Origin of the sequence: Streptomyces sp. bgisy159, from assembly GCF_965341775.1 — a bacterium.
GTDB lineage: Bacteria > Actinomycetota > Actinomycetes > Streptomycetales > Streptomycetaceae > Streptomyces.
Genome location: NZ_CBDQZH010000005.1, coordinates 54851 through 170193 on the forward strand (window position 1 = coordinate 54851; position 115343 = coordinate 170193).

The 115343-nt window shown below is 72.5% G+C and carries 91 protein-coding genes, 2 tRNA genes and 2 pseudogenes (2 of these 95 running past the window's edge); 37 read left to right on the forward strand and 58 right to left on the reverse strand.

Annotated features, from left to right (window positions below; all coding sequences use genetic code 11):
• Positions 1 to 166: the 3' portion of a hypothetical protein gene (locus tag ACSLTV_RS07270; protein ID WP_432133195.1), read on the forward strand. Its footprint begins 26 nt before the window's first position; the window shows 166 of its 192 coding nt (coding positions 27-192); the start codon falls outside the window, past its left edge; its stop codon occupies positions 164 to 166.
• Here ACSLTV_RS07270 and ACSLTV_RS07275 read toward each other — a convergent pair.
• Complete coding sequence (locus ACSLTV_RS07275; protein WP_435611841.1) at positions 145 to 2037, reverse strand: putative bifunctional diguanylate cyclase/phosphodiesterase; 1893 nt, start codon at positions 2035 to 2037, stop codon at positions 145 to 147. The genes ACSLTV_RS07270 and ACSLTV_RS07275 overlap by 22 nt on opposite strands.
• Positions 2038 to 2350: 313 nt before the next feature.
• Here ACSLTV_RS07275 and ACSLTV_RS07280 point away from each other — a divergent pair, with 313 nt between their 5' ends.
• Positions 2351 to 3628, forward strand: coding sequence for a M6 family metalloprotease domain-containing protein (locus ACSLTV_RS07280; RefSeq protein WP_432133193.1), 1278 nt, complete (start codon positions 2351 to 2353; stop codon positions 3626 to 3628).
• 61 nt (positions 3629 to 3689) lie between these two features.
• Here ACSLTV_RS07280 and ACSLTV_RS07285 read toward each other — a convergent pair.
• The 7 genes from ACSLTV_RS07285 to ACSLTV_RS07315 all read right to left on the reverse strand — a co-directional run bounded on the left by ACSLTV_RS07285 (position 3690) and on the right by ACSLTV_RS07315 (position 10126).
• Positions 3690 to 3763: transfer RNA gene (locus ACSLTV_RS07285), tRNA-Lys, on the reverse strand.
• Entirely contained in the window at positions 3754 to 4365 is a 612-nt protein-coding gene (locus ACSLTV_RS07290; protein WP_432133192.1) for a bifunctional DNA primase/polymerase, read from the reverse strand. The genes ACSLTV_RS07285 and ACSLTV_RS07290 overlap by 10 nt, the downstream gene beginning before the upstream one ends.
• 120 nt (positions 4366 to 4485) lie before the next feature.
• The gene (locus tag ACSLTV_RS07295) at positions 4486 to 4851 is read right to left on the reverse strand and encodes a hypothetical protein (RefSeq protein WP_432133191.1); all 366 of its coding nucleotides are present in this window, start codon (positions 4849 to 4851) and stop codon (positions 4486 to 4488) included.
• A gap of 266 nt (positions 4852 to 5117) precedes the next feature.
• Positions 5118 to 6458, reverse strand: coding sequence for an AAA domain-containing protein (locus ACSLTV_RS07300; protein WP_432156676.1), 1341 nt, complete (start codon positions 6456 to 6458; stop codon positions 5118 to 5120).
• The gene (locus ACSLTV_RS07305) at positions 6455 to 8047 is read right to left on the reverse strand and encodes a hypothetical protein (RefSeq protein WP_435611842.1); all 1593 of its coding nucleotides are present in this window, start codon (positions 8045 to 8047) and stop codon (positions 6455 to 6457) included. Before ACSLTV_RS07305 ends, ACSLTV_RS07300 begins: the two co-directional genes overlap by 4 nt.
• Positions 8038 to 9228 (reverse strand): hypothetical protein, encoded by a 1191-nt coding sequence (locus ACSLTV_RS07310; protein WP_432133188.1) that lies wholly within the window; start codon positions 9226 to 9228, stop codon positions 8038 to 8040. The genes ACSLTV_RS07305 and ACSLTV_RS07310 overlap by 10 nt, the downstream gene beginning before the upstream one ends.
• Positions 9125 to 10126, reverse strand: coding sequence for a phosphatase PAP2 family protein (locus ACSLTV_RS07315; RefSeq protein WP_435611843.1), 1002 nt, complete (start codon positions 10124 to 10126; stop codon positions 9125 to 9127). Before ACSLTV_RS07315 ends, ACSLTV_RS07310 begins: the two co-directional genes overlap by 104 nt.
• A gap of 207 nt (positions 10127 to 10333) precedes the next feature.
• Between ACSLTV_RS07315 and ACSLTV_RS07320 the strand changes: the two genes are divergently transcribed.
• Positions 10334 to 10930, forward strand: a complete 597-nt coding sequence (locus ACSLTV_RS07320) for a histidine phosphatase family protein (RefSeq protein ID WP_435611844.1) — start codon at positions 10334 to 10336, stop codon at positions 10928 to 10930.
• 28 nt (positions 10931 to 10958) lie between these two features.
• Here the strand turns inward: ACSLTV_RS07320 and ACSLTV_RS07325 are convergent, their stop codons facing one another.
• Positions 10959 to 12464, reverse strand: a complete 1506-nt coding sequence (locus ACSLTV_RS07325) for a hypothetical protein (RefSeq protein WP_435611845.1) — start codon at positions 12462 to 12464, stop codon at positions 10959 to 10961.
• Positions 12465 to 12740: 276 nt separating this feature from the next.
• On the opposite strand from ACSLTV_RS07325, the gene ACSLTV_RS07330 reads away from it, so the two are divergent.
• Positions 12741 to 13115: a hypothetical protein gene (locus tag ACSLTV_RS07330; RefSeq protein ID WP_432133184.1), complete on the forward strand. Its 375-nt coding sequence runs from the start codon at positions 12741 to 12743 to the stop codon at positions 13113 to 13115.
• 60 nt (positions 13116 to 13175) lie between these two features.
• Positions 13176 to 14045 (forward strand): spermidine synthase, encoded by an 870-nt coding sequence (locus tag ACSLTV_RS07335; protein WP_432133183.1) that lies wholly within the window; start codon positions 13176 to 13178, stop codon positions 14043 to 14045.
• A gap of 55 nt (positions 14046 to 14100) precedes the next feature.
• On the opposite strand, the gene ACSLTV_RS07340 is transcribed toward ACSLTV_RS07335, so the two are convergent.
• Positions 14101 to 14637, reverse strand: coding sequence for a hypothetical protein (locus tag ACSLTV_RS07340; protein ID WP_432133182.1), 537 nt, complete (start codon positions 14635 to 14637; stop codon positions 14101 to 14103).
• Positions 14638 to 14747: 110 nt separating this feature from the next.
• On the opposite strand from ACSLTV_RS07340, the gene ACSLTV_RS07345 reads away from it, so the two are divergent.
• The 3 genes from ACSLTV_RS07345 (at position 14748) to ACSLTV_RS07355 (ending at position 18553) form a co-directional block, all read left to right on the forward strand.
• The gene (locus ACSLTV_RS07345) at positions 14748 to 15467 is read left to right on the forward strand and encodes a response regulator transcription factor (protein ID WP_435611846.1); all 720 of its coding nucleotides are present in this window, start codon (positions 14748 to 14750) and stop codon (positions 15465 to 15467) included.
• Entirely contained in the window at positions 15464 to 16963 is a 1500-nt protein-coding gene (locus ACSLTV_RS07350) for an ATP-binding protein (protein ID WP_435611847.1), read from the forward strand. Before ACSLTV_RS07345 ends, ACSLTV_RS07350 begins: the two co-directional genes overlap by 4 nt.
• 108 nt (positions 16964 to 17071) lie before the next feature.
• A complete protein-coding gene (locus ACSLTV_RS07355) occupies positions 17072 to 18553 on the forward strand; it encodes a glycoside hydrolase family 18 protein (RefSeq protein WP_432133179.1) in 1482 nt (493 codons plus the stop codon).
• A gap of 202 nt (positions 18554 to 18755) precedes the next feature.
• Here ACSLTV_RS07355 and ACSLTV_RS07360 read toward each other — a convergent pair whose 3' ends face one another.
• From ACSLTV_RS07360 to ACSLTV_RS07375, 4 genes are all read right to left on the reverse strand, one after another.
• Positions 18756 to 20282 carry a GH1 family beta-glucosidase gene (locus tag ACSLTV_RS07360; RefSeq protein ID WP_432133178.1) on the reverse strand — a complete coding sequence of 509 codons (1527 nt, stop codon included), beginning with the start codon at positions 20280 to 20282 and terminating at the stop codon, positions 18756 to 18758.
• A gap of 142 nt (positions 20283 to 20424) precedes the next feature.
• Complete coding sequence (locus ACSLTV_RS07365; RefSeq protein WP_432133177.1) at positions 20425 to 21327, reverse strand: carbohydrate ABC transporter permease; 903 nt, start codon at positions 21325 to 21327, stop codon at positions 20425 to 20427.
• 11 nt (positions 21328 to 21338) lie between these two features.
• Positions 21339 to 22352 carry a carbohydrate ABC transporter permease gene (locus tag ACSLTV_RS07370; RefSeq protein ID WP_432133368.1) on the reverse strand — a complete coding sequence of 338 codons (1014 nt, stop codon included), beginning with the start codon at positions 22350 to 22352 and terminating at the stop codon, positions 21339 to 21341.
• A 5-nt stretch (positions 22353 to 22357) separates the two neighbouring features.
• The gene (locus ACSLTV_RS07375; RefSeq protein WP_432133176.1) at positions 22358 to 23716 is read right to left on the reverse strand and encodes an ABC transporter substrate-binding protein; all 1359 of its coding nucleotides are present in this window, start codon (positions 23714 to 23716) and stop codon (positions 22358 to 22360) included.
• A 403-nt stretch (positions 23717 to 24119) separates the two neighbouring features.
• Here ACSLTV_RS07375 and ACSLTV_RS07380 point away from each other — a divergent pair, with 403 nt between their 5' ends.
• Positions 24120 to 25175 carry a LacI family DNA-binding transcriptional regulator gene (locus tag ACSLTV_RS07380; protein ID WP_432133175.1) on the forward strand — a complete coding sequence of 352 codons (1056 nt, stop codon included), beginning with the start codon at positions 24120 to 24122 and terminating at the stop codon, positions 25173 to 25175.
• Positions 25176 to 25514: 339 nt separating this feature from the next.
• Here ACSLTV_RS07380 and ACSLTV_RS07385 read toward each other — a convergent pair whose 3' ends face one another.
• Together ACSLTV_RS07385 and ACSLTV_RS07390 are read right to left on the reverse strand one after the other, a co-directional pair.
• Positions 25515 to 26069, reverse strand: coding sequence for a GNAT family N-acetyltransferase (locus tag ACSLTV_RS07385; RefSeq protein WP_435611848.1), 555 nt, complete (start codon positions 26067 to 26069; stop codon positions 25515 to 25517).
• Positions 26070 to 26381: 312 nt separating this feature from the next.
• Positions 26382 to 27080: a hypothetical protein gene (locus ACSLTV_RS07390; protein WP_435611849.1), complete on the reverse strand. Its 699-nt coding sequence runs from the start codon at positions 27078 to 27080 to the stop codon at positions 26382 to 26384.
• 218 nt (positions 27081 to 27298) lie between these two features.
• Here ACSLTV_RS07390 and ACSLTV_RS07395 point away from each other — a divergent pair, with 218 nt between their 5' ends.
• The 3 genes from ACSLTV_RS07395 to ACSLTV_RS07405 all read left to right on the forward strand — a co-directional run bounded on the left by ACSLTV_RS07395 (position 27299) and on the right by ACSLTV_RS07405 (position 29618).
• Positions 27299 to 28414 carry a helix-turn-helix domain-containing protein gene (locus ACSLTV_RS07395; protein WP_435611850.1) on the forward strand — a complete coding sequence of 372 codons (1116 nt, stop codon included), beginning with the start codon at positions 27299 to 27301 and terminating at the stop codon, positions 28412 to 28414.
• A gap of 12 nt (positions 28415 to 28426) precedes the next feature.
• On the forward strand, positions 28427 to 29011 hold the full coding sequence (locus tag ACSLTV_RS07400) for an HD domain-containing protein (protein WP_435611851.1): 585 nt from the start codon (positions 28427 to 28429) through the stop codon (positions 29009 to 29011).
• A gap of 352 nt (positions 29012 to 29363) precedes the next feature.
• Positions 29364 to 29618 carry a hypothetical protein gene (locus ACSLTV_RS07405; RefSeq protein ID WP_435611852.1) on the forward strand — a complete coding sequence of 85 codons (255 nt, stop codon included), beginning with the start codon at positions 29364 to 29366 and terminating at the stop codon, positions 29616 to 29618.
• 60 nt (positions 29619 to 29678) lie between these two features.
• Here ACSLTV_RS07405 and ACSLTV_RS07410 read toward each other — a convergent pair.
• The 4 genes from ACSLTV_RS07410 to ACSLTV_RS07425 all read right to left on the reverse strand — a co-directional run bounded on the left by ACSLTV_RS07410 (position 29679) and on the right by ACSLTV_RS07425 (position 32563).
• Positions 29679 to 29751, reverse strand: a tRNA-His gene (locus ACSLTV_RS07410).
• A gap of 110 nt (positions 29752 to 29861) precedes the next feature.
• On the reverse strand, positions 29862 to 30470 hold the full coding sequence (gene orn, locus ACSLTV_RS07415) for an oligoribonuclease (RefSeq protein WP_432133170.1): 609 nt from the start codon (positions 30468 to 30470) through the stop codon (positions 29862 to 29864).
• Positions 30471 to 30583: 113 nt separating this feature from the next.
• Positions 30584 to 31849: a helix-turn-helix domain-containing protein gene (locus ACSLTV_RS07420; RefSeq protein WP_432133169.1), complete on the reverse strand. Its 1266-nt coding sequence runs from the start codon at positions 31847 to 31849 to the stop codon at positions 30584 to 30586.
• A gap of 378 nt (positions 31850 to 32227) precedes the next feature.
• The gene (locus ACSLTV_RS07425; protein WP_432133168.1) at positions 32228 to 32563 is read right to left on the reverse strand and encodes a hypothetical protein; all 336 of its coding nucleotides are present in this window, start codon (positions 32561 to 32563) and stop codon (positions 32228 to 32230) included.
• A 322-nt stretch (positions 32564 to 32885) separates the two neighbouring features.
• On the opposite strand from ACSLTV_RS07425, the gene ACSLTV_RS07430 reads away from it, so the two are divergent.
• Positions 32886 to 33413, forward strand: a complete 528-nt coding sequence (locus ACSLTV_RS07430) for a universal stress protein (protein ID WP_432133167.1) — start codon at positions 32886 to 32888, stop codon at positions 33411 to 33413.
• A 161-nt stretch (positions 33414 to 33574) separates the two neighbouring features.
• Entirely contained in the window at positions 33575 to 34138 is a 564-nt protein-coding gene (locus ACSLTV_RS07435; RefSeq protein WP_432156665.1) for a GPR1/FUN34/YaaH family transporter, read from the forward strand.
• Positions 34139 to 34292: 154 nt separating this feature from the next.
• On the opposite strand, the gene glmS is transcribed toward ACSLTV_RS07435, so the two are convergent.
• The 9 genes from glmS to ACSLTV_RS07480 all read right to left on the reverse strand — a co-directional run bounded on the left by glmS (position 34293) and on the right by ACSLTV_RS07480 (position 44528).
• Positions 34293 to 36110, reverse strand: a complete 1818-nt coding sequence (gene glmS, locus ACSLTV_RS07440; RefSeq protein WP_432133165.1) for a glutamine--fructose-6-phosphate transaminase (isomerizing) — start codon at positions 36108 to 36110, stop codon at positions 34293 to 34295.
• 11 nt (positions 36111 to 36121) lie between these two features.
• Positions 36122 to 36379 (reverse strand): hypothetical protein, encoded by a 258-nt coding sequence (locus ACSLTV_RS07445; RefSeq protein WP_432133164.1) that lies wholly within the window; start codon positions 36377 to 36379, stop codon positions 36122 to 36124.
• 75 nt (positions 36380 to 36454) lie between these two features.
• Complete coding sequence (locus tag ACSLTV_RS07450; RefSeq protein WP_432133163.1) at positions 36455 to 37333, reverse strand: DUF4429 domain-containing protein; 879 nt, start codon at positions 37331 to 37333, stop codon at positions 36455 to 36457.
• Between the two features lie 41 nt (positions 37334 to 37374).
• Positions 37375 to 39153, reverse strand: coding sequence for an IucA/IucC family protein (locus ACSLTV_RS07455; protein ID WP_435611853.1), 1779 nt, complete (start codon positions 39151 to 39153; stop codon positions 37375 to 37377).
• Positions 39150 to 39683 (reverse strand): GNAT family N-acetyltransferase, encoded by a 534-nt coding sequence (locus ACSLTV_RS07460; protein ID WP_432133161.1) that lies wholly within the window; start codon positions 39681 to 39683, stop codon positions 39150 to 39152. Before ACSLTV_RS07460 ends, ACSLTV_RS07455 begins: the two co-directional genes overlap by 4 nt.
• Positions 39680 to 40966: a lysine N(6)-hydroxylase/L-ornithine N(5)-oxygenase family protein gene (locus ACSLTV_RS07465; RefSeq protein ID WP_432133160.1), complete on the reverse strand. Its 1287-nt coding sequence runs from the start codon at positions 40964 to 40966 to the stop codon at positions 39680 to 39682. Before ACSLTV_RS07465 ends, ACSLTV_RS07460 begins: the two co-directional genes overlap by 4 nt.
• Positions 40950 to 42392, reverse strand: coding sequence for a lysine decarboxylase DesA (gene desA, locus ACSLTV_RS07470; RefSeq protein ID WP_435611854.1), 1443 nt, complete (start codon positions 42390 to 42392; stop codon positions 40950 to 40952). The genes ACSLTV_RS07465 and desA overlap by 17 nt, the downstream gene beginning before the upstream one ends.
• Before the next feature lie 213 nt (positions 42393 to 42605).
• Positions 42606 to 43436, reverse strand: coding sequence for a siderophore-interacting protein (locus ACSLTV_RS07475; RefSeq protein ID WP_432133158.1), 831 nt, complete (start codon positions 43434 to 43436; stop codon positions 42606 to 42608).
• A gap of 45 nt (positions 43437 to 43481) precedes the next feature.
• Positions 43482 to 44528, reverse strand: a complete 1047-nt coding sequence (locus ACSLTV_RS07480) for an ABC transporter substrate-binding protein (RefSeq protein WP_432156663.1) — start codon at positions 44526 to 44528, stop codon at positions 43482 to 43484.
• Between the two features lie 70 nt (positions 44529 to 44598).
• On the opposite strand from ACSLTV_RS07480, the gene ACSLTV_RS07485 reads away from it, so the two are divergent.
• The gene (locus ACSLTV_RS07485; RefSeq protein ID WP_435611855.1) at positions 44599 to 44766 is read left to right on the forward strand and encodes a hypothetical protein; all 168 of its coding nucleotides are present in this window, start codon (positions 44599 to 44601) and stop codon (positions 44764 to 44766) included.
• Between the two features lie 67 nt (positions 44767 to 44833).
• On the opposite strand, the gene ACSLTV_RS07490 is transcribed toward ACSLTV_RS07485, so the two are convergent.
• The 4 genes from ACSLTV_RS07490 to ACSLTV_RS07505 are packed head-to-tail and all read right to left on the reverse strand — an operon-like array spanning position 44834 to position 50497.
• Positions 44834 to 45994 carry an acyl-CoA dehydrogenase family protein gene (locus tag ACSLTV_RS07490; RefSeq protein ID WP_432156662.1) on the reverse strand — a complete coding sequence of 387 codons (1161 nt, stop codon included), beginning with the start codon at positions 45992 to 45994 and terminating at the stop codon, positions 44834 to 44836.
• 5 nt (positions 45995 to 45999) lie between these two features.
• Positions 46000 to 46947 (reverse strand): hydroxymethylglutaryl-CoA lyase, encoded by a 948-nt coding sequence (locus tag ACSLTV_RS07495; RefSeq protein ID WP_432133154.1) that lies wholly within the window; start codon positions 46945 to 46947, stop codon positions 46000 to 46002.
• Complete coding sequence (locus ACSLTV_RS07500) at positions 46944 to 48869, reverse strand: acetyl/propionyl/methylcrotonyl-CoA carboxylase subunit alpha (RefSeq protein ID WP_432133153.1); 1926 nt, start codon at positions 48867 to 48869, stop codon at positions 46944 to 46946. Before ACSLTV_RS07500 ends, ACSLTV_RS07495 begins: the two co-directional genes overlap by 4 nt.
• 11 nt (positions 48870 to 48880) lie before the next feature.
• Complete coding sequence (locus ACSLTV_RS07505; protein WP_435611856.1) at positions 48881 to 50497, reverse strand: carboxyl transferase domain-containing protein; 1617 nt, start codon at positions 50495 to 50497, stop codon at positions 48881 to 48883.
• 97 nt (positions 50498 to 50594) lie between these two features.
• Here ACSLTV_RS07505 and ACSLTV_RS07510 point away from each other — a divergent pair, with 97 nt between their 5' ends.
• From ACSLTV_RS07510 to ACSLTV_RS07520, 3 genes are all read left to right on the forward strand, one after another.
• The gene (locus ACSLTV_RS07510) at positions 50595 to 51191 is read left to right on the forward strand and encodes an SACE_7040 family transcriptional regulator (protein ID WP_435611857.1); all 597 of its coding nucleotides are present in this window, start codon (positions 50595 to 50597) and stop codon (positions 51189 to 51191) included.
• A 119-nt stretch (positions 51192 to 51310) separates the two neighbouring features.
• Complete coding sequence (locus tag ACSLTV_RS07515) at positions 51311 to 52468, forward strand: acyl-CoA dehydrogenase family protein (protein ID WP_432133150.1); 1158 nt, start codon at positions 51311 to 51313, stop codon at positions 52466 to 52468.
• A gap of 9 nt (positions 52469 to 52477) precedes the next feature.
• Positions 52478 to 53347 (forward strand): acyl-CoA thioesterase, encoded by an 870-nt coding sequence (locus ACSLTV_RS07520; protein WP_432133149.1) that lies wholly within the window; start codon positions 52478 to 52480, stop codon positions 53345 to 53347.
• A 4-nt stretch (positions 53348 to 53351) separates the two neighbouring features.
• On the opposite strand, the gene ACSLTV_RS07525 is transcribed toward ACSLTV_RS07520, so the two are convergent.
• Entirely contained in the window at positions 53352 to 54140 is a 789-nt protein-coding gene (locus ACSLTV_RS07525; protein ID WP_432156660.1) for a phosphatase, read from the reverse strand.
• A 62-nt stretch (positions 54141 to 54202) separates the two neighbouring features.
• Complete coding sequence (locus ACSLTV_RS07530) at positions 54203 to 55819, reverse strand: helix-turn-helix domain-containing protein (RefSeq protein WP_435611858.1); 1617 nt, start codon at positions 55817 to 55819, stop codon at positions 54203 to 54205.
• A 142-nt stretch (positions 55820 to 55961) separates the two neighbouring features.
• Here ACSLTV_RS07530 and speB point away from each other — a divergent pair, with 142 nt between their 5' ends.
• Together speB and ACSLTV_RS07540 are read left to right on the forward strand one after the other, a co-directional pair.
• Positions 55962 to 56954, forward strand: coding sequence for an agmatinase (gene speB / locus ACSLTV_RS07535; RefSeq protein WP_432133146.1), 993 nt, complete (start codon positions 55962 to 55964; stop codon positions 56952 to 56954).
• Positions 56951 to 58636, forward strand: a complete 1686-nt coding sequence (locus ACSLTV_RS07540) for a thiamine pyrophosphate-binding protein (RefSeq protein WP_432156658.1) — start codon at positions 56951 to 56953, stop codon at positions 58634 to 58636. Before speB ends, ACSLTV_RS07540 begins: the two co-directional genes overlap by 4 nt.
• Positions 58637 to 58679: 43 nt before the next feature.
• Here ACSLTV_RS07540 and ACSLTV_RS07545 read toward each other — a convergent pair whose 3' ends face one another.
• Together ACSLTV_RS07545 and ACSLTV_RS07550 are read right to left on the reverse strand one after the other, a co-directional pair.
• Positions 58680 to 59120: a VOC family protein gene (locus ACSLTV_RS07545; protein WP_432133144.1), complete on the reverse strand. Its 441-nt coding sequence runs from the start codon at positions 59118 to 59120 to the stop codon at positions 58680 to 58682.
• Between the two features lie 262 nt (positions 59121 to 59382).
• Positions 59383 to 60171 (reverse strand): endonuclease I family protein, encoded by a 789-nt coding sequence (locus tag ACSLTV_RS07550; RefSeq protein WP_432156657.1) that lies wholly within the window; start codon positions 60169 to 60171, stop codon positions 59383 to 59385.
• Positions 60172 to 60422: 251 nt separating this feature from the next.
• Here ACSLTV_RS07550 and ACSLTV_RS07555 point away from each other — a divergent pair, with 251 nt between their 5' ends.
• A complete protein-coding gene (locus ACSLTV_RS07555) occupies positions 60423 to 64151 on the forward strand; it encodes an ABC transporter ATP-binding protein (RefSeq protein ID WP_435611859.1) in 3729 nt (1242 codons plus the stop codon).
• Here ACSLTV_RS07555 and ACSLTV_RS07560 read toward each other — a convergent pair.
• The 3 genes and pseudogenes from ACSLTV_RS07560 to ACSLTV_RS07570 form a co-directional block, all read right to left on the reverse strand.
• A pseudogene (locus ACSLTV_RS07560) lies at positions 64094 to 65437 on the reverse strand (putative bifunctional diguanylate cyclase/phosphodiesterase); the annotation flags it as partial. The gene ACSLTV_RS07555 and the pseudogene ACSLTV_RS07560 sit on opposite strands and share 58 nt — an antisense overlap.
• A 251-nt stretch (positions 65438 to 65688) precedes the next feature.
• Complete coding sequence (locus ACSLTV_RS07565; protein WP_435611860.1) at positions 65689 to 66234, reverse strand: RNA polymerase sigma factor; 546 nt, start codon at positions 66232 to 66234, stop codon at positions 65689 to 65691.
• Entirely contained in the window at positions 66231 to 66455 is a 225-nt protein-coding gene (locus ACSLTV_RS07570; RefSeq protein WP_435611861.1) for a hypothetical protein, read from the reverse strand. Before ACSLTV_RS07570 ends, ACSLTV_RS07565 begins: the two co-directional genes overlap by 4 nt.
• 190 nt (positions 66456 to 66645) lie before the next feature.
• On the opposite strand from ACSLTV_RS07570, the gene ACSLTV_RS07575 reads away from it, so the two are divergent.
• Positions 66646 to 67053, forward strand: a complete 408-nt coding sequence (locus tag ACSLTV_RS07575) for a hypothetical protein (protein WP_432133139.1) — start codon at positions 66646 to 66648, stop codon at positions 67051 to 67053.
• A 578-nt stretch (positions 67054 to 67631) separates the two neighbouring features.
• Here the strand turns inward: ACSLTV_RS07575 and ACSLTV_RS07580 are convergent.
• A complete protein-coding gene (locus ACSLTV_RS07580; protein WP_435611862.1) occupies positions 67632 to 68276 on the reverse strand; it encodes a hypothetical protein in 645 nt (214 codons plus the stop codon).
• A gap of 243 nt (positions 68277 to 68519) precedes the next feature.
• Positions 68520 to 70316, reverse strand: a complete 1797-nt coding sequence (locus tag ACSLTV_RS07585; RefSeq protein WP_435611863.1) for a glycoside hydrolase family 3 protein — start codon at positions 70314 to 70316, stop codon at positions 68520 to 68522.
• A 608-nt stretch (positions 70317 to 70924) separates the two neighbouring features.
• Between ACSLTV_RS07585 and aroA the strand changes: the two genes are divergently transcribed.
• Both aroA and ACSLTV_RS07595 read left to right on the forward strand, forming a co-directional pair.
• Positions 70925 to 72166, forward strand: coding sequence for a 3-phosphoshikimate 1-carboxyvinyltransferase (aroA, locus tag ACSLTV_RS07590; protein WP_432133136.1), 1242 nt, complete (start codon positions 70925 to 70927; stop codon positions 72164 to 72166).
• Complete coding sequence (locus ACSLTV_RS07595) at positions 72163 to 72801, forward strand: GNAT family N-acetyltransferase (RefSeq protein ID WP_432156654.1); 639 nt, start codon at positions 72163 to 72165, stop codon at positions 72799 to 72801. Before aroA ends, ACSLTV_RS07595 begins: the two co-directional genes overlap by 4 nt.
• 27 nt (positions 72802 to 72828) lie before the next feature.
• Here ACSLTV_RS07595 and ACSLTV_RS07600 read toward each other — a convergent pair whose 3' ends face one another.
• Together ACSLTV_RS07600 and ACSLTV_RS07605 are read right to left on the reverse strand one after the other, a co-directional pair.
• Positions 72829 to 73629, reverse strand: a complete 801-nt coding sequence (locus ACSLTV_RS07600) for a sugar phosphate isomerase/epimerase family protein (RefSeq protein WP_432156653.1) — start codon at positions 73627 to 73629, stop codon at positions 72829 to 72831.
• A gap of 301 nt (positions 73630 to 73930) precedes the next feature.
• The gene (locus ACSLTV_RS07605; protein ID WP_432133133.1) at positions 73931 to 74977 is read right to left on the reverse strand and encodes a LacI family DNA-binding transcriptional regulator; all 1047 of its coding nucleotides are present in this window, start codon (positions 74975 to 74977) and stop codon (positions 73931 to 73933) included.
• 342 nt (positions 74978 to 75319) lie between these two features.
• On the opposite strand from ACSLTV_RS07605, the gene ACSLTV_RS07610 reads away from it, so the two are divergent.
• From ACSLTV_RS07610 to ACSLTV_RS07620, 3 genes are read left to right on the forward strand one after another with little or no spacing between them, the layout of a single operon-like run.
• Positions 75320 to 76477, forward strand: a complete 1158-nt coding sequence (locus ACSLTV_RS07610) for a Gfo/Idh/MocA family protein (protein ID WP_432133132.1) — start codon at positions 75320 to 75322, stop codon at positions 76475 to 76477.
• Positions 76474 to 77625, forward strand: a complete 1152-nt coding sequence (locus ACSLTV_RS07615; RefSeq protein ID WP_435611864.1) for a dihydrodipicolinate synthase family protein — start codon at positions 76474 to 76476, stop codon at positions 77623 to 77625. The genes ACSLTV_RS07610 and ACSLTV_RS07615 overlap by 4 nt, the downstream gene beginning before the upstream one ends.
• Complete coding sequence (locus ACSLTV_RS07620; protein WP_432133130.1) at positions 77622 to 78452, forward strand: sugar phosphate isomerase/epimerase family protein; 831 nt, start codon at positions 77622 to 77624, stop codon at positions 78450 to 78452. The genes ACSLTV_RS07615 and ACSLTV_RS07620 overlap by 4 nt, the downstream gene beginning before the upstream one ends.
• 63 nt (positions 78453 to 78515) lie before the next feature.
• On the opposite strand, the gene ACSLTV_RS07625 is transcribed toward ACSLTV_RS07620, so the two are convergent.
• Both ACSLTV_RS07625 and ACSLTV_RS07630 read right to left on the reverse strand, forming a co-directional pair.
• Positions 78516 to 85190, reverse strand: coding sequence for an SDR family NAD(P)-dependent oxidoreductase (locus tag ACSLTV_RS07625; protein WP_435611865.1), 6675 nt, complete (start codon positions 85188 to 85190; stop codon positions 78516 to 78518).
• Positions 85191 to 85234: 44 nt separating this feature from the next.
• A complete protein-coding gene (locus ACSLTV_RS07630; RefSeq protein WP_432133128.1) occupies positions 85235 to 86974 on the reverse strand; it encodes a fatty acyl-AMP ligase in 1740 nt (579 codons plus the stop codon).
• A 198-nt stretch (positions 86975 to 87172) separates the two neighbouring features.
• On the opposite strand from ACSLTV_RS07630, the gene ACSLTV_RS07635 reads away from it, so the two are divergent.
• On the forward strand, positions 87173 to 88612 hold the full coding sequence (locus tag ACSLTV_RS07635) for an MFS transporter (protein WP_432156650.1): 1440 nt from the start codon (positions 87173 to 87175) through the stop codon (positions 88610 to 88612).
• A gap of 36 nt (positions 88613 to 88648) precedes the next feature.
• Here ACSLTV_RS07635 and ACSLTV_RS07640 read toward each other — a convergent pair whose 3' ends face one another.
• The 6 genes and pseudogenes from ACSLTV_RS07640 to ACSLTV_RS07665 form a co-directional block, all read right to left on the reverse strand.
• Positions 88649 to 89896: a glycosyltransferase gene (locus ACSLTV_RS07640; RefSeq protein ID WP_432133126.1), complete on the reverse strand. Its 1248-nt coding sequence runs from the start codon at positions 89894 to 89896 to the stop codon at positions 88649 to 88651.
• A 44-nt stretch (positions 89897 to 89940) separates the two neighbouring features.
• Positions 89941 to 90903 (reverse strand): alpha/beta hydrolase, encoded by a 963-nt coding sequence (locus ACSLTV_RS07645; protein ID WP_432156649.1) that lies wholly within the window; start codon positions 90901 to 90903, stop codon positions 89941 to 89943.
• A gap of 288 nt (positions 90904 to 91191) precedes the next feature.
• The gene (ccrA, locus tag ACSLTV_RS07650; RefSeq protein ID WP_432156648.1) at positions 91192 to 92514 is read right to left on the reverse strand and encodes a crotonyl-CoA carboxylase/reductase; all 1323 of its coding nucleotides are present in this window, start codon (positions 92512 to 92514) and stop codon (positions 91192 to 91194) included.
• 192 nt (positions 92515 to 92706) lie between these two features.
• Positions 92707 to 93058: pseudogene (locus ACSLTV_RS07655) on the reverse strand (RbsD/FucU domain-containing protein); the annotation flags it as partial.
• A complete protein-coding gene (locus ACSLTV_RS07660) occupies positions 93055 to 93960 on the reverse strand; it encodes a ribokinase (RefSeq protein WP_432156690.1) in 906 nt (301 codons plus the stop codon). The pseudogene ACSLTV_RS07655 and the gene ACSLTV_RS07660, both read right to left, overlap by 4 nt.
• A gap of 391 nt (positions 93961 to 94351) precedes the next feature.
• The gene (locus tag ACSLTV_RS07665) at positions 94352 to 95089 is read right to left on the reverse strand and encodes a dienelactone hydrolase family protein (RefSeq protein WP_432156647.1); all 738 of its coding nucleotides are present in this window, start codon (positions 95087 to 95089) and stop codon (positions 94352 to 94354) included.
• A gap of 163 nt (positions 95090 to 95252) precedes the next feature.
• Here ACSLTV_RS07665 and recD2 point away from each other — a divergent pair, with 163 nt between their 5' ends.
• Together recD2 and ACSLTV_RS07675 are read left to right on the forward strand one after the other, a co-directional pair.
• Complete coding sequence (gene recD2 / locus ACSLTV_RS07670) at positions 95253 to 97508, forward strand: SF1B family DNA helicase RecD2 (RefSeq protein ID WP_432133121.1); 2256 nt, start codon at positions 95253 to 95255, stop codon at positions 97506 to 97508.
• Between the two features lie 233 nt (positions 97509 to 97741).
• Positions 97742 to 99031, forward strand: a complete 1290-nt coding sequence (locus ACSLTV_RS07675) for a citrate synthase (protein ID WP_432133120.1) — start codon at positions 97742 to 97744, stop codon at positions 99029 to 99031.
• 482 nt (positions 99032 to 99513) lie between these two features.
• Here ACSLTV_RS07675 and ACSLTV_RS07680 read toward each other — a convergent pair whose 3' ends face one another.
• On the reverse strand, positions 99514 to 101778 hold the full coding sequence (locus ACSLTV_RS07680) for a heavy metal translocating P-type ATPase (RefSeq protein WP_435611866.1): 2265 nt from the start codon (positions 101776 to 101778) through the stop codon (positions 99514 to 99516).
• Between the two features lie 80 nt (positions 101779 to 101858).
• Positions 101859 to 102098, reverse strand: a complete 240-nt coding sequence (locus ACSLTV_RS07685; RefSeq protein WP_435611867.1) for a heavy-metal-associated domain-containing protein — start codon at positions 102096 to 102098, stop codon at positions 101859 to 101861.
• Between the two features lie 169 nt (positions 102099 to 102267).
• Between ACSLTV_RS07685 and ACSLTV_RS07690 the strand changes: the two genes are divergently transcribed.
• On the forward strand, positions 102268 to 103311 hold the full coding sequence (locus ACSLTV_RS07690) for a zinc-dependent alcohol dehydrogenase family protein (RefSeq protein ID WP_435611868.1): 1044 nt from the start codon (positions 102268 to 102270) through the stop codon (positions 103309 to 103311).
• Here ACSLTV_RS07690 and ACSLTV_RS07695 read toward each other — a convergent pair.
• The 3 genes from ACSLTV_RS07695 to ACSLTV_RS07705 all read right to left on the reverse strand — a co-directional run bounded on the left by ACSLTV_RS07695 (position 103292) and on the right by ACSLTV_RS07705 (position 105267).
• Entirely contained in the window at positions 103292 to 103855 is a 564-nt protein-coding gene (locus ACSLTV_RS07695; protein WP_435611869.1) for a GNAT family N-acetyltransferase, read from the reverse strand. The genes ACSLTV_RS07690 and ACSLTV_RS07695 overlap by 20 nt on opposite strands.
• A gap of 67 nt (positions 103856 to 103922) precedes the next feature.
• Entirely contained in the window at positions 103923 to 104123 is a 201-nt protein-coding gene (locus ACSLTV_RS07700; protein WP_432133115.1) for a helix-turn-helix transcriptional regulator, read from the reverse strand.
• A gap of 226 nt (positions 104124 to 104349) precedes the next feature.
• Complete coding sequence (locus ACSLTV_RS07705; RefSeq protein ID WP_435611870.1) at positions 104350 to 105267, reverse strand: sugar phosphate isomerase/epimerase family protein; 918 nt, start codon at positions 105265 to 105267, stop codon at positions 104350 to 104352.
• Between the two features lie 122 nt (positions 105268 to 105389).
• Between ACSLTV_RS07705 and iolC the strand changes: the two genes are divergently transcribed.
• The 5 genes from iolC to mmsA are packed head-to-tail and all read left to right on the forward strand — an operon-like array spanning position 105390 to position 111492.
• On the forward strand, positions 105390 to 106340 hold the full coding sequence (iolC, locus tag ACSLTV_RS07710; protein WP_432133113.1) for a 5-dehydro-2-deoxygluconokinase: 951 nt from the start codon (positions 105390 to 105392) through the stop codon (positions 106338 to 106340).
• Positions 106340 to 107257: a Cgl0159 family (beta/alpha)8-fold protein gene (locus ACSLTV_RS07715; RefSeq protein ID WP_432133366.1), complete on the forward strand. Its 918-nt coding sequence runs from the start codon at positions 106340 to 106342 to the stop codon at positions 107255 to 107257. The genes iolC and ACSLTV_RS07715 overlap by 1 nt, the downstream gene beginning before the upstream one ends.
• A gap of 7 nt (positions 107258 to 107264) precedes the next feature.
• The gene (gene iolB / locus ACSLTV_RS07720) at positions 107265 to 108086 is read left to right on the forward strand and encodes a 5-deoxy-glucuronate isomerase (protein WP_432133112.1); all 822 of its coding nucleotides are present in this window, start codon (positions 107265 to 107267) and stop codon (positions 108084 to 108086) included.
• Complete coding sequence (gene iolD / locus ACSLTV_RS07725) at positions 108083 to 109975, forward strand: 3D-(3,5/4)-trihydroxycyclohexane-1,2-dione acylhydrolase (decyclizing) (protein ID WP_432133111.1); 1893 nt, start codon at positions 108083 to 108085, stop codon at positions 109973 to 109975. Before iolB ends, iolD begins: the two co-directional genes overlap by 4 nt.
• Positions 109976 to 109989: 14 nt before the next feature.
• Positions 109990 to 111492: a CoA-acylating methylmalonate-semialdehyde dehydrogenase gene (gene mmsA / locus ACSLTV_RS07730; protein ID WP_432133110.1), complete on the forward strand. Its 1503-nt coding sequence runs from the start codon at positions 109990 to 109992 to the stop codon at positions 111490 to 111492.
• A 64-nt stretch (positions 111493 to 111556) separates the two neighbouring features.
• On the opposite strand, the gene ACSLTV_RS07735 is transcribed toward mmsA, so the two are convergent.
• A complete protein-coding gene (locus tag ACSLTV_RS07735) occupies positions 111557 to 112423 on the reverse strand; it encodes a hypothetical protein (protein WP_432133109.1) in 867 nt (288 codons plus the stop codon).
• 289 nt (positions 112424 to 112712) lie between these two features.
• Between ACSLTV_RS07735 and ACSLTV_RS07740 the strand changes: the two genes are divergently transcribed.
• A protein-coding gene (locus ACSLTV_RS07740; protein ID WP_435611871.1) for an alpha/beta fold hydrolase crosses the window boundary here: on the forward strand, positions 112713 to 115343 show its 5' portion. 9 nt of this gene lie beyond the right edge of the window; only the first 2631 of its 2640 coding nucleotides appear in the window; it begins with the start codon at positions 112713 to 112715; its stop codon lies beyond the right edge, outside the window.

Below are 115343 nucleotides of genomic sequence, written 5' to 3' on the forward strand. Positions count from 1 at the left end.
CCGGGCGCACGCCGCCACCAAGACGAACATCGTGCCCCGGGTGCTCGCCGCCTCCAAGACGAACATCGTGCCCCGGGTGCTCGCCGCGTCCAAGACGAACCCCGTGCCCCGGGCGCACGCCTCGCCCAAGACGCACCCCGGGGCTTACGTGCACGCCTCGCTGTAGCGCAGCTCGGAGATGCGGTCCGGCGGCACCGGCCGGGAGTACAGCCACCCCTGGCCGGTGTCGCAGCCGATGCGCCGCAGCCGGTCGGCCTGGGCCGCCGTCTCCACGCACTCGGCGGTGACCGTCAGCCCCAGCCGGTGCGCGAGGTCGATCATCGCCTCGACGATCACCTCGTCCGCCGGGTTCGGCGGCCCCGCCCCGTCGCCGCGCCCCTCGTACTGGAAGCCCCGCACGAACGATCCGTCCAGCTTCAGCACCGACACCGGCAGCCGGGACAGATAGGCCAGGTTGGAGTACCCGGTGCCGAAGTCGTCGATGGCGATGCGCACGCCCATGTCGCTCAGCGCCTGCAACGCCTGCAGCGGCCGGCCGGCCGAGCCCATCACCGCGGACTCGGTCAGTTCCAGTTGCAGCAGGTGCGGGGGGAGCCCGGTCTCGGCGAGGATCGCCGCCACGTCCGCCACCAGGTCGGAGTCCCACACCTGACGCACCGCCACGTTCACGCTCACGAACAGCGGCGGCTCCTGCGGGTGGTCCAGCTGCCAGCGGCGGGCCTGCCGGCAGGCGGTGTTCAGCACCCAACGGCCCAGCGGCACGATCGAGCCGTCCTCCTCGGCCAGCGCGACGAACCGATTCGGCGGCAGCAGCCCGAACCGCGGGTGGTCCCAGCGCACCAGCGCCTCCACCCCGTGCAGCCGCCCGTCCGCCATGCCGACCAGCGGCTGGTACTCCAGCACGAACTCGCCGCGCTCGATGGCCGGCCGCAGCGTGGAGGCCAGCGCCTGCCGGGTCATCAGGTGCGCGTTGCGCTCCGGGTCGAACAGCGTCCAGCGGGACTTGCCGTCCACCTTCGCCCAGTACAGCGTGGTGTCCGCGGCCTGCATCAGCCCCGTCGCCGTCGTCCCGGCGGCGTGCCGCTCCACCACGCCGATCGACGCGGACAGCCCCAGGCGCTGCCCCGCCAGGTCGAACGGCGCCTGCAGCGCGCGCAGGACCGCCTCGGCCAGCTCGGAGAGCTGGTCGGTGCCCGTGGAGTCCTCCACCAGCAGGGCGAACTCGTCGCCGCCGAGCCGCGCCACCAGCGGCATGCTCGTCCGGCCCGCCCCGGCCTCCTCCGCGCAGGCCGTCAGCCGCTCGGCCACGGCGGCCAGCAGCCGGTCGCCGACGCGGTGGCCGAGGGTGTCGTTGACCACCTTGAAGCCGTCGAGGTCCAGGTAGCACAGCCCGATCCGGCCACTGCCGCCGCGCTCGTAGGCGTAGGAGTCCGCCTCCAGGGCGGCCGTCAGCCGCTCGAAGAACAGGGTGCGGTTGGGCAGCCGGGTCACCGGGTCGTGCATCTCCAGGTGGCGCAGTCTGGCCTGCAGATCGCGCCGGGCGCTGATGTCGGTGACCGACAGCAGGACCCCCGGCCGGTCCGCGTCGCCCAGCGCGGAGACGGTGACCTGCACCCACAGCGAGTGGCCGGTGCGCTGCTTCAGCCGCCGGGTGCAGCGCACCCGGGCCTGCCGGCCGCGCAGCAGCTCGCGGTAGGCGTGCCAGGTGCGTGGGTCGGAGGACAGGTCCATCAGGTCGGCGGCCACCTCTCCGGCCAGGGAACCGGGTTCCCGGCCGAGCAGGGTGCCCAGCGACTCGTTGGCGCTGACCACCAGGCCGCCGCGGTCGACGACGGCCATCCCGAGGGGAGCGGCGGCGAAGACGGAGCGGTAGGTCAGCGGGTCGTCGAAGGCGGTCATGGCGAGCGCACCGGCTCCGGTGCCGGTGCGCGGATCGATGGCCCCCTCGGTACCGGACGGGGCTGTGCTGTCACGCTCCGTGACGGCTGACCCGTCGAGGTCTGCCGCGGGCGTCGGCCCTTCGGACGTTCCGCTCACCGCTCGCTCCCGCAGTGCACTTGATCTCTGTCCGCGCAGCAAAGTGTGCCGATCATAGAGGCTGGCCCCGGAGTTGCGCAGCCACTGCTTAGTGTCCCCGACCGGACCGCACTTCTGACAGATCGTTTCTGCCCGCACCTGGACGGGTTCTGGGGGTGCCCGACCGCTTGTGACGTTCCGTGAGTGGTCCGGGGGTGTCGACCGGTCCGCATCCCCCCGGTCCCTCACTCATCCGGTGCAGATAAACAGGGCGTAGTACGACAAATCCACACAGGCTGGATGGCGGTGTCCCCTGAACCGCCCGGAGGTCCCTGTGCCGCGTCCGCTCTCGCGCCCCCGACTGCGCAGTACCGCGGCCGTGTTCACCACCCTCTCCGCCCTCGCCGCCACCTCCCTGTTCTCCGCTCCCTCGGTGGCCGAACCCTTCTCCACCACCCCCTGCGCCCTGCGGCGCACCGCCGCCCACCACTCCGAGGGGCTCGACACCTGGAACCCCGCCTATCCCCGGCCCACCCGAGCCCTGGACGCGGTGATGGTGTTCCTGTCCTTCCCGGACTGGCGGCCCCTGTCCAGCCCCGCCGCGCTGACCGCCGACCACTTCCCGGCCACCAGCCGATTCTTCCGCCAGGCCTCCTACGGCCGGTTCACCTTGCGCGCGCACCCGCTGCGGCACTGGATCCGCATGCCCAAGCCGTCCACCGCGTACGCCATACGGCGCGACTGGCGCCCCGAGCACCGTGCCGCCTACCTGCGCGACGCCCTCGCCGCCGCCGACGGGCTGGTCGACTTCTCCCGCTACGACATCGTCTACCTCGTCGCCGACCCGGACGCGCCGGGCGTGGACTCCGACGCCACCAAGGTGGTCAATCTGCGGGCCCCGCTGCGGGTCGACGGCACCGACATCCGCCGGGTGGTGACGGTGTTCGAACGGCATCCGCCGGACCGGCTGGTTCTCGCCCATGAGACCGGCCATGTCCTCGACCTTCCCGACCTCTACCGGCGGCCCGCCGACGGCAAGGGCGACTGGGACACCCACGTCGGCGACTGGGACCTGATGGGCAGCCAGTTCGGGCTCGCCCCGGACCTCCTCGGCTGGCACAAGTGGAAGCTCGGGTGGCTGCGACCGCGCCAGGTGGCGTGCGTGCAGGGCACGGAACCGGCGCGCCTCACCCTGGAGCCGCTGGGTGCCGGTCCGGGGGTGCCCGTGCTCCGCGCGTCCGGCATGCCCTTCTTCGGGCTCGGCCGCGGCACCAAGCTGGCGGTGGTGCGCACCGGCGTCGACACCGCGCTCGCCTTCGAGGCGCGCGAGCAGGTGGGCAACGACCGGAACGCCTGCCGCTCCGGGATCCTCGTCTACCGGGTCCGCGGCGGCACCGAGTCCGGCCGGGGGCCGGTCGAGGTGATCGACGCCCACCCGGACACGGACGCCTGCTGGGAGCGCTCGGTCTATCCGCCGCTCGCGGACGCGCCGGTCGGGGTGGGCGAGAGCTTCACCGTGCCGGGGCGGGAGGGGACCCTGGGCGTCCGGGTGATGGTCGAGGGCCGGACGGCGTCCGGGGGGTGGACGGTGCGGATCACGCCTGGGGTGTGACCCGGGTGTGAGGGGCGTATGCGAAAAGCCCCCCGCTTGTGCGAGGGGCCTTCCCGTCGAGTGCGCCGCCAGGGACTCGAACCCCGGACCCGCTGATTAAGAGTCAGCTGCTCTAACCAACTGAGCTAGCGGCGCCTGCTGACGTCGTAGACCTTAGCATCCTGCTCCGGGGAGAACGAAATCGAAATCCGGGTCCCCGTCCGGGCCGCCCGCACGGCCGCCCACAGCAGTATCTCGGGGCCCGGCAGCCACGGGCGGCGGGTGTCCGGGGCCACCAGCCAGCGGGAACCGGAGGCGCCGGGGCCGGCCAGGGACGGCACGGTGACGGCGTCGCCGGTGCCGTGGCAGAGCAGGGGCGGGACGGCGGCCGTACGACCGGCGGGGTGCCCGGCGCCGGTGTCCGACGGGCCGCTGCCCCACTCCTCCCAGGCCAGCAGGGACGGCAGCCGCCGGGCCGTCCCGGGGGCGGCGAACAGCAGCACCCGCCCGCGGTGCACGGCCACCGGGCCGGAGCCCGCGCCCTCGTCCCACAACCGGTCGAGCATGCGGCGGCCGAACAGCGCCGGCACGCTCACGACGTCGAAGACGGAGCCGCACGGCAGGACGACGGGCGCGTCGGGACGCTCCCGCCAGTGGGCGAGCGCGCTGCGCGGATACGTTCCGGCGGAGGCCAGCCAGGCGGCACCGTCCGCGGTGGCGCCGACGGCGTCGAGGGTCTCGTCCCATACGCTGCTCATACCTGACAGGTGTACCTGTGGTGAGCGTGCGGTTCCGGTGAGTTGCCGAAACCCGGGACAGCGGAGCGCGGAACGGCTATCCTGCCCGCCTGGCATATGCCGGACGTCGGTGCGCGCGCCTCAGACCGGGTCGACGGGGCTGACTCCCTCGCCGTCTCGCAGCAGGTCCCGCCCGAATTCGACCATCTTCTTGGCGTAGTCCTCGGTCCACTCCGCCCGCTCGGCGATGTCCGCCGCGGTCAGCCGGTCGAACCGCCGGGGGTCGGCCAGCTGGGCCGCCGCCATGGCCTGGAACTCCACCGCCCGGTCGGCAGCGGCGCGGAACGCCAGCGTCAGCTCCGTGGCGCGTGTCAGCAGGGCCCGGGGGTCGTCGATCGACTCCAGGTCGAAGAAGTGCTCCGGGTCGCCGGCGGCCTCCGCCGGCTCGAACAGCAGGGGCGCGGGGCGTAGCCGCGGCTCAGGGTGACGCGGCGTGGGCTCCGCCATGTCGTGACCTCCTCCTCGGGTCGCTACCGGCCCGCCCGGATCACCCGCACGGACCACCCTCCATTCTCCCCCGCCCCCGCCGTGCGGACTCCCCCCACTTCGGCAGAGCCCCCGGGGCTCGCAGAGCCCACCGGTCAAGAGCCCCTCCGGTCCCGCAGAGCCCCCGGTCCCGCAGAGCCCCCGGTCCCGCAGAGCCCCCGGTCCCGCAGAGCCCCCCGGCCCCGAAGAGCCACCACCCCCGCACGTCCCGGCGCGGCCCGGTTCCGTCACGGCCGCCAGGCCACCCGGTGTTCCGCGAGGTGGGCCAGGACCGCGTGGTTGGCCTCCCAACCGTCCGGAAACTTCACCAGAGTGCCGAGCTGGACCGGCTCCGTGGACGGGTAGTCGTCGAGGAGGTCGGTGACCCCGGCGCGGCACACGACGATGCAGGCGTGGCGGTGGCGGGAGGCCAGGACGCACAGGCGGCCGGTCTCCAGGTGGAAGGCGGTGGCGTCGGGGCGGCCGGACAGCGGATGCAGGACGACCGTGACGTCGAACTCCATGCCCTGCAGCCGGTTGGCCGTGTCCACCGTGACGTCCGGCACCGCGAGGTCCGCGAGAGCCGCCCGGACCGCCGCGGCCTGGTCCCGGTGCGCCGTACCGACGGCGATGCGGTCGGCGGTCAGCGGAGCCGGCACCGGGGAGCGCTCCGAGGTCGCCGCCCCGCCCCGGTCCAGCAGCCGTCGTACCACTGCGGCGACCGCGCGGACCGCCTCCGGGTCCGTGCGCGGCGTGTGCCGGGCCGGCAGCTCCAGCAGCCCCCAGCCGGTCTCCGCCGCCTCGTCGATCACCCGGTCCGGGCCGGACCCGTCCGACGGCACCGCGAACGCCAGGCTCCGGTCCCCGTGGCCGGTGCCGCTGCGGAACCGCGTGTACGGGTAGAACGCGTCCGAGACCAGCGCAGCGGCCGACGCCGGCAGCCGCCACGACACCGGCAGCCGGTGCTGGGGCAGCTCCGGGTTGTGCGCCAGCAGCGTGGTCACCGCCGACGCCGACGGGTCGTACGACAACCCCGCCCACTGCTCGCTGCCCACGATCGCGAACGGGTCCAGCTGCCCCGGATCGCCCACGAACAGCGCCCGCTCGAACAGGCCGGCCACGGCCAGCAGCCCGTCCGAGCGCATCTGGTACGCCTCGTCGACGATCGCGTGCCGCCACGGCTCGTCGGCCTTCACGTGCGCCCACTTCGCCGCCGTGGAGATCACCACCGGCAGCCCGCCGAGGTCCCCGGCCTTCGCCGACTTCCGTACGTTCGCCAGGTCGTCCAGCGCCTTGTCGTAGGGGTCGGCGTCGCTGCTGTGCAGTCGGCCCACCGGCAGGTCGGGGGACTTGTCGGCGAGGCGCAGCACCAGGTCGTCGACCTGCGCGTTGGTCTGCGCCACCACCATCAGCGGCCGCCCGGCCTCGGCGAGCTCCAGCGCGGCCCGCACCACCAGCGTGGACTTGCCGGCGCCGGGCGGGGAGTCGACGACGACACCGCGCGCGGTGCCGTGCAGGGTGTCGCGCAGGATGGCGTCGGTGGCGCGGGTCGCGGCCGTACCGGGGTCGAAGCCGGCCTCGGTGGTCACAGGACGTCCTCCTCGGTGACGGGGTCTGCGGCCTCGGGTGCCTGCTCGCCGGGCGGCCCGCCGTGGGTCCACGGGGTATCCTCCGGGTCGGGCAGCCTCGCGCCGCCGCGCTGCTCGTGCTCGAACAGCGTGAAGCACACCCGGTCGCCCTTCTCGGGCACCGACCCCTCCTCGGGCTCCTTGCCACGGCCCATCTTGTCGACGATCCGCAGGACCAGCAGCGACCCGTCGTCCTCCAGGCGCACGAACTCCGCCGCCTGGGGCCTGCCGCCCAGCGACCGGTAGACCTTGGCCCGCTCGGCGAGGTGCGGCCGGTCCTCGGTGCGGACCGTGACCAGCGGGCGCGGGCTGGGCCGCCGGCTCTCGGAGTGGGCCATCACGACGTCGGTGACCTCGCCGGCGAACGCCTCCCCGGCCAGCCGCCGCCCGGCCATCACCAGCGGGTCGTCCAGCGCCTCCTGCGCCTCCAGCCGGGCCTGCTCCCGCTCGCGCGTGGCGAGCTTGTTGGCCGCCGTGACCGCGTCGTCGCGGCGCGGCTGCGGGGGCTCTCCGGCCAGGACGCGGTCGCGGTGCCCGGTGAAGGACCAGCGGTCGCGGGTCCAGCGCTCCTCGACGTGCGCCCCCTCGGGCAGCGCCCGCAGCAGGTCCAGGCCCCGCCAGACCCGCTCCCAGGTGGGCAGGGTGCGGCTCAGCACCAGCTCGCGGATCTCGCGCTCGGCCGCGGTGAGGACACCGAGCCGGTCGTCGGCCTGCAGGCCGTCCTCGGCGGCGGCCAGGGCGGTGCGCGCCCGGTCGTAGCGTTCGATGGCCGGTGCGAGCAGCCGGTTGTCGAACGCCGGATCGGTGGCCGGGCCGGCCGGCGGGCACAGCAACTGGCCGTCCGCGTCCCGCCCCGACTCGGCGAGCCGCGCGGCCTCGGCGCCCGATCCGTCCTCCGGGGGGTCGATCCACGCGAGCAGGGCACCCAGGTGCTGGTCCTCCACGCCGGACTGCCCGGTCGCCCAGTGCCGGGCGAGCACGTCGGTGAGCGCGAGCAGCAGGGTGGAGCCGGGCACCCGGGCCCGCTCCCCGAAGTGCGTCAGCCACCGTCCCAGCAACGGCACGCGCGGCGGCGCGGGATGCGGGGCCTCCGGCTCCTGTTCCGCGGTGCGCCGGAACCGCATGGAGCGGCCCAGCAGGCGGACGAAGTCGATGCCCGCGCGGCTCGGCACGATCAGCTGCGGGGCGTCCGCGCACAGCTCGACCTCCACCTTGACGCGCTTGCCGGTCTCCGGGTCGGTCTCGGTGCGCTCGGCGGCCTCGACCACCCCGGTGTAGGAGTCGACGTACGGCAGGACGACGTCGGCGAGGTCGGCGAGGAAGGCGAACCGCAGGTCGCGGTCGCGCGGCTGCGGCACCACCAGCAGCCGGGGCGCGTCCCGGTCGGTCCCGACGAGCGCCCCGAGCGGCGCGCCCGCCTCACCGGCGGTGGTGAGCGGCACGAGGACCAGGGGCCGCCGCGACACGTGCCGGTGGCGGACGGTCGCCGTCGGCTGCGCGCGACCGGTGGCGACGGCCTCCAGCCGGGCGAGGGTGGCCATCAGCGACATGCCGCCTCCCCGCGGGCCTCACCGAGCGCCTCCGCGCGCAGCGCCGCCGCTCTGCGCAGCGCCGCCACCGCCGGGTCCGCGGGATCCCCGTCCTCGCCGCGGGCGGCGGCGAGGACGTCCTCGACGGTGCTCAGGCCGCCGAGCTCGGCGCGCACGGAGCGGCCCAGGGGGGTCACCGCGCCGGCCGCGCGGGACCGTTCGCGGCAGTGGAAGGCCAGCTCGCAGGCGGACAGGCACTCGGGCGCGTAGGACGCCGGCAGCGCCTCCACGGCGGCGGTGAGCCGCTCGGCGGGCAGGTCGGGCGCGAAGCAGGTGCCCTCCGGGAGGGTGTCGGCGATGTCCTGCACGCGGGTGAGGCGGGCCAGTTGCCGGGCGGTGACGGCGCGCTGCTTGCGGATGTCCACGGCGGAGCCGGTGGGCTGGTTGGAGAAGTCCTTAGGGCAGACCAGCAGGACCCGCTCACGCACCCGTGGCGCCGGGTCCAGCCGGGCGGCGACCCGCTCCAGCGCCAGTACGTAGACCGCGGCCTGGCGGGCGGCGGCCCCGACCTTCGCCGGGTCGGCCGCGCCGTCCAGCATCGGGAACGACTTGATCTCCACGACGCTCCAGCTGCCGTCGGGGTGCACGACCACCGCGTCCGGCTCCAGGAAGGCGGGGGAGCCCGCCACCTCGAGGGCGAGCATGGGATGGTCGAGCAGCGTCCACGCGCCGGTCGCCTCGGAGGCCTCCCGCAGCGCCAGGGCCGTACGGGCCGTGCGCCCCTCGGGGCCGATCGCGCTCAGGTCGGGGACCGCGGCGCAGGCCGGGGGCTCGGCCGCGGGGTCCAGCCGGTCGTGCACCAGCCGCAGCAGCTCCGCGCCGCCGTCCGCCTTGACCCGCGCCTCGAAGGCGTTGCCGCGGATCAGGGCGAACTGGGACTGGCCGAAGGCCGAGGGCGAGCCCAGCGCGCTCGCCAGGGCGGTCTTGTCCACCCCGGCGCCGTCGAGGAGCGCGCGCCGCCGGCACCCGGGGTTCGCCGCGAGCGCGGCGAGGGCCCGCGCGTCCAGCGCCTTGGCCGGTACGTCGGGCCCGCGCAGCTCAGCGAGCCGCCGCCGGAGCGCCGTCCCCCGCGTCGGTGGGGGCGGCGTCCGGTTCGGCTCCGGATGCGAACCCTGTTTCGCGCTGCCGTGGAAGTCGCTCACCCGGGGAAGTCTTGCATTCGCCACTGACAATCGAGGCCGGAGCGTCGGAAGTCGCGCCGGGAGAGGCGGCGGAAGCCCGCGTGGGTGACGCGCCCGGGGCGCTCTTCGCGAGCGCCGGGAAGCGGACGGCGAGCCGGGCCTGCACCCGGTCCGTCGCGCGCAGCACCAGCGGCGTCAGCAGCAGCCCGACCCCCATCACGGCCACGCCCGCGACCGCGTCGAGGAAGTAGTGGTTGGCGGTGCCCATCACCACGATCGTCGTCACCAGCGGGTAGACGACCCCGGCCACCTTGGCGGAGCGCGTGCCGCCGTGCCGCCACAGCATGACACCGCACCACAGGGCCCAGCCCACGTGCAGACTCGGCATCGCCGCGTACTGGTTGGTCATGCCGCCCATCCCGCGCGGGGCGCTCGCCTCGCCGCCCCACCAGCCGTACGAGCTGTACTGGGCCATCGTGTCCACGAAGCCGTGGCTCGCCGACAGCAGTCGCGGCGGGCAGGTGGGCAGCAGGGTGAAGCCGATCAGGCCGATGAACGTCGACGTCATCAGCCAGGTGCGGGCCGCCCGGTAGTGCCCGACCCGCGACCGGAACAGCCAGACCAGCAGCACCGGGGTGACCACGTAGTGCAGCGACGCGTACCAGAAGTCCGCCGGCACGCCCAGCCACGCCTGGTGGGTGAACAGCCGGTTGAGCGGGTGCTCGGCGTTGATGTACAGGAACTTCTCGATGCGCAGGATCGCCAGACCGTGGTCGACGGCCGAGGAGACGTCGCCCCGCGCGAGCAGTCTGCCCGCGGAGTAGCAGCCGTAGACCAGCAGGATCAGCGGCAGCTCCGTCCACCAGCGCAGCCGTGTCAGCGAGGCCGCCACGGTGCCCGGTGACTCGGTGTGGGGCATCCGATCGCCTCTCCTTCGTGTCGCTTCCGCGGTCGCCGTCCCATGTCGCCGCGTGCCGCGGCATCGGGCGTGTCACTTTACGGCGTATGTGCGCGCCGGTGCCCGGCACCCCGGCCCTCAAGACGCCGAGACCGCCCCCTGGGTTGCCCCTCTCAGGTGTGAGCGATGATGGAGGGGTTCGTCCCCTGATCCACCCGGAAGGTCCCCATGGCACCGCGCATCCTGCTGGCCCGGCACGGGCAGACCGAGTGGTCGCTGGCCGGCAAGCACACCGGCAGGACGGACGTCCCGCTGCTGGAGGAGGGCCGGCGCGGCGCCAAGCTGCTCGGCGAGCGGCTGCGGCGCGCGCCCCTCGGCGGTCTTCCCGGCACCGAGGTGCGCACCAGCCCGCTGGTACGCGCGCGTGAGACTTGCGAACTGGCCGGCTTCGGCGAGCGCGCGACCGTGTGGGACACGCTGATGGAGTGGGACTACGGGGCGTACGAGGGGATGACCCCCGCCGAGATCCTGGACACCCGCCCCGGCTGGCTCATCTGGCGCGACGGTGTGCCGGACGGGGAGACACTGGCCGAGGTCACCGCCCGCGCCGACGAGGTGGTCGCCTGGGCCCGGTCCGCCGACCGGGACGTCCTGGTCTTCGCCCACGGGCACATCCTGCGCTCCATAGGCGCCCGCTGGCTCGGCCTGCCCCTCGACTTCGGCGCGCGGATCCGGCTGAACCCGACGTCCCTGTCCGTGCTCGGCTGGGCCTACGGCGAGCCGGCCGTCGAGAGCTGGAACGACCTGGGGCACCTGGCCGCGTGACGCGCCCGGCGCCCGGTCCCGTACCGGGTCAGACCGTCCGGGGCAGCGAGGCGTGCCGCTCCAGGAACGCGGCCACCCCCGTCGCCCGCCGGTGCGGCAGGAGTACCCGCGCGGTGCCCGCCAGCATGGTCTGGACGCGGGACGACTGGACCTGCTCCAGCAGATCCAGGACGCGCATGCCGGCCGCCGCTGCCTCGTCGGGGCGGCCCCCGCGCGCGAGGTCGTCGGCCAGCTCCGCGGTGTAGAGGGCGATGTTCCGGGTGAAATGCGGATCCTGCAGCCGGGTCGCGCGGGACGCGTGACGGGCGGCGCGGGGCCAGTCGCCGAGCGTGGACCAGCACTGCGCCTCCAGCACCTCCAGTTCGGCCTCCCCGTAGAAGCTCATCCACTCCGGGTCGGCGTCCGAGGGCCCGCGGCCGAACAGCGCCTGTGCCCGCACCAGGGCCTGCTCGCAGGCCGACCGGTCGGCGAGCCCCGCCCAGCCGCCCGCCTCGCGCAGCGAGAGCAGCGACATCAGCCGGGCCGAGCCCAGGGGCCGGGCGGCGCGCTGGGCCGCCTGCGCGGCCCGGACCGCCTCGCGGGGCCGGCCCGCGTCGCGGGCGAGGAAGGCGGTGTTGCAGAAGGCGTGTGCCTCCAGCGCCTGGTCGCCGGTCACGCGCGCGGTGGCGAGCGCTTCGGCGTAGTGCGAGCGGGCGTCCTCGAACCGGCCCGAGTCGTGCGCCAGCCAGCCCACGGAGATGGCGAGTTCACCGGCGCCCGAGTGCAGCCGGTCGGCGGTCGCCTGCCGGGTCGCGCCGGCGTCCAGCAGCGCGTAGGCGGCGCGCAGCGGGGCGGCCGCGCGCCGGTAGAGACCGTCGGCGCCGTGCCGGTCGTCCAGCAGCCGGATCCTGCGGACGGCTTCTTCCAGGACGCCCGCCTCGCCCGCCCCGGCGCGGCGCACCGGTCGCCGGGCGGCCGAAGCGTCCGGGGCGAGCCCGAGCGGGCCCAGGGAGGCGGCGGCCAGGGTGGCGCCTCCGCCGGTCATGAATGCGCGACGCAGCACGTCGCTCTCCTCGTGGTTGTGGTGCGGGTCGTACGGATGGTGCATGTCGGGCCGGTCGTGCGGGGCGTGGACGGCGTGTGCTTCCTGCGGGTCCTGCGTGTCGATCAGGTGGTGCGGTTCTGGGGCGTTCTCCGGGGCATACGGCTCACGCGCCCCGCGCGTCTCACCGGCGCCGGGCGCGTCGTCCGCTGTACGCGCCCCGCGCCCGCGCACCGAGGAGCGGGGCGCGAAGCCCAGGTCGGTGAGCGTGCGGCCGGGAAACATGTGCAGGAACACCCGCTCGTAGGCGTAGTTGGGACAGCGGATCTCACCGGCCTCGACCCGCCCGATGTAGCGAGCGTCACAGCTCACCCGCTCGCCGATCTCCCGGGCGGCCCGCCGCACCAGCGCGGCGAACTCCGCGGGTGAACGCCGGCCGCGCAGGCGCCGGAAGACGAGGTTGGGCCGCGGTGGCCGGCTGGGCCGGGGCGTGGGCACCGTTGACGACGCCATGGCCGGGTCCTCTCGTGCGAACCGTCGAACCATGCCGGATCCAGGGGCGGTCCGACCGCGAAGACGATCAGCCGACCGTCCTGTCTCCGGCGGGCAAGAACGTACCTGCTGCACCAGGGCCGCCACGCGATGTTTGACTACAAACCGGATATGTCACCCGTGATCTGCCATGAACTGCCATCCTTTGCGGCGGACTTCGGCCGTAGCCCTTGACGCGCTCCCGCGTTGAACCCGTCAGACCGCCGTCAGGGGTTCCGTTCCGTCGTGGAGGCCGGCATGGAGACCAGTCAGGGAAACGTTCCTTGTACGCCGTGCGATCTGGTGACCGTGCCGGCGCGGCAGGGCCTGGAAGCGGTGGACATCCTGCGGCGGGGCGCGGGTGACAGCGTCGGTCCCGTGCTGCACGACGACGGGGGCGGCACGCTGGGCTTCGTGGTGCCGGCGGGGACGGCGGCCGCCTGGGACGTGCCGGGCAGCACCTGTACGGGGACCGACGGACGAGGCCTGCGGCTGGACCCGGAGCCGCCGGTGGCCGGCTCGGACTGGCTGCTGCCGCCCGGCGAGGCCGACCTCGCGACCGACCCGGCGGTGCTGCGCAGAGCGCTGGGCGAGGCGGCACGGCTGATCGAGGCGGCGGACAGCTGCGAGTGATCGCACGCGCTTCGCGTCCCCGGCGCCACGCCGCACCCCCGCCCCTGCGAAAATGGCCCGATGGGAAGGTCCAGGAACGCCCGGCGCGGGCGGGGAGCCGCCGAACCCGTCGTCGAGAGCGTGGACGGCGGGGTCGCCCAGCTGATCCCCGACCGGGAGCGGCCCCGGGCCTGGACGCTGCTCATCGACGGCGCACCCCAGTCGCACGTCGACCTCGACGACCCGGCTCGTCTGGAGTTCGAGTACCAGCGGCGGCTGGGCCACGTCATCGACCTCGTCGCACCGCCCGGCCGGCCGGTCCACGCCGTGCACCTCGGCGGCGGCGCGTTCACCCTCGCCCGGTACGTCGCCGCCACCCGGCCCCGCTCCACCCAGCAGGTGGTCGAGCGGGACGGGAGCCTCGTCCGGCTGGTGCGGCGCGAACTGCCGCTGGACCCGGCGGCCCGGATACGGGTGCGGTCCGTGGACGCCCGCGAGGGGCTGGCCAAGGTGCCCGACGGCTGGGCCGACCTGATCATCGCCGATGTCTTCGGCGGGGCCCGGACGCCGGCCCATCTGACCTCCACCGAGTTCCTCGACGCGGTCCGCAGGGCGCTGCGCCCGGACGGTGTCTACGCCGCGAACATCGCCGACGGCCCGCCCCTGGCCCATCTGCGCGGCCAGATCGCCACCGCCGCCGCGCGGTTCGCCGAACTGGCCCTGGTCGCCGACCCGACGGTGCTGCGCGGCAAGCGGTTCGGCAACGCGGTGCTGGTGGCCGCGGACGGTGCGCTGCCGGTCGCCGAACTGACCCGCCGGGCCGCCTCCGACCCGCACCCCGGCCGGGTCGAACACGGGCGCGCCCTCACCGACTTCGCCGGCGGCGCCGCACCGGTCGCGGACGCGTCGGCCGTCGCGTCGCCGGCCCCGCCGCCGTCCGTGTTCCAGTAGCCGCTCGCGTGACGGTGGCCGCGGCGGAGGCGGGGACGGTGGCCGTGACGGCGCGTCAGTACGTCCCGATCTCCACCCGTGGCGGCCCGTCGTGCCAGGTGCAGAACACCGACACCCGGTCGGTGCCCGAGCTGAACTCCACGCGGATCCATGAGGCGGTGGTCCAGGTCTGCATCGACCAGCCGGGGCCCGGTGTGGCCGAGACGAGACCCGCTGACGTCGCGCCGAGGTCGAAGACGACCCGGCCGCCGTCGGTGTCGTAGCTCCTGACCCGGCCGGACGGGCCGGAGGGGGTGGCCGTGGCGCGCGGCTTCGCCGAAGGGGCGGCGGAGGACGGTGCCGGGCTCGTGGAAGGGGCGCGGGAGGCGTCGGCCGACGGTGTCCCGGAGGACGGTGCGGGCCGGCTGGTCGCCGGGGGCAGCGGCCCGGGCTCCCGCGCGGGCTTGTCGTCGCCGGCCGCCGCGAGGGGCAGGGCGTACGGCCGCTCGTAGGCCGTGCCCGCCATCACCGTGTGCACACCCCACCACGACAGCGTGACCGCCGCGCCGGTGGCGAGCGACCAGGCCAGTACGTGTACGAGTCCTCTGCGCATCGCGGGCCATACTGCCCCACGTCCCCCGTGGGTGTCGCCCCGTCGTCCATAAAGGGGGAGTTGTCCACAGGCTCCCGACCGGCTCGCCCGCATGGCGTACGGTGCGGCGCATGGCAAGTGTGCTCGTGGTCGAGGACGACCAGTTCGTACGCTCGGCGCTGATCCGGCACCTGACCGACGCCGCCCACACGGTGCGCAGTGTCGGCACGGCGCTGGAGGCGCTGCGCGAGGTCGCCCATTTCCGTTTCGACCTGGTCATCCTGGACCTGGGACTCCCGGACCTGGACGGTTCCGAGGCGCTGAAGATGCTGCGCGGCATCACGGACGTGCCCGTCATCATCGCCACCGCACGCGACGACGAGGCGGAGATCGTCCGGCTGCTGAACGCGGGCGCGGACGACTATCTGACCAAGCCGTTCTCCGTGGAGCACCTGGCGGCGCGGATGGCCGCCGTGCTGCGCCGCTCGCGCGCCGGCACCGGCGAGGCGCCGGCGGACGGAGTGCTGCGCGTCGGCGGCCTGACCGTCGACCCGATGCGCCGCCAGGCCGAACTCGACGGCCTGCGGCTGGACCTGACCCGCCGTGAGTTCGACCTGCTGGCGTTCCTGGCCGGCCGGCCGGGCGTCGTCGTACCGCGCCGGGAACTCCTCGCCGAGGTGTGGCAGCAGTCGTACGGGGACGACCAGACCATCGACGTCCATCTGTCCTGGCTGCGCAGGAAACTGGGCGAGACCGCCGCCGACCCGAGGTACCTGCACACCCTGCGGGGCGTCGGGGTGAAACTGGAGCCGCCCGCCGAGGGCGTCTCGGGCGGGGGGCCGGTGCGATGAGGTGGGCGCTGGTCAAGGTCTGTCTGGCCGTCACCACCATGGTCGTGGTGGCGTTCGCCGTGCCGCTCGGACTGGTCGTCAAGGAGATGGCCCGGGACCGCGCCTTCTCCAACGCGGAGCGGGAGGCGGCCGTCGTCGTGCCCGCGCTGTCCATCACCACCGACCGCGACCAGCTGGAGCGGGTCCTCGCCTCGGGCGGCGGTGACGACGGCATGGCCGTGCACCTGCCGGCCGGGCCGGGCCGCGCCGCCGTCGACCTCGGCCGGCAGCGGGCCGGCAACGAGGACATCGCGACCGTACGGCGGATGGGCCGGGCCTCCACCGCCGAGGTGCCGGGCGGGTTCGTGCTGCTGCAGCCGGTCGCGGTGAGCGTCGGCACGGCGGTGATCGAGGTGTTCGTGCCCGAGGCGGAGGTGACCAACGGCGTGGGCACGGCCTGGGCGGTGCTCGCCGCCGTGGGCGCCGCGCTGGTCGTCGGCTCGGTCGCGGTCGCCGACCGGCTCGGGGTGCGGATGGTGCGGCCGGCCCAGCGGCTCGCCGTGGGGGCGCACGAGCTGGGCGAGGGGCGGCTGGGCGCCCGGGTGCCGGAGGACGGGCCGACCGAACTGCGGCGCGCGGCGGTCGCGTTCAACTCGATGGCGGACCAGGTCGTCCAGCTCCTCGCGAACGAACGGGAACTGGCGGCGGACCTGTCGCACCGGCTGCGCACCCCGCTGACCGTGCTGCGGCTCAACACGGCCTCGCTCGGCGACTCACCGGCCGCCGACCAGACCCGGTCGGCGGTCGCCCAGCTGGAGCGCGAGGTCGACACCATCATCCGGACCGCCCGCGAGGCCAAGCCGCAGACGGCGGCCGCCGGCCCGGGAGCCGGGTGCGACGCGGCGGAGGTGGTGCGCGAACGGATGGCGTTCTGGTCGGCGCTCGCCGAGGACGAGGGCCGCAAGGTGCGGCTGGCCGGGGTGGAGCGCCCGGTGCGCATACCCGTGGCCCGCGCCGACCTCGCCGCCGCCCTGGACGCGCTGCTCGGCAACGTCTTCCGCCACACCCCCGAGGGCACCGCCTTCGCGGTCGACGTGCACAACGCCGAGGACGCGGTGATCGTGCTGGTGTCGGACGCGGGTCCGGGCATAGCCGACCCGGAGGCGGCGATGGCGCGCGGCCGGGGATCGGGCAGCGACGGCTCGACCGGGCTGGGGCTGGACATCGTACGGCGGCTCGCGGAGTCGACCGGCGGGGATGTGCGGATCGGGTCGTCGGTGCTGGGCGGCACCGAGGTGCGGATCTGGCTCCAGCTGGACGGGCACGGGCCGACGCCCGCGCGCCGGGGACACCGGGGTGCGGTGCGGCGGCGGGGGCGGGGGCGCACCGCGGGCGGGACGGGCGGAGCCTTCGAGGGCGCCGGGAGGCCCGGGGCGGGGGAGCCCCGGCAGGCCGCCGGAGGGAGCCGGGTGGCCCGAATGGTCTCTACCTTTAACCGATCCCGATCCCTTCCTTAAGCGCGCCCTAAGATCCCCGACGCCCGTCCGGGACAGGCGGTTTGCCCGGTTCCGGATCGCTAGCGTGCCTTCGCGATCCCACCCGAGAGCAGCGAAGGCAGGCACGTGATGAGTTCCCATCGGCGCAAGGTCAGCGGCAGGAACAAGGCGATCGGCGGTGTCGTCGCGGCGGCCGTCGTGGGCGGTGGTGTCTTCGTGTTCACCAGCACCGCCCAGGCCGCCGGGATCGGCGCCGCGTACACCAAGACCAGCGAGTGGTCGACGGGCTACACCGCGCAGTACGTCGTCACCAACAACACCGGTCGGGCGAAGGCCGACTGGACGCTGGAGTTCGAGCTGCCGTCCGGAGCGACGCTGGGCTCGCTGTGGAACGGCGAGTCGAGCGTGAGCGGCCGGCAGGTCACCGTGAAGCCGCCGAAGTGGGACACCGACGGGCTCGCGGTCGGCGAGTCGGTGACCGTCGGCTTCGTCGTCAACGGCACCGCCGACCCGACCGGTTGCCGTATCGACGGCGTCACCTGCTCCACCGACGGCGGTGCCACGCCCGAGCCCAGCGGCCGCCCCACCCAGTCCCCGACGACGGCCCCGACGACACCCCCGACGACGGCCCCCACGCCCACCACCCCCACCGCCGAACCCTCGCAGCCCAGCGGCACGGGCACCCCCGGCACCGGCACCCCCGGTACGGGCACGTCCGGCACCGCCCGCTTCGCCCCGTACGTCGACACCTCGCTCTACCCGGCCTTCGACCTGCTGGCGACCGCCCGGGCGACCGGGGTGAAGGACTACAACCTCGCCTTCGTCACCGACGGTGGCGGCTGCACCCCGAAGTGGGGCGGTGTGACGGACCTGGCCGACGACGCGGTGGCCGCCCAGATCGGCGCCCTGCGCGACCAGGGCGGGGACGTCCGCGTGTCCTTCGGCGGCGCGGCCGGCTCCGAACTCGGCACCACCTGCGCCTCGGCGGACAAGCTGGCGACGGCGTACGGCAAGGTCGTGGACGCCTACGGGCTGACCAAGGTGGACTTCGACGTCGAGGGCGGCGCGCTGCCCAACACGGCCGCCAACTCCCGCCGCGCCCAGGCGATAGCCGAGCTCCAGCGGCGCCACCCCGCCCTGGACGTCTCCTTCACCCTCCCGGTGATGCCCGAGGGCCTCACCCAGGACGGCGTGAACCTGCTCGCGGACGCCAAGTCCCACGGGGTGCGGATCAGCGCGGTCAACATCATGGCGATGGACTACGGCCCGGCGTACAGCGGCGACATGGGCGGCTACGCCGAACAGGCCGCCACCGCCACCCAGGCCCAGATCAAGAGCGTGCTGGGGCTGAGCGACAGCGCGGCCTGGAAGACGGTCGCCGTCACCCCGATGATCGGCGTCAACGACGTCGCCTCCGAGGTCTTCAAGGTGGACGACGCCGCCCAGCTGGTCGCCTTCGCCAAGGCCAAGGGGCTGGGCTGGCTGTCGATGTGGTCCGCGACCCGCGACAAGCAGTGCGCGGGCGGCACCAAGAACACCGCGGACGCCACGTGCAGCTCGATCCTGCAGGACCCGTTCGCCTTCTCCAAGGAGTTCGCGGCGTACCGGTGACCTACGACCGGCGGCGATCGGCGGCCTACCGGAGACCGGCGCTGATCGGCGACCGGCACCGGCGACCGGCACCGGCGGCAGACCGCGGCCGGAGAGAGCGGCGGGGCCCGGGAGCGCCCCCACAACGTCCCGGGTCCCGCCTGTCCGGTGGTCCCGCCTCTTCGGCGGGTACGCCTCCCCGGCCGTTACGCCCTTCCCGTGGTCACGGCTGGACGGGTTCGGCCGGCGGCGTCACGGACTCGGCCGGCGGCGCCACGGGCTGGGCGGGCGGCAGGACGGCCTCGGACTCCGGCACCCCGGTCTCGGCCGGCGGCAGGACGCCGGACTTGGCGGCCCGGCTGTACCAACGGGCGCTGGACTTCGGGGTGCGCTCAAGGGTCTCGTAGTCCACGTAGACCGCCCCGAAGCGCTTCTCGTAGCCGTACGCCCACTCGAAGTTGTCCATGAGGGACCACAGGAAGTAGCCACGCACGTCGGCGCCGTCGGAGATGGCCCGGCGGACCGCCCCCAGGTGGCCGTGCAGGTACGCGATGCGCTCCGGGTCGTGCACGGCGCCGTCGGGCCCGGGCTTGTCGTCGTAGGCCGCGCCGTTCTCGGTGATGTACAGCGGCAGACCCGGCGCCTCCCGGGTGTAGCGCATGATCAGGTCGTGCAGGCCCGACGGGTCGACGGTCCAGCCCATCGCCGTGCGCTCGCCCGGCGTCTGGTGGAAGGCGACGTCGTCCGCGCCCGGCCAGGGGGAGTGGTCGCTGGCGCCGTGGCCGTCCGCGCGCGGCCCCTCGGGCGCGTTCCGCGCCGCCGAGACCAGCGCCGGCGTGTAGTAGTTGAGGCCGAGCGCGTCCAGCGGCTGGTGGATGGTCTGCACGTCGCCGTCCTGGACGAAGGACCAGTCGGTGACCGACCGCGTCGCCTCCAGCAGGGAAGCCGGGTAGGCGCCGTGCAGGATCGGCCCGTGGAAGACGCCGTTGGCGAGGTCGTCGATGCGGCGGGCGGCGTCGAGGTCGGCCGGGTCCTCGGTGAGCGGCCGTACCACCGAGGAGTTGAGGCTGATGGCCACCTGGTTGCGGGTCGGCATCACCGAGCGCAGCGCCGAGGTGCCCAGCCCGTGGGCGAGGTTGAGGTGGTGCGCGGCGCGCAGCGAGGCGGCCGGCTCGGTGCGGCCGGGCGCGTGCACCCCGGAGCCGTAGCCCAGGAAGGCGCTGCACCACGGCTCGTTGAGGGTGATCCACTGCTCCACCCGGTCGCCGAGCGCCTCGCCGACGATCTGCGCGTACTCGGCGAACCGGTACGCGGTGTCCCGCTCCGGCCAGCCGCCCGCGTCCTCCAGCTCCTGGGGCAGGTCCCAGTGGTAGAGGGTGACGGCCGGCTTGATGCCGTGCGCGAGCAGCTCGTCCACCAGGCGGCGGTAGAAGTCCAGGCCGACCTGGACGGCGGGGCCCCGGCCGGTCGGCTGCACCCGGGACCAGGAGATCGAGAAGCGGTACGCGGACAGGCCCAGGTCCGCCATCAGGGCCACGTCGTCGCGGTAGCGGTGGTAGTGGTCGACAGCGATGTCACCGGTCTCGCCACCGGCCGTCCTGCCCGGGGTGTGGCTGAAGGTGTCCCAGATGGACGGGGTGCGGCCGTCCTCCCGTACCGCCCCCTCGATCTGGTACGCCGATGTCGCGGCGCCCCAGAGGAAGGCGGGAGGAAAGGTCGCCGGGGTCTCCGGCTGTGCGGACTCAGGCATGGAAGCGCTCCCATAGATGGTCGTCGAGACCGACGAAGGAATGAGGGGGGACAGGGGAGTGGCGAAGTGCGAGGAGAAGGCGGTGGGGGTAGGAAGCGGGGCCGAGGCGGCGGTGACCCGGCCCCCGCAAGTGCGGCGCGCGTCAGCCCTTGACCGCGCCCTGCATGATCCCGCCCACGATCTGCTTGCCGAAGATCGCGAAGACCAGCAGCAGCGGAAGCGTGCCGAGCAGCGCGCCCGCCATGATCAGTGACTGGTCGGGCGTGTACCCGCGGCCGAGGCCCGCCACCGCGACCTGCACGGTCGGGTTGCCGGTCTGGGTCAGGACCAGGAACGGCCACAGGAAGTCGTTCCACGTCTGGACGAACATCAGCATGCCCAGCACGGCCATCGCCGGCCGCGCGGCCGGGAACACCACGTGCCACACCACCCGCCAGCTGCTGGCCCCGTCGACCCGGGCCGCCTCGATGATCTCGTCCGGCAGCGCCTGGATCAGGTACTGCCGCATGAAGAACACGCCGAACGCGCTCACCAGCGACGGGAAGATCACCGCCTGCAACTGGTCGGTCCAGTCCAGCTTGGCGACCATCATGTACAGCGGGATCACGCTGAGCTGCGGCGGCACCATCATCGTGCCGATCACCAGCAGCATCAGCGCGTTGCGGCCCTTGAAGCGCAGCTTGGCGAAGGCGAACCCGGCGATGGTCGACAGGAAGACGACGGTCAGCGCGGACACGCCCGCCACGAAGGTGGTGTTGACGAACGCCTCGCCGAGGTTCGCGTCGTTCCACGCCACGTCCAGGTTGTGGAAGAGGTTCGAGCCGAACCACAGCGGCGGCGGGGTCTGGGCCAGCCGGTTGTTGTCGCGCGAGGCGGCGATCGCCGTCCACACCAGCGGGAACAGCGAGACGATCGTGAAGATGATCAGGATGAGGTAGGCGATCGGCCCGGCGTGCATCTGCCCGCCGGCCCGGGCCGACCGGGGCCCGTGCTTCTTGCGCCCGGCGGGGGCGGTCGTGTCGGGTTTCGTCAGGGTCGTCGTCACGGCCGTACTCCTTAACTACTGGCGCGCAGCCGGCGCGAGATGACGTAGTTGACGATCCCGATCACGATGAGGATCAGGAACATCGTCCAGGCGATGGCGGAGGCCCGGCCGAGGTGCTGGTTCACCCAGCCCTGCTCGTACAGGTACAGGCCCAGCGTCTGGAACTGGTGCTCACCGCCGCCGGACGCCCCCTTGTTGGCGTCGAACAGCAGCGGCTCGCCGAAGACCTGGCTCGCGCCGATCGTGGAGACGACCGCGGTGAACAGGATGGTGGGCCGCAGCGAGGGCAGTGTCACGTGCAGGAACTGCTGCCAGCGGCTGGCGCCGTCCAGCGCCGCCGACTCGTACAGGTCCTGCGGGATGGCCTGCATCGCCGCCAGGTAGATCAGCGCGTTGTAGCCGGTCCAGCGCCAGATGATGATCGACGAGACCGCGATCTGCGAGGGCCACTTGTCGCCCTGCCAGTCCACCGGGTCGATCCCGACGGAGTCCAGCACCCAGTTGATCATGCCGTAGTCGCGCCCGAACAGCAGCACGAACACCAGCGAGGCGGCCGCGATGGACGTGGCGTACGGCGCCAGCATCATGACCCGGTAGAACGTCGAGGCGCGCAGCTTGTAGTTGAGGATGTGCGCGATGCCCATCGCCATCAGCAGCTGCGGCACCGTCGAGATGATGCCGATGGTCAGGGTGTTCTTCGCCGCGTTCCAGAAGAAGTCGTCGTCGAAGATGCGCGTGTAGTTGCGCAGCCCCACCCACGACATGTCGGTCGGCGCGGTCAGCTCCACCTGGTGCAGCGACGCCCATCCCGTGTAGATCAGCGGGAACAGGCCGAAGGCGAGGAAGAGCAGGAAGAACGGGGAGACGAAGGCGTACGGGCTCCAGCGCATGTCCCGCTGCCAGCGGCGGGAGAGCCGGGCCCGCCGGCGCGTGTCCGCCTCCGTGGGCGGTGCCCCCGGCCCCGGGCGGGCCGGGGCCGCGCCCCCCTCCACGGGGGGCGCGGCAGTGTGGTGGCGGGTGGCCATACGGGTCACTTGTCCAGGTTGTTGTCGATGGTCTTCGTGGCCGTCTCCCAGGCGTCCGCGGGCGACTTGCCCTTCGTGACCAGGATGACGCCGTTGTCGGTCAGACCCTGCTGGATGATCTGGTCCTTCGGGCCGATCACCTGGACCGGGGCGTCCTTGGCGGCCGCGGCGAAGACGTCACCGATCTGGGCGTCACCGGTCATCTCGTTCTTCGCGCCGGTCACGTCGGGGTTGGTGTACGTGGACGGGGCGCTCGGGAAGCTGCCCTGCACCTTGAACAGCTTGATCTGCTGCTCCGGCGCGGTCAGCCAGGTGATGAACTCCTGGGCTTCCTTCACGTGCTTGCCGCTCTCGGGGACGGTGAGGAAGGAACCGCCCCAGTTGCCGCCCTTGGGCGCGGTGGCCACCTCCCACTTGCCGGCCGCGTCGGGCTGCGACTTGCCCTTGATGGTGCCGAGCATCCACGGCGGGCAGGCGATCGTGGCGAACTTGTTGTTCGCGATCGTCTGGTCCCAGGCCGGCTGGAACTGGGTCTGCGACTGGACCAGCCCCTCCTGGGCTGCCTTCGCGGTCAGGTCGAAGGCGGCCTTCACGGCCGGGTTCGTCTTGTAGATGATGTTGCCGGAGGCGTCGTAGAACTTCTCCTTCTCACTGCTGAGGATCGCGTTCAGCAGACCGCCGGGGGAGTCCATGAAGTAGGTGCCCGCGGGGGCCTTCTTCTTGTACTGCTCGCCGACGCTGACGAACTTGTTCCAGTCGCCCGCCCAGAGCTTGGACACCTCCTCGCGGGAGGTCGGCAGGCCGGCCTTCTCGAAGAGGTCCTTGCGGTAGCACAGGGCCATCGGGCCGATGTCGGTGCCCAAGCCGATGGTCTTGCCGTCCTTGGTCGTGGCCTGCGACCACTTCCAGTCCAGCCAGTTGCTCTTGTTCACGCCCGAAACCTTGGACATGTCGGTGAGCTTGTCCGCCTGGGTGGCGACCACCTCGGCGATGTTGCCGACCTCGACGGCCTGGACGTCCATCAGGCCGCTGTTGGTGGTGAGGTGGTTGAGCAGCGCGGGGTAGTAGTTCTCGTTCCGCTCGATGACGTTCTCGGCGATCTTGATGTCCGGGTGGAGCTTCTCGTACTCGGTGTAGAGTCCGGCCTCCTTGAAGCCCATCGTGCCGAAAAGGCCCAGCGTGATCGTGGTCTTGCCCTTGCCGCCGGACGACGACGAACCGTCGGAGTCGCCGCCGTCGTCGGCACAGCCGGCCAGCAACCCGGCGCCGAGCGACGCGACGGCCGCCAGGACGACCACCCTGCGGGTGATGGGGGTCCCCCCGCTCGAGGGCGTTCGAGAGTGGGGGAGGGTACGTGCTCGCATTGGATCCTCCTGTTGCCCTGACGTGCCGACCCCCCGGCCAACTGCATGGTTGGGCCCGTTAGTTCTCGCTGCGGCTCGGGCGGGGAACGTGCGGGATGTGTATGTGTCAGGTACCGTGGGAGCGCTCCCACAAGTGATGTGTTGAAGAGTCGTCGGTTCGGGCGAGGGTGTCAAGGGTGGAGGCATGGCGAGATGCGTTCAGTTATCGGGCTGTTAACTAACTCCGAGGGAGGTCCGCATTTCGCCCAGTTCACCACAGACTTCCTGGAGGTGTCCCCAGGCGTACCTCCTCGGGGGTGCGGGGATGCGCCACCGCACGGCAGCGGGCGGGGCCGGTCACCTCGACGGCCAGGACTGTTAGATTCCAGGCCAGAGGCAGGACGACGGCGGGAAGGCGGAGCCCATGGCAACCCACGGAGCGCGGGGCCGGAGCGGCGGCCGCCCGACCCTGGAGGAGGTCGCCGCACGCGCCGGCGTCGGCCGGGGCACGGTCTCCCGGGTGATCAACGGTTCGCCGAGGGTCAGTGACGCGACCCGCGCGGCCGTGGAGGCGGCGGTGGCGGAGCTCGGCTACGTCCCGAACACGGCCGCCCGCGCGCTCGCGGCGAACCGCACGGACGCCATCGCGCTGGTGGTGCCGGAGCCGGAGACCCGCTTCTTCGCCGAGCCCTACTTCTCCGACATCCTGCGCGGCGTGGGTGCCGAACTCCAGGACACCGAGATGCAGTTGCTGTTGATCTTCGCCGGCAGCGACCGCGAGCGCCGCCGCCTCGCCCAGTACCTGGCCGCCCACCGGGTGGACGGCGTCCTGCTCGTCTCGGTCCACGCGGACGATCCGCTGCCCGATCTGCTGTCCCAGCTGGAGATCCCGGCGGTGATCAGCGGCCCCCGCTCCGCCGCGGAGACCCTGCCCTCGGTCGACTCGGACAACTACGGCGGCGGCCGTGCGGCGGTGGAGCACCTGCTCGCCCGGGGCCGCACCCGCATCGCCCACATCACCGGCCGCCTCGACGTCTACGGCGCCCAGCGCCGCGTCGAGGGCTACCGCGACGCGCTCTTCGACGCCGGCCGGCCGGTCGACGACACCCTGATCGAGCAGGGTGACTTCTCCGAGGAGGGCGGGCGCCGGGCGATGGCCGCCCTGCTGGACCGCCACCCCGACCTCGACGCGGTCTTCGCCGGCTCCGACGTCACGGCGGCCGGCGCCCGCCAGGCGCTGCGCGAGGCCGGCCGGGTCATCCCCGACGACGTCGCCCTCGTCGGCTACGACGACTCCGCCATCGCCCGCCACATGGAACCGCCCCTGACCAGCGTCCGCCAGCCCATCGAGGACATGGGGCGCCGCATGCTCGACCTCCTCCTCACCGAGATCGCCGACCGCCGCCCGGCGGTGTCGAAGGAGCTGGAGCGGCGCAAGGTGGTGCTGCCGGCGGAGCTGGTGGCGCGGGCGTCTTCGTAGGGCGATCGGCGCGTGGATTCCACGAGCGAGGAGGAAGCCCGCCGTCGACGCGGCGCTGCACGACCACGCCGCACGCTTCGAGCGTCTGGAGGCGTCCGAGAAGTGGGCGGCGCGGGGTGAGCCTGGGTGAGTGCGGCAGCGGCGCACGAGAACCCGAAACGCGCCAGCCGCGCGGCTCGAGTGATCACGTGCCTCCTGGACACCCTGACCTCCACGCTCCGAGGACACTTCCGCCTCCACGACTCACGCCCACCGTCACGAACGGTCGGTACTGCATGACATCTCAGGGGGCTAAGAAGCCAAGCTGACCAGGGCAGACCGTAGGGCAGCTCCACTGGATCAAGATGGTCCGGTGTCGTCTTGGATGCGCGCGTGGAGGTGTTCGTCGTGCCAGCCGTCGGCGTGGAGGAGCGCGCTGCGCATCGTCCCTTCCAAGGGGAACCCGGCTTGGGTGGCAACCTTGCAGGAGGCCGTGTTGGCCACGGAGTGTGTAATGCGCAGGCGATGCAGTCCGAGAGTGTCGAAGGCCCATCGACTGACGGCGAGAGTGGAGTTGACCATGGCTCCGCGTCCACGGCCAGCAGGCAACAGCCAGTAGACGAACTCGCCGCTGCCGTCTCGCAGGTCCAGGTCGGCGAGGCCGATCAATCCGACAGGGATGTCCTCGTTCACGGGAGCGATGGCCCAGAGGGCAGCCTCCTCGTTCTGCCACCGCAGCTTCCAGCGCGCAATCTTCTCCCGGGCTGTCTCGGCGGTCAGCAGACCTGGGCGGTTCCAGTGCTGGATGTCCGGGTCGAGGCACGACTGCACCAGGACCTGTGCGTCGCTCTCCCGCCAGGGGCGCAGATGCATGCCCCCGGAGAGTGCAAGGTCGGGCTGCCGTGTCTGCTTCATTCGGCCAGGCGACACCACAGGGCCTATCGGATTGATCATCAATCCAGCATGCCAAGGGGCGCCGCCCGTTGTCGCGCGCATTGTGACAACGGCTCGAAGCGGGCATCTTCGCCAGCGGTGGCAGACTCCCGGGGCCAGGCAGGTGCCCGAAGCAGTGGTGCAAAGGCGCGCTCTTCGTCGAAATGCTGTCGCGTTCGAAAGCCGTGGTGGAGCTGTCCGAGGAAGCGGTTCAGCTGCCACGCAGCGCAGCCCGGCACCGGCCGCGGTGGGGCTTCAGACAGCGTGAGCGACAGGCACCCGTCTTGTCGCAGATCACCGCGCCTCCCTCCATGCCTGCCGCCACGTCTCGTGCAGCTCCTGCCCAGTGGGGCACGTGTGTCCGGCCCGGCACGTTGCGCATCCGGCGGCGTGCTCCAGGTAGCGGTTGTAAGCGCGGCGGGCGTGCTCGGCGCGCGACTCGGCGGTGCGCTGCGCGGGGTGGCCCGTCACATCCGCAGCCCGCTGGGCCAGCGCATGCTGCCCAGCGGCGACCAGCCGGGCCACGGAGGGCGGTCCACACAGCACACCGGCCGACTCGATCGGGACGGACCAGTACGAGGCACAGGCGGCCAGGTCCGGATCCGTGCGGTCCACCGCGGGAACGCCGAGGTAGCAGTCGTGGCCCAGGACCGCGACCCCCAGCTTCCGCCACCTCGCCGCCGCGTCCGGGTGCGTGCGGGACATGCTGTCGGCGACGAGCGCGTAGTAGACACGGCTGCGCGGGTCACAGACAACGGGACCGCCGTCGAGGGCGTCGGCGAGGAACGCGTCCAGTGCCCGGGACGGCATCTCCGCCTCGCCGGCGGCGGCGATCACAAGGTTCCCGGGCACTCGTACGGCGGACATGATGCCGCCGAGCGCCAGCAGCGCCATTCCCTGCTCGGTCCACTCCTGGCGCGCTCGCTGCCGGCTCCTGGCGGCCGACAACAGCCAGTGCTCTACTGACGGGCGGCGCTCGGCTGCCGTGGGCACGAGTGCCTCGGGTCCCGGTTTCGCGGGCGGCGCAGCCTTGGCCGTCGGCCGGTGTCCGTCATCCGAGCGAGCGTTCTTCACATGGGCGTCCACGCTCGCACCTCCCCTATACGCTCAGTTTCCAAGTGGCTACTTGGACGGTAGAGAGCTGCCCTCGGCGCTTGAACTGACCGCCGGTACAGGTAGATCGACGACCAGCACAGGGGAGTGGTGGTGGCATGCCGTCGAGCACGGGGCCGACCTTGACCGACGCGCAGGGTTTGGCGTCGAAACCGTGCGCCGGAGTCATTTCCGGCTACGTCTTCCGCACCATCCGCGAGCAGCTCGGCCACACACAGGAGACCATCGCCGAACAGCTGAGCGTCTCGCCCGACACGGTCGCGGGGTGGGAGTCGGGCCGCCGTCCGATGACCGCCTTGCCGGTTGGCCGAACGCTGGTGCAGCGACACCGTCTCCTGCGGATCGGCGCCCCACCCGCGCTCTTGCAGATCCTCGACAGGGCAGCGGAGGCGGACGTCCTCATGTCCAGCGCGCTCGACGATCAGATCGACGCCGAGGACAGCCCCCTCGGCGCCTGGGTGATGCAGCGTGACCTCGTAGAAGTCCTCGTCTGGCCGCTCAGCGGCGTCGCCCCGAGGTCCGTACGGAGCCTGCCCGCACCGCCGAGACCGCGCCGGGGTCCGGTGCCGTCCGGGCCGGAGCTTGCCGCGGTTGACCGTCGGCAGTTCTTCACCCACATGCGGACCACCGCGGAGCGGGCCCGCGGCGAGAACCAGTTCCTGCTCCGCCGACAGGCTCTGTACCTGGCGGGCTACGACGACCAAGGGGACACCGGGCAGTGGCTCGCTCACCAGCAGTCCACTGAGCGCCCGGGTGACTGGCTCACGGACTGGCTCAACGCCCGCTCCGTAGCCGCTGTCGCCGCCCGGCAGGGCGACCTCGACCGCATGAACCACTTCATCGACACCACCCTCGTCGACGACGAGCCCGGCGAGGCGGCGAACCTCAACTACTGGGCCTACTGGATCGGCGAGAGTGACCACCTCGAACCGTCCGACGACTTCATCGCTTCCCGCACTCCCGGTCCCTGGCCCGGCACCAGGCTGCTCACCCACCTCACCCGGGGCCTGCTCCCGCAGCACGGGTATCTCGAACTCAACATCCACTCGCTGTGGGCCCTGCTCACCGTCCGGCCGGACCTGCTGCGATCCGGGGCTGCCCACGCCGCTCTCCACGGCCGGCTCCCTTTGCTGTTGGATAGCCGGGAGCTGTCCGCCCGCGCACGCCGCGAGCTGGAGGGCATCAGATACGCGATGCGCCTGGCAGGGGCGTGAGGGGAGAACCAGGTGACGGACGAGCTGGCCGGGGTGGCGCACTTCCTCTACGAGGCAGGCACGCTCAAGCAGTCCCGGCGCACCGGCTGGTGGATGGCCGGCGTGCGGGACCCCGAGAGCGTGGCCGAGCACTCCTGGCGCACCTCACTCATCGCTTCAGTGATCGCCGCGATGGAAGGGGCCGACCCCGCCCGGGCCGCGCTTCTCGCCGTGTGGCACGACTCTCAGGAGTCCCGGACCGGGGACGTGAACCACCTGGGGAAGAGGTATGCCGGTGAGACCGACCCCGAAGCGGTCACTGCCGACCAGGTGGCGGCGATGCCTCCGGTGCTCGCGGCCGCCATCCGGGAGGCGGTGGCAGAGTACGAGGGCCGCCAGTCGCCCGAGGCGATCGCGGCACGGGACGCGGACAAACTGGAATGCATGTTGCAGGGCATCGAGTACAAGGCCCAGGGCTACGAACTCGCGCAGCGGTGGATCGACAACAGTCGCGGCCGGCTGGTCACCAGGAGTGCTCAAGCGCTGGCCGACCAGTTGCTCGGTATGGACCCTCTCGACTGGCTCCGGGCCGTACTCGGTGAGAAGCAGAAGGGCTGACGCCCAAGTGCTGCCCCTTGCGTTGACGCGTACTGCCACGCTCACGGTATGTCACAGATTCGTCACTCGGTGATGGCTCCCCGTCGGGAGCTGACAGATTGACGGAATGCGACTTCTCAGGACTTTCCTGCTGGCAGTGACCCTTGGGCTCGGTGGTGCGGCGTGTGGCGGTTCCGGAGGCGAGGGGGCCGATGATGCCGGCAGCAGCCCGTTGTCCGGCGCGTCGGTGAGCCGGACACCGGGGGCGGCGGCCACGGCGTCGGCTCCCGTGGCGGCGGAACCGTCCGCGGCGAAGTCGAGCGCTCGGGTGTCTCTCTTCCCGGGGCGTCCGGTGAGCCGGACGGACCGCGGTGTGATCGCCACGCGGGAGACCTGGGGCGACGGCTGGCCGTGGAAGACGTCCGACGTGGTGATGGCGTGCAGCGACGCGGTCAACGGTGGCGCCTACCTGAGTGCTGCGGACGGCAGGAACTATCTGCTGACCGGGACCATCGCCCGGCCGGGCTTCATCGTGGGCAATGCGGGCGTCATGCTGTGGGACCTCAAGGACGCGGACGCGTACGGGCGGTGGGTGGAAGCGGGCGAGAAGCTGTGCCCGTTGGCGTGAAAGAGGATGAAATAGTTCGGCCCGCTGACCTGGTCCCAGGTCAGCGGGCCGAACAGTAAGGGTGAGTGACGGGACTCGAACCCGCGGCATCCTGGACCACAACCAGGTGCTCTACCAGCTGAGCTACACCCACCATGACCGGCGGTTGACGTTGTCGTTTCCCCGACCGGCCGAGAAAAAGTGTACAGGGTCCGAAGGGGTGCTCGCGCACGGCTTTTCCTGGGGGCCGTACGCGAGCCCGGCTCATCCGTGCTGAGCAGGCAGGACGTGCTTGGCGGCGATCGCCTTCGCGGTGTCGGAGTCCGGGCCGGGCTGCGGGACGAAGACGGCCTCGCGGTAGTAGCGCAGCTCCGCGATGGACTCGCGGATGTCGGCGAGGGCGCGGTGGTTGCCGTTCTTCTCCGGGCTGTTGAAGTAGGCCCGCGGGTACCAGCGGCGGGCCAGCTCCTTGATGGAGGAGACGTCGACGATCCGGTAGTGCAGGTACTCCTCCACCTTCGGCATGTCCCGGAGCAGGAAGCCGCGGTCGGTGCCGACCGAGTTCCCGCACAGCGGGGCCTTGCCGGGCTCCTTCACGTGCTCCCGTACGTACGCCAGGACCTGCTCCTCGGCGTCCTCCAGGGTGGTGCCGCGGGGCAGCTCGGCGAGCAGGCCGGAGGCGGTGTGCATCTGCCGGACCACCTCCGGCATGGTCTCCAGGGCGGTGTCCGGCGGGCGGATGACGATGTCCACACCGTCACCGAGGATGTTCAGCTCGGAGTCGGTGACAAGGGCGGCCACCTCGATGAGCGCGTCGTCGGACAGCGAGAGGCCGGTCATCTCGCAGTCGATCCACACCATGCGATCGTTCATGCGACCACCCTAAAGCTGAGGTCCGCTTCCCGGGGCCCCGCGGTGCCCCCGGCTTGCCGGGCGGGGACGGGCGGGGCCGGGGGCGACGTCCGCCCCGGCCCCGCCTCACCGTCCTACGCCCCGCTGCGCTGCCCCGGCAGCCCCACTCGGGCGGCGTACGCCTCCCGGGCGTGGTCCGGGGACAGGCCCGCGGCCGAGCCCACGGCGCCCGCGGTGGCGGGGGTGCGCCGGGACTGCAGGGGGAGCGGGCTCTCCGGGTGCAGGGTGGGCGGCCCGCCCATCGCCGACGCCGGTGACCGGTCGGCGGCCGGGGGCGCGGACAGCGGCGGGGGCGACTGGTCGCCCTCGATCCGCTCGCCCTGCGGCCGGCGTGCCCGGTACGCGGCCCGGTAGGCGGCAGGCGACGAGCCGAGCTGCCGGCGGAAGTGGCCGCGCAGGGCCACCGGTGAGCGGAAGCCGCAGCGGCCCGCCACCTCGTCCACCGAGTAGTCGGACGTCTCCAGCAGCCGCTGGGCCTGCAGCACCCGCTGGGTGATCAGCCACTGCAACGGGGCGGACCCCGTCAGCGAGCGGAACCGGCGGTCGAAGGTGCGGCGGCTCATGTAGGCGCGTGCCGCCAGGGTCTCCACGTCGAACTGCTCGTGGAGGTGTTCCAGCGCCCAGGCGACGACCTCGGCCAGCGGGTCGGCGCCGATCTCCTCGGGTAAAGACCTGTCGAGGTAGCGCTCCTGGCCGCCCGACCGGCGCGGCGGGACCACCAGACGCCGGGCCAGCGCGCCCGCCGCCTCGTTGCCGTGATCCGTTCGCACAATATGAAGACAGAGATCGATTCCGGCCGCGGTGCCCGCTGAGGTCAGCACGTCCCCGTCGTCGACGAAGAGCTCCCTCGGATCCACGTGGACCGACGGGTAGCGCTTGGCCAGCGTCGGCGCGTACATCCAGTGGGTGGTCGCGGGCCGGCCGTCCAGCAGGCCCGCCGCCGCGAGGACGAAGGCGCCGGTGCACAGGCCGACGATGCGGGCGCCCTCCTCGTGGGCACGGCGCAGCGCGTCGAGCGCCTCCTCCGGTGGCGGGGAGGTTATCGACCGCCAGGCGGGCACGACGACCGTGCCCGCCCGGGATATCGCCTCCAGGCCGTGTGGTGCGGTCAGTTCCAGGCCCCCTGTGGTCCGCAGCGGGCCGTCCTCACCTCCGCACACCAGCAGTCGGTAGCGCGGCACGCCGGCGTCCTGGCGGTCTATTCCGAACACCGACAGCGGAATGGAACTCTCGAAGATGGGACCGCCGCTGAACAGCAGCACCGCGACGATCTCCTTGCGGCGGCGCCCGGAAAGCTTCCGGGTCGCGGCTTCCGGCGCGGCAGTGGAGTCGTGGCTCATCCTGCTAAGCCCCCCTCGGTGGTCGCGGCTCCTCGGTTGTGTCGCTCCTGCACGTTTCCCCTCGGTCCTGCACGAGTCCCCCGCCGTAGACAGTCAAGATCGAATCTACTGTGTCGCGCCCGTGCCGGGGCGACCGGTTCGCCACCCGGCACATTGTCGACATGGCAACTTGGCGTGAAGCATTCGATCACGAAGCGTTGCACTCGTGGGTCGTGCAGGGAAGTGCGCCTTGTGGGTGTGGCCAATCTGCGTAGGGTGCGCAAGGGTCCCGTGACCCTTTCCATGCAGGTCAGGCCGGGTGAGGGGGGTGGTGTGCAGCCGTGATGCACGGGTGCGGGAAGTTGGCTGAAAAGATACGGGCGTGTGCGCGGAAACCGGTCAGCCGACCGGTGTGTTTCCCCCGCCGCGGCGTCCGCCTCGGTGAGCGCCCGTACCCGTGCGGTGACGGCCGCCCCGGTGGTGCGCGCGGGACGGTTGCCGCTCGCCGTGCGGCCGGGCCGCACCCCGTTCCGACTGCCGCAGCAGCCACCGGCACACGGCCGTGACCGCCGCGAGGCCCAGCGCCGTGCCGGCCGTGCCGGCCAGTGAACTGCCGTACCAGAGCAGCACCACCGGGACCAGGACGCAGCTGAAGGCCGCCCAGCGGACGAGGTCGGTCGCCTTCTCGCCGCCGGGGTCTGCCGGGTCGGTCTCGGTGCGGGGCGCTGCGGACATGCGGACTCCTGGGGCGTGCGATCACCCGGTTCAACGCGAGTTCGATCACTCGGTCACTGTGTGGACCGGCCACGGTGGGTGAACGTCGGGCAAACCGCCTGTACGGGGCAGCAACCATTGCGTTACCCGCGCACCCTCGTGCATGCTCCCTGGAACCCCGGGCACGGTGTGCGGGGGCGCCCCCCACCCTGCGTCGCGGGATCTGGGCGAAGGAGGAGTGCCGCCGTACCCTTGGGGGTATGGGGTTGGGAAGATGATTCCCGGACACGGCTCCGCCGCTCACTGTCGTCCCACCCACGAGGATCTGAACGCCGAGACAATCATGGCCGGTCACGAATTCTTCGAACCCGCGGACCGCAAGCGGCCCGTCGCCGACCCGACGGCGGCCGATCCCCTGGCGGCACAAGAGGCGCGCCCCGCCTGCGATCCCGCTTTCAAGCACGGTGTCGTCGTCGGCTTCGACGGCTCCACCTCCAGTGAGCGCGCCCTCGCGTACGCCGTCGGCATGGCCAACCGGTCCCGGTCGGGCCTGATCATCGTGCACGTGGCCAACCGGCTGCCCACCACGGTGTGGGCCGGTTGCGAGCCGCCCGTCTTCGTGGACGTGCCGGACCACCGCACCGAGGTGCTGGGGCTGGAACTGGCCTGCGCCGACTACCTCGCCGAGGTGCCCTGGATCCTCGTCGAGCGCGGCGGCGACATCTGCCACGAGCTGGAGGAGGTCGGCCGCGAGTACGAGGCCGACGCGATCGTCGTCGGCTCCACGCACGGCCTCGCGGGGCGCATTTTCGGCTCCGTCGCCGGCCGGCTCGCCAAGCGCGCCAAGCGGCCGGTCGTTGTCATTCCGTAACTCACCGTTCTCCCAGGTGAGATGCGCCGTGGGAAGCGGCAACCCCCTTTTGTGACCGGGCACATGACCGGATGAACCTACTCGCCCGTAGAGGTGTTTGTGCCTTTGTGAAGGGCATATATCGGTCACCGCGCAACCCCATTGCATGAAGGGAGCCCGCCGTGGACAACGACGTCTCTGCGGGAAGCACCACCACGATCGCCGGCCGACTCGCGCTCGGCGTCACCCTGTTGGCCTTCGGCATCGGCACCGCCGATGTCATCGACGGCGTGACGGCGGCCGACGCCGTGTCCGTCGCCCACTACGTCGGCGGCGTCGCCCTGTTCGTCGCCGGCCTGTTCGCCTTCCGGGACCGTGACACGGCCACCGGCACGGCCTACTCGGTGCTCGGCGCCTTCTGGTTCACCTGGGCGCTGTCCGCGGGCACCCAGGTCTCCGACAACGCGGCCGGGCTCTTCCTGGTCCTGTTCGCCCTGGTGGCGCTCTCCCTGACCGCCGCGGGCGGCGACCAACTGACGCAGGCCACCTACGGGTTGTTCCTCGTCGCGCTGGTGCTCATGGCCATCGCGCGCTTCGGCGACCTGAACGGGCTCGCCAAGGTGGGCGGTTGGTTCGCGGTCGCCTCCGGGGCGCTCGCCTGGTACGCGGCGACGGCGGCGCTGGCGCACTGGCCGACCGCGCTCCCGCGGCGGGCTGCCGGCCGGGGTGTGACGGCCGCCGGCTGAACGGCAGCCGTCCGCCGGGGACTCGGGCGGCCCCGGCGGACATGAACGGACCCCCACGTGCGGGTGGCGCACGTGGGGGTCCGTCACGTCGTACTGCACCTGCGGGCGGGCGGAGGCGTTCGCGCCGTTCCCCGCGCCCCGGTGCGAGGGCCGCCTACTCGACCGTCACCGACTTGGCGAGGTTGCGGGGCTTGTCGATGTCCCGGCCCAGGGCCTTCGCCGTGTAGTAGGCGAGCAGTTGCAGCGGGATGCCCATGAGGATCGGGTCGAGCTCGTCCTCGTTCTTCGGGACGACGATCGTGCGGTCGGCCTTCTCCTGCGCCTGGTGGGCGACGGCGAGGATCTGGCCCTGGCGGGCCTTGATCTCCTCCAGCGCGGCGCGGTTCTTCTCCAGCAGGTCGTCGTCGGGGACGATGGCGACCGTCGGCAGGGCCGGCTCGATGAGGGCCAGCGGGCCGTGCTTGAGCTCGGAGGCGGGGTAGGCCTCGGCGTGGATGTAGGAGACCTCCTTGAGCTTCAGGGAGGCCTCGCGGGCCACCGGGTAGCCCCGGACGCGGCCGATGAAGAGCATCGAGCGGGCCTCGGCGAACTCCTCGGCGAGCTTCTCCACCTCCGCCTCCTGCGCCATGATCTCGGCGATCTGGCCGGGCAGCTTGCGCAGGCCCTCGATGATCCGCTTGCCGTCGCGGACCGACAGGTCGCGGGTGCGGCCCAGGTGCAGGGCGAGCAGCGCGAAGGCGACGCAGGTGTTGGTGAAGCACTTGGTGGACACCACGCAGACCTCGGGGCCGGCGTGCACGTAGATGCCGCCGTCCGCCTCGCGGGCGATCGCCGAGCCGACGACGTTGACCACGCCGAGCACCCGGGCGCCCTTGCGCTTCAGCTCCTGGACGGCCGCCAGCACGTCGTACGTCTCACCGGACTGGGAGACGGCGATGTACAGGGTGTCGGGGTCGACGACCGCGTTGCGGTAGCGGAACTCGGAGGCCGGCTCGGCGTCGGCGGGGATGCGGGCCAGCTCCTCGATCATCTGGGCGCCGATCATGCCCGCGTGGTACGAGGTGCCGCAGCCCAGGATCTTCACGCGGCGGATCTGGCGCGCCTCGCGGGCGTCCAGGTTGAGGCCGCCCAGGTGCACGGTGGAGAACCGGTCGTCGATGCGGCCGCGCAGCACGCGGTCCACGGCGTCGGCCTGCTCGTGGATCTCCTTGTGCATGTAGGTGTCGTGGCCGCCCATGTCGTAGGAGGCGGCCTCCCACTCGACGGTGGTCGGCTCGGACGTGGTCCGGGTGCCCTCGGTGGTGTACGTGCGGAAGTCGTCGGCCTTGAGGGTGGCCATCTCGCCGTCGTCGAGGGTGACTATCTGGCGGGTGTGGGCGACCAGCGCGGCGATGTCCGAGGCGACGAACATCTCCTTCTCGCCGACGCCGAGGACGACCGGGGAGCCGTTGCGGGCGACGACGATGCGGTCCGGGAAGTCGGCGTGCATCACGGCGATGCCGTAGGTGCCCTCGACCACGTGCAGCGCCTGGCGGACCTTGTCCTCCAGCTTCTCGGCCTGGGACCGGGCGACCAGGTGGGTGAGGACCTCGGTGTCGGTCTCGGAGAGGAACTCGACGCCGTCCGCCTCCAGCTTGCGGCGCAGGTCGGCGGCGTTGTCGATGATGCCGTTGTGGACGACCGCGACCTTGCTGTCGGCCGACATGTGCGGGTGGGCGTTCACGTCGGAGGGGGCGCCGTGGGTGGCCCAGCGGGTGTGGGCGATGCCGGTGGTGCCCTTGAAGCGGGCCGGGACCTTGGCCTCCAGGTCGCGCACGCGGCCCTTGGCCTTCACCATCTTCAGGCCCGCCGACTTCGGGGAGCTGACGACGATGCCGGCCGAGTCGTAGCCGCGGTACTCCAGGCGCTGCAGGCCCTCCAGCAGCAGCGGGGCGACGTCACGCTTCCCGATGTAACCGACGATTCCGCACATATAGGGACTTCCTAGCCGTAGACGATGCGGCGCAGCTGCCTGAGCGAGAGCTCGGGGGGTGCCACCGCCCGGTATCTGAGGTCCGCCTCGATCCGTTCGAAGATCTCCGCGTTCACCAGGCCCTGGGCCTGGAGCTCGCGGTGGCGGCGACGGACGTATTCCTCGGTCGTCTCGTCGAAGTACGCGAGCACGTCCTGGATCACCCGCAGCGCCTCGCCCCTGTTCAGGGGCGTGGTCCGCGTGAGGTGATCAACAAGTTCGTCGTGCACCCGGTAGATCCTGGGGTAAGCGGACGGCTTTCGCAAGAATCTTGCCCGATTTCGGGCAGAGTGGGTCCGGTGGTGCTACATCCGCTTGAGGACCGCCTGTTTGGCCAGCGTGAACTCCTCCTCCGTCAGCACGCCGGAGCGGTGCAGCTCACCCAGCTCGCGCAGGCGGCGCAGCAGGGCGTCGTGGTCGTCGCCGGAAGGGGCGGCGGCCCGCGGCCCGGGAGCGGCGATCGCCGCCGGCGGCGCGGGCGCCGCGCAGGGGTGGGGCAACCGCGCCTGGACCGCCGCCGCGACCAGGGCCATCAGCGGGTCCTTCTTGAAGCCCCACAGCTCGACGGCGTTCGGGTCGTACTTCGGCGGGGCCTTCGTCGCCGAGCCCCGCACGGTGAAGCGGAGCCAGCCGTTCTCCAGGCCGGCCGACGGATGCCACTCCACGCCCGTGATGTCGGCGAGGGGGATCTCGCGGGCGCCGGCGGACGCCTTGGAGTCCTCCGTCTTCCAGTTCCACTCCAGGCGCACGCGGTCGCCGTCGAAGCTCGCGGTGCCGTCCCCGGCGGAGACGGTCAGCGGCACCGACGGTCCGGGCACCAGGTACCGGCCGACCGGGCCGGATCCCACCTGCTCCAGCAGCAGCGCGTTGCGCACCTCGTCCGCGAAGTACTCGGCGACGCCGTACCACTGCGAGCCCACGGCCAGCTGGTAGGGGTCGTGCGGCTCGGTCAGCCGGCCGCCGGTGGCCGACAGCAGGGGGTCCGCGCCGTCCCGCAGGCGCAGCCTGAGCCGCCCGCCGCGCCGGCCCTGTTCGAACGAGACCGCCGTCAACGCCTCCAGCGGGACGGTCACTTCACCCAGTTCCCGGCGCAGCAGCCCGACGCTCTTGTCGCGTCCCGGCGTCAGCCGCAGCGCGTCACCTTCGAAGACCCAGGTGCCGTCCTTCTGGATGATTTCCGCCATGGAGGGATTGTGGCAAAGGAGCCGCCGCTCCCGCCGACGGGTCAGAGACCGGCGAGGGGATTTGGCAGGGTGCCGATCAGCTGCAGCGCCCCCGACGGGTCCGCCAGGTCCACCATCTGCCGGTTGTCGCGCAGTTGGAGCCGGTTGAGGCAGGACAGCGCGAACTCGGGCGCGAAGATGTCGTACTGGCGGAACTTCTCCGCCAGCTCGGGCGTCGCCTCCTGGTAGGCGCGGGTGACCTCGGCGACCGTGCGCCAGAAGTCGTCCTCGGGCAGGATCTCCTCGGCGGCGAGCTGTGCGGCCAGGAAGCGGAAGAAGCAGTCGAAGACGTCCGTGAAGATCGACAGCAGCTTCTTGTCCTCGGGCACCTCGACGCGGATGCGCGCGACCTCGGGCGGCAGCACCGCGTCCGGGTCCATCACCGCGATCTCCTCGGCGATGTCCTTGTAGACGGCCCGCCGCACGACCCCGTCCTCCAGCACCAGGATCGTGTTCTCGCCGTGCGGCATGAAGACCAGGTCGTAGGCGTAGAACGAGTGCAGCAGCGGGACGTAGTAGGCCCGCAGGTAGGCGCGCAGCCACTCCTGCGGGGCCAGGCCCGAGCGTTCGACCAGGGCGCCCGCAACCGACCGGCCCGCGTGGTCGACGTGGATCAGCGAGGCCATCGTCGCGAGCGACTCGCCGTCCGCCAGGGAGGGCACCGGGCTCTCCCGCCACAGCGCCGCGAGCATCTTGCGGTAGGGCGAGTAGCGGTCCGTGGCCGCCTCGTACTCCAGGTGCCGGTACCCGACGGCGGCCCGCTCCCGGATGACCGACAGGCCGGTGGACCTGAGCACCGGGTCGCCCTCGATCAGGGCGGCCAGCCAGTCGTTGATCGCCGGGGTGGCCTCCATGTAGGCGGCGGACAGGCCGCGCATGAAGCCCATGTTGAGGACGGACAGGGCCGTCTTCACGTAGTGCTTCTCGGGGTGGGAGGTGTTGAAGAAGGTGCGGATGGACTGCTGGGCCAGGTACTCGTCGTCGCCCTCGCCGAGGCAGACCAGGTGCTGCCGGGCGACCTCGGCGGCGAAGGTGACGGTCAGCTTGTTCCACCACTGCCAGGGGTGGACGGGGATGAGGAGGTAGTCGGCCGGGTCGAGACCCCGCTCGCGCAGCCGCCCCGCGAACCGTTCGACGGTGGCCTCGCCCAGCTCCTGCCGGACGAAGGACTCGTACTCGATGCCGGCGCCCGCCGTGAACGCGGCACGCGAGCGGTGCGCGGCCAGCCAGACCAGGCGGACGGGGCTCGCCGTCTCCGGGGCGTACGCCAGGTACTCGTGGACGCCGAAGCCCAGCCGGCCGTTGTTGGCGACGAAACAGGGGTGGCCCTCGGTCATGCCGGTCTCGACGGCCTGGAACCCGGCGTCGATCAGCTCGGCCGAGGTGATCTGCGGCTTGGTGAGCTTGTAGCAGGTGCCGGAGAGGGTGGAGGAGATCTCCTCCAGGTAGACGGGCAGGATCTCGTCGCTCAGGCCGAGTGACTTCCTCAGCTCGATGAAGAAGTCCAGCGCGGCGAGCGGCAGTTCGGTGCCGTCGCGGTGGCGGGTGAGGGAGTCCGCGTCGACCTGCCAGTGGTCCAGGGCGCGGCGTACGGCCGTGAAGCGGTACGCGGTCCGCCCGTCGTCGGTGTGGACGACGTACCCGCCGTCCCCGTCGGCCTCGGGGGTGATCAGCCGCTCGTGGGCGAACTCGGCGAGCGCCTTGCGGATCAGCAGCCGGTTGGCCTTCGCCCAGTGCTCCGGGGTGAGGTGGGCGACGGCGCCGGTCGGGGTGGGGTTCACGCGGACACCGCCTCCTCGAACCGCTCACGGGTGCAGAAACTCAGCAGCGCCTTCTTCTCCGGCTTCCGGATCTCCCGCTCGGGCACGAAGCCGACGGCCTCGTTGAGGGCGTGCACGGCCGTGTTGGTGACGTCCGGCTCGACGACGACGCGGCGGACCGCCGGGTCGTCGAAGAGGTGGGTCATCACGGTGGTGATGACGGCCCGGGTGAAGCCGTGCACCGGGGCTTCTGTGGGCGCCACCAGGAAGTGCATGCCGATGTCGCCGGGCTGCGGCTCGTACAGGCCGACCAGCTCCCGGTGGGCGGGGTCGTAGTACTCCATGAGGAAGGCGGGCTCCCCGTCGTGCAGGCCGAGGAGGGCGTGGTGGTGTTCGTCGGCCGCGATCTCCATGTAGGCGCGTTCGACGTCCTCCAGCCGGGCGTCCTGCATCATCCAGAAGGCGGCCTTGGGGTGGGTGACCCAGGAGTGCAGCAGCTCGGCGTCCTTGAGGGGGTCCAGCGGTCGGGTGCTCAGCGTGCCGATGCTCATACGGCGAACTCCTGGAAGGCGATGGTCTTCTCGACCGGGTAGTACTCGCTGCCGAGCAGCTCGCGGATGATGCAGCTGTTGCGGTAGGGGCCCATGCCCAGGTCGGGTGAGGTGACGCTGTGGGTGTGGACGCCGCCGTTCTGCAGGAAGACACCGCGTCCGGTGACGTCGACGGCGTAGTTGCGGGCGATGTCGAAGCGGCCGTGGCCGTCGAAGCGGAGGCGGTCGCGGACCGGGTCGAGGAAGGCCGGCGGGGTGTAGTGGTATCCGGTGGCCATCACCAGGCCCTCGGTGGTGATCTCGAAGTCCTTGCCCTGCTCCTCCTGGCGGAAGCCGAGGGTGTACGTCCCGTCCTCGTGACGGGCGCGGTGCAGGCGGGAGTTGGTGAGCAGGCGGGTGGGCAGCGGGCGGCCGCCGCTCTCGACGTTCTTCTGGTAGAGCAGATCGAAGATCGCGTCGACGAGGTCGGAGTTGATGCCCTTGAACAGGCCCTTCTGCTGCTTCTCCAGCCGGTAGCGGGTCTCCTCGGGCAGCGCGCGGAAGTAGTCGATGTAGTCCGGGGAGGTCATCTCCAGCGTCAGCTTGGTGTATTCGAGCGGGAAGAACCGCGGGGAGCGGGTGACCCAGTTGAGCTGGTAGCCGTGGACGTCGATCTCCGAGAGCAGCTCGTGGTAGATCTCGGCGGCGCTCTGGCCGCTGCCGACGACGGTGATGGACTTCTTGCGCTGGAGCTCGGCCTTGCGGTGCATGTACTCGGCGGTGTGCAGCAGGTCCCCGCCGACGCCGCGGCAGGGCTCGGGGAGGTAGGGCACGGTGCCGGTGCCGAGGACCAGGTGACGGGCGCGGAACTCCTCGCCGGCCGCGCTGCGCACGACGTACAGCTCGGCCCCTTCGTCGTAGCTCACCTCGGTGACCGTCGTGCCGAAGCGGATGCTGGTGAGTTTGGCCGCGGCCCAGCGGCAGTAGTCGTCGTACTCGACGCGCAGCGGGTAGAAGTTCTCGCGGATGTAGAACGAGTACAGCCGGCCCTTCTCCTTCAGGTAGTTGAGGAAGGAGTACGGCGAGGTGGGGTCGGCGAGGGTGACCAGGTCCGACATGAACGGCGTCTGGAGGTGGGCGCCGTCGAGGAACATGCCGGCGTGCCACTCGAAGTCGGGCTTGGACTCCAGGAAGACGCCGTCGAGTCCGGCGACGGGCTCGGTCAGGCAGGCCAGGCCGAGGTTGAAGGGGCCGAGCCCGATGCCCACGAAGTCGTAGGTCTTGGATTCAGCAAGCGCGGTCAAGGGACTCTCCCAGGTACTGCTCGGCGTGGCCGGCGATCAGGTCGAGGACGGCGGTGATGTCGGACAGCGTCGTCTCGGGGTTGAGCAGGGTGAACTTCAGGTAGTGACGGCCGCCGACCTTGGTCCCGGCGACGATCGCGTCCCCGGAGGCGAACAGGGCTTTGCGGGCGTACAGGTTGGCGCGGTCGGTCTCGGCCGGATCGGTGACGGCGGCCGGGACGTACCGGAAGACCAGGGTGGACAGGGAGGGCTCGACCACGACGTCGAAGCGCGGGTCGCGGGCGAGCAGTCGCCACGCCTCGGCGGCCAGGTCGCAGACCTCGTCGAAGAGCCGCCCGACGCCGTCGGCGCCCATCACACGCAGGGTCATCCACAGTTTCAGCGCGTCGAAACGGCGGGTGGTCTGCAGGGACTTGTCGACCTGGTTGGGGATGCGCTCCTGCACCGTGCGGCGCGGGTTCAGGTACTCGGCGTGGTAGGTGGCGTGCCGCAGGGTGGCCGTGTCCCGGACCAGGACGGCGGACGAACTCACCGGCTGGAAGAAGGACTTGTGGTAGTCGACGGTGACGGAGTCGGCGCGCTCGATGCCGTCGGCGCGGTCGCGGTACTTCAGGCTGGCGAGCAGCCCGCAGCCGTAGGCCGCGTCCACGTGCAGCCAGGCGCCGTACTGGGCGCACAGTTCGGCGATCTCGGGCAGCGGGTCGATGGAGCCGAAGTCGGTGGTGCCGGCGGTGGCGACGACGGCCATGGGGACCAGGGCGTCGCGCGCGCAGCGCTCCAGCTCCCGGGCGAGGGCGACGGTCTGCATCCGCTTGTCGTGGTCCACGGGGAGGGTGACCACGGCGTCGGCGCTCAGGCCGAGGAGTTTCGCCGACTTCCTGACGCTGAAGTGGCTCGCCTCGGAGGCGAAGACGCGCAGTCTGGCGAGGTCGCGGGTCTTGGCCTCCTCGCGGGCCAGCAGCAGCGCCTGCAGGTTGGACTGGCTGCCGCCCGAGGTGAACACGCCGTCGGCGGCCGGGCCGAGGCCGATCCGCGCGGCCGTCCAGTCGATGAGCTTGCGCTCGATGAGGGTGCCGCCGGCCGACTGGTCCCAGGTGTCCAGCGAGGAGTTGACGGCGGACAGGACGGCCTCGCCGAGCACGGCCGGGATGACGACCGGGCAGTTGAGGTGGGCGAGGTAGCGCGGGTGGTGGAAGTAGATCGCGTCCCGGAGGTAGACCTCCTCCAGTTCGTCGAGGGCGGCGGCGGTGTCGCGCAGCGGCCGGTCGAGATCGATCGCGTCGATGACCGGGGCGAGGGCGTCGACCGTGACGCCGGTGAACGGACGGTCGGTGGCGGCGAGTTGGGCGGCCACCCGCTCGACGCCTTCGGTCACGGTGCGGCGGTACCGCTCCGCGGTCGTGTCATTGAGCAGGTGCGAGCGCATGGTGGGGGTCCTCCGGGGGTGGGGACGGTCCGCTGCGGACGGACTCGGATGGCGGAGCCTCGGCATCAACTTAGGTTAGCCTAACCTAAGTTGGGTTGGGTCAGGCTGGACCTCGCCGTGGCGGTGATCACGTTCGCGCCGTACTTCCGGGGGGAGCGCTTCCTGGGGACGGGGCAGGGGGTGCGGGGTGGGGAGGGCGGCGGCCTCCGGGGCCTACTCGCCCTGCTCGCGCAGCTGTTCCTCGGTCAGGCCCTGACGCCAGTAGCCGACGAAGGTGACCCGGCGCCGGTCGATCCCGCGCTCCCGCACGAAGTGCCGGCGCAGCGCCTTCACGGCGGCGGACTCGCCGGCGATCCAGACGTACGGGTGTCCGGCGGCGGGGAGCCGGGCGTCGCGGAGGGCGTCGAGGGCCATCGGGGAGCCCTGGCCGCCCTCCGCGACGAGCCAGGTGATCTCGGTGTCCGCGGGGGCGGTCAGGTCCATGACGTCGCCCGGGTCGTGCGTCTCCAGCCAGACCCGGGCCGGCAGGCCGTCGGGCAGGGCCTCCAGGATGGCGGCGATGGCGGGCAGCGCCGTCCCGTCGCCCCACAGCACCACCAGGTCGGTGTCCTCGGGCGGCCGGAACCGGATCGCCCGGTTGTCCGCCACGGCCGGCCCGAGCAGGACCACCCGGTCACCGGCGGCGGCCCGTCCGGCCCACTCCGAGGCGTGCCCTGCGGGTTCGTGCAGCACGAAGTCGACGTCGATCTCGTCGGGCTCCCGGCGCAGCGCCCGCAGGGTGTACGACCGCATCACCGCCCTCACGCCGTCCGGCAGTTCCCGCCAGCCCTGCCACCATCCCTCGCCGAGCTCGACGGGTACCCGCGGCCCGGCCTGGCCCGGATGCGGCAGGAACAGCGACAGCGACTGGTCGTACCCGTCGGAGTGGAAGTGCCGCAGTTCCTCCCCGCCGAACGTCACCCGCACCAGGGACGGCCCGAGCCGCGCGGTCCGGACGACGTGCAGCGAGAAGAACCGGAAGGGGTTGTCGACGGCGGTGGCCATGGCAGGGGGCTCCTGATTCGGCTCAGGGTTGCGGGTGGACGGCGCTCACGCGACCTTCTCGGCCTTCTCCAGAGCCTGCGCCAGCGTCTCCAGCAGCGGCACGCACTTGTCGTACGACAGGATCGGCTCCGGCGACCGGGAGATGACCTGGCCCGCCTTCACCGCGGGCAGCTTCTTCCAGGTCGCCTCGGTGATGTCGGCGGGCTGGATGGTGGAGGACCGGTCGTCCATCATGATGATGTCGGCCGGGTACTTGTCTACGTTCTCCCAGCTCAGAGACTCGTACCAGCCGCCGCCCTGCGCCTTCGCGCTCTCCGGGGGCTCGACGAGGTTCACGCCGAGGGCCTTGAAGTACTCCAGGTCGATGGAGAGGTTGCTGCCGGAGACGTAGAACAGCTCCTGGCTCGCGGACCCGGCCATCACCTTGATGTCGGGCTTGGCCTTGGCGGCGGCCCGCAGCCGGGTGGCGGCGGCCTCGAACCGCTTCTTCGCGTCGGCCGCCTTCGCGGCGGCCATGTCGGCGCCCAGCGACTCGGCGAGCTCCCACATCCGCTGCAGTGGCTCGGTGAGCTGACGGTCGTACACGGAGATGCCGACGCTCGGCGCCAGCTTGGCGATCTTGTCCTTGGACGCCTCGGGGACGTACCAGAGGGTGCCGGCGTCGTCGAACATGGTGGAGATGAGGACGTCGGGCTGGAGGGCCGCGTACTTCTCGACGTTGAACTCGTCCCAGACGTTGCCGATGACCTCCACCTCGGAGACGTCCATGTCGCCGGCCTGGACGTCGGGCTTGCCGTCGGAGGTCCTGGTCGGGCCGAACACGCCCTTGACCTTGATGCCGTAGTCGAAGAGCGCGGCGGCGACACCGGTGAACGCGACGATGTTCGCGGGGGCCTTGTCGAGCTTCACGGTCGTGCCGCGGTCGTCCTCGAACGTCCAGGGGCCGGAGGCGGTGGCGGACGCCGCCGGGTCCGAGCCACCGCTTTTCGCGTCGTCGTCCCCGCAGGCCGCGAGCGCGGCCCCGAGGCCGAGGGCGCCGCCGGCGGCCAGGATGCCGCGACGGGTGAGGTGGGTGGCTCTGGAATTGGGCATGGCGAAGGCTGCTTTCGGACGTGCGGAGACCGCCGGACAGATCAAAGGTAGGTTAGCCTAACCTCAGAACTTGTCCAGGGGGCTGGGGGTGACACGGTCCTGCCGCGAGCGCGAACGGCCCGGCGCTCAGGTGCCCGCCCCCTTCGACCTCGACACGTCGGCGTTCTCCGGTGACGCGAAGAACGCAGAAGACGGTGCGGACGGTGCGGGCGGCGAGAGCGGGCAGCCGGAGGCGTGAACGCCCGACGGCGGCCCGCGCCACCCCCGGCGCGGGCCGCCGCCCGGAACTCGGGCCGCCCTCGGCCTCAGCCCGCCAGACCCAGCTCCCGCGCGATGAGCATGCGCTGCACCTCGCTGGTGCCCTCGCCGATCTCCAGGATCTTGGAGTCGCGCCACATCCGCGCCACCGGGTACTCGTTCATGAAGCCGTAGCCGCCGTGCACCTGGGTGGCGTCGCGGGCGTTGTCCACGGCGATCGTGGAGGAGTACAGCTTGGCGAGCGCGGCCTCCTTCTTGAAGGGCGCGCCGGAGACCAGGCGGGCCGCCGCGTCACGCCAGGCGAGGCGGGCGGTGTGGGCCTTCATCTCCATGTCGGCGATCTTGAACTGGACGGCCTGGTTGGCGCCGATGGGACGGCCGAAGGCGTGACGTTCCTTCGCGTACCGTACGGACTCGTCCACACAGCCCTGCGCCAGCCCGGTGGCCAGCGCCGCGATGGCGATCCGGCCCTCGTCCAGGATGCGCAGGAACTGTGCGTAACCGCGGCCCTGTTCGCCCAGCAGGTTCGCCGCCGGGACACGGACGTCGTCGAAGGACAGCTCGCGCGTGTCCGAGGCGTTCCAGCCGACCTTCGAGTAGGGGGCGGCCACCGTGAAGCCCGGCGTGCCCGACGGCACGATGATCGCGGAGATCAGCGGCCGGCCGTCCGGCTTGCGCCCGGTCACCGCCGTGACCGTCACCAGCCCGGTGATGTCGGTGCCCGAGTTGGTGATGAAGCACTTGGTGCCGTTGATGACCCATTCGTCCGTGTCCGGGTCGAGGCGGGCCGTCGTCCGGGTGGCGCCGGCGTCGCTGCCGCCGTCCGGCTCGGTCAGCCCGAACGCGCCCAGCATCTCGCCGGAGCACAGCCGGGGCAGCCACTCGCGCTTCTGCTCCTCAGTGCCGAACAGGTGGATCGGCATGGCGCCCAGCGACACCCCGGCCTCCAGGGTGATCGCCACCGAGGAGTCCACCCGGGCCAGTTCCTCCAGCGCCACGCCCAGCGCCAGGTAGTCGCCGCCCATGCCGCCGTACTCCTCCGGGAACGGCAGCCCGAACAGGCCCATCCGGCCCATCTCGCGCACGATCTCGTAAGGGAACTCGTGCCGCTCGTAGAAGTCGCCGATCTTGGGGGCCACCACGTCGTGCGCGAACTGCTCCACCGTGCGGCGGAGTTCTTCCAGTTCGGGGGAGAGTCGGAAGTCCATCGGGGTCACTGCTCCTCGGGGTCCTTGTGGGACAGGGCTCGGACGGTGCGGGACGGGCTGGGCCGGCCCAGCTGTTCGGCCATCCACGCGCTGGTGGCGGTGAGACGGCCGAGGTCGACTCCGGTGTCGATGCCGAGGCCGTGCAGCATCCACACGAGGTCCTCGGTGGCGAGGTTGCCGGTGGCGGACCTGGCGTACGGGCAGCCGCCCAGGCCGCCCGCGGAGGCGTCGACGGTGGTGACGCCGTGCTGCAGTGCCGCGTACGTGTTGGCCAGGGCCTGGCCGTAGGTGTCGTGGAAGTGGACGCCGATCGCGTCGGTCGGCACGCCCTCCTCGGCGAGGAGCGTCAGCAGGGCGCCCACCTGGCCGGGGGTGGCGACGCCGATGGTGTCGCCGAGGCTCAGCTCGTCGCACCCCATGTCCCGCAGGGCCCGGCAGACCCGTACCACCTGGGGGAGCGGCACCGCGCCCTCCCAGGGGTCGCCGAAGCACATGGAGACATAGCCGCGCACGTGGAGGTTCTCCCGCTTGGCGCGCTCCACGACCGGGCCGAACACCGCCAGCGACTCCTCCAGCGTCCGGTTGAGGTTGGCCTTGGCGAACGACTCGGTGGCGCTGGCGAACACGGCGACGCGGCGCGCGCCGAGCGCGAGGGCGCGGTCCAGGCCGCGGTCGTTGGGCACCAGGACCGGCAGGTCGACCCCGTCGAGGCCGGCGACGCTCGGGAACAGCGCCTCCGCGTCGGCGAGTTGGGGCACCCACTTGGGGTGCACGAAACTCGTCGCCTCGATGGTGGTCAGGCCCGCGCCGGCCAGCCGGCGGATGAACTCCGCCTTCACCTCGGTCGGTACGGTCGCCTGCTCGTTCTGCAGGCCGTCGCGCGCGCCGACCTCGTGGATCCGCACGCGCGCGGGCAGACCCGGGGCCGGGACGACCATGGGCAGTCCTCTCATGCCGTCGCCTCCTCACGGGGCGCGATGACGGCCAGCACCTGGTCCATGGCGACCGTGCTGCCCGGCGTCACGTCGAGTTCGGTGACCGTGCCGGCGTGCGGGGCGGAGACGACGTGCTCCATCTTCATCGCCTCCACCACGAGCAGGCTCTGCCCGGCCGTCACCTCGTCGCCGACCGCGACCTTCACGACGGTGACCGTGCCGGGCATCGGCGCGGTGAGCGAGTCGGCCCCCGCGTGCCCGGCCCGGCTCAGCGACGCGGCTACCGGGTCGTGGTCCCGGACCTGCCAGGCGTCGCCGTCGCGGCCGATCCAGTCGCCGGCGTGGTGGAAGGTGTGCCGGACGCCGTCGAGGGTGACGCCGACCCGGTCCTCGGTGACGGCGGCGGTGGTGCCGCGGGCCTCGTGGGTGACGGGTTCCAGCCCCGGTACCCGCAGCCAGAACGCCACGGCCTTGGGCTCCCCGCCCATCCGCCAGCCGCTCGGCACCGAGAACGGGTCCGTCCAGGTGTCGCCGCGCGGGCGCAGCGCCTCCAGCCGCAGCGCCGCGGCGGCCTCGTACACCTCCTCCGGTACGTCGGTGGGGACCAGCCCCGCCACCTCGCGTTCCACCAGACCGGTGTCCAGGTCGCCCGCCACCACCTCCGGGTGGGCCAGCAGCCGCCGCAGGAACCCGGCGTTCGTCTGCACGCCCAGCGTGACCGTCCCGGCGAGGGCGGCGCGCAGCCGGCGCAGCGCGGTCGCGCGGTCGGGGCCGTACGCGATCACCTTGGACAGCATCGGGTCGTACAGGCTGCCGACCTCGGTGCCCTCGCTGAGCCCGGAGTCGGTGCGCACCCCGTCGCCCTGCGGCTCGTGGAGCCTGAGGACCGTGCCGCCGGACGGCAGGAAGCCGCGCGCGGGGTCCTCGGCGCAGACGCGGGCCTCGATCGCGTGCCCGGTGAGCCGTACGTCCTCCTGGGCGAGGCCGAGCGGCTCCCCGGCGGCGACCCGCAGCTGCCACTCCACCAGGTCCAGCCCGGTGACCAGCTCGGTGACCGGGTGCTCCACCTGGAGGCGGGTGTTCATCTCCATGAAGTAGTACGCCGACGGGTCCCCGCCCGGCACGATGAACTCCACCGTGCCCGCGCCCCGGTAGCCGCACGAGCGGGCCGCCTGGACGGCCGCCTCGCCCATCGCCGCGCGGGTGGCCTCGTCGAGGAGGACGCTCGGCGCCTCCTCGATGATCTTCTGGTGGCGGCGCTGGAGGGAGCACTCGCGTTCGCCCAGATGGACGACGTTGCCGTGGCCGTCGGCCAGGACCTGGATCTCGATGTGCCGGGGACGGTCGATCCACCGCTCGACCAGCAGGGTGTCGTCGCCGAAGGAGGCGCGGGCCTCGCGGCGCGCGGCGGCGATCTCGTCCTCCAGGACGCTCAGATCGCGTACCAGGCGCATGCCCTTGCCGCCGCCGCCCGCACTGGGCTTCAGCAGCACCGGCGCGCCCAGCTCGCGGGCCGCCGCGGCCAGCTCCGGGTCCCGCCCGCCGGGCACCACCGGCACGCCGGCGGCCCGCACGGTCTCCTTGGCGCGGATCTTGTCGCCCATCAGCGCGATGGCGTCGGCGGGCGGCCCGACGAAGACCAGCCCGGCCTCCCCGCAGGCGCGCGCGAAGCCGGCGTTCTCCGCGAGGAAGCCGTACCCCGGGTGCACGGCCTGGGCGCCGGTGCGGGCGGCGGCCTCCAGCAGCCGCTCCACCGACAGATAGCTCTCGGCGGCCGGCGCGGGACCGATCCGTACCGCCGTGTCGGCCTCCCGGACGTGGCGTGCGTCGGCGTCCGCGTCGGAGAAGACGGCGACCGAGCGGACGCCCATCGACCGCAGGGTACGGATGACACGGACGGCGATCTCGCCGCGGTTGGCCACCAGGACGGTGTCGAACATGGACGCTCCCCTCACATCCGGAAGACGCCGAACTGGGGGTCACCCAGGGGCGCGTTGGCACAGGCGGTCAGGGCCAGACCCAGCACCTGGCGGGTCTCCAGCGGGTCGATGACCCCGTCGTCCCAGAGGCGGGCGGTGGCGTAGTAGGCGTTGCCCTGGCGTTCGTACTGCGCGCGGATCGGCGCCTTGAACGACTCCTCGTCCTCGGCCGGCCACTCCTCGCCCCGCGCCTCCAGCTGGTCCCGCTTGACGGTGGCCAGGACGGAGGCGGCCTGCTCACCGCCCATCACGGAGATCTTGGCGCCCGGCCACATCCACAGGAAGCGCGGCGAGTAGGCCCGGCCGCACATGGAGTAGTTCCCCGCGCCGTACGACCCGCCGACCACCACGGTCAGCTTCGGAACGCGCGTGCACGCGACGGCCGTCACCATCTTGGCGCCGTGCTTGGCGATGCCGCCCGCCTCGTAGTCCCGGCCCACCATGAAGCCGGAGATGTTCTGCAGGAACAGCAGCGGGATGCCGCGCTGGTCGCACAGCTCGATGAAGTGGGCGCCCTTCTGGGCGGACTCGGAGAACAGGATGCCGTTGTTGGCGACGATCCCCACCGGGTGGCCGTGGACGCGGGCGAAACCGGTGACCAGGGTCTGCCCGAACTCCGCCTTGAACTCCGCGAAGCGCGAGCCGTCCACCACGCGCGCGATGATCTCGCGGGCGTCGTAGGGGGTGCGGGAGTCGACCGGGACGGCGCCGTACAGGCCGTAGGGGTCGACCTTCGGCTCGACCGGTGGCCGGACCTCCCAGGGCAGGGGGTGGCGGGCCGGCAGCGTGGCGACGATGTCGCGCACGATCCGCAGGGCGTGCGGGTCGTCCTCGGCGAGGTGGTCGGTGACGCCGGACACCCGGGAGTGCACCTCGCCGCCGCCCAGCTCCTCGGCGGTGACGACCTCGCCGGTGGCCGCCTTCACCAGTGGCGGGCCGCCGAGGAAGATCGTGCCCTGGTTGCGGACGATCACGGCCTCGTCGCTCATGGCGGGGACGTACGCGCCGCCGGCCGTGCAGGAGCCGAGAACGGCGGCGATCTGCGGGATGCCGGCGCCGGACATCCGGGCCTGGTTGTAGAAGATCCGCCCGAAATGCTCGCGGTCCGGGAAGACCTCGTCCTGCATCGGCAGGAAGGCGCCGCCGGAGTCGACCAGGTAGACGCAGGGCAGCCGGTTCTCCAGGGCGACTTCCTGGGCGCGCAGATGCTTCTTCACCGTCATCGGGTAGTACGTGCCGCCCTTGACGGTGGCGTCGTTCGCCACGATCACGCACTCGCGGCCGCTGACCCGGCCGATCCCGGCGATCACGCCGGCGGCCGGGGCCTGCCCGTCGTACATCCCGTCGGCCGCGAGCGGCGCCAGCTCCAGCAGCGGCGAGCCCGGGTCGAGGAGGGCGTCCACCCGGTCCCGGGGCAGCAGCTTGCCGCGCGCGGTGTGCCGGGCGCGGGCCTTCTCGCCGCCGCCGAGGCGGGCCGCGGCCAGCTTGGCGCGCAGCTCCTCGACCAGCGCGAGGTGCGCCTGTTCGTTGGCGCGCCAGGCCGCGGACGCGGGGTCTGCCGCGCTCGTCAGCTCCGGTGCCTGATCCATGTCGTGCGGTCCCCTCACCCAGTGATCGACTGTTAATGAGCGTTAACCATTTCCTTCAGGTTAACGACCGCTAACCTCCCTGTCTAGAATTGCTTCCATGGCCACCAGAACCGACGCCCCCACCCGCCGCGAGCAGATCCTCAAGGAGGCCGCCCGCCTCTTCGCCGAGCGCGGCTTCCACGGCGTCGGCGTCGACGAGATAGGCGCCGCGGTCGGCATCAGCGGCCCGGGCCTCTACCGGCACTTCGCCGGCAAGGACGCGATGCTGGCCGAGCTGCTGGTCGGTATCAGCGGCCAGCTGCTGACCGGCGCGAAGCGACGCCTGGCGGAGGTCGACGGCGGCACCCCGGAGGCGGTTCTCGACTCGCTCATCGAGGGCCACATCGACTTCGCGATCGACGACCGCCCCCTGATCACCCTGCACGACCGCGAGCTGGACCGCCTCCGGGACAGTGACCGCAAGCTGGTCCGCCAGCTCCAGCGGCAGTACGTGGAGCTGTGGGTGCAGGTGGTCCGCGAGGCCTACCCGGCGCTCACCGAGCCCACCGCCCGCTCGGCGGTCCACTCCGTCTTCGGCCTCCTCAACTCCACTCCGCACCTGGGCCGCCCGGGCTCCCTGCCGGGCCGGGGGGTCACGGCGGAACTGCTCCACCGCATGGCCCGGGGGGCCTTCGGGGCCGCCGCCGGAGCGTGACGAGCGTTACCACCGGGGGCCTCTGGACGCCGTTCGTACTCGCCGGTACGGTTGCTCTGAGCAAGCGCTTAGACAGTTCAGCTCGGCCCGGCCGGCCGACGTACGTGGAGGTGTGGCGAGTGCGCCGTACGGTGTTCAACGAGGATCACGAGGCGTTCCGGGAGACCCTCCGCGCCTTCATCGAGGCCGAGGTCGTGCCGGTGTACGACGAGTGGTTCGCCGCCGGCCAGGCGCCGCGCGAGTTCTACTACAAGCTCGGCGAGCTGGGCATCTTCGGCATCAACGTCCCCGAGGAGTTCGGCGGCGCCGGCCTGGAGAGCCACAAGTTCGAGGCCGTCCTCTACGAGGAGACCGCGCGCGCGGGCGTGCAGTTCGGCGGCTCCGGCGTGCACGTGCTGCTCGCCCTGCCCTACATCAAGATGCTGGCCACGGACGAGCAGAAGAAGCGCTACCTGCCGAAGTTCGTCTCCGGCGAGGAGATGTGGGCCATCGCGATGACCGAGCCGGGCACCGGCTCCGACCTCGCGGGCATGAAGACCACCGCCAAGCTGAGCGAGGACGGCACCCACTACGTCCTCAACGGCGCCAAGACCTTCATCACCGGCGGTGTGCACGCCGACAAGGTCATCGTGTGCGCCCGCACCTCCGCGCCGAAGGAGGACGACCGCCGCTTCGGCATCTCCCTGTTCGCGGTGGACACCAAGTCCGAGGGCTACTCCGTCGGCCGCAAGCTGGACAAGCTGGGCCTGCGCACCTCCGACACCGCCGAGCTGGCCTTCGTCGACGTCAAGGTGCCCGTCGAGGACCTCCTCGGCGAGGAGAACAAGGGCTTCTACTACCTCGGACACAACCTGGCCTCCGAGCGCTGGGGCATCGCCTTCGGCGCCTACGCGCAGGCCAAGGCCGCGGTCCGGTTCGCAAAGCAGTACGTCCAGGAGCGCACCGTCTTCGGCAAGCCGGTCGCCCACTTCCAGAACACCAAGTTCGAGCTGGCCGCCTGCCAGGCCGAGGTGGACGCCGCCGAGGCCGTCGCCGACCGCGCCACCGAGGCGCTCGACGCCGGCGAGCTGACCCCCGCCGAGGCCGCCTCCGCCAAGCTGTTCTGCACCGAGGTCGCCCACCGCGTCATCGACCGCTGCCTCCAGCTGCACGGCGGCTACGGCTACATGAACGAGTACCCGATCGCCCGCCTGTACGCGGACAACCGCGTCAACCGCATCTACGGTGGCACCAGCGAGATCATGAAGACGATCATCGCCAAGGACATGGGCCTGTAAAGGACACGGGTGAGCCAGGCACTCCAGGATCTCCTCGATCTGCTCGACCTGGAGCAGATCGAGGAGAACATCTTTCGCGGCCGGTCGCGGTCGGCCGTAGTCCCGCGCGTCTTCGGCGGGCAGGTGGCGGCGCAGGCGCTGGTCGCCGCCGGGCGCACGGTCCCCGCGGACCGGCCCGCGCACTCGCTGCACGCGTACTTCCTGCGCATGGGCGACCCGGGCGCGCCCATCGTCTACACGGTCGAACGCATGCGTGACGGCCGCTCCTTCACCACCCGGCGGGTGGTCGCCGTCCAGCACGGCAGGCCGATCTTCACGCTGTCGGCGTCCTTCCAGGAGTACGAGGACGGCCTCGACCACCAGACCGCCATGCCGCCCGCGCCCGACCCGGTCACGCTGCCCACCTCCGCCGAACGGCTGCGCGGCTACGACCACCTCGCCCCCGAGATCGTCGAGCGTTTCCTCCAGGCGCGCGAGGCGATCGACCTGCGCTACGTCGACGAGCCGCCCTACGGCCGCTTCGGCGAGCCGCGCGACCCGCACAGCCAGGTGTGGTTCCGCACCAACGGCAAGCTGGCCGACGACCCCCTGCTGCACATCGTCCTCGCCACGTACGTCTCCGACATGACGCTGCTGGACTCGGTGCTGCTCGCGCACGGCCGGGGCGGCTGGGCGGTCGGCGACGTGGTCGGCGCCTCCCTGGACCACGCGATGTGGTTCCACCGCCCCTTCCGCGCCGACGAATGGCTCCTGTACGACCAGCAGTCCCCGACGGCCCACGCCGGCCGCGGCCTCGGCCAGGCCCGCATCTACACCCAGGACGGCCGGCTGGCCGTGTCGGTGATCCAGGAGGGCGTGGTCCGGGTGCCGCGGGCCTGACGGGTCAGGACAGCCCCGCCTCCGCCAGCAGGTACGCCGTCATCGGGTCGTAGTGGCGCGGGCTGACCACGTGGTCGTCCAACGGGACGGCGACCTGCACGGTGCCCTCCGCCTCCGCGAGGAACAGGGCGGGGTCGTTGCAGTCGGCGTACCCGACGGAGTCCACGCCGTGCTGCCCCGCGTACCCCGCCCAGCCGTGGTCGGCGACCACCAGGTCGGGCAGCGGGCGGCCGAGGTGCTCCAGCGCGGTCAGGATCGCCTTCATCGGCTCGCCCGAGTGGGTGTGCCACAGGGTCGCCCCGTGCTCCAGGACCGCCACGTCCGCGAACTGCATGACGTAGCCCTCGTCGGTCTGCAGCCCGTCCGGGATCACCACGATCTCGCAGCCCGCCGCGCGCAGGGCCGCGGCCGTGGCGCGGTGCACGTCCAGCAGGCCGCCCGGGTGACCGGTGGCGAACAGCACCCGCTGCCGGTCCTCGCCCGCCTTGCGCAGCCGCCCCGCCATCCGCTCCAGACCGGCCACGGTCAGCTCCGGGTCGATGGTGTCCTGGCCGTACCGGTGCTCCGGGTCGTCGCTGACGCCGACCCGCTCGGCCATCACCGCGAGCACGTCCTGCTCGTCGTTCCAGCGGTCGCCGAGCTCCAGGCCGAGCCAGTAGTGCCGGTTGCCGTTCGCCAGCTGGCGGTAGTGCGAGAGGTTGTTCTCGCGCGGCGTGGCGACATCGCCCGCGATGCGGGTGCGCACGAGGTGGTCGAGGAGCTCGGCACGGCTGGGTGTCCCGGGTATCGGCATGGTGTCCATTGTGAGGCAGCGACCTGTGCGAGGCGGCGCGGTTCCGGCCGCTGGGACGCGGGTCACGTGCCGCCGTCCGCCCTGTTCAGCCCCGGTGAGCGCAGCGCGAACCACAGCTCCATCCGGACGTCCGGATCATCCAGATCCGTCCCCAGCAGGGCGGTGCAGCGCGCGATCCGCTGCCGCACGGTGTTGCGGTGCACGCCCAGCGCCACCGCCGTACGGTCCCAGCCGCCGTGCAGCGACAGCCAGACGCGGAGCGTCTCGGTGAGCGCGGGCCGGCCGTCGAGCGGTGCGAGCAGGGCGCGGGCGTGCGCCCCGGCCGCGTCCGGCGGCACCAGTGCGGCGAGCCCCGCGCCGGCCCCGTGCCGCACCAGCGGCGCGCGGGTGGCCAGTGCCCGGGCCAGCGCCCGCTCCGCCTGGGCGTCGCCGCTCGCCCAGTCCGCCGGGGCGACGGGCGCGCTCGCCCCCAGCGTCCAGCCGGGCTGGGGGGCGGGTGCCGTGCCCTCGGGCAGCAGCACCCGTACGAGGCCGTCCGCGACGTCGACCAACGGCGAACCCAGCGCGGCTCCGAGGGCGAAGGCGGCGAGCTGACCGGTGGCAGGCCGACCGGTGGCGGTCGGGTCGGTGGCGGCCGGGGCGGGCGTCGGCTGCGGGCGGGCGTGGACCACCTGCCACCGTTCGTCGTCGCCCAGCAGCGGGGCGACCTCCTCGGCCGAGGCGCCCAGGAGAAGCCGCACGAGGGCGGAGGTGCGGGCCGCGCCGCTGCCGCCGTGCCGTTCGCCGGTCAGCAGGGACAGCAGCACGGCCGCCGCGGAGACGATGGTGTGGTCCCCGGCGGCCCGGCCCGGCGCGGCGACCCCGAGCACGAAACCCCGGTCGTCGCCCAGGGCGTACGCGGACAGCTGACGGCCGGCGACGGTGTCGGTGGCCGTACGGGACGCGCGGGCGGTGACGACACCGGCCAGCCCGGCCAGGGCGGCCCGCACCGGCCCCGGCGAGCCCTCGGACGCCCCGGGCCCCGCCGCGTCCTCGGACTCCTCCGGTCCGGTGGGCATCCGCCCCGCCGAGGCGATCTCCGCGCCCCCCGGCCCGTACAGCACCGCGTGCCCGCCCACCCGCCGGGCGAGCCGGCGCAGCACCGCCGACACCGGGTCGGGCCCGGAAGCGGCGGCCACCAGGCTCTGCTGGGCCTCCGCCACCCTGCGCAGCTCGGCGGTGCGGGCCCGCTCCATCAGTTCCCAGACCGCGCGGGCCACCCCCGAGAACGTGGTCCGCGGCGGCACCTCCAGCAACGGCAGCCGGTGCGCCTCGCAGGCCGCGACCAGCGCGCCGGGCACCGTGTCGTGCACCGGGGCCAGCCCGAAGCCGAGGGCCGCGCCGCCCGCGGCGACGATCCGCGCGACATAGCCGTCGAAGAAGCCGTCCCGCTCCGCCTCCCCCTCCGCCTCCCGGTCCGTGCCCCGGTCCGCGTCCCCGGGGATGTGCACGCCCGCCGTGAGCAGCAGTTCCCCGCCCAGCAGGTACGGGTACGGGTCGGCCATCTCCGACGCGTGCGCCCAGTGGACGGCCGTCCCCCCGTCGCGGGGCCCGGCGACCTGCCGCAGTCCCAGATCCTCGCGGGCCAGCAGCGCGGACAGCGGCACCGGGGGCGTCGGCGGAACAGTGGGATCCGGCATGATGTGCGTTTCATCCATCCTGTAGGGCTCGGATGGATGAAACGTACACTTCGCGGTCGCCGTCCGGCCACCTAGGGTCGAAGGTGGTCACCTGGGCGGAAGAGCGCGCAGGGACGGCGCAGAAGAAGGAAGGCATCCGACCATGACCAGCAACGAGACGCCCCGCGGCCCCGTCGACTCCTCCCGCGTCCCGCGGTACGCCGGCCCCGCGACCTTCGCCCGGCTGCCCCGGCTGGACGAGGTCGGCCGAGCCGACGTCGCGGTCGTGGGCGTGCCCTTCGACTCGGGCGTCTCCTACCGGCCCGGCGCCCGCTTCGGCGGCAACGCCATCCGCGAGGCGTCCCGCCTGCTGCGCCCGTACAACCCCGCCCAGGACGCCTCGCCCTTCGCCCTCGCCCAGGTGGCGGACGGCGGCGACATCGCCGTGAACCCGTTCAACATCAACGAGGCCGTCGAGACGGTCGAGGCGGCCGCGGACGACCTGCTGGACTCGGGCGCCCGCCTGATGACGCTGGGCGGCGACCACACCATCGCCCTGCCCCTGCTGCGCGCCGTCGCGAAGAAGCACGGCCCGGTCGCCCTGCTCCACTTCGACGCCCACCTGGACACCTGGGACACCTACTTCGGTGCCGAGTACACCCACGGCACCCCGTTCCGCCGGGCGGTCGAGGAGGGCGTCCTCGACACCTCCGCCCTCTCCCACGTCGGCATCCGCGGCCCGCTCTACGGCAAGCAGGACCTGACGGACGACGAGAAGATGGGCTTCGGCATCGTCACCTCGGCGGACGTCTACCGGCGCGGCGCCGACGAGGTCGCCGACCAGCTCCGGCAGCGCATCGGCGACCGCCCGCTGTACATCTCCATCGACATCGACTGCCTCGACCCGGCGCACGCGCCCGGCACCGGCACTCCCGAGGCGGGCGGCATGACCTCCCGCGAGCTGCTGGAGATCCTGCGCGGCCTGGCCTCCTGCAACCTGGTCTCGGCGGACGTCGTCGAGGTGGCCCCCGCGTACGACCACGCCGAGATCACGTCGGTCGCCGCCTCCCACACGGCGTACGAACTGACGACGATCATGTCCCGGCAGATCGCCGCGGCCCGGAACGCCGCCCGGAAGGACACGGAGGCGAAGTGACCCACGACCACGACCTGGAACTCCGCCCCACCGCCGCACAGACGGAGGCCGCGCTGAACCCTCCGCCCGGCCGCAACGGCGGGGACCTGGTCGTGGAGACGCTGGCCGGTCTCGGCGCGACGACCGTCTTCGGCCTGCCCGGCCAGCACGCCCTCGGCATGTTCGACGCGCTGCGCCGCTCCGGCCTGCGCTACGTCGGCCTGCGCATGGAGAACAACGCCGGGTTCGCGGCGGACGCGTACGGCCGTATCACCGGTGAGGCGGCGCCGCTGCTGCTGTCGACCGGCCCCGGCGCGCTGACCTCGCTGGCCGCACTCCAGGAGGCGGCCGCGGCCTCCGCCCCCGTCCTCGCCGTCAGCAGCCAGATCCCGACGGCGGGTCTGGGCGGCGGCCGCCACGGCTATCTGCACGAACTCCCGGACCAGGCGGCCTCCTTCCGCGGTGTGGTGAAGTCCGTCCACACCGTGCGTACCCAGTCCCAGATCCCGTCCGCGCTCGCGGCGGCCTGGAAGTCGGCGCTGACCGCCCCGCACGGGCCGGTGTGGGTGGAGATCCCGCAGGACGTCCTGCTCGCCGAGACCCATCTGCCGGTGGTGACGGGCGTGGACGCGACGCCGGAGGACCTGGTCCCGCGGGTGGAACTGACGGCGGTCGCCGCCGACCTCCTGTCCAAGGCCGCCCGCCCGGCGATCATCGCAGGCGGGGGCGTCGTACGGGCCGACGCGAGCGGCAAGCTGAAGCAGCTCGCGGAACGCCTCCAGGCGCCGGTCGTCACCACCCCCGGCGGCAAGGGCGCCTTCCCCTGGACGCACCCGCTGTCCCTCCAGTCCTGGCTGGAGGACCGGCACACCACGGACTTCCTTGAGGACGCGGACGTCCTGCTGGTGGTCGGCTCGGGGCTCGGCGAACTCTCCTCGAACTACCACACGTTCAAGCCGCGCGGCCGGGTCATCCAGATCGAGGCCGACCTCGGCAAGCTGGAGTCCAACCATCCGGCGCTCGGTATCCACGCGGACGCCCGGCTCGCGCTCCAGGCGCTGCTGGAGACGGTGCGGGAGCGCGCGGACCCGTCGGCCGCCGAGCGGGTGCGGGAGCTGCTGGGCCGCGTGCGCGACCGTATCGCGGCTCAGGAACTCACCCTGGAACAGGAGGTGTTGGCGTCGGTCCGCAGGGCTCTGCCCGCCGACTCCCCCTCCTTCTGGGACATGACGATCCTGGCCTACTGGGCCTGGTCCGCCTTCGACGCCAAGGGCCCGAACCACATGCACTCGGCCCAGGGTGCCGGCGGCCTCGGCTACGGCTTCCCGGCGGCGCTGGGCGCGGCGGTCGCGGATCCGACCCGGCCGGTGCTGGCCGTCTCCGGCGACGGCGGGGCGCTCTACTCGATCGCCGAGCTGGCCACGGCGAAGCAGCACGCCCTTCCGGTGACCTGGCTGATCGTCGACGACGGCGGCTACGGCATCCTGCGCGAGTACATGACCGACGCCTTCGGCCAGGCCACGGGGACCGAGCTGGCTCGCCCGGACTATGTGGCGCTGGCCGGGTCCTTCGGCGTCCCGGGGGTGCGTACGACCCCCGAGACGCTGGAGTCCGACCTGGCGAAGGCGCTGGCCGCGCCGGGGCCGTCGGTGGTCGTCCTCCCGGCGGTGCTGCGGATGTTCGCACCCACGCATCCGGGGTGAGGACGCGAGACGGGGCCGGACGGCAGGCGCCGGTGGAGGTTCGTCAGCCGATCTGTTCGGCCAGGGCGACGATGATGCCCGACGGGCCGCGGAGGCTGCAGAGCCGGTACAGGTTCTCGTACCGCGTCACCTCGCCGAGGAGTTCGGCGCCGTGGCGGCGCAGGCGGGCGACGGTGTCGTCGATGTCGTCGACGGCGAACATGACGCGGTGCAGCCCCAGGGTGTGGGGCGGCGGGTCGGCCGGTCCGGCCGGGACCGCGGCGGGGGAGTGGAACTTCGTCAGCTCCACCTTGCCGTGACCGTCCGGGGTGCGCATCATCGCGATGGCGCTGCGGACCCCGTCGAGCCCGAGCATCCGGTCCGCGTACGCTCCCTCGATCTGCGCCTCGCCCTCCGGCTCCATGCCGAGCTCGGTGAAGAAGGCGACGGCGGCCTCCAGGTCGTCGACGACGATGGCCACGTTGTCCATTCGCTGGATCGCCAAGAGGGTGCTCCTTCTTCGTCGCGCGGTCCGCTCTGCGGCGGTGGTGGGAGGGCGGGGGACCGGCGCACGCGACGTGGTCCGGCCCCGGCGGTCACCGGGGCCGGACCACGCCTCGCGTCGGCCCGCGCTCGCCGGGCCGCGTCCGTGTCCTCATGGACCCGGCCCGGGTCGTGCGGCGCCCGTCACGGCTCCTACTGTAGGCACCGGGCATCCGCGTCGTACGGTTCCCACGGTTCCCTCGCATGCCCGGTCGGCGCCTCTTCTACCAGATCGCCTCGACCCACTCCGGGTGGTCGATGAACGGGTTCCGGTTGTGCTGGTAGGTGTCGTAGATGACCTGGTTGCGGCGCTCCTCGAAGGCGTCCGGCGGGTCGGCCTCGTTCCAGGCCTTGAGGACGGAGAGGCGGCCCAGGTAGGGGTTGCTGCCGTTGCTGACGCGGTCGTTGGCCTCGAGGTCGGGCCAGCCGTCGTCGCCCTCGTAGCGCACCGCCATGTAGAAGATCATGCGGGCCACGTCGCCCTTGACGGCGTCCCGCGGCTCGAAGGAGTCGCCGTCGGTCAGGCTGCCGCCGCTGTCGGTGAACGAACCGCCGCCGTTGTCGAAGTCCTTGTTGCCGCGGATGGAGTTGACCCTGACGTCCGCGGGGCGGATGTGGTGCAGGTCGGTGCCGGGACCGGTCGAGGTGCCGAAGTCGCCGTGGGACTTGGCCCACACGTGCTCCCGGTTCCAGTCCCCGGTGTCGCCGCCGCTGAGCGACTTGCTGCGGGATATGCCGCTGTACAGCAGGATGACGTTGTTGCTGTTCCTCGGGTCCTGGTCCGTGTTCTTCAGGGCCGTCCACAGCGCCGAGTACGACAGCTTGGACTGGCTGCTGATGATGGTGTGCAGGGACGACCTGAGGGACGTTCCCGTCCTGCCGACCGCGTTCTTGTAGTACGTCGAGTCGTAGGCGGTGGTCGTCGCCGCGGCCGGGGTCGCCGTCAGCGCGGGAGCGGTGAGGCCGACCAGGAGCGCGGCGGTGGTCAGGGCCACCGACCTCCAGCGGCTCATGCGTGTCGCCAGCTTCATGCGGGGTCCGATCTACGCGTGTTGAGTGGGGGGCGCAATCGGGAGAGTGACATGAACATGCGGGCGTGTCCATGAAGTGGACATGTCGATCAGGTGACGGGGAACGGCATATCCGTCCAGGGCGCGCGGACGAAGCGCCCCGCCGGACCCGGGCCGGAGCGGAGCCCGGGATGAAATCCCACCCCGCCCGCGTTGGTGCCTTGCGGAAGATCAGGGCGAGAGGGAGGCAGCGCGTGACACCGCAACGGGGATGGGCGAGGCGACTGGCCGGATACGCCTGGCGGTATCCGAAGGACGTCGTACTGGCCCTCGCCTCGTCGCTCCTCGGCATGGCCGTCATGGCGATCGTCCCGCTGATCATCAAAATGATCATCGACGATGTCGTCAGCGACCGGACCCGGTCCATGGCCCCCTGGGCGGGCGCACTGATCGGCGCGGCCGTCCTCGTCTACGTCCTCACCTACGTCCGCCGCTACTACGGCGGCCGCCTCGCCCTGGACGTCCAGCACGACCTGCGCACCGAGATGTACGGGACGATCACCCGACTGGACGGCCGCCGCCAGGACGAGCTGTCCACCGGGCAGGTCGTCGGCCGCGCCACCAGCGACCTCCAGCTGATCCAGGGCCTGCTGTTCATGCTGCCCATGACCATCGGCAACTTCGCGCTCTTCCTGATCTCCCTGGTCGTGATGGCGTGGCTGTCCGTCCCCCTCACGCTCGTCGCGCTCGCGGTCGCGCCCGCCCTGTGGTGGATCGCCCGGCGCAGCCGGACCCGCCTGCACCCCTCGACCTGGTACGCGCAGGCGCAGGCCGCCGCCGTGGCGGGCGTGGTCGACGGCGCGGTCAGCGGGGTCCGCGTGGTGAAGGGGTTCGGGCAGGAGGACCAGGAGACCGGCAAGATCCGCGAGGTCAGCCGCCGTCTCTTCGCGGGCCGGCTGCGCACCGTCCGGCTGAACTCCCGCTACACCCCCGCCCTGCAGGCCGTACCCGCCCTCGGCCAGGTCGCCATGCTGGCCCTCGGCGGCTGGCTCGCCGTACACGGCCACATCACCCTCGGCACCTTCGTCGCCTTCTCCGCCTACCTGGCCCAGCTGGTCGGCCCGGTCCGCATGCTGGCCATGGTCCTCACCGTCGGCCAGCAGGCCCGCGCCGGCACCGAGCGCGTCCTGGAGCTGATCGACACCGAACCGACGCTCACCGACGGCACCAAGGACCTGCCCGCCGACGCGCCCGCCACCGTCGAGTTCGACGACGTGTCCTTCGGCTACGACACCGCGCCCGGCAGGGCCGGCCTCGTCCTCGACCGCCTCAGCTTCGAGATCCGCCCCGGCGAGACCCTGGCGGTGGTCGGCGCCTCCGGCTCCGGCAAGTCCACGGTCTCCCTGCTCCTGCCGCGCTTCTACGACGTCACGCGCGGCGCCGTCCTCATCGGCGGCCACGACGTGCGCGAGCTGACCCTGGACTCGCTGCGGGCCGCCGTCGGACTGGTCCCGGAGGACTCCTTCCTCTTCTCCGACACCGTCCGCGACAACATCGCCTACGGCCGCCCCGACGCCACCGACGAGCAGATCGAGGCCGCCGCCCGCACCGCCCAGGCCGACCGGTTCATCGCCGAGCTGCCCGACGGCTACGCCACCAAGGTCGGCGAACACGGCCTGACCCTGTCCGGCGGCCAGCGCCAGCGCATCGCGCTCGCCCGTGCCATCCTCACCGACCCCCGCCTGCTGGTCCTCGACGACGCGACCTCCGCCGTCGACGCCCGCGTCGAGCACGAGATCCACGAGGCCCTCCAGCAGGTCATGGCGGGCCGCACCACGCTGCTCATCGCGCACCGCCGCTCCACCCTCAACCTCGCCGACCGCATCGCCGTCCTCGACCAGGGCCGCCTCGCCGACGTCGGCACCCACGAGGAACTCCAGCGGCGCTGCGCCCTCTACCGCCGGCTGCTCACCGACCCCGACGAACTCGGTGCCGTCTCCCCGGGCCACGCGCGGCCCGCCGCCCCCGCCGAGGACACCTCGGTACGCGACGAGCTGGACGCCGAGTTCGACGCGGAACGCGGCGTCACCCCCCGGCTGTGGACCGGCGACCGGGAGCCCAAGGACACCGCGCTGTCCGGCTCCCCGGCCACCCCGGAACTCCTCGCGCAGGTCGAGGCGCTGCCCCCGGCCACCGACACCCCCGACGTCGACGAGGACCGCGCGGTGCGGCCCGAGGAGTCGTACGGCCTGCGCCGCCTCCTGCGCGGCTTCCGCACCCCGCTCCTGGTCAGCCTCGGCCTGGTCGCCGTGGACGCCGGCATGGGACTCCTGCTGCCGGTGCTGATCCGGCACGGCATCGACGACGGCGTCACCCGGGCCTCGCTGGGCGCGGTCTGGGCGGCCTCGCTGCTCGCGCTGCTCACCGTGGTGCTCCAGTGGTCGGCGCAGATCGGCGAGACCCGGATGACCGGCCGGACCGGCGAACGCGTCCTGTACTCGCTGCGCCTGAAGATCTTCGCCCAGCTCCAGCGCCTCGGCCTCGACTACTACGAGCGGGAGCTGACCGGGCGCATCATGACGCGGATGACGACGGACGTCGACGCGCTCTCCACGTTCCTGCAGACCGGCCTGGTCACCGCGTTCGTCTCGGCCGTCACCTTCTTCGGCATCATGGTCGCCCTGCTGGTGATCGACGTACAGCTCGCGCTGGTCGTCTTCGCCACGCTGCCCCCGCTGATCATCGCCACCGTCTTCTTCCGCCGGGCCAGCGTCAAGGCGTACGAGCTGGCCCGCGAGCGGGTCTCGGCGGTCAACGCCGACCTCCAGGAGTCGGTGTCCGGGCTGCGCATCGTGCAGGCGTTCCGCCGGGAGCGCTCCGGCGCGACGCGGTTCGCGGAGGCCAGCGACAGCTACCGCCGGGCGCGCATCCGCGGCCAGTGGCTGATCTCCGTGTACTTCCCCTTCGTCCAGCTGCTGTCGTCGGCGGCGGCGGCGGCCGTCCTGGTCGTCGGCGCCGGCCGGATCCAGGACGGGACGCTGACCACCGGCGCGCTGGTGGCGTACCTGCTGTACATCGACCTGTTCTTCGCGCCGGTCCAGCAGCTCTCCCAGGTCTTCGACGGCTACCAGCAGGCCACCGTCTCGCTGGGCCGCATCCAGGAACTGCTGCGGGAGCCGACGTCCACCAAGCCGGCCGCCGCGCCCCGCGAGGTAAGGGCCCTGCGCGGCGAGATCGCCTTCGAGGACGTGCACTTCGCGTACGGGTCCGCCGACCGGCCCGAGCAGGCCCTCACCGGCATCGACCTGCGGATCCCGGCCGGGCAGACCGTCGCGTTCGTCGGTGAGACCGGCGCCGGCAAGTCCACCCTGGTCAAGCTGGTCGCCCGGTTCTACGACCCGACGGCCGGCCGGGTCACCGTCGACGGCACCGACCTGCGGGAACTGGACCTCACCGGGTACCGGCACCGCCTGGGCGTGGTGCCGCAGGAGGCGTACCTGTTCCCCGGCACGGTCCGGGACGCCATCGCCTACGGGCGGCCCGGCGCCACCGACGCCGAGGTGGAGGCGGCGGCCCGGGCGGTCGGCGCGCACGAGATGATCGCCCGGCTCGACGGCGGCTACCTGCACGAGGTCGCCGAGCGCGGCCGCAACCTCTCCGCCGGCCAGCGGCAGCTGATCGCGCTGGCCCGCGCGGAACTCGTCGACCCCGACGTCCTGCTCCTCGACGAGGCGACCGCGGCCCTGGACCTGGCCACCGAGGCCCAGGTCAACCAGGCCACCGACCGCGTCGCCGGCCGCCGTACCACCCTCGTCGTCGCCCACCGGCTGACCACCGCGGCCCGCGCGGACCGGGTGGTCGTGATGGACCACGGCAGGGTCGTCGAGGACGGCACCCACGAGGAGCTGCTCGCCCGCGAGGGCCGCTACGCAGAGCTGTGGCGGACGTTCGTCGGCGAGCCGGTGGCCGCCGGACCCGTGTGACCGGGGCCGCCCGGGTCCCGCCCGTCCCGGGACCGCAGCCATGCCGCCGTCTCCCGCGGCGGCATGGCCGCGGCGATCAGCCAGCCCTGCACGGCGTCGCAGCCCAGGTCGCGCAGCCGGCCCCAGGTCTCGTCGTCCTCCACGCCCTCCGCGACCACCACCATGCCCAGGGCGTGGGCGAGGTCGGCGGTGCACCGCACGATCTCGGCGTCCTGTGCGTCCACCGCGAGGCGGGCCACGAACGACCGGTCGATCTTGAGCTCGCTCACCGGCAGCCGCCGCAGGTGCACCAGCGAGGAGTAGCCGGTGCCGAAGTCGTCCAGCGACATCTTCACGCCGTGCCCGGTCAGCCCGCTCAGGGTCTCGGCGGCCCGCTCGGGATCCTCCAGCAGCACCCGTTCGGTGATCTCCAGTTGCAGTGACGCCGCCGGCACCCCGTGCCGCGCCAGCACCGCCGCCACCGAGCCCGCGAACCCGGGGGTGTGCACGTCGCGCGGCGAGACGTTCACCGCGACCGGCACGGACAGCCCCTGCGCCCGCCACCGCGCGAGCTGTCCGACGGCCCGCTCCAGCACGTACGCCGTCAGCCGGGGCATCAGCCCCGACGACTCCACGAGCGGCACGAACTCGTCCGGCGGCACCTTCCCGCGCTCCGGGTGCACCCACCGCACCAGTGCCTCCAGGCCGGCGACCTGCCCGTCGAAGCGCACCTTCGGCTGGTAGTGCAGCTCCACCTCGTGCGCGTCCAGCGCCCGGCGCAGATCGCCCAGCAGACCCAGCCGGTCGGGGGTGTGGGAGTCCCGCTCGGACTCGTAGACCTCCACCCCCGTGCGGTCCCGCTTCGCCTGGTACATCGCCACGTCCGCGCGCCGCAGCATGCCTTCGGCGTCGAGGGCGTGGTCGGGGAAGACGGCGACCCCGGCCCCGGCCTCCAGCACCAGGGTGAGGCCGTCGAGGTCGAGCGGGGCACCCAGCGCGGCGACGAGGTCCCGGGCGACCCGGGCCACCGAGGCCGTGGAGCCGGCGGCCGGCAGCAGCACGGCGAACTCGTCGTCGCCGAGCCGCGCCGCCTCCGCCCCCTCGGGCAGCGCCCGCCGCAGCCGGTCGGCCACCCGGAGCAGCAGCCGGTCCCCGGCGACGTGCCCCAGGGTGTCGTTGACGAGCCGGAACCGGTCCAGGTCGAACACGATCAGGCCGACCCGGGCGCGCGTCCGCCCGGCATCGCCGAGCACCGCCTCCAGACGCCCCCGCAGCCACTGCCGGTGCGGCAGCCCGGTCAGCTGGTCCAGGTAACGGCGGTGTATCCGGCGGTGCGGGTGGGCCGGCCCGGGCGGGCCCGCCCGGGCGGGAAGGTCCCCGGGCCGGTACGGCTCCCCGGAGGGGCCCGCGGCCCGCCGCTTGACGCGCGCGAGGACCTCCTCCCGCCGCGCCGGATCGGTCTCGCCGAGCCGGGCCCGCAGCGCGGCCACGGAGCGGGCCAGCTCCGCGCGGACCACGGGGTCGGGCTCGGACGGCTGTACGGGGCGGCGGAACCAGGTCACGTCCGCTCCTTCCCGAGGTCGGTGAAGAGGTTGAGCGCCTCGCCGCGCGGTCCGAAGACCCGGCGCAGCGTCCGCTGGGCGCGGGCCAGGTGCCGGGCCACCGTGCTCGGCGCGACGCCCAGCATCGCGGCTATCTCCTTCTGCGAACGGTCCTGGCACCAGTGCAGCACCGCGATGGTGCGCTGCCGGTCGGAGAGCTCCGCCAGGGCCCGCATCACCCGCGCGCAGTCCTCCAGCCGCTCCACCACCGTCGCCGGGTCGTCGGCGACGACCGTGCGGTCCGTCGCCCAGATCCGGGCCGGCTTGGGCAGCCGGCCGCGCAGCCGGCGGGACCGCTTGACCGCGTCCCGCGCGATGACCGCGACCAGCCAGGAGCGCGGGGAGTCGATCCGGTCCCAGGCCCGCAGCGCCCGGACGAACGCGTCGGCGACCAGTTCCTCCGCCAGGTGCAGATCGCCGGCGGTCATGTGGGTCGCCATCACCACCAGTTCGTCGTAGTGGTCCGCGAAGAACCCGTCGTAGCGCGCACCGGCATCGCTCACCGCCCGTCTCCGCCGGGCGGAACCCGCAACTCCCAGGCGGAGCGGTCCGGCTGCTGCTCCGTCACCGAACCGCCGTGGGGCAGGGACCGGGCGACCGACCGGTACAGCCGCTCGCGGGAACGGTCCCGTATCCAGTGGGAGCCCGCCGCGATGAGTGCCGCGGCGCCGGTGAGACACAGGGTCACAAGTAGGTGCAGCACATTCATCCTGTCCAGTCGCACGGGAGCGGGACCTTGCCGTCACCCAGTACGAAGCCCGCCGCCGCGCACCGTGACGACACCTTCGCACGAATGTGACCTACCTCACTACTGCCCCGTGGGGCGGGGGTTGAGGGCCCCCGGAGCGCAACCGTGCGCATCTCGCTGCGCGTCCGTACACCAGTACGGCACTGCGGGGGAGGGAGGGGTCACGGTGAACTCAGGAGGAGGCTGGGGAGCGGTTCGGCGGCGGTTCGCGCTGGGCGCGGCCGTGCTGACCGCGTCCGGACTGCTGGCGCTCGCCGCACCGGCGCCCCCGGCCGAGGCGGCCGCCCGGCTGCCCTGCGCCGGACGCCACGTGCGCACCCTGTCCTTCAGCACCGGCGCGGTCTACGTGTTCAAGCGCAACGGCTACGTCTGCGCCGTCACCCTCACCAAACGCCCCGGCGTACGCCGCGAGATGACCCTCAGCGTCCAGGCCCGCGGCAACCGCGCCGTACGCCGCGAGACCCGTTCCGTCCTCCGCGCCGGCCCGGTCACCGTCCACGCGGGCCGCCGGTGCGTGTGGGTGCGGGGGTCGGTGGGGGGCGGGTCGGTCAGTTCGGGGTGGATCCTGTGCTGAATTCTGTACCGAGGTGGAAACAGGCGCTGCTTGCCCGTTGAGGGTACGGGCAAGCAACGCGATGGCAGTTTTCTGTGCTCACTGTTCGACGGTCAGTGCCCAGCGCATTGTGGACGGTGCCGTGATGCGGATGGAGGCATCTGCTCTCGCGCGTTTCAGGTGCACCTCGTTGTAGGTGCTGCTGACCTCGTTTTCCGAGCAGGGCAGAGGAAAGCTTACGCTCGCGGGCTCCAGGGAAACTTCCAGTGTTCCCGCCCCCTGACAGTTGACCTGTATTCCTATCGGCCGCCCAGGCTTCACGCCCTCTTTCAGTGGGAGTGTCGCATTCCCCTGGTGTGAGTCGACGCTGATGAGTACGGTGCCGTTATTCGCGGGTTCTGGTGCGGCGGTGACGGACTCTCCGGTGACATGCTCCGCTCCGCCGCCTTCGGGAGCTGCGGACGGAGCCGCTGAGGTGGTTCTGCCAGTCGGAGTGTCGGCGGGCTTCTGGCCTCCGCCGGTGCAGCCGGACACGCTCAGCAGCGTGAGGGTCAGGCCGATTCCCAGCGCAATCGGCCGCTGTCGGCGTGAAAGCCTGGTCACTGTTCCCACAGGTACCAGCCAACCCTCCAGGGCGTGTAGCTCGTGATGGTCTTTTTCGTGCTGGTCCGGCAGTTGCTGTAGACGACGTAGCTGGTGCCCGTGTTCTTCAGGCGGTAGGCGCCGTACTTGGCCAGAGTGGTCCTCTTGGGCGGCGTGTCGGTGGATATGGTGTTGCCCAGCTTTGCGGTCAGCTTCAGGGAGAGATCGACCTGGTACTTGGCCTCAATCTTGGCGACCAGGATGTCGACACTCGTCGAGAGTCCAGCGGAAAGGCTGACACCGACTTCGCCGGTGACCTCCGATGTGAAGGTGGATCTTGCCGTCCGGGATGATCCGTTGTAGTTGGCCAACGTCGGCCCCACCCCTTGGTGCTTCCTTCCAAGGTTGGCGGTGGGGGTATAGACGTTTTGCCGTGTGCAGATTTCGCTGGGAATCTTGCCGGTGGGAGGCTCATCGGGAATGTCGGGTTCACCCTCGATCGGGTCGGTGAGATCGGTCTCCTGAGGCTCTTCCGGAGGGGCTGTTCCGATCTCGACAACCGGCTCGGTGGGGTCGGTCTGTTCGGCGTACGCCGGTAATGACATGACTGAGAGAGCGGCGGCAGTTACGGAGAACACAGCGACACTTCGGATCTTCTTCACGCTGTTTTGATCCTCTTCTTCTGGGTCACCCTGCGGGGTGACGTGTGGTGTCATAGAAGCATGGCCATGTCCTTTTGGAGTCGGAGAGCGCCGAAATTTTGAGCTACATCTGAGCTAGGTGGTGTTTCGGCCGCTGACTGTAATGAGTTCCTCGGGTGAGGGGCTCTGCGGTACTTTTTCGCCATGCAGTAAATCGGTGACTGGAATTGTGGTGTGGACGGCGTACGCCCTGGGGGTGAGGGCTCAGTACGACAGGCCGTGCCCGATCGGGAAGAGCGTGCGCGCGGGGTCGTCCGCCCGGGGCACCGGCACCGGCAGCCGCCCGCGCGGCGCCACCGCCCCGGCGATCACCCGGGCGGCGGCCCGCAGGGCGACATCGGTCCAGCAGTAGGTGGCCAGGCACGCCCGGACGCCGGGGAGGTGGGCGATGTCGTAGGGGTTGCGCAGGGCGACCGCCACCACCGGCCGCCCGGTGGCGAGGAGCCGCTCGACGAGCGTCCGCTGGGCGCTGTCGGCGGTGACGTCGTACGTGCCGACGACCACCGCGTCCGCCTCCCCGGCCGCCGCCACCGCCCGCGCGATCACGGCGTCGGAGGGCGCGACCCCCGTGGGCAGGGCGGTCGCCGCGAAGCCCAGCTCGGTCATGGCCGTCGCCAGAACGCCGGTCGGCGGCCCGGTCGTACCCGACGGGGAGGCGGGGTCGGCGCCGGCCACGAGCAGCCGGGGCCGCGTACGCGGGGACAGCGGCAGCACCGTGCCCTCGGTGCCCTCGTTGACGAGCAGGGTCGTGGTGCGCTCCGCGATCCCGTCGGCGGCGGCGCGATGGGCCGGTGCCCCGACCGTACGGTCCACGCCCGCCGTGCCGGCGTACGGCCGGTCGAGGAGCCCGAGCCGCTCCTTGAGCCGCAGGATCCGCAGCACGGAGGCGTCGAGCCGCGGCTCGCCCAGCTCCCCGTCCCGTACGGCGGCGAGGACCGCGTGCCACGCGACGCGCAGGTCGGGCGGGTTGAGCAGCTGGTCGACGCCGGCCTTCAGCGCCAGCACGGGCACCCGGTCGTCGCCGTACCTGGTCCGCACCCCGGCCATGTCCAGCGCGTCGGTGACCACCACCCCGTCGTAGCCCAGGTGTTCGCGCAGCAGACCGGTGACGATCGGGTGGGACAGGGTGGCCGGGTCGCCGGAGTCGTCGAGCGCCGGCACCAGGATGTGCGCGGTCATGATCGCGTCGACGCCGGCCGCGACCGCCGCCCGGAACGGCACGGCGTCCAGCGCTTCCCACTCCGCGCGGCTGTGCGTGATGACGGGGAAGCCGGTGTGGCTGTCGACGGCCGTGTCCCCGTGCCCCGGGAAGTGCTTGGCGGTCGCCGCCACCCCCGAGGCCTGATAGCCGCGTACCTCGGCGGCGACCAGGTCGGCCACGGCGCGCGGACCGGCCCCGAAGGACCGCACGCCGATCACCGGGTTCGCCGGGTCGACGTTCACGTCCGCCACGGGGGAGTAGTCCTGCCGTACGCCCATCGCGCGCAGCTCGCGGCCCGCGATCAGCCCGAGTGTGCGGGCGTCGGCGGGCGACCCGCCGGCCCCGATCGCCATCGCGCCCGGGAAGAGCGTGGCCGGCCTGCCGATCCGGCACACCGCGCCGTGCTCCTGGTCCGTGGCGACCAGCACGGGCAGCCCGCCCGGCCGGGCCAGCGCGGCCCGCTGCACACCGTCGGACAGCTCGGCGACCTGGCGGGGGTCACGGGTGTTGTGCGCCCAGGAGAAGTAGACGACCCCGCCCACCCGGTACCTCTCCACCAGCTCGGCGGCGCTGCGCACGCCCAGCTCGCGCAGATTCGCCTCGGCGTCGGCCGCGTCCGGCGCGGTCGCCGAATGACCGAACACCCGGGAGACGAAGACCTGTCCGACCTTGTCCTCCAGCGTCATCCCGGCGACGATCCGCCGCAGCCGGCGCTCGTCGCCCGCCCGCGCGGGGCCACCGGCGCCGAGTGCCGCCGTGAGCCCGGCACCGGCGGCCAGGACGGTACGTCTGGAGGGCATCGGGCGCTCCTTCGGCGGCTGATCGCTGACGTCCCGGGGGACACTTCCGTCCCGCCAGCCCTATCCGCAATCGTCCCGCCGATCAAGGCACCGCGCGCGGCACCGTGTCCCGTCCCCGCGCGGGTGCCGCCATCGGCGCAGTGGAGGGGGCGCGCCGATGGCGGCCGGCCGCCGGGCGCGGTGCGGCGGAGAGGGGGGTCAGCGATCTCGGCCGGAGGCGAGGGCCGACACCGCACCACGAGGACTCTCCCGGCGGCTCCGGGAGTTGGACGAACGCCCCCCGCGCCGGGTTCCCGGCCCGGGGCGCGCGCCCAGGCACCGTCGGCCGCGCCACGCCGCCGGCCGGCGTCGACGGGGCGCCCCTCTCGCTTCTGGTTCCTGGGCCCCGGCAGGGCGTCGGCGGGGGCCGCCCCTCTCGCCTCTCGTTCCCGTGTCCCGGCAGGACGTCGGAGGTGTTCCCCGGGCGAGCCGGTGCGCGGCACGCGCTGGTGCGCGGGGGCCCCGCCAGCCGGTGGAGTATCCCTGGCCTGACCGCCCCCGCCCGGCCGCGGCGTTCATACCGTGGACGTCCCTGCTCCGGAGGCGGTCGGCACGGGATCATGAGGGCCATGTCCAGCGTCGCCATCCCCGGTTCCAAGTCCATCACCGCCCGCGCCCTCTTCCTCGCGGCTGCCGCCGACGGCGTCACCACCCTCGTGCGCCCGCTGCGCTCGGACGACACGGAGGGCTTCGCCGAGGGGCTCACCCGGCTCGGCTACCGCGTCGGGCGCACCCCGGACAGCTGGCAGATCGACGGACGCCCGGCCGGCCCGGCGGTGGCCGAGGCGGACGTGTACTGCCGGGACGGCGCGACGACGGCCCGCTTCCTGCCCGCGCTCGCCGCCACCGGCCGCGGCACCTACCGCTTCGACGCCTCCGCGCAGATGCGCCGCCGACCGCTGCTGCCGCTCACCCGCGCCCTGCGCGACCTCGGCGTCGACCTGCGGCACGAGCAGGCGGAGGGGCACCACCCGCTGACGGTCCGCGCGGCGGGCGTGGAAGGCGGCGAGGTCACTCTGGACGCCGGCCAGTCCTCCCAGTACCTCACCGCGCTGCTCCTGCTCGGCCCGCTGACCCGGCGCGGACTGCGGATCCGCGTCACCGACCTGGTCTCGGTGCCGTACGTCGAGATCACCACGGCGATGATGCGGGCCTTCGGTGCGGAGGTGACCCGGGAGGGCGACGTCTTCGCCGTCGCGCCGGGCGGCTACCGGGCCACCACCTACGCCATCGAGCCGGACGCCTCCACCGCGAGCTACTTCTTCGCCGCCGCCGCCGTCACCCCCGGTGCCCGGGTGACCGTCGAGGGCCTGGGCGAGGGCGCCCTCCAGGGCGACCTCGGCTTCGTGGACGTACTGCGCCGCATGGGCGCGAAGGTGGACGTCGGCCCGGCCGCGACGACCGTCGAGGGCACGGGCGAACTGCGCGGCCTCACCGTGAACATGCGGGACATCTCCGACACCATGCCCACCCTCGCCGCCATCGCCCCCTACGCCTCCGGCCCGGTGCGCATCGAGGACGTCGCCAACACCCGGGTCAAGGAGTGCGACCGCCTGGAGGCCTGCGCGGCGAACCTGCGGCGGCTGGGCGTCCCGGTCGGCACCGGCCCGGACTGGATCGAGATCCGGCCCGCGACGCCCGCCGCGGCCTCGCCGGTCACCTCGTACGGCGACCACCGCATCGTGATGTCCTTCGCCGTCACCGGCCTGCGCACCCCCGGTATTTCGTTCGACGACCCCGGCTGCGTCCGCAAGACTTTCCCAGGTTTCCACGAGGCGTTCGCACGACTGCGGAAGGACATCACTCGGTGAGCTTCGAGCTACGGGGCCCGGCCCTGGAGGGCACGCTGGTCCGGCTGGAGCCGCTGGCGCACCGGCACGCGGCAGACCTGGCGGTGGCGGCGGAGGAGGACCGGCGCGCGTACGCCTTCACGTGGGTGCCGAGAGCGGACGGGATCGGCGCGTACGTCGACGCCCAGCTGGCCAGCGCGGCTACCGGCCGCGTCGCCCCGTACGCCCAGGTGTCCCTCGCCACCGGCCGCGCGGTCGGCGCGACCGCCTACCTGGAACCGCGCTGCTGGCGCACCGACGACCGGCTGGACGCCGTTGAGGTCGGCTTCACCTGGCTCGCGGCCTCCGCGCAGGGCACGGGCGTCAACGCCGAGGCCAAGTACCTGCTCTTCCGGCACGCCTTCGAACAGTGGCGGGTCTCCCGCGTCGAGCTCAGGACCGACGCCCGCAACGCCCGCTCCCGCGCCGCCATAGCGAGCGTCGGCGCCCGCTTCGAGGGCGTCATGCGCAACTCGTCCCGCTCCTGGGCGCCGGGCGAGGACGACCGGCTGCGCGACTCGGCGGTCTTCTCCATCACCGCGGACGAGTGGCCCGCCCGGAAGGCCGAGCTTGCGGCCAGGGTGGCGAGGCGACGGGAGAGCGGGGCGACGGTCTGAGCGGTGAGGGCCCGGCGGCCCCGCGCGTCACGCCGACTCGTTCAGCAGCCGTCCCAGGTGCTCCCGCCCCGCGCCCAGCAGCCCCGGCAGCGGCTCGGCCGCCTCGTACCAGCGCTTCTCGTACTCCCAGCACAGCCAGCCGTCCCAGCCGTGCCGAGACAGCACCTCCACGCACTCCGCGAGCGGCAGTACGCCGGAGCCCAGCGGCAGCGGCGTCGTGTCGTCGGGCGACGCGATGTCCTTGACCTGGACGTAGCCCAGATAGGGCGCGAGCGCCGCGTAGCTGTCGAGGGGCTGCTCGCCGCCCAGCCAGGTGTGCATCACGTCCCACAGCGCGCCCACCTGGCGGTGCCCGACCAGGCCGAGCACCCGGGTCGCGGCGGCGCCGGTGCGGTGCGAGTCGTGGGTCTCCAGCAGGATCCGTACGCCGACTTCGGCGGCGTGCTCGGCGGCGGTCGCGAGCCGGCCGGCCGCGACCGCGTCGGCGTCCTGCGCGGACTGTCCCTCGGCGGCGCCGGGGAAGACCCGGACGAAGGGCGCGCCGAGGTCGTGGGCGAGGTCCAGCAGGGCCCGGATCTCCGCCACCACGGCCGCGTCGTCGCCCGGCGCGCACACGCGCGCGTACCCCGTAAGGCCGAGCACCTGCACACCCGCCGAGGCGAACAGGCCGGCCACCGCGGCCCGTTCCCCGGCATCGAGGCCGGGGTGGACCGGCTCCTCGGGATGGGCGCGCAGCTCGACCCCGTGGTATCCGTGCGCGACCGCGAGCCGCAGCACCTCGGGGAGGGGAAGACCGGGCAGACCGAGCGTGGAGAAGGCGAACTTCATGTTCGGGACCCTACTGCGCCGCCTCGGCGCGGGCGCGGCGAACCGGCGGGCACCGGCCGTTGTCGGTCATCCCGAGGCCGGTGCTCCGGGCCTCCCGGACGCCGGGTGCCGCACCCCCCGGCTCCCTGACCCTGGCCCTCTGCTCCCCGCCCTCTGCCCCCGGCCCCTGCTCTCCGCCCCCGGCCCCTGCTCTCCGCCCCCGGCTCCCGGCCCCCTGCTCACCGGCGGCCTGGCACCTCCGGCGGCCTCGCGCACCCCCGGGCGTCGGCCGCCCCCGGGCCCCGCCCCGTCCCGCACGGCTTCACGCCCGAGGCGTCCCCGTGGACCCCCGCACCATGAGTTCCCCCCTGATCGTGGCGATACCGCCGGGCGGGGGCTCCTCGCGGCCCATGGCGATGCGCCCGGCGCGGGCACCGGCCTCGGCGAGCGGCAGCCGCACCGTCGTGAGGGAGGGCACCGCGTCGATGCTGAAGGGGAGGTCGTCGAAGCCGGCCACCGACACGTCCTCGGGAATCCGCAGCCCGGACTCCCGCAACGCGGCGCACGCGCCCAGCGCGACCGAGTCGTTGGCGGCGACGACGGCCGTCAGGGAGGGGTCGCGCCGCAGCAGTTCCCGGGTGGCCTCGTAGCCCGCCCGCCGGTCGTACGGACCGTGCACGGTCCACTGCGGGTCCTCCTCGATGCCCGCCGCGGCCAGCGCGGCCCGGTGCCCCTCCAGGCGGTGCCGGGTGGTGGTGCGCTCCTCGGGGCCGGCGATGTAGCCGAGGCGCCGGTGGCCGAGCCCGATGAGGTGCTCGGTCAGCTCACGGCCGCCGCCCCGGTTGTCGAAGGTGAGGGCCACCGCGTCGGTGTCCTCCGCCGGCGGCCGGCCGCACAGCACCACGTGCGTCCCGGCGGCCCGCAGCTTGCGCAGCTTGTCCGACACCGCCGCCGCGTGCGGCTCGTTCTCCACGGCGCCGCCGGTGAGCACCACGGCCGCCGCCCGCTGACGCTGCAGCAGCGTCAGATACGTCAGCTCCCGCTCGGGCGAGCCGCCGGTGTTGCAGACCACGGCGAGCCGTTCGCCGCCGGCCCGGCCGCCGGGGCCGCCGATCTCCGCCTGGATCGCGCTCGCCATGATCCCGAAGAAGGGGTCGGCGATGTCGTTGACCAGGATGCCCACCAGGTCGGAGGTCGACGCGGCCAGCGCGCTGGCCGGTCCGTTGAGCACGTAGTCCAGTTCGTCCACGGCCCGCAGCACCCGTTCGCGCGTGGACGCGGCCACGGGGTAGTTGCCGTTCAGTACGCGCGACACCGTCGCGGGGGAGACCTGGGCGCGGGCCGCCACGTCCGCCAGGGTCACCGTCATCTTGTCGTCCTCCGGTCGCGCAATCTCTTCGTGCGTCGTGGTACGTCCTGCCACATCGCCGTACGCCCCTGCGGCCGTACGCCGTCGTCGCCGTACGCCCTCGTAGACAGCCTCGTCAGAGGCCTGGTTCCGGCTGCCCGCCGGGCGTGTCGTGCAGACCCTAAGCCCCCGAGCCCCCCTTGTTCGACTCCTCGAACAACTCGACCCCGTCACGGTCTTGTCGCGACGGCTGTCCAGAGGCTAGCTTTCTATCGTATAGAAAGCGCTTGCTGTGACGCTCACCAGTGAGAGGGAGGTGGCGTACGCGGCGCGGACCCCGCGTACGAAAGGACCCTCACCGACGTGACACGCAAGACGGTGCGTATCGCCATGAACGGCGTGACCGGGCGCATGGGCTACCGCCAGCACCTCGTCCGCTCCATCCTGGCCATCCGCGAGCAGGGCGGACTCGACCTCGGCGACGGCACCGTGCTGTGGCCGGAACCGGTCCTGGTCGGCCGGCGCGAGCACGCGCTGAAGGCGCTCGCCGAGAAGCACGGCCTCGACCTTGACAACGTCTCCACCGACCTGGACACGGTCCTCGCCGACGAGACCGTCGACATCTACTTCGACGCCCAGGTGACCTCCGCCCGCGAGGAGGCGATCAGGAAGGCGATCGCCGCGGGCAAGCACGTCTACACCGAGAAGCCGACGGCCACCGGCCTCGACGGCGCCCTGGAACTCGCCCGGCTGGCCCACGCGCGGGGCATCAAGCACGGCGTGGTCCAGGACAAGCTGTTCCTCCCGGGCCTGCTCAAGCTGAAGCGTCTGATCGACGGCGGCTTCTTCGGCCGGATCCTCTCCGTGCGGGGCGAGTTCGGCTACTGGGTCTTCGAGGGCGACTGGCAGGCGGCCCAGCGCCCCTCCTGGAACTACCGCGCCGAGGACGGCGGCGGCATCGTCGTCGACATGTTCCCGCACTGGGAGTACGTGCTGCACGAGCTGTTCGGCCGCGTGCGGTCCGTGCAGGCCCTCACCGCCACCCACGTCCCCCAGCGCTGGGACGAGAACGGCAAGCCCTACGACGCCACCGCCGACGACGCCGCCTACGGCGTCTTCGAGCTCGACGGCGGCGCCGTCGCCCAGATCAACTCCTCCTGGACGGTCCGCGTCCACCGCGACGAACTGGTCGAGTTCCAGGTCGACGGAACCGAGGGCTCCGCGGTCGCCGGCCTGCGCAACTGCCGCGTCCAGCACCGCTCCGCCACCCCCAAGCCGGTCTGGAACCCCGACATCCCCGCCACCGAGGTCTTCCGCGACCAGTGGCAGGAGGTCCCGGACAACGGCGACTTCGACAACGGCTTCAAGGCCCAGTGGGAGCTGTTCCTCAGGCACGTCTACGCCGGCACCCCCTACCACTGGGACCTGCTGGCCGGCGCCCGCGGCGTCCAGCTCGCCGAACTGGGCCTGAAGTCGTCGGCGGAGGGCCGCCGCATCGAGGTGCCGGAGGTCTCCCTGTGACCATCCGACTGCCGGACGCCACGGGTGGCCTGCGGACGTACGAGCCCCGCACCGAACCCCTCGCTGTGGCCCCCGGCACCCCCTTCACCTCCCGTACGGTCTTCTCGGCGGCCCACGTCGTCGCCGACCCGTTCGCCGACGTGAGCCCCGACTCGCCCGCCGCCGTCGACTGGGACGCCACCCTCGCCTTCCGCCGCCACCTGTGGTCCCACGGGCTCGGTGTCGCCGAGGCCATGGACACCGCCCAGCGCGGCATGGGCCTGGACTGGGCGGGCGCGGCCGAGCTGATCCGCCGCAGCGCCGCCGAGGCCCGGGCGGTCGGCGGCCGCATCGCCTGCGGCGTCGGCACCGACCAGCTCACCGCGGGCACCCTCGCCGAGGTCCGCGCGGCCTACGAGGAGCAGCTGGCCGTCGTCGAGGAGTCCGGCGCCCAGGCCATCCTCATGGCCTCCCGCGCCCTGGCCGCCACGGCCCGCGGACCCGAGGACTACCTGGAGGTCTACGGCCATCTGCTCCGCCAGGCCGCCGAGCCGGTGATCCTGCACTGGCTGGGCCCGATGTTCGACCCGGCGCTGGAGGGCTACTGGGGCTCCGCCGACCTCGACACGGCCACGGACACCTTCCTGGACGTCATCGCCGCGCACCCGGACAAGGTGGACGGCATCAAGGTCTCCCTCCTGGACGCCCGGCGCGAGGTCGACCTGCGCCGCAGGCTCCCCGACGGCGTCCGCTGCTACACCGGCGACGACTTCCACTACCCCGAGCTGATCGCCGGCGACGACCAGGGCTTCAGCCACGCCCTCCTCGGCATCTTCGACCCGCTGGGCCCGCTGGCCGCGCAGGCGGTACGGATCCTCGACACCGGTGACACGGAGGGTTTCCGCGCCCTCCTCGCCCCCACCGTCGAGCTCTCCCGCCACCTCTTCCAGGCCCCGACCCGCTACTACAAGACCGGCGTGGTCTTCCTGGCCTGGCTGGCCGGCCACCAGTCCCACTTCACCATGGTCGGCGGCCTGCAGTCGGCCCGCTCCCTCCCGCACCTCGCCCGCGCCTACGAACTCGCCGACGGCCTCGGCCTGTTCCCCGACCCGAAGCTGGCCGAGGAACGGATGAGGACCCTGCTGCACCTGTACGGAGTGACCCCGTGACCGACCTCTCCCGCTTCAGCATCAACCAGATGACGGTCAGGCAGCTGTCCCTGCCCGACCTCGTCGACGCCTGCCGGGACCTGGGCGTACCGGGCGTCGGCCTGTGGCGCGAGCCGGTGCGGGAGTACGGCGTCGAGGCGGCCGCGAAACTGGTCCGCGACGCCGGTCTGGCGGTGACGACGCTGTGCCGCGGCGGCTTCCTCACCGCGATCGACCCCGGCGAGCGGGCGGCCGCCCTGGCCGACAACCGCCGCGCCGTCGACGAGGCGGCGGTCCTCGGCACCGGCACCCTGGTCCTGGTCTCCGGCGGACTCCCGGCCGGTTCCAAGGACCTGCGCGCCGCCCGGGAACGGATCGCGGACGCGCTCGCCGAACTCGGCCCCTACGCGGGGGAGCACGGGGTGCGACTGGCCATCGAGCCGCTGCACCCCATGTTCGCCTCCGACCGCTGCGTGGTCTCCACCCTCGCCCAGGCCCTGGACATCGCGGAACGCTTCCCCGCACACCAGGTCGGTGTCACGGTCGACACCTACCACGTCTGGTGGGACGACCAGGCGCCCGCGCAGATCGCCCGCGCGGGCGCCCAGGGCCGCATCCACACCTTCCAGCTCGCCGACTGGACCACCCCGCTGCCCGAGGGCGTCCTCAACGGCCGCGGCCAGATCGGCGACGGCGCGATCGACATGCGGGAGTGGAAGGCCCACGTGGAGGCGGCCGGGTACACGGGCCCGATCGAGGTCGAGCTCTTCAACGACGCGCTGTGGGCCCGGGACGGCCGCGAGGTGCTCGCCGAAACGGCGGCACGCTTCGTGGAGCACGCGGCCTGATCGGGGCCGGCGCGGGTGCGCCGCGGCGCACCCGCGCCGTGCGACGCGGGGAAGGCCGGTACCTCAGCGCCGGCCACGCGCAGCCTCGAGCGCCTCCGTGAGGTGCCGTGCGATCACCGCCACGTGCGGGGGGTCGATGAGGGAGAGGTGGTCACCCGGCACGGGCACGATGTCGAGACCACCGGAGCACAGCGGCGCCCAGCCGAGGTCCGCCTCCGTTCGCAGATACCGCGGGTCGAGAGCGGTCGTCAGGGGCTGCGGCTGCTGTGCCCGGTAGAGCACGACGGGGACGTCGGTGGGCCGTGGGGTGTAGCGCTCCCCGACCCGCGCGTCGATGTACGACGTGCGCTGGTGCTCCATGATGCCGGGACTCATGTCGAGACCAGCCTCGGCCACCTTGCGCATGACGACGTCGATGTGCTGCCGCTCGGGGGTCCGCGCAAGTTCCTCGTACGAGAGGTCCAGGTCGCGTCCGTAGGTGGTGCGCACGTACTCCGTGAACCGTTTGAACCGTTCGAGCAGATCGTCCGGGTCGAGGTCGGGCAGTGCGGCGGGAAGGATCGTGTCGATGAGCCCGAGGAACCCGACGCGTTCCCCGGCCTCCCGCAGTTGCCGTGCGGCCTCGTACGCGAGACAGCCGCCGAAGGACCAGCCGATGAGGTGGTAGGGGCCCTCCGGCTGCAGATCCGTGACGAGGGAGACATAGCGCGCGGCCTTCTCCTCCAGCGTGTCCACGTCGTCCAGCCGCTCCATGCCGTACACGGCCCGGTCGGGTGGCAGCAGCTGGGTGAGCGGCTGGTAGACGGACGTGGGGCCCCCGGCCGGGTGGAAGGTGAACAGCGGACGCTTCGCGCTCCCCCTCACCGGGGGCCGCAGAACGGTGACCGGGTCCTTCCCGCGCGAGTTGACCACCGGACGGATCAGTTCGGCGATGGCGGCCACCGTCCGCTCCTCCAGCACCGATGCGGCGGTGAGATCCACTGGCACCCCACCCAGGCGGCCGCGGATGGTCTCCACCAGGCGCTCGGCCGTGCGCTCGGTCCCGCCGGCCGCGGCGAAGTCGCTGTAGACGTCCTCGGGGCGCTCCGTCAGGACCTCGCCCCAGGCCCCGGCCACCAGGCGCTCGGCGGCGTCCCGGGGCTGGATCGAGCTGGGCAGGGCCGGGGGCGGGGCGAGATCCGCCGCCGTCGCCTCGGGCGGTGCCTCGGCCGTGCCGGCGGTGTCGTGCCCCAATCCGAGGCCCTCCCGGAGGGTGTACCCGACCTCCTGGAGTGTCGCGCCCCGCAGCATGAGGTCGGGGGGCAGTTCGACGCCGAAATCCTGCTGGACCGCGTGACGGATGCGGACCGCCATGAGGGAGTCGAGGCCCAGCCGCGGGAGGGGCACCGTCTCGTCGAGGTCGGCCGTCCCGAAGCCCATGATGGCCGCGACCCGCTTGACCAGGCGCCCGTGGACCAGGTCCGCCGCGCCGTCCCCCAGCGCCCTGATGCCGTCGGGCCCCGCCCAGCCGTCGTCCCCGGCGGCGGTGCCGTCGTGCACGGCCTCGGCGAAGAAGGGGATGGAGGAGACGCCGGGGAAGGCCGCCAGTACCCGCTCGCCGTCGAAGTGCGCGACTCCCGTGTGCGTCCGGTCGTGGACGACGAGCGTCTGCAGGGCGTCCAGTCCCTCGTCCATGGTGAGCGGCCGCAGCGCCGTCGCACGGCCGTCGGGGACGCCACCGGTGCCGCTCCACGGCCCCCAGGCGATGGACGTCGCAGGCCTGCCCTCGGAGCGGCGCCGCTGCACCAGGGCGTCCAGCCACGCGTTGGCGGCCGCGTAGGCGGACTGGCCGGGCGAGCCGAGGAGGGCGGCGGCCGAACTGTAGAAGACCCACCAGTCGATGTCGTGGGCGTCCAGGGCCTCTTCGAGCAGCATCGCGCCGGCCACCTTGGGGCGGAGCACGGTGTCGATGTCGTCAGCCCCAAGGTTGGTGATCAGCCGGTCGTGCAGGACACCCGCGCAGTGCGCGACGCCGCGCAGTTCGTGCCCCTGGGACGTCGCGGCCTGCACCAGGCGTGACGCCACCCCGGGTTCGGCGATGTCCCCCTGGACCACCGTGACGGCCGTCCCCCGGGCGCGCAGGTCGGCAATGACCCGCTGCGCCTCGGGGGCGGGAGCGCGCCGGCCGTTGAGGACCAGGTGGCCCGCGCCCTGACCGGCGAGGCGCCCGGCGGTCGCCAAACCGAGCCCGGTGAGGCCGCCGGTGACGAGGTAGGCGCCGTCGCGCCGCACGAAGGGCTTCTCGTACTGCTGGGCGGTCAGGTCAGCGGAGCTCAGGCGGGCGACGAGCCGGGTCCCCTCTCGCCAGGCGACCTCGTCCTCGGGACTGTCGCCGAGCAGTTCCTGAAGGAGTTCGTCGGCGGACGCGGGCGCCGCGTCCACGAGACCCGCCCGCAGCGCGGGTTCCTCCAGAGCCAGTGTGCGTACGAGTCCGCGCAGGCAGGCCAGCCCCGGCTCGCCGGGCTCCCCGGGGCTCGTGGACCGGGCCCCCTGCGTGACGAACCACAGCCGGGGGCGGCGTCCCTCCGACGCCTCGGCACAGAGCCGTCGCGCGAGGGCGAACGCCGTGTGCAGGGCGGCGGTGTCGGCGGGGCCGGCGGACGGTCCGGTCAGGAGCAGGACCACGGCCGTGCTCTCGTCCCGGCCGACGGTGCCGAGCCATTCCGTGAGCGCCGGTTCCATGGCGCGGGAGGAGCCCGCGCACGTGGTGGTCGTCACGCCCTTGCGTCGCAGAGCCGCCTCGAGGGCGGCCGTCACGGCGCCCTCGGATTCGGGTGCCGGCTCGCCGGACAGCAGGAGCACACGGTCCAGCCGCCCAGGCAGCGGGACGGGTGACTTCTGCCACTGGATCTCGTGACTGAGTGCGTCCAGCGGCCTGGGGACGTCAAGAGGGCCGGCCGAGTCGAACTCCACCCCCCGGGCGCTCACCCGGGTCCGGGCGCCGCGCGCAACGAGGTCCCAGACCGGGCCGGTGCCGCGCGGGACGGCGGAGCCGCCGGCCTCGCTCGGCACGGCCCGCCGGGGGCCCGTCCGCAGTCCTTCGACGGTGACCGGTTCGTCCGTCGAGAACCGCTCGATGTGAAGGGAACGCACTGCGGTGGGAACCGGCAGCCGGTCCGGACCAAGGCCGGGCTCCGCGGGCTCCGTGCGCGTCGGTGCGTACAGCAGCGCGGTGAGCAGCTCCTCACAGCGTGCGCCGGCGGGTTCGCTTCGTTCGCCGGGTGCGGGATCGGCGGGTGCCCACCGGCCGATGACCTCCGGTGCGCCGGCGCCACCGTCGCTCTCCCTCGCCGGCGCCTTCGCACGGACACGTACCCGGGCCGACGCGTGACAGCGCCACGAGCCGTCCGCCGCCCGCGCGTTGACGGTGACGTCCGCGTGATCGCCGCTGGGCTCCCACGTGAGGGTGACGGGAGTGCTCCGGGCGAGGGGGAGCCACTGGTGGAGGGCGACGTCCTCCAGGCACAGGCCGGTGACGACGTCGTGCCCGTGGACCTCCTGGCTCGCGGCGATCACGAGCGCGACGGCCTGCGGGAGGCTGAGCACGGGTTGTCCGTGAAGGAGACGTTCGGGACGGTCCGTTCCCGCCGTCCCGAGGTCGGCCTGCCACAGCACGGCGTCGCCGCGGGGGTCGTCCGTGCGCGGGCCGAGTGCGCCCGGGCCGTGTGCGGATCCGGCGGCAAGACCGGTCACGCCCCGGTCGAACCAGAGGCGTTCATGGCGCCAGTCCGGGCTGGGGAGCGGGACGCGGCGGCCCGCCGGCCAGAGCAGTTCCTCGTCCACGGGCACACCCGCGAGGTGGAGGCGGACGAGCGCGGTGCGCAGATCGGCCGGCTCGTCGCCCCGTTTGTCGAGGGTCGGGACGACCAGCGGGTCCGAGGCGCTGTCCACGGCCTGGGCGGATTCGCCGACCGGCACGAGAGCGATGGGGTGCGGGGAGATCTCCAGGAAGATGTCGTTCCCGTCGCGGACGGCTGCCTCGACCGCCTGGTGCAGCCGGACGGGGCGCCGGACGTTGGCGCACCAGTAGGCGGCGTCGGCGCCGACGAACTCGCGTGGGTCGTCCAGCACGGTGGAGTACCACGTCACTTCCGCCGGGTGCGGACAGAGCGAGGTGAGGGCCTCGTCCAGTTCCGGGAGGAGGCCTTCCACCGCGGGGGAGTGCCCCGCCCCGCCCACGTTCAGCATGCGGGTCAGCCGGCCTTGCGCGGACAGGTCGTCCACCATCCGGCGTACGGCCTCGGCCGGTCCGGTGACCGTGCACCGGTACGGAGAGGAGTGCACGGCGATCTCCACCCCCGGGAACCGCCCCAGGACACCGGCCCGTTCCTCGACCGGAAGCTCGACGGCGGCCATGGCGCCGGAGCCCTGGGCGTCGACGGCGGACAGCAGTGCCGAGCGGTGGCGCACGACGCGCAGGCCGTCGGCGGGGGTGAGCGCACCGGCGATCACCGCTGCGCTCACCTCGCCCACCGAGTGGCCGATGACGGCGGCGGGCCGGACACCGTAGGCCATGAGGGTGCGCGCCAGCGCGACCTGCAGGCCGAACAGCGCGGGCTGGGTGAGGTCCACCCCGTCTCCGTCCGGTGATCCGAGGAGGCCGCTCAGCGAGTGGCTGCCGGACACCTCCAGGAAGACGGGGTCCAGCGCACGCACCTCGGCCTCGAAGAGCGGATCAGAGGCGAGGAGCCGCCGTCCCATGTCCTGCCTCTGAGAGCCGTGACCCGAGAAGACGAAGACGGGTCGGCGCTCCGCGTCCGGGTGTGCCGCCGAGTGGTCGGGGCACGCCGGGACGATACCCAAGCCTTCGTCCTCGCGTGCGAGAGCCGCCAGACGGCCGGCCGCCTCCTCGTGGGTGCGTGCGACCACGGCGGCGCAGGTTTCCCCCCTGCGATGCCGGGCGAGGGTGTACGCGAGGTCCCGCAGGGCGGGGGCGTCACCGGATGCCGTCAGCCGGGCGAGTGCGGTCGCGGCGTCCCCCAGGCGTTGCCGTGACCTGGCGGAAACGACCAGGACGTGCTGGTGCCGGGAGTCGTCACCGTGCGCGTCCGGGGGGCGGGAGGTGTCCTCGGGTGCCTGCTCGAGCACGACGTGCGCGTTGGTGCCCCCGAAGCCGAAGGCCGACACACCGGCACGGGCCGGACGGTCACCCCGCTCGGGCCAGGCGACGGGGGACGAGACGACCCGCAGCCGCAGCTCTTCGAAGTCGATGTGCGGGTTCGGCGTCCGGAAGTGCAGGGTGTGCGGGATGCGGCGGTGGTGCAGCGCGAGCACGGTCTTGACCAGGCCGACGATCCCCGCCGCCCCCTCGAGGTGTCCGAGGTTGCTCTTCACGGAGCCGATGAGCAGCGGCTGCCCGGCGGGCCTGCCGCGGCCGATGACCGCACCCAGTGCGCCGGCTTCCATGGGGTCGCCCAGAAGGGTGCCCGTGCCGTGTGTCTCGACGAAGTCGACCGTGTCCGGCTCGACCCGGGCGTTCCCGAGGGCGCTGCGCAACAGGTGCTCCTGAGCAGCCGGGTTGGGCGCCATCAGCCCGGCCGATCTGCCGTCACTGTTGACCGCCGTGCCCTTGATGACGGCCAGGACGCGGTCACCGTCGCGCTGTGCGTCGGCCAGCCGACGCAGGACGACGACCGCGCACCCCTCTCCGCGGGTGATGCCGTCCGCCGCCGCGTCGAACGGCTTGCAGCGCCTGTCCGCCGCCAGTGCTCCCGCCTGCTCGAACGAGGCCGTGACGGTGGGCAGCAGCAGGATGTTGGACCCGGCGGCCAGAGCGGTGTCGCACTCGCCGATGCTCAGGCTGACGCAGGCCTGGTGCACCGCCACCAGAGAGGAGGAGCAGGCGGTGTCGAGCGTGACGCTCGGGCCGTGCAGGTCGAACAGGTAGGACAGCCGGTTCGCGGCGATGCTTCCCGCGGCGCCGGTGGTGGTCCACGGCGTCAGATGACGGGGATCGGCGGTGGTCAGGTGCCCGTACTCCAGGGCGCTGAGGCCGACGAACACGCCAGTGTCGCTGCCCGCGAGCGAGTGGGCCGGTCGGCCGGCGTGGTCCAGGGCCTCGCACGCGACCTCCAGGAGCAGGCGCTGCTGCGGGTCCATCACCTCCGCTTCTCGCGGGGTGATGCCGAAGTAACCTGCGTCGAAGGCGTCGACGTCGTCCAGGAAGGCGCCCTGCCCCATCACTTCCTCGATGCGCGCGGTGGCACGGGCAGCGGCGGCGAAGGTGTGCCGGCGTAGGGCCGGCACGTCACCGATGAAGTCCCGTCCGTCCAGGAGCTGCTTCCAGAACGCCTCCGGACCGGTGACGCCCCCCGGGAGGCGGCAGCCGAGGCCGACCACGGCGACGGGACAGGGCTCTCCGGGTACCCGCCGTGTCCTCGGCCCCCCGTGGTGCTCCTCGGGCTCCTGCGCCGCCGACGCCTGAACCTCGCCGAGCCGGCGTGCGAGCTGCTCGACGGTCGGGGCCTCCCACATCAACGTGGCCGGCAGGGGCAGCTGCAGCACCTGCTCCAGACGGCCCGCCAGCCCGACGGCGGCACGTGAGGTCAGTCCGTAGTCCACGAGAAGACGGTTGTCGCCGACCTCGGCCTCCGGGACGCCGACGCTCTCCGAGACGAGCCGGCGCAGAATCGACCGCAGCTCACCCGCCGTGAACACCCGCCGACCGGCCGCCGAGGCCGCTTTCCTGTCCGCAACCATGTACCTCTCCTTGCCGGCGCTCGAGCGACGCCCGACGGTCTGGCCTAAACCTCGACGGCGGCTGTCCACCGGCCCGCCGCGTACTGCTCGCGGCATGCGCCACGGGCCACCTTGCCGCTGGTGGTCTGCGGGACGGTGCCGGGCGGTACCAGCACGACCTCACGCACGGCTACGCCGTGCCGGGCGGCGACCGCGCTGCGGACGGCACGCGTCACCTCGTCCGCCGCGGCCCCGTCGACGGTACGGTCCCTGCCGTGCTCGGCCACCACGACCAGGTGTTCCCCCTCCGCCGAGGAGACGGCGAAGGCGGCGACGTGGTGGGGACGGACGGCCGGGTGCGCGCGCTCGACCGTCTCCTCGATGTCGTGCGGGTAGTGGTTGGTGCCGTCGATGATCACGAGGTCCTTCAGGCGGCCGGTGATGTACACCTGCTTGTCGTGCCACACGCCGAGGTCCCCGGTGCGCAGCCATCCGCCGCCTGCTGCCTCCCCCCGCAGCACCGCGCGGAACGTCGCGTCGGATTCCGCCTGACGGTTCCAGTAGCCGCGGCCGATGTTGGGGCCGCGGAGCCAGATCTCACCGATGTGACCGTCCTTCTGACGACGGCAGGACGCGGGATCGACGATGGCGAGCTCCTGACCCGTGGGACGCCCGCACGCCACGATGTCGACGGTCGCCTCCTCGTCCGCGGTGTCGGCCGCCCACGCGACTCCCCGGCCCAGGGCGTCACGGGCGAAGGACGTGACCGTCGGCTCCTCGCCGAGGGGGGAGGCGGAGACGAAGACGGTGGCCTCGGCCAGCCCGTAGGAGGGACGCATGGCGATGCGGCTCAGCCCGGTGCGGGACAGGGCGGCGTGGAAGCGCTCCACCGTGCCGGCCCCGACGGGCTCGCTGCCGTTGACCATGGCGGCGACCGAGGCGAGGGAGAGTTCGTCGATCTCCTGCTCGTCGAGACTCTGGACGCAGTAGTCGTAGGCGAAATTGGGAGCCGCCGTCAGCGCGCCGGGGTGCCGGGTCAGCAGGCGCAGCCACCGCGCCGGCTGCTGGATGAAGGCCAGGGGATCCATGAGGACGGAGGGCAGGTGACCGAGAAGAGGGAGGACGACGGCGAGGACCAGCCCCATGTCGTGGTAGAGCGGCAGCCATCCCACGGTGCAGTTGTTCCCTCGCCGGAGGTTGTACGCCTCCATGGCCTGGCGCGCGTTGGCACACACCTGGGCATGCTCGATCTCCACGCCGGACGGAATACGCGTGGAACCGGAGGTGTATTGCAGGTACGCCAGATCGGTCGGGTCGACGTCGAAAATGACTGTGGAATCATTTGCGGCGTTCCGTAGTTCCGCCTCCGTGACGATTCTGTGGGTGGCAGGAGTTCCATGGTGCTCGCAGAAATCCTCGAGTTCCTTGCGGTGTCCCTCGACGGTCAGCAGAAGAGCGGGATCCGCGTCCTTGAGCACCGCCGCGAGTTTTTCCGCGTGTCCCGGCAGGGACGGAGTGAACATCGGGACGGCTACTGTGCCCGAACACGCGGATGCGAGGAAGCCGACGATGTAATCGAGACTTTGCGGAGCAACGACCGCCACTCTGTCGCCCGCCGCGCAGAGTCGCCGAATCCCGGAGCCCGCGGTACGAACCCGCTGTTCGAGTGCCTGCCACGTCAGTGAAGTGGCCACTCCACTGAGGTCTTCCCGGTAGTCAACGAACGTAAAGGCCTTTTCGGCGGGTGTGAGAGCCGCGACGTGGGCGAGGTGATGGCTGAGTGTGTTCGGCGCCAGTGCTGGCACGTGCTCACCGCGCTTTCGTTGAGTAGGCGAGAACCATGCAGCCCGTGCACATGCCGGGCGGGTGACCGGGGCTGGAAAACGCCTCGCGCACTGAAGTCCGCCAGGCCACCGATACGGCATCAAAGCACGCTGGAGTTGCCGTCTGCCACTCTCGCGCCGACATTGGAGTGACACCCCTCGGCACTGTGAGAGGAGACCGTGAAACGACTACGCGTCCTCAGCATCGTGGCCACGGTGGGCCTGTCCACCTTTCTCATCGCCGTCGACAACAGCGTCGTATACGTGGCACTGCCCCGGATCGGCCGCGAACTCGCCCTGTCGGATGCCGCCCTGAAATGGGTCGCGGCCGCTTATCCACTCGCTCTGGCGAGCTTCCTGCTCATCGCCGGGCAGTTCACGGACACCGTGGGGCGGCGCCGCACGCTGCTGACCGGGGTGGCGTTCTTCACCGTGGCCTCCGTGCTGTGCGCGCTGTCGAGCACCGGTGCGTCATTGCTCGGCTCCCGTGCGCTTCAGGGTGTCGGGGCCGCGTTCGTGCTTCCGGCGTCCCTGGCCATCACGTCGCACGACCTTCCGCCCCGGGTGAGGACCGCCGCGTTCGGGGCGATGACCGCGGCGATGGCGTCGGCCCTGGCGTTCGGGCCGGTGGTCTCCGGTGTGGTGACGCAGCGCCTGGGCTGGCAGTGGCTCTTCGCGCTGAGCGTCCCTCTCGGTCTGTTCGCCTTCGCCATGGGCGCCGTGGTGCTGCCCCGGGCCGCCCACGGCGCCAGGGGAGCGCGCCCGAGGACACCGGCGGCCATGCCCCTGCACCTGAACGCACTCGCCTGCGTGTCCGTGGCCGCTTTCGCCTACGTCCTGATCCAGGGACCCGGCCACGGCTTCACCGAGACGTCGGTCCTGTTCTGCGCGGTCGCCGCCGGGTGCGGCTTCCTGGCCCTGTACTGCGTCAGGAAGCCGGGCCGGAGCCCGGCGCTGGCCGTGCTGCTGCGCAGGCGTGCCTTCACCGGCGGGCTGGTCACCCAGCTCCTGTGGGGACTGGGCGTGACGGGGGTGTACTTCTACACGTCGCAGTTCCTTCAGAACGGCCTGCGCCTCAGCCCGACCGAAGCGGGCCTGGCCTTCACCCCGGTCGTCTGCGCGCTCTTCGCGACGGTCCCCTTCGTCGGCGCTCTCGCCAGGCGGTTCGGGGACGCCAGGATCGCCGCCTCGGGTCTGTTCCTCGTCGCCGTGGGCCTGCTCCTCGTCGCGGTGGGCAGCACGAGCGGCCGTCTGGCCGGTCTGCTGCCGGGGCTGGCGAGTGTCGGTACGGGGTCCGCCTTGGCCCTGCCGCTGACCACACGCGCCATGCGGGCCTCGCCGGATCACCTGTCCGGCTTCGCCGCGGGCCTGTTCAGCGCGACGCGCGAGGTGTCCGGTGTGTTCGGCATCGTGATCGTGGGAGCCCTGGTCACCTTCGTCCAGGACGCTCGCCTGGCCGGCGGGGCGACGGCCGGTCAGTCGCTGTCGGCGGGCTACCGGGCCGGTCTGTGCCTGGCGGCCGTGCTGGTCGGTGCAGGGGTGCCGGTGGCCCGGTGGTCGCTGCGGGGCCCGCGCACCGCGCCCGCCCGTACGGCTTTCAGGCCCTGGCGTCCGCGCTGATGCCCCGTCCGGCCGAGGGCCCGTGCCCGGTCGGCTTCAGCCGAGGGCGAACCTGTGACGCAGGACGTCACACGCGCGGTTCGCTCCGTCCTCCGCCCTCAGAGCGCCGGCGATCCGCCGGGCCGACTCGCCGAAGGCAGTGTTCCCGGTGACCGCCGTCAGCTGTTCCGCCAGCGCGTCGGCGGTCAGATCCCGGGCGGGGAGCGGGGGCGGGCCCGCTCCCAGCGCGTGCACCCGCGAGGCCCAGTACGGCTGGTCGCCGAAGAAGGGACACACCACATTGGGCACACCCGCGCGCAGAGCCGCGCACGTGGTCCCCGCTCCTCCGTGGTGGACGACCGCGGCCATGCGCGGGAACAGCCAGCCGTGCGGCGCCTCCGCCAGGACCAGCATGTCGTCCTCACTCGTCGAGGGGTCACCGAGCAGCACCCCGCGCAGTCCCGCGCGTCTCAGGGCCGCGCGTACGGTGCGGTCGGTCCGGCGTGGATCGCCGGTGCGCATGCTGCCGAAGCCGACGTACACCGGCGGCGGCCCGGCGAGGAGGAACGCGGTCAGCCGCTGCGGCGGTCGCCAGTCAGGCTGAGGGAAGTCCCAGAACCCGGTGACGTGCACGTCGGGGCCCCAGTCGGAGGGGCGGGGGACGACGGTGGGGCTGAACGCGCACAGCACCGTGGACCGGCGCGTCGCGCGCATGGGGGACAGCCGGGGCAGTGGGGCCAGCCCGTGGTGCCGCACCCGCCAGCGGTTGACGTGACGGCGGGACAGGAGCCAGGTCCCGGCGTCGACGATGTCGTAGCTGACGCGGTTGCCGAACGGCCCCAGCCGACGCGCGGCCGGTACGAAGGGGTGGGGGAAGGCCCGGGTGGGCTGGCTCGGTTGGAAGTGGACGACGGCGTGGGGGACGCCCAGGCGCTGGTTCAGATGGACTCCGAACAGGCCGAAGGCCGGGGCCAGGACCAGGTCGGCTCCGGCGGCACACGCGAAGGCCTCGTCGAGGAGGTTCTCGATGTGGGGCCGCAGCACTCTGTTCATGGTGCGCACGAAGGCGACGGGACCTTGACGGCTTCCCAGGAGCTCCTGTCCGGTGGCGGAGCCGACGATGTCCGACGGGTCCGCCGCCACGGGGTGGAATCCGGCTCCGGTGCTCGTGATCAGTTGTTCGTAGCGTGTGCTGGCGAGGACACGTACGGCGTGTCCGTGTCGCATCAGGGACTGCGCCAGTGCCAGACAGGGCTGCACGTCTCCGCGCGACCCCGCGGCAAACAGCATGACCGTTCGCCCCATGTTCCTCGACCTTCCTGCGGCGGGCGTACCCGGGTGATTCCGGGTCAGCGTTCGAGCGTCCGGGTCACCTGGGGCCAGACGGCATGCAGTTCCTGCTGCCAGTAGGGCCAGGAATGGGTGCCGGGGCGGTACAGGTGCGTGGTGGTCCTGACGCCCTCCGACCTGAGAGCGGCGGCGAACTTCGAGATCTGCTCCGGAAGCGTCACCTCCCCCAGCGTGCTCGCGAGCAGCACGTCCAGTGCGCGGCCCCCGTCCGCGGGTCCGGGCGACCCGTCGCCCGCCGAGAGGTGTACATGCGTCCGGCGGTACGACGGGACCATCGAGGCGGGATTGTGCGCCCTCCAGACGTCGTGGTGCATGACGGGGTCGCCCCACACGTCCTTGATGTCGATGCCTTCCCTCTGGGACCCGAGATGGAGGGCGAGAAGCACGGAGGGCTCGAAGAGGTCCACGTAGGAACTCATCGCGGCCGCGTAGCGGAACATTCCCGGGTGGCGGCCCGCATAGACCAGGGCCCCGAAACCGCCCATGGAAATACCGATGACTGCGCGGGACGAACTCCCGCGATACGCCCGCTCGATCAGCGGCACGAGTTCCCGGATGTGAAACGTCTCCCAGCGCGGCTTCCCCGCGAACCAGTCGCTGTAGTACCCGTTCCTCCCGGCGTCGGGCATCACGATCAGCGCCTCGGAATTCCTCGTCAGGTCTTCGACGTCCGTCTCGCGCGTCCATGAGGTGTAGTCGTCGTCCCCGCCGTGGAGCAGGTACACCACGGGAAATCGCGCGTTTCTCTTGGACTTCCAGCTCTTCGGCAGGATGATCCGCACTGGAATGGTCGTCCGCATGGCGGGTGAGTAGACCTGGATGTCCTGGGTGCGGTCGTCGATGTCCCGGACCGCGGCGATGTGCGCGTGGTCGCCCGCCCGCCGTGGCGCACTGTCCCTCGCATGGGCGTGCGGCGGAGAGCCGGCCGTGAGGATGAGGGCAAGCAGGGAGAAAAGGACCAAGCTCGCTCGCATGCGGGCGGATGCGTGAAAGACGGGCCACGTGAAGAGGGGAGGCATGAGGGTGAGGACTCCTTGTGCGGAGGTTTTCGGGAGCGTGCGACACAGGGTCGGACTCGGCTGCCCACAATGTCGAAAAGGAATCGACGGCCACCCACGGGACACGCCGCACGGCGATATTCGCGCTTTTCGTATGAATGCTCTCTACCGGGATCGCGAAAGGCTCCCGTGCCGTCCAGCGGCGCGGGAGCCTGTGTGGTGGTACGCGGGCCGGCGCGGGCCCGCGGCTACTTACCTGCGGAATGCGCCAAGGCGCCGTTCGCCGATCCGTGCGCGGCCCTCCGGGTCGGTGACGCCCAGTCCCTCACCGGGCGCGAGACACAGGACCCCGACCTTGCCGATGTGCTCGTTGGTCTGCACGCTTCGCGCCGCGGCGCCCACCTCGTCGAGCACGTAGGTCCGGGAAAGCGCCGGAACCAGGTGTCCCAGTGCGATGAGCCGGTTGACCGCCCACTGTTCGTGGAAGTTGGCCCCGTGGCTGCCGATGATCCGCTTCAGCCGCATCCACAAGTACCTGTTGTCGTACAGGTGCTCGTAACCCGTACTGGAGCCGCACGTGATGACCGTGCCTCCACGCCGCGCGAGGAAGACGGAAGCGGCGAACGTCCTCCTGCCGACGTGCTCGAACACGATGTGGGGGTCCTCGCCCACGGCGGCGCGAATGGCCTTCCCCATCTTCTTCCAGCCCTCGGGCCGCTGAAGGAGAGTGGGGTCACCCGCCTCGATCTCGGAGCGGTTGATGACGGCTCTGCAGCCCAGGGCCGTGAGCACTTCGGCCTTCTCCGCAGAGTTCACCACACCCACCGGGATACCGCCGCCGTTGAGGACGAGTTGCACCGCGTAGGCGCCCAGGCCGCCGGTCGCTCCCCATACGAGCACGACGTCCCCCTGCTTCATCTGCGCACCGCGCTCACTGACGAGCATGCGGTAGGCCGTGCTCGCACACAGGGGATTGACGGCGGCTTCCTCCCAGCTCAGCACGGCCGGCTTGGGCATGAGCTGACTGGCCCGGACCACCGCGTAGTGGGCGAGCCCGCCGAAGTTCGTCTCGAATCCCCAGGCCTTCTGCCCCTCACCGAGCATCCCGTCCCGATGGGTGTCGTGGTCCTGCTCGTCGACGTAGGCGGGCGAGACGACGACGTGGTCGCCGGCCTTCCACTTGCGAACGGACGATCCGGTGCGCACGATGACGCCAGACGCGTCGGAGCCCACGATGTGGTACGGGAGATCGTGACGTGCCTCCCAGCCGCCGTTCCTCGCCATCTGCTTGAGGAACTGGAAGGTGGGGACCGGCTCGAACATCGCGGTCCACACGGTGTTGTAGTTGATGGAACTCGCCATGACCGCGATCAGCGCCTCGTCGGGCGCCAGTTCGGGCATGGGCACGTCGTCGACGGACAGGGACTTGCGTACGTCCTTGTCATCCATGGAACGGAACACGTCCACGTCCTCTGCCCGGACCGTCGTGGCGCGGAAGTAGTCCGGCAGGGGCAGTGATTCCAGGTCCGCGGCCCCGGCACCGGCGACAACTGCTTCGGACAGAGGTGACTGCATCGAGGAACTCCCTTGATCACGCCGTCGCACCCGGCCGACGGCCGCACGTACGATCCGTTTGCGGACCTCTCCCTCAGCAAGCCCCTGATGTGCCGCTCACGCAACCGCAGGAGCACGGCCGTTGCGCCGATCGCCGCACGAAAGAAGATCAACCCCGGACCGTGCAACCCTCCCGGCACCTCGCGGGTCGTACGCGTACGGCGGCGCCTCGCCGGTGCGCGCGACGAGCCGCGCGCCGGCGCGCGGCTCCTTGAGCCGCTCGGGCGGCACCAGCGTGAGACCGGGGAAGTGGCCCGCCAGCAGCTGCTCCGCCGCCGGATCGGCGTCCCGTACCCCGGCTGCGGCCGTCGCGCCCTCCGCCGCCAGCTCCGCCGACAGCCCTTCGAGCACCTAAGGAGGGCACCCCGGCCCGGGAGGCGGGTCCACCATGCGCGGCCCGTCGGGGATCTGCGTAACCGGCGTCGCACCCCAGCACCCCGTTGCCGTGCCCGAGTTCGGCCAGGGCGCCGGAGAGGTGCCGGTTCAGGATTCCGTTCCTCGTCACAGCGCGGCGACCTCCGTCGCGGTCGGGAAGGACACCTGCGCCCCTTCCTTCGTGACCGTGGCCGCACCCACCCGGGCCGCGTACGCCGCCGCCTCGGCGAGCGGCTCGCCCGTGCCCAGCCGCCAGGCCAGCGCCGCGGTGAACGCGTCCCCCGCACCGGTGGTGTCCACGGCGTGCACCGTGACGGAGGGAACCCGGGCGATACCGTCCGCGGAGGCCACCAGCGCGCCCTCGCCGCCCAGCGTCACCACCACCGAACGCGGGCCCTTCGCCAGCAGCAGCCGCGCCCACGCCGCCGGATCGTCGCTCACCCCGGCGGCGTCGCCCAGGACGACCTTCGCCTCGTGCTCGTTGACGATCAGCGGATCGCAGGCCGTCAGCACCTCCGCCGGGAGCGGACGCGGCGGGGACGGGTTCAGCACGAACCGGCTGCCCGGCGCCAGGTTCCGCACCACCTCCACCACCGTCTCGAGCGGGATCTCCAGCTGTGTGGACACAACCCGGGAGGCGCTGAAGAGGCTCGCGGCCGTCCGCACGTCCTGAGGCGTGAGCCGGCCGTTGGCGCCCGGGGAGACGACGATGCTGTTGTCCCCCGACGGGTCCACCGTGATCAGCGCGACCCCGGTCGGCGCCGCGCTCACCAGTACGCCCACCGTGTCCACTCCGGCCGCCCGCTGCGAGTCCAGCAGCAGCCGCCCGTAGGCGTCGTCGCCGACCCGGGCCAGCAGGGCCGTACGGGCGCCGAGGCGGGCCGCCGCGACGGCCTGGTTGGCGCCCTTGCCGCCCGGGTGGACGGCCAGGTCCGAGCCGAGCACCGTCTCCCCGGCCGCCGGCCTGCGCTCGACACCGATCACCAGGTCGGCGTTGGCCGACCCCACGACCAGCAGGTCGTAGTCGTACATCACCATCGTGAACGCACTCCCCAATCACCCGCGCCGGGCGGGCGGTCGCCCCGGCGCCGACCGGCCGCGACCGCCCGCCCGCTGCTCATCGGCGTCGCGCCGTCCCGTTCCGCCCAACCGGGCGGCTCCCCGCGGCGCGTCGTCCACGGCGATCGTGCCAGGCTCTGGCGGCTGCCGTGCCACCGACGCGTACCGCGTGCCCTGTCCGACGGAACGGGGTGGCACGCCGCCCGGCGCGGGTTCCGGTGGACCCGGCCCTGCGCCGGGGCAGCCGGGAGGCGGGCCGCCGGAGCCCGGGCCGCTGAAGCGCCCTGCCGCTGTGCGGACTTGAGGAGTGGCAACTGTCAGTGCACGACGCGGGCCAGGCCGGCGGCCAGGCTGTCTGCCCGGGTCATGCCCTCTGATCCCCCGTCACGGGCAGGCACTCGGCGAGCAGGTCGACGACGTCGCGCCAGGCTCGCCGCGCGTGCTGGGGGTGGTAGCCGACGCCGGGGACCGTGGGGTGGTCGACCGGCGGGTGGTGGAAGGCGTGCAAGGCGCCGCCGTAGACCACGAGGCGCCAGTCGACGCCCGCGGCCTGCATCTCGGCGGTGAACGCGTTCCGTTGTGCGGGCGGCATGATCGGGTCTTCCGATCCGACCCCGGCCCACACCGGGCAGCGAATGCGCGCTGCCTCGCCCGGTCGGCCCGTGGTGGTCGCGTTGACCGTGCCGATCGCCCGCAGGTCGACGCCGTCGCGCCCGAGTTCCAGCGCGATGGCACCCCCGGTGCCGTAGCCGATGGCGGCGATCCGGTCGGGGTCGGTCCGGGGCTCGCTGCGCAACTCGTCGAGTGCCGCGTGGCCGATGTGCCGCATCCGGTCGGGATCGGCGAGCAGCGGCAGGCAACGGGCCAGCATCTCCTCGGGGTCGCCCACATAGCGCCCGCCGTGCAGGTCGAAGGCCAGCGTCACGTATCCCAGCTCGGCGAGAGCGTCGGCCCGGCGGCGCTCGACATCGCTGAGCCCCATGCCCTCCGGTCCGAGCAACACCGCGGGCCGGCGGTCGGTACCGGCTGGAAGCGCCAGGTGCCCGATCATCGTCAGACCGTCCGCCGGGTACTCGACCGTACGCGTCGTGATCGCTGTCATGGGACTGGACGGTAGTGGCCGTCGAGCCCGGCCCGGCCGGTGTTCTGCCGCCGGCAGAACAGCGTACGTCGGCTCCTTCCCGGCCGAGGACTTCGCCGAGGTCGTCGACCATGTGAGGGCGCAGGCGGGCTGAACTGTCGGTGCCGGGCGGTACCGTCGGATCATGGCTCAGGAAACGGGGAGCGGGGAGCGGCGACTCGCCGTGCTGGAAGGCGTCCTGGAGCGCATCACCTACGCCAACGAGGACAACGGCTACACGGTCGCCCGCGTCGACACCGGCCGGGGCGCCGGCGACCTGCTCACGGTCGTCGGCGCGCTGCTCGGCGCCCAGGTCGGGGAGTCGCTGCGGATGGAGGGCCGCTGGGGCTCCCACCCGCAGTACGGCAAGCAGTTCCTCGTGGAGAACTACACCACCGTGCTGCCCGCCACCGTCCAGGGCATCCGCCGCTATCTGGGCTCGGGCCTGGTCAAGGGCATCGGCCCGGTCTTCGCCGACCGCATCACCCGGCACTTCGGCACCGACACCCTCACGATCATCGAGGAGGAGCCCAAGCGGCTGATCGAGGTCCCCGGCCTCGGCCCCAAGCGCACGAAGAAGATCGCCGACGCCTGGGAGGAACAGAAGGCGATCAAGGAGGTCATGCTCTTCCTCCAGACGGTGGAGGTCTCCACCTCCATCGCCGTGCGCATCTACAAGAAGTACGGCGACGCCTCGATCTCCGTGGTGAAGAACCAGCCGTACCGGCTGGCCTCCGACGTCTGGGGCATCGGGTTCCTCACCGCCGACAGGATCGCCCGGTCCGTCGGCATCCCGCACGACAGCCCGGAGCGCGTCAAGGCGGGCCTTCAGTACGCGCTGTCCCAGTCCGCCGACCAGGGGCACTGCTATCTGCCCGAGGAGCGGCTGATCGCCGACGCGGTGAAGCTGCTGGGCGTGGACACCGGGCTGGTCATCGAGTGCCTCGCCGAGCTGGCCGAGGTCCCGCAGGACGGCGAGGACCCGGGCGTCGTACGGGAGAAGGTGCCCGGCCCGGACGGCGACTCGGAGCCGGTCACGGCGGTCTACCTGGTCCCCTTCCACCGCGCCGAACTCTCCCTCGCCGCCCAGCTGCTGCGCCTGCTGCGCACCGAGCAGGACCGGATGCCGGGCTTCAGGGACGTGGCCTGGGACAAGGCGCTGGCCTGGCTGCGCACCCGGACCGGCGCCGACCTCGCCCCCGAGCAGGAGGCGGCCGTGAGACTGGCGCTGAGCGAGAAGGTCGCGGTGCTCACGGGCGGCCCCGGCTGCGGCAAGTCGTTCACCGTGCGCTCGATCGTGGAGCTGGCCCGGGCGAAGAAGGCCAAGGTGGTGCTGGCCGCGCCCACCGGCCGTGCCGCCAAGCGGCTGGCCGAGCTGACCGGCGCCGAGGCGTCCACGGTGCACCGCCTGCTGGAGCTGAAGCCGGGCGGCGACGCGGCGTACGACCGGGACCGGCCGCTGGACGCCGACCTGGTGGTGGTCGACGAGGCGTCCATGCTGGACCTGCTGCTGGCGAACAAGCTGGTCAAGGCGGTTCCGCCGGGCGCCCACCTGCTGTTCGTCGGAGACGTCGACCAGTTGCCCAGCGTCGGCGCGGGGGAGGTCCTGCGGGACCTGCTCGCCGACGGCGGCCCGATCCCCGCCGTGCGTCTGACGCGCGTGTTCCGCCAGGCGCAGCAGTCCGGCGTGGTCACCAACGCGCACCGGATCAACGCCGGGCAGCACCCGGTGACCGACGGCATGAAGGACTTCTTCCTCTTCGTCGAGGACGACACCGAGGAGGCCGGCCGGCTCACCGTCGACGTGGCCGCCCGGCGCGTTCCGGCCAGGTTCGGCCTGGACCCGCGCCGGGACGTGCAGGTGCTCGCGCCGATGCACCGCGGCCCGGCCGGCGCCGGCACGCTCAACGGGCTGCTGCAGCAGGCCATCACCCCGGGCCGCCCCGATCTGCCCGAGAAGCGGTTCGGCGGCCGGGTCTTCCGCGTCGGCGACAAGGTCACCCAGATCCGCAACAATTACGAGAAGGGGAAGAACGGCGTCTTCAACGGGACCGTGGGCGTGGTCACCTCCCTCGACCCGGTCGACCAGCGGCTCACGGTGCTGACGGACGAGGACGAGGAGGTGGCGTACGAGTTCGACGAGCTGGACGAGCTGGCGCACGCCTACGCGGTCACCATCCACCGCTCGCAGGGAAGCGAGTATCCCGCGGTCGTCATCCCCGTCACCACCGGCGCGTGGATGATGCTCCAGCGGAATCTGCTGTACACGGCGGTGACCCGCGCCAAGTCGCTGGTCGTCCTCGTGGGTTCCCGCAAGGCGATCGGCCAGGCGGTCCGCTCGGTCTCGGCGGGCCGGCGCTGCACGGCACTGGACTTCCGCCTCGGCGGCCGCGGGTCGTGAGACGGCGCGGATCGTGAGACAGTGCAAAAAAATGATCGATCAAACGAGTCGTGAAGGTCACAGACCACTTCCGGAACCGGGTCGAAGGCGGCAGGATGAGCAAGTTGGCGGCACTGAGTGCCGCCGGTAAGCCCAATGGTCGACCCCGAGTGCACTCTCCTGCGCCAAATGGGGGATGGTAGAGACAGTCAGGGCAACCTCGAAGATGAGGCACAACGTCGGTGAGGGAAGACGTGAGCGACAACTCTGTAGTACTGCGGTACGGCGACGGCGAGTACACCTACCCGGTGATCGACAGCACCGTCGGTGACAAGGGCTTCGACATCGGGAAGCTCCGCGCCCAGACCGGTCTGGTGACCCTGGACAGCGGATACGGCAACACGGCCGCCTATAAATCGGCGATCACCTACCTCGACGGTGAGGCGGGCATCCTCCGCTACCGCGGCTACCCGATCGAGCAGCTGGCCGAGCGCTCCACCTTCCTGGAGGTCGCCTACCTGCTGATCAACGGCGAGCTGCCGACGGTCGACCAGCTCTCCTCCTTCAAGAACGACATCACGCAGCACACCCTGCTGCACGAGGACGTCAAGAACTTCTACAAGGGCTTCCCGCGCGACGCCCACCCGATGGCCATGCTGTCCTCGGTCGTCTCCGCGCTGTCCACGTTCTACCAGGACAGCCACAACCCGTTCGACGAGACGCAGCGCAACCTCTCCACGATCCGGCTGCTCGCCAAGCTCCCCACGATCGCGGCGTACGCCTACAAGAAGTCGATCGGCCACCCGTTCGTCTACCCGCGCAACGACCTCGGGTACGTCGAGAACTTCCTGCGCATGACCTTCTCGGTCCCGGCCCAGGAGTACGACCTCGACCCGATCGTCGTCGCGGCGCTGGACAAGCTGCTCATCCTGCACGCCGACCACGAGCAGAACTGCTCCACCTCGACCGTCCGCCTGGTGGGTTCCTCCCAGGCGAACATGTTCGCGTCGATCTCGGCCGGCATCAACGCGCTCTGGGGTCCGCTGCACGGCGGTGCCAACCAGTCGGTGCTGGAGATGCTGGAGGGCATCCGCGACTCCGGCGGCGACGTCGACACCTTCATCCGCAAGGTGAAGAACAAGGAGGACGGCGTCCGGCTGATGGGCTTCGGCCACCGGGTCTACAAGAACTTCGACCCGCGCGCGAAGATCATCAAGGCGGCGGCGCACGACGTCCTCTCCGCGCTCGGCAAGTCCGACGAGCTGCTGGACATCGCGCTGAAGCTGGAGGAGCACGCGCTCTCCGACGACTACTTCGTCTCGCGCAGCCTCTACCCGAACGTGGACTTCTACACCGGTCTGATCTACCGGGCCATGGGCTTCCCGACCGAGATGTTCACGGTGCTGTTCGCGCTCGGCCGCCTGCCGGGCTGGATCGCCCAGTGGCACGAGATGATCAAGGAGCCGGGTTCCCGCATCGGCCGCCCGCGCCAGATCTACACGGGCGTCGTCGAGCGCGACTTCATCCCGGTCGAGCAGCGCTGACCCCGAAGCCCCGCGCACGTAACAGAAGGCGCCCTGACGCCGGTCCCCCCACGGGCCGACGACCAGGGCGCCTTCCCATGTCCCGGTGCGGATTCCCCCCACGGGATCCGGCCGGGCGTCTGTGAGGACACAGCGCCTGAATCGCTGGTGAGCACAACGAGCAAAACTCGCCGTACTGCTGGGATCGTGCGTGATGTGCATCTGCCGGGACAGCGCACGCCGGGAGGGCCGCTCAAAGCTTCCCGGTGTGCGTGCCCCGGCAACGCATCTCTGGAGCAGTCCCCCAAGACAACTCCAGACGTCAGTCGGCGCCCCCCAAGACGCTTTCTGACATCGCCAACTTAGACCGTCGAACCCCTTCGATGGTTACGTTCGCGTCACTGTGATCTGTGTCTCTTGCATATGTCCGTTAGATGCGCAAGGGCCCTGTTACGGCGAACAGGAACCAAGCGTAAGGAAGATGCGCGAGGCTTGTGAAGAGCTTATGTGAGGTTCGCGCCCTCGCGAAAGGCCCGCAACCGCAGGCTGTTGCTGACCACGAACACCGACGAGAAGGCCATCGCCGCTCCCGCGATCATGGGATTGAGCAGACCCGCCGCCGCGAGCGGCAACGCGGCCACGTTGTATCCGAAGGCCCAGACGAGGTTTCCCTTGATCGTCGCGAGCGTCCGCCGCGACAGCCGGATGGCGTCGGCGGCGACCCGCAGGTCCCCGCGCACCAGCGTCAGATCGCCGGCCTCGATCGCCGCGTCGGTCCCGGTGCCCATCGCCAGCCCCAGGTCGGCGGTGGCGAGCGCGGCGGCGTCGTTCACCCCGTCCCCGACCATCGCCACCACCCGGCCCTCGTCCCGCAGCCGCCGCACGACGGCCACCTTGTCCTCGGGGAGCACCTCCGCGACCACGTCGCCGGGGTCGATGCCGACCTGCCGGGCCACGGCCTCGGCGACCGTCCGGTTGTCCCCGGTCAGCAGCATCGGCGTCAGCCCCAGCGCGCGCAGCTCGCGCACCGCCTCGGCGCTGGTCTCCTTCACCGCGTCGGCGACCGCCAGCACCCCGCGCGCGACCCCGTCCCAGCCCGCCACGACGGCCGTACGGCCCTCGCGCTCGGCCGCCTCGCGCGCGCGGGCCAGCTCCGGAGGCAGTACGTCGTACAGCCGCCCCACGGCCACCTCGCGCCCCTCCACGCGCCCCCGCACGCCCCGGCCGGGCACGTTCTCGAAGAGCTCCACGGCGGGCAGCTCACCGGCGCGCTCCTCGGCGCCGGCCGCGACCGCCTGGGCCACGGGGTGCTCGGAGGCGTGCTCCAGGGCGCCCGCGAGGCGCAGCAGCTCCTTCTCGTCGGTGCCCTCGGCGGCGTACACCTCCTGAAGGGTCATCCGCCCGGTGGTCACCGTGCCGGTCTTGTCCAGGAGGACGGTGTCGACGCGGCGGGTGGACTCCAGCACCTCCGGGCCCTTGATGAGGATGCCGAGCTGCGCGCCGCGCCCGGTGCCGACCATCAGCGCGGTCGGGGTGGCCAGCCCCAGCGCGCACGGGCACGCGATGATCAGTACGGCGACGGCGGCGGTGAACGCGGCGACGGTGTCCCCGGTGACGCCCAGCCAGGCCCCGAAGGTGACGACCGCGATCACCAGCACCACCGGCACGAAGACCCCGGCGACCCGGTCGGCCAGCCGCTGCACCTCGGCCTTGCCGTTCTGCGCCTCCTCCACCAGCCGGGCCATCCGCGCCAGCCGGGTGTCGGCGCCGACCCGGCCGGCCTCCACGACCAGCCGTCCGCCGGCGTTGACGGTGGCCCCGGTGACGGTGTCGCCCACGGTCACGTCCACCGGCACGGACTCCCCGGTCAGCATGGACGCGTCGACCGCCGAGGAGCCCTCGACGACCGTGCCGTCGGTGGCGATCTTCTCGCCGGGCCGGACCACGAACCGGTCCCCGACCGCCAGCCGGTCCACGGGGATCCGCACCTCGCGCCCGTCCCGCAGGACGGCGACGTCCTTGGCGCCGAGGTCCATCAGCGCCCGCAGCGCCGCCCCGGCGCGCCGCTTGGAGCGGGCCTCCAGGTAGCGGCCGAGCAGGATGAAGGCGGTCACCCCGGCGGCGACCTCCAGGTAGATCGTCGAGGCGCCGTCCGCGCGGGAGACGGTCAGCTCGAAGGGGTGGCGCATCCCGGGCATGCCCGCGTCGCCGAGGAACAGCGCCCACAGGGACCAGGTGAACGCGGCGAGCGTGCCGACCGAGACCAGGGTGTCCATGGTCGAGGAGCCGTGCCGCAGGTTCGTCCACGCGGCCTTGTGGAAGCCCCAGCCGCCCCAGACCACCACGGGCGCGGCCAGGGTCAGCGACAGCCACTGCCAGTTGTCGAACTGCAGGGCCGGCACCATCGCGAGCAGCACCACCGGCGCGGCCAGCGCGAGGGTGACCAGCAGCCGGTGGCGCAGGGCGGCGAGCTCCGGGTCACCGCCGTCGGCCGGCGCCGCCTCGACGGCCTCCTCACGTACCGGTTCCTCCGCGGTGTAGCCGGTCCTCACCACGGTCGCGATCAGGTCGGCCACCCCGACGCCCTCGGGGTAGGCCACCTTCGCCTTCTCCGTCGCGTAGTTGACGGTGGCGGTGACGCCGTCCATGCGGTTGAGCTTCTTCTCGATCCGGGCGGCGCAGGAGGCACAGGTCATGCCGCCGATGAGCAGCTCGACCTCGTGGGCGGGCGCGTCCTCACCGGCTATCGGCGCGGTGCTGCTGGTCATGTCCGTACTCCAGGGAGCGGAACGGGCCGTACGGGACCAGTGTGGAACGGTCGGTACGGCCCGTGGGGGGCGGGAGGTTGTCAGGCGCGGCCGGTCAGTTCGTAGCCGGCCTCGTCGATCGCGGCGCGCACGGCCTCCTCGTCCGGCTCCGCGGCGGAGACGACGGTGACCTCGCCGGTCGCGGCGACGGCCTTCACCGAGGTGACGCCGGGCAGCTGGGACAGTTCGCCGGACACCGCGCCCTCGCAGTGGCCGCAGCTCATGCCGCTCACCTTGTAGACGGTGGTGACGGTACCCGGGGTGTCGGTGTGGGCGGTCATGTCGTTCTCCTCGTCGAGGCGTGTGGGAACCAGGGGGTCCAGTGGGGCCCTCCACTCACCAGACTATACCCCTAGGGGGTATTTCTCAAAGGGGTGCCGCCCGCTCGGCCGGAACGAGCCGTTAGCGTTCGGGGTCGGTCGGACGACCGGGCGGCGGAGAGGAGCCGGAATGCGGGCCGTGGTGTACGAGCGGTACGGCGAGCCTGCCGAGGTGCGCGAGGTGCCCGCCCCGCGCCCGGCCGCCCACGGGGTGGTGGTCCGGGTGGAGGCGACGGGGCTGTGCCGCAGCGACTGGCACGGCTGGATGGGGCACGACCCCGACATCGTCCTGCCCCACGTGCCCGGCCACGAACTGGCCGGTGTCGTCGTCGAGGCCGGCCCCGGCGTCACCCGTCGGCGCCCCGGCGACCGGGTCACCGTGCCCTTCGTGTGCGGCTGCGGCGCCTGTGCCTCCTGCGCGGCCGGCGACCACCAGGTGTGCGAGCGCCAGACCCAGCCGGGCTTCACCCACTGGGGGTCCTTCGCCCAGTACGTCGCCCTCGACCACGCCGACGTGAACCTGGTCACGGTCCCGGACGACCTGTCGTACGCCACCGCCGCCGGGCTGGGCTGCCGGTTCGCCACCGCCTTCCGGGCGGTGGTGCAGCAGGGCCGGGTCGCGGCCGGCGAGTGGGTCGCGGTGCACGGCTGCGGCGGGGTCGGTCTCTCCGCGGTGATGATCGCGGCGGCCTCGGGAGCCCGGGTGGTGGCCGTCGACGTCTCGCCGAGGGCGCTGGAGCTGGCCCGTGAGTTCGGGGCGGCCCACTGCCTGGACGCCACCGGGGTGGCCGACCCGGCCGCCGCCGTCCGCGAGCTGACCGGCGGCGGCGCCCATCTCTCCCTCGACGCCCTCGGCTCCCCGCTCACCTGCGCCGCCTCCGTGGGCGGCCTGCGCCGCCGCGGCCGGCACGTCCAGGTCGGACTGCTGCCCTCCCCGGACGGCACGACCCCCGTGCCGATGGCCCGTGCGGTCGCCCTGGAGCTGGAACTGATCGGCAGTCACGGCATGGCCGCGCACACCTACCCGGCGATGCTCCGGGCGGTCGCGGCCGGCGTGCTGCGGCCCGACCGGCTGGTGACGTCGACGATCGCCCTGGACGCCGTACCGGACGCCCTCGCGGCGATGGGTACGGCGCCCGGAGCCGGGGTGACGGTCATCGAGCCGTGGCGTTGAGCGCGGCCCACTCGGGGGCCAGGACCGACATCACCACCTCGTCCAGCCACTCGCCGGCCTGCCACACGGTCTGCCGGACGACGCCCTCGGCGACGAACCCGGCCTTCTCGTAGGCGCGGCGGGCGCGCGGGTTGCGGGCCTGGACGTGCAACGAGACCCGGTGCAGGCCGAGACCCTCGAAGGCGTGGCCCAGCATCAGCCGGACCGCCTCGGTGCCGAGGCCCCGGTCCCGGCCGCCCGGGCCGATCAGGATGCGGAAGTTGCAGCTGCGGTTGGGCTCGTCCCAGTCGTTGAGGACGGCCTCGCCGACCAGCTCGCCGCTCGCGCGGTCGACGATGCCGAGGTCGAGCCGGTCGGGCCGGTCGTTGCGGCTGCCGTACCAGGCGCGCAGCCGGTCGGCGTCGAACGCCGCGTCGGGGCTCCCGGTCAGCCGGATCACCTCCGGGTCGGCCAGGATCCGCGCCATCGTCGGCACGTCCTCCTCGGTGAACGGCCGGAGCACGGTTTTCTCGCCGGTGAGCACCGGTTTGACGGAGAAGTCCATGGACGGCACTGTGCCCCACGCGCCGGTGGGGCGGACAGTGGTTTTCCTCAGGGGCGGGGACGCCGGGTCAGTCCGGTCGGCGCCCCCGGTTGCCGGGCCGGGAGGCCGCCCACGCGCGTACCGTCTCGGCGTACCAGTAGGGTTTGCCGCCCTCGACGTGGTCGGGGGCGGGCAGTAGCCCGTGCTTGCGGTAGGAGCGCACGGTGTCCGGTTGGACCCGGATGTGCGCCGCGATGTCCTTGTAGGACCACAGCCTCTGGTCGGTCATGACTCGCACCTCCCTGGCGCACACGGGGCGGCGGCCGGAAGGCCGCCGGGGGGAGCCCCGCGGCGCGCTGCCGCTCCGTGAACGACGGCCGGTGACCAAGAGACAGTGCCTGTTGGCCGTGTGTGACACAGGGTCCGCGTACATGTGACACCTGTGACACGGCAGGGGCGTTTGTGACAGAACGGAGGTAAAGCGGGTGCACCGGGCCGGGGCCCGGACGGACCTCCTAGGCGCCGCAGGAGCGCAGGAACGCCCGGGTCCGCCGGGCGATCGGCAGCGGCGCGTCCGGATCGCACGGGTACATGTCCTGTTCCACGATCGCGAACAGCTCCCTGCCCAGCCCCTGGGCGGCGGACAGCACGGGCCCCAGCTCCGGCACCCCCGCCGGCGGCTCGCACATCACCCCCTGCGCCACGGCCGGCCCGAACGGCGTCCCCTTCTCCCGTACGTCCGCGAGGACCGCCGGGTCGACCTGCTTGAGGTGCAGGTAGCCGATCCGCTCCCCGTAGGTCTCGATGAGCTTGACGCTGTCGCCGCCGCAGTACGCGTAGTGCCCGGTGTCCAGGCACAGCGACACCAGGTCGGAGTCGGTCCCGTCCAGGAACCGCTCGACGTTCTCCTCGGTGTCGATGTGGGTGTCGGCGTGCGGGTGGACGACGATCGTCAGCCCGTACCGCTCGCGGACCTCCCGTCCCAGCCGCTCGGTGAGCGAGGTCAGGGAGTGCCACTGCTGCGGCGTCAGCGTGTCCGGTTCCAGCACCCGGCCCGTCTTGTCGTCCCGCCAGAAGGACGGGATGACGACCAGGTGCCGGGCGCCCATCGCCTGGGCCAGTGCCGCGTTGTCGGCGACGTGCGCCCAGGTCTTCTCCCAGACGTCCGGTCCGTGGTGCAGCCCGGTGAAGACCGTGCCGGCCGACACCTTCAGACCGCGCCGGGCGGTCTCCTCGGCGAGGACGGCGGGGTCGGCGGGCAGATAGCCGTACGGGCCCAGTTCGATCCACTCGTAGCCGGCGTCGGCGACCTCGTCGAGGAAGCGCCGCCAGGGGACCTGGGCCGGGTCGTCGGGGAACCAGACGCCCCAGCTGTCGGGGGCCGAACCGATCCGGATGCGGGAGAGTGCCGAGTGTGGTGACAACGACGTCATGGGCGTCAGCGTGGAGTGCGGGGCAAGCGCTGTCAAGGGCTGGTCCGAATGTCTGGACAAAGTATTGACAGGGCCCGGCTCCCGGCACTAGAACCGGGGGGAGTCGAGACGAAGGGAACCCGATGGCGTACGAGCTGATCACCATGGGGCGGATCGGAGTGGACCTGTATCCACTGCAGACGGGGGTCCCGCTGGCCCAGGTGGCGTCCTTCGGGAAGTTCCTGGGCGGTTCCGCCACCAACGTCGCCGTCGCGGCCGCCCGCCTCGGCCGCCGGACGGCCGTGATCACCCGCACGGGCGAGGACGCCTTCGGCGCCTACCTGCACCAGGCGCTGCGCGACTTCGGCGTGGACGACCGCTGGGTCACCGCGGTCCCCGGCCTGCCCACACCGGTCACCTTCTGCGAGGTGTTCCCCCCGGACGACTTCCCGCTCTGGTTCTACCGGCAGCCCAAGGCGCCCGACCTGGAGATCGACGCCCACGACCTCGACCTCGGCGCCATCCGCGAGGCCCGCGTCTTCTGGGTGACCGGCACCGGCCTGAGCGAGGAGCCGAGCCGCACGGCGACACTGGCCGCCCTCGCACACCGCGCCAAGTCCGGCCCGACGGTCTTCGACCTCGACTGGCGCCCCATGTTCTGGACCGACCCGGCCGCCGCCCGCCCCTTCTACACCGAGGCCCTGCGCCACACCACCGTCGCCGTCGGCAACCTCGACGAGGTGGAGGTCGCCACCGGGGTGCGCGACCCGCACGCCGCCGCCCGCGCCCTGCTCGACGCCGGTGTCGAACTGGCGGTCGTCAAGCAGGGCCCGAAGGGCGTCCTCGCCGTCAGCAGCGCGGGCGACTCGGCCGAGGTCCCGCCGCTGCCCGTGACCGTCCTCAACGGCCTCGGCGCCGGCGACGCCTTCGGCGGCTCGCTCTGCCACGGCCTGCTCGCCGGATGGGATCTGGAGAAGATCATGCGCCACGCCAACGCGGCCGGCGCCATCGTCGCCTCCCGCCTGGAATGCTCGTCGGCGATGCCGACGAGCACGGAGATCGAGAACGCCGTCACGGCGGGAGCGGTGCTGTGATCCCCGGCCAGGCCGCCGCCACCGCGCCGCCGGTCGACGTCTCCGAACTGGTCCGGCTGCGCGCCGAACGCCCCGAGGCCGTCGCCGAGGCCGCCGCGCGGCGCGTCCGCCGGCCCCTGCTGGGCGACTCCGGGCGACTGATGATCGTCGCCGCCGACCACCCGGCGCGCGGCGCACTCGGCATCGGGGACCGCAAGCTGGCCATGGCCAACCGGATCGACCTCCTCGAACGCCTCTGCCTGGCCCTGTCCCGGCCCGGCGTCGACGGCGTCCTCGCCACCGCCGACATCCTCGACGACCTGCTGCTGCTCGGCGCCCTCGACGGCAAGGTGGTGATGGGCTCGATGAACCGGGGCGGCCTGCAGGGCGCCCGCTTCGAACTCGACGACCGGTTCACCGGCCACCGGGCCGAGGACCTCGAACGCCTCCGCTTCGACGCCGGCAAGCTGCTGCTGCGCATCGACTACGACGACCCGGGCTCCCTGACCACCCTGGAGACCACCGCCCGCGCCGTCGACGCCATGGCCGCGCGCCGGCTCCCGCTGTTCGTCGAGCCGTTCATCAGCCGGCGTGCCCCGGACGGAAGGCTGCGCAACGACCTGTCCGCCGAGGCCGTCACCCGGTCCATCGCCATCGCCTCCGGCCTCGGCGGCACCTCCGCCTACACCTGGCTGAAGCTGCCCGTCACCGAGAACCCCGACGACATGGCCGAGGTGATGGAGACCTCCACCCTGCCCGCCGTCCTGCTCGGCGGCGAGGTCGGGGGCTCCGCCGAGGAGCAGGCCGGGGCGTACGAGAAGTGGCGCGGCGCGCTGCGCCTGCCCACCGTGCGCGGCCTGGTGGTCGGCCGTTCCCTGCTCTACCCGGCGGACGGGGATGTCGCCGCCGCCGTGGACACCGCCGTAGGACTGCTGTGAGGGCCGCATGAACCACGAGTTGTACCTGCCCGCGGGCACCACCGCCGACGGGGACCACGTCCTCGCCGTCGACCCGGAGAGGGCCGGCTGGACCCACAGCAGTCTGCGCGTCATCGAGCTGGAACCGGGTGGCGAGCACACCTTCGCCACCGGTGACAGCGAATGGATCGTGCTTCCGCTGCAGGGCGCATGTACCGTGCGAACGGCGGGAGACGAGTTCCAACTCCTGGGCCGGAAGAGTGTGTTCGCGTCGGTCTCCGACTTCGCGTACGTGCCCCGGGACGCCCAGGTCCAGATCGCCTCCGGCGCGGGAGGCCGCTTCGCCCTGGCAGGAGCGAAGTGCGAGCGACGACTCCCCGCCCGCTACGGCCCCGCGCCGGAGGTTCCCGTCGAGGTGCGCGGCAGCGGCACCTGCACCCGCCAGGTGCGCAACTTCGCCTCCGCCGACAGCTTCGACTGCGACAGGCTGATCGCCGTCGAGGTGATCACACCGGGCGGCAACTGGTCCTCGTACCCGCCGCACAAGCACGACGAGCACCGGCCGGGCGAGGAGTCGCGGCTGGAGGAGATCTACTACTTCGAGATCGACGGCCCGAACGGCTTCGGCTACCAGCGCGTGTTCCCCTCCCGCGAGGGCGGCGCCGACGTCCTCGCCGAGGTCCGCTCCGGCGACGCGGTCCTCGTCCCCGACGGCTGGCATGGACCGTCCGTCGCCCAGCCCGGGCACGACATGTACTACCTGAACGTCATGGCGGGGCCCGGCGCCACGCGGGAATGGCGGATCTGCTTCCACCCCGACCACGTAGACACCACAGGGGGTTACCGATGACGGTACGGACCTCGACGACGAGGCTCACGACCGGCCAGGCGCTCGTCCGCTTCCTCGCCGCCCAGTACACCGAGCGCGACGGCGAACGCCGCCGGCTGATCGGCGCGACCTGGGGCATCTTCGGCCACGGCAACGTGGCCGGCCTCGGCCAGGCGCTGGTGGAGTACGGCGAGGTGATGCCCTATCACCAGGGCCGCAACGAACAGTCCATGGTGCACGCGGCCGTCGGCTACGCCCGCCAGTCCAACCGCCTGTCCGCGCACGCGGTGACGACGTCGATCGGCCCCGGCGCCACCAACCTGGTCACCGGCGCCGCCCTCGCGACCATCAACCACCTGCCGGTGCTGCTGCTGCCCGGCGACACCTTCGCCACCCGCCCCGCCGACCCGGTGCTGCAGCAGCTCGAGGTGCCCTACGCGGGCGACGTCTCCGTCAACGACTGCCTGCGCCCGGTCTCCCGGTACTTCGACCGGATCACCCGCCCCGAGGCGCTGATCCCGGCCGCGCTGCAGGCCATGCGGGTCCTCACCGACCCCGTCGAGACCGGCGCGGTCACCCTCGCACTGCCGCAGGACGTCCAGGCCGAGGCCTACGACTGGCCCGACGAGTTCTTCGCCGAGCGCACCTGGGTGGTCCGCCGCCCGGGCGCGGACCCGACCGAGCTCGCCGAGGCCGTGCGGGCGGTCCGCGGCGCCCGGCGGCCCCTGGTCGTCGCCGGCGGCGGGGTCCACCACAGTCGCGCCGAGGAGGCCCTGGCCGAGTTCGCCGCGACCACCGGCATCCCGGTCGCCTCCACCCAGGCCGGCAAGGGCTCCCTGCGCCACGACCACCCCCAGGACGTCGGCGGCATCGGCCACACCGGCACCGCCACCGCCGACGAACTCGCCCGCACCGCCGACCTGGTGATCGGTGTCGGCACCCGCTACACCGACTTCACCACGGCCTCCGGCACCCTCTTCACCAACCCGGACGTCCGCTTCCTCAACCTCAACATCGCCCCCTACGACGGCCACAAGCTCGCCGGGCTGCCCCTGGTCGCGGACGCCCGCAGCGGCCTGTCGGAACTCACCGAGGCGCTGGAGATCCACGACCACCGGGTCGCGCCGGCCTACGTCACCGAGTACACCGAGGACAAGGAGCGCTGGGAACAGCGCGTCGACGCCTGCTACGAGGCCGACGACATCGACGTACGCCCCACCCAGCCGCAGGTGCTGGGCGCCCTCGACGCGATCGTCGACGAGACCGACGTGATCATCAACGCGGCCGGCTCGCTCCCCGGCGACCTGCACAAGCTGTGGCGGACCCGGTCCCGGGACCAGTACCACCTGGAGTACGGCTACTCCTGCATGGGCTACGAGATCCCGGCGGCGATCGGCGTGAAGATGGCCGCCCCGGACCGGCCCGTGTGGGCGCTGGTGGGCGACGGCACCTATCTGATGATGCCGACGGAGATCGTCACCGCCGTGCAGGAGGGGATCGCCATCAAGATCCTCCTCGTGCAGAACCACGGCTACGCCTCCATCGGCGGCCTGTCGGAGTCCGTGGGCGGCGAGCGGTTCGGCACCGCCTACCGGTTCCGGTCCGACGACGGCACCTACACGGGCGCCCCGCTCCCGGTCGACCTGGCGGCGAACGCCGCCAGCCTCGGCATGCGCGTCCTGCACGCACGTGACCTGCGCGGTCTGCGCGAGGCACTCGCCGAGGCGCGGGCCGCCGACACTCCCACATGTGTCTACGTGGAGACCGAAACGGCAGACACAGTGTCGGGCGCACCCGCCGCGCAGGCCTGGTGGGATGTTCCTGTGGCCGAGACCGCGACCCGAGCGTCCGCGGTCAAGGCACGTGAGCTGTACGAACGGCACGTCTCAACCCGACGCCGCCATCTGTGAAGGAGTAACCGGGCATGACGAAGATCGTCAACCACTGGATCGGCGGCAAGGCCGTCGAGGGCGCGTCGGGCACGTACGGGCCGGTCACCGACCCGGCGACCGGCGCGGTCACCACCCAGGTCGCGTTCGCCTCCGTCGAGGAGGTCGACGCGGCGGTGGCGGCCGCCAAGGACGCCTACCTGTCGTGGGGCCAGTCCTCGCTGGCCCAGCGCACCACCATCCTGTTCCGCTTCCGCGCGCTGCTGGACGCGCACCGCGACGAGATCGCCGAGCTGATCACCGCCGAGCACGGCAAGGTCCACTCCGACGCGCTCGGCGAGGTCGCCCGCGGCCTGGAGATCGTGGACCTGGCCTGCGGGATCAACGTGCAGCTGAAGGGCGAGCTGTCCACGCAGGTCGCCAGCCGTGTCGACGTCTCGTCGATCCGTCAGCCGCTCGGTGTCGTCGCGGGCATCACGCCGTTCAACTTCCCGGCCATGGTGCCGATGTGGATGTTCCCCATCGCCATCGCGTGCGGCAACACCTTCGTGCTGAAGCCGTCCGAGAAGGACCCGTCGGCCTCCCTGAGGATCGCCGAGCTGCTGGCCGAGGCCGGTCTGCCCGACGGTGTCTTCAACGTCGTCCACGGCGACAAGACGGCCGTCGACCGTCTGCTGGAGCACCCGGACGTCAAGGCCGTCTCCTTCGTCGGCTCCACCCCCATCGCCCGCTACATCCACACCACCGCCTCCGCGCACGGCAAGCGCGTGCAGGCCCTGGGCGGCGCCAAGAACCACATGCTGGTCCTGCCGGACGCCGACCTGGACGCGGCCGCCGACGCGGCGGTCTCCGCGGCCTACGGCTCGGCCGGTGAGCGCTGCATGGCCATCTCGGCGGTCGTGGCGGTCGGCGCGATCGGCGACGAACTGGTGGAGAAGATCCGCGAGCGCGCCGAGAAGATCAAGATCGGTCCCGGCAACGACCCGGCGTCCGAGATGGGCCCGCTCATCACCAAGGTCCACCGCGACAAGGTGGCGTCCTACGTCGAGGGCGCGGCGGCCGAGGGCTGCGAGGTCGTCCTGGACGGCACCGGCCACACGGTCGAGGGTTTCGAGGACGGCCACTGGATCGGCATCTCACTGCTCGACAAGGTGCCGACCAGCGCCAAGGCCTACCAGGACGAGATCTTCGGCCCGGTGCTGTGCGTGCTGCGCGCCGACACCTACGAGGAGGGCGTGGCCCTCATCAACGCCTCGCCGTTCGGCAACGGCACCGCGATCTTCACCCGGGACGGCGGCGCCGCCCGCCGCTTCCAGCTGGAGGTCGAGGCCGGCATGGTCGGCGTGAACGTCCCGATCCCGGTCCCCGTCGGCTACCACTCCTTCGGCGGCTGGAAGGACTCCCTCTTCGGCGACCACCACATCTACGGCAACGACGGCACGCACTTCTACACCCGCGGCAAGGTCGTCACCACCCGCTGGCCCGACCCGGCGGACGCCCCGGCCGGCGTGGACCTGGGCTTCCCGCGCAACCACTGAGCCGGCGCACCGGTGCCCCGTCCGGTCCTCCTCACCGGGAGGACCGGACGGGGCACCGCCGTGCTCAGCCCTGCTGCTTCTGCTGGGCCGCCTTGAACTGCTCGGTCAGGTCACCGGTCTCCGAGGCCGGCGGGGCCGTCACCCGGGCCGTCCTGCCGAACTTCTCGAAGTCCATGGAGACCGTGAGCCGGCCGATCTCCTCGACCAGGCGGACGGGCAGGTCGTCGTCGCCGACCCAGACCTCCATGACGATGGAGTCCGCGCCCCCGGTCACCGCGCCCATCATGGAGTCGTCCCCGCTGAGGGCGTCCTTGAACTGGCCCATCTTCTCGGGGCCGATGACGGCCCGGTAGTGCTCGGTGCTCTTGCCGTTGACCGTCTCGCTGCCGAGGTCCTTGACGTCGTCGGCGTACTTCAGGCCCTTCATGGACGCCGACGGGCTGCCGTTGCTCCCGCTCATGGCCTGCGCGCCCGACTCGCCGAAGAGGGCCGAGCCGTCGAGCTTCATCCACTCCTTGCCCGCGATCGGGCCGGAGGGCTGGGGGTCGATGTCGTAGTAGTAGGCGCCGTCCACGAACAGCATGCGCATCTTCGGGTCGTCCTGGAGCTGCTGCATGTTGGCCTGGGCGGTGTCCAGTTCCAGGTCGAACGCGAAGCCGTCGCCCCAGGAGTAGGTGCCTTCCGAGGCGACCGACGTGCCGTTGCCCAGGTCGGTCGTCATCTTCACCTGGGCCGAACCGACCTGCTCGGTACGGTCGGTGGCGCGCGTGAGAGCCGCCTTGATCTGGGCCACGCCCTTGTCGGCGACCGTGCCCGCCTTCTTCCCGGCCTCCTTGGCGGTGTCCTTCGCCGAACCCCCGCCGCAGGCGGCCGTGGCCACCATCACCGCCGCCGTGAGCCCCACCCAGGCAGCCGTGTGCTTCAGCTTCATGTGTGTCCCCACCCGAAATCCGTGTGTCGTCCGTACGCGTGTGCGTCCGCACCCGCGTGCCGACTGCACCTGTGTCTCATCTGTGCCCTCGACTGTAGACCTCGGCACTGACATCGGGGATGCCGGGTGCCCGCACAGTTCCGGTCCCGTTCGGTGCCGAGGACAGGCACCGGGACGCCGCCGTACCGCGTCCGCGGTACGCCGACACCCCCTCGTACGCCCCAGGGAGGTCCCCGGTTCGCCCTCCGGTCGGCATCGCGCCGACAGGTCGAGCCCGTACGGTTGAACCATGGATCTTCGACTGCCCGGGCGTCCGGCGCGGGCGGCCGCCGCCGTGGCCGCCGTGGCCCTGCTGGCCGGCCTCGGCACCTGGACGGCCGTCGCCACGGACGACGCGCCGCCGGTGCACCGCACCGACCGGGTCGTGGCCGGGGACGGCGTGCGCCTGGACACCTCGTACTTCACCGCGGGCGGCACCGGCCGCCGCCCCGCCGTGCTGCTCGGGCACGGCTTCGGCGGCAGCAAGGACGACGTCCGGTCCCAGGCCGAGGACCTGGCCCGGGACGGCTACGCGGTGCTGACCTGGTCGGCGCGCGGCTTCGGCGAGTCCACCGGGAAGATCGGCCTCAACGACCCGAAGGGCGAGGTCGCCGACGTCTCGAGGCTCATCGACTGGCTCGCCGGACAGCCCCAGGTCCGCCTCGACGCGGCCGGCGACCCGCGGGTCGGCGTGGCCGGCGCCTCCTACGGCGGAGCCGTCTCCCTGCTGGCCGCCGGGTACGACGACCGGGTGGACGCCATCGCCCCCGCGGTCACCTACTGGAACCTCGCCGACGCGCTGTTCCCGAACGGCGTGTTCAAGAAACTGTGGGCCGGCGTCTTCTTCAGCAACGGCGGCGGCTGCGCCCGGTTCGAGCCGGCGCTGTGCGCCATGTACGAGCGGGTCGCCGAGTCCGGCACCCCGGACCCCGCGGCCCGCCGGCTGCTGACGGAGCGCTCGCCGTCCGCCGTCGCCGACCGCATCGACGTACCCACCCTGCTGGTGCAGGGCCGGACCGACTCGCTGTTCACGCTCGCCCAGTCCGACGCCGCGGCCCGGGCCATCCGGGCCAACGGCGCCCCCGTCGCCGTCGACTGGATCGCCGGCGGCCACGACGGCGGCGACCAGGAGACCGACCGCGTCCAGCGGCGCGTGACCGCCTGGTTCGACCGCTACCTCAAGGGCGACGAGAGCGCCGGCACCGGCCCCGCCTTCCGCGTCACCCGCACCGGCGGCGTCGACTCCACGGACGGTGCGGCCCGGCTGCGCGGCGCGAGCGCCGACGCCTACCCCGGACTGACGAGCGGTCAGCGCGCCGTCCCGCTGTCCGGCCGCGAGCAGCGCTTCGCCAACCCGGCCGGCGCCGGCCCGCCCGCCGTCTCCGCCCTGCCCGGCCTCGGCGCCACCGGCGGCCTCGCCCAGCTGTCCGCGCTCGGCGTGGGCGTCTCCCTCGACTTCCCCGGCCAGTACGCCGCCTTCGAGTCCGCTCCGCTCACCGGCGACCTGCGGGTCACCGGCACCCCGACGGTCACCGTCCACGTCACCTCGACCTCCGAGGACGCCGTCCTCTTCGCCAAGGTCTACGACGTCGGCGAGGGCGGCACGGGGCAGCTGCTGCCCTCCCAGCTGGTCACCCCGGTCCGCGTCGAGGGAGCCGAGAAGGGCAGGGACGTCACCCTCACCCTCCCGGCCGTCGACCACGAGTTCGACCGGGGGCACCGGCTGCGCCTGGTCCTGGCCTCCACCGACCTCGGCTACGCCTCACCGGTCGCCCCCGCGACCTACACCGTCTCCCTGAAGGGCGGCCACGGCGCCCTGTCGGTCCCCACCGCGCCCGGCGTCACGACCGCGGCCGCCCCGCTGCCCGCCTGGGTGTGGTGGCTGCCCCTGACCGGCGCGGCCGTCGCCCTGGCCCTGCTGCTGACGGCCCGCCGCCGCACCGCCGCCCCGGCGGGCCCGGACCCCGGCCTGGCGGACGTGCCGCTGCAGATCACCGACCTGAGCAAGAAGTACCGCAACGGCGACCGCTACAGCGTCCGCGACCTCTCCTTCCGCGTGGAGAAGGGCCAGGTCCTCGGCCTGCTCGGCCCCAACGGCGCCGGCAAGACCACCACCCTGCGCATGCTGATGGGCCTGATCGCACCCGACGACGGCGAGATCCGCGTCTTCGGCCACGCCGTCCGCGCGGGCGCCCCCGTCCTCTCCCGGGTCGGCGCGTTCGTCGAGGGCGCCGGGTTCCTGCCGCACCTGTCGGGCCGGGACAACCTGGAGCTGTACTGGCGGGCCACCGGCCGCCCCGCCGAGGACGCCCACCTGGACGAGGCCCTGGAGATCGCCGGCCTCGGCGACGCGCTGGCCCGCGCGGTGCGCACCTACTCGCAGGGCATGCGCCAGCGCCTGGCCATCGCCCAGGCCATGCTGGGCCTGCCCGACCTGCTGATCCTCGACGAGCCGACCAACGGCCTGGACCCGCCCCAGATCCGTGAGATGCGCGAGGTGCTGATCCGCTACGCGGCCGCCGGCCGCACCGTGATCGTGTCCAGTCACCTGCTGGCCGAGGTCGAGCAGTCCTGCACCCACCTCGTGGTCATGGACCGCGGCCGGCTCGTCCAGGCCGGCCCGGTCGGCGACATCATCGGCTCCGGGGACACCCTGCTGGTCGCCACCGCAGCGCCCGTGGAGGACCCGGTCGTCGAGAAGGTGGCCGCCCTGCCCGGTGTCGCCTCCGCCGACCGCGCCGACGACGGACTCCTGGTCCGCCTCGGCCCCGACGGCACGGCCGCCCGCCTGGTCGCCGAACTGGTCCGGCTGGACGTCCCGGTGACCTCGGTCGGCCCGCACCGCCGCCTGGAAGACGCCTTCCTCACCCTGATCGGAGGT

Bases quoted from the DNA above. Each gene is read 5' to 3' on its own strand.
- ACSLTV_RS07340 (WP_432133182.1), bottom strand. From the start codon at position 14,637: ATGCGCAGAGGACTCGTACACGTACTGGCCTGGTCGCTCGCCACCGGC.
- ACSLTV_RS07690 (WP_435611868.1), top strand. From the start codon at position 102,268: ATGCGGGCCGTGGTGTACGAGCGGTACGGCGAGCCTGCCGAGGTGCGC.
- mmsA (WP_432133110.1), top strand. From the start codon at position 109,990: ATGACGAAGATCGTCAACCACTGGATCGGCGGCAAGGCCGTCGAGGGC.
- ACSLTV_RS07495 (WP_432133154.1), bottom strand. From the start codon at position 46,947: ATGAGAGGACTGCCCATGGTCGTCCCGGCCCCGGGTCTGCCCGCGCGC.
- ACSLTV_RS07450 (WP_432133163.1), bottom strand. From the start codon at position 37,333: ATGGCGGAAATCATCCAGAAGGACGGCACCTGGGTCTTCGAAGGTGAC.
- ACSLTV_RS07510 (WP_435611857.1), top strand. From the start codon at position 50,595: ATGGCCACCAGAACCGACGCCCCCACCCGCCGCGAGCAGATCCTCAAG.
- ACSLTV_RS07490 (WP_432156662.1), bottom strand. From the start codon at position 45,994: ATGGACTTCCGACTCTCCCCCGAACTGGAAGAACTCCGCCGCACGGTG.
- glmS (WP_432133165.1), bottom strand. From the start codon at position 36,110: ATGTGCGGAATCGTCGGTTACATCGGGAAGCGTGACGTCGCCCCGCTG.
- recD2 (WP_432133121.1), top strand. From the start codon at position 95,253: ATGGCTCAGGAAACGGGGAGCGGGGAGCGGCGACTCGCCGTGCTGGAA.
- iolC (WP_432133113.1), top strand. From the start codon at position 105,390: ATGGCGTACGAGCTGATCACCATGGGGCGGATCGGAGTGGACCTGTAT.
- ACSLTV_RS07360 (WP_432133178.1), bottom strand. From the start codon at position 20,282: ATGCCTGAGTCCGCACAGCCGGAGACCCCGGCGACCTTTCCTCCCGCC.
- ACSLTV_RS07705 (WP_435611870.1), bottom strand. From the start codon at position 105,267: ATGACGTCGTTGTCACCACACTCGGCACTCTCCCGCATCCGGATCGGT.
- orn (WP_432133170.1), bottom strand. From the start codon at position 30,470: ATGAACGATCGCATGGTGTGGATCGACTGCGAGATGACCGGCCTCTCG.
- ACSLTV_RS07735 (WP_432133109.1), bottom strand. From the start codon at position 112,423: ATGAAGCTGAAGCACACGGCTGCCTGGGTGGGGCTCACGGCGGCGGTG.
- ACSLTV_RS07585 (WP_435611863.1), bottom strand. From the start codon at position 70,316: ATGCCCTCCAGACGTACCGTCCTGGCCGCCGGTGCCGGGCTCACGGCG.
- ACSLTV_RS07350 (WP_435611847.1), top strand. From the start codon at position 15,464: ATGAGGTGGGCGCTGGTCAAGGTCTGTCTGGCCGTCACCACCATGGTC.
- ACSLTV_RS07700 (WP_432133115.1), bottom strand. From the start codon at position 104,123: ATGACCGACCAGAGGCTGTGGTCCTACAAGGACATCGCGGCGCACATC.
- ACSLTV_RS07550 (WP_432156657.1), bottom strand. From the start codon at position 60,171: ATGAGCCGCTGGAGGTCGGTGGCCCTGACCACCGCCGCGCTCCTGGTC.
- ACSLTV_RS07475 (WP_432133158.1), bottom strand. From the start codon at position 43,436: ATGGCCACCGCCGTCGACAACCCCTTCCGGTTCTTCTCGCTGCACGTC.
- ACSLTV_RS07295 (WP_432133191.1), bottom strand. From the start codon at position 4,851: ATGGCGGAGCCCACGCCGCGTCACCCTGAGCCGCGGCTACGCCCCGCG.
- ACSLTV_RS07380 (WP_432133175.1), top strand. From the start codon at position 24,120: ATGGCAACCCACGGAGCGCGGGGCCGGAGCGGCGGCCGCCCGACCCTG.
- ACSLTV_RS07385 (WP_435611848.1), bottom strand. From the start codon at position 26,069: ATGAAGCAGACACGGCAGCCCGACCTTGCACTCTCCGGGGGCATGCAT.
- ACSLTV_RS07430 (WP_432133167.1), top strand. From the start codon at position 32,886: ATGGCCGGTCACGAATTCTTCGAACCCGCGGACCGCAAGCGGCCCGTC.
- ACSLTV_RS07290 (WP_432133192.1), bottom strand. From the start codon at position 4,365: ATGAGCAGCGTATGGGACGAGACCCTCGACGCCGTCGGCGCCACCGCG.
- ACSLTV_RS07500 (WP_432133153.1), bottom strand. From the start codon at position 48,869: ATGTTCGACACCGTCCTGGTGGCCAACCGCGGCGAGATCGCCGTCCGT.
- speB (WP_432133146.1), top strand. From the start codon at position 55,962: ATGACCAGCAACGAGACGCCCCGCGGCCCCGTCGACTCCTCCCGCGTC.
- ACSLTV_RS07695 (WP_435611869.1), bottom strand. From the start codon at position 103,855: ATGGACTTCTCCGTCAAACCGGTGCTCACCGGCGAGAAAACCGTGCTC.
- ACSLTV_RS07600 (WP_432156653.1), bottom strand. From the start codon at position 73,629: ATGAAGTTCGCCTTCTCCACGCTCGGTCTGCCCGGTCTTCCCCTCCCC.
- ACSLTV_RS07345 (WP_435611846.1), top strand. From the start codon at position 14,748: ATGGCAAGTGTGCTCGTGGTCGAGGACGACCAGTTCGTACGCTCGGCG.
- ACSLTV_RS07420 (WP_432133169.1), bottom strand. From the start codon at position 31,849: ATGAGCCACGACTCCACTGCCGCGCCGGAAGCCGCGACCCGGAAGCTT.
- ACSLTV_RS07460 (WP_432133161.1), bottom strand. From the start codon at position 39,683: ATGAGCATCGGCACGCTGAGCACCCGACCGCTGGACCCCCTCAAGGAC.
- ACSLTV_RS07640 (WP_432133126.1), bottom strand. From the start codon at position 89,896: ATGGGGCGAACGGTCATGCTGTTTGCCGCGGGGTCGCGCGGAGACGTG.
- ccrA (WP_432156648.1), bottom strand. From the start codon at position 92,514: ATGCAGTCACCTCTGTCCGAAGCAGTTGTCGCCGGTGCCGGGGCCGCG.
- ACSLTV_RS07505 (WP_435611856.1), bottom strand. From the start codon at position 50,497: ATGGATCAGGCACCGGAGCTGACGAGCGCGGCAGACCCCGCGTCCGCG.
- ACSLTV_RS07625 (WP_435611865.1), bottom strand. From the start codon at position 85,190: ATGGTTGCGGACAGGAAAGCGGCCTCGGCGGCCGGTCGGCGGGTGTTC.
- aroA (WP_432133136.1), top strand. From the start codon at position 70,925: ATGTCCAGCGTCGCCATCCCCGGTTCCAAGTCCATCACCGCCCGCGCC.
- ACSLTV_RS07425 (WP_432133168.1), bottom strand. From the start codon at position 32,563: ATGTCCGCAGCGCCCCGCACCGAGACCGACCCGGCAGACCCCGGCGGC.
- ACSLTV_RS07395 (WP_435611850.1), top strand. From the start codon at position 27,299: ATGCCGTCGAGCACGGGGCCGACCTTGACCGACGCGCAGGGTTTGGCG.
- ACSLTV_RS07530 (WP_435611858.1), bottom strand. From the start codon at position 55,819: ATGCCGGATCCCACTGTTCCGCCGACGCCCCCGGTGCCGCTGTCCGCG.
- ACSLTV_RS07330 (WP_432133184.1), top strand. From the start codon at position 12,741: ATGGAGACCAGTCAGGGAAACGTTCCTTGTACGCCGTGCGATCTGGTG.
- ACSLTV_RS07680 (WP_435611866.1), bottom strand. From the start codon at position 101,778: ATGACCAGCAGCACCGCGCCGATAGCCGGTGAGGACGCGCCCGCCCAC.
- ACSLTV_RS07370 (WP_432133368.1), bottom strand. From the start codon at position 22,352: ATGGCCACCCGCCACCACACTGCCGCGCCCCCCGTGGAGGGGGGCGCG.
- ACSLTV_RS07525 (WP_432156660.1), bottom strand. From the start codon at position 54,140: ATGCCGATACCCGGGACACCCAGCCGTGCCGAGCTCCTCGACCACCTC.
- ACSLTV_RS07335 (WP_432133183.1), top strand. From the start codon at position 13,176: ATGGGAAGGTCCAGGAACGCCCGGCGCGGGCGGGGAGCCGCCGAACCC.
- ACSLTV_RS07325 (WP_435611845.1), bottom strand. From the start codon at position 12,464: ATGGCGTCGTCAACGGTGCCCACGCCCCGGCCCAGCCGGCCACCGCGG.
- ACSLTV_RS07375 (WP_432133176.1), bottom strand. From the start codon at position 23,716: ATGCGAGCACGTACCCTCCCCCACTCTCGAACGCCCTCGAGCGGGGGG.
- ACSLTV_RS07320 (WP_435611844.1), top strand. From the start codon at position 10,334: ATGGCACCGCGCATCCTGCTGGCCCGGCACGGGCAGACCGAGTGGTCG.
- desA (WP_435611854.1), bottom strand. From the start codon at position 42,392: ATGCGCTCGCACCTGCTCAATGACACGACCGCGGAGCGGTACCGCCGC.
- ACSLTV_RS07480 (WP_432156663.1), bottom strand. From the start codon at position 44,528: ATGCCCAATTCCAGAGCCACCCACCTCACCCGTCGCGGCATCCTGGCC.
- iolD (WP_432133111.1), top strand. From the start codon at position 108,083: ATGACGGTACGGACCTCGACGACGAGGCTCACGACCGGCCAGGCGCTC.
- ACSLTV_RS07315 (WP_435611843.1), bottom strand. From the start codon at position 10,126: ATGCCCCACACCGAGTCACCGGGCACCGTGGCGGCCTCGCTGACACGG.
- iolB (WP_432133112.1), top strand. From the start codon at position 107,265: ATGAACCACGAGTTGTACCTGCCCGCGGGCACCACCGCCGACGGGGAC.
- ACSLTV_RS07355 (WP_432133179.1), top strand. From the start codon at position 17,072: ATGAGTTCCCATCGGCGCAAGGTCAGCGGCAGGAACAAGGCGATCGGC.
- ACSLTV_RS07665 (WP_432156647.1), bottom strand. From the start codon at position 95,089: ATGACAGCGATCACGACGCGTACGGTCGAGTACCCGGCGGACGGTCTG.
- ACSLTV_RS07660 (WP_432156690.1), bottom strand. From the start codon at position 93,960: ATGTACGACTACGACCTGCTGGTCGTGGGGTCGGCCAACGCCGACCTG.
- ACSLTV_RS07305 (WP_435611842.1), bottom strand. From the start codon at position 8,047: ATGTCGCTGATGGCCACCCTCGCCCGGCTGGAGGCCGTCGCCACCGGT.
- ACSLTV_RS07605 (WP_432133133.1), bottom strand. From the start codon at position 74,977: ATGACGGTGACCCTGGCGGACGTGGCGGCCCGCGCCCAGGTCTCCCCC.
- ACSLTV_RS07685 (WP_435611867.1), bottom strand. From the start codon at position 102,098: ATGACCGCCCACACCGACACCCCGGGTACCGTCACCACCGTCTACAAG.